The sequence below is a fragment of the Janthinobacterium sp. GMG2 genome (assembly GCF_033949445.1).
Classification (GTDB): domain Bacteria; phylum Pseudomonadota; class Gammaproteobacteria; order Burkholderiales; family Burkholderiaceae_D; genus Janthinobacterium; species Janthinobacterium aestuarii.
On sequence record NZ_JAXAWA010000006.1, the window covers coordinates 56,060 to 170,403 of the forward strand.

Here is a 114,344-nt window from a genome sequence, read left to right on the forward strand (position 1 = left end):
GTAGATCAGGGTCCGCGCTTCCTCGGCGCGCAGGCTGCGCTGCACCATGGCGCCGATCTGCAAGCCATCGTAGTCCGACGCCAGCGCCAGGATGCGCGCGCCCATCGGAATGGCCAGGCCCACCAGGCCATCGGGGAAGCCGCCGCCGTCGAAGCGCTCGAGCTGCGAGCGCAGGATCACGGAAACGGCGCGCAGCTCGTCGAGCGCCATCAGCAATTGCTCGGCGCGCAGCGGATGCTTGCGGAAGGCGGCCAGCTGCTCGCCCGTCCAGGCGCTGGCCGGCAGTTCCAGCACGTCGTCGCTCAAGCTGAGCTTGCCGATATCCTTGAGCAAGGCCGCGATGAACACGTCGCGCGCCTCCTGCCCTTCCAGACCCAGCGCCAGCGCCAGCTTGCGCGACAGCTCGGCCACCCTGCGCGCATGGCCGGCCAGCTTGCCGCCGCGCATTTCGATCAGATTGGAAAACACCTTGATGGTCGTCACGAACGTCGCCTTCAGGCGCTCGTTGGCCGCCTGCACCTCGTCGTGCGACTGTTTCAGCTGCTGCGTGCGCGTGGCCACCTTCGCTTCCAGGCTGGCGTTGAGCGCCTGCAGCTCCACGTTCTGGCTGGCCGTCAGCGCTTCGAGGCGCAGTTTTTCCTGCTCCAGCGCGCGCCGTTCCAGCGCGTGGCGCACCACCAGCACGATATCGTTCTCGTCCCAGGGCTTGGTCACGTAACGGTAGATCTCGCCTTGGTTGATGGCGTCGAGGATGGACTGGATGTCGGCATAGCCGGTCAGCAGCAAGCGTATGGTGCCGGGCCAGCGCTGGCGCACCTGGGCCAGGAATTGCGCGCCATCCATGTGCGGCATGCGCATGTCGGAGATGACCAGGTCCACCGTCTCGCTCTCGAGCAGGGCCAGGCCGGCCGCGCCGCCATCGGCCGTCAGCACGCGGTAGCCGTGCGGGCGGAACAGCCGCCGTAGCGACGACAGGATATTCGGTTCGTCGTCGACGCACAGGATGGTGGGCGGCGCGGCCGCGGTGCTGGCGCTGGTACTGATGCTCATGCTCATGCTGTCCTGTTCGGTCATGGTGCGACGGCCTGCGCCTGGCGCACGGGCAAAGTGATGCGGAAGGTGGTGCCGCTGCCGATGATGCTGCGCACGTCGATGCGGCCGTGATGCTTTTGTACCGTCGTGTAGGCCAGCGACAGGCCCAGCCCCGTGCCCTTGCCGACGGCCTTGGTGGTAAAGAACGGGTCGAAGATGCGCGACAGGTGTTCGGGCGCGATGCCGCCGCCCGTGTCCTCGACCTCGATCCACACTTCCGTCGCGTTGTCGCTGCCCGTGCGCAGGGTGATGCGTCCGCGCTCCTCGTTCATGGCGTGAGCGGCGTTGACGACCAGGTTCATGATCACCTGGTTCAGCTCGGAAGGCTGGCATTCGATGTCGGGAATGTCGCCATACTCGCGCACCACGTCGGCCTTGTACTTGACCTCGTTATTCACGATATTGAGCGTGGTATCGATGCCCTGGCGCAGGTCGGCCCAGACCCACTCCTGGTGCGCATCCGTGCGCGAAAAATCCTTCAGGTCCTGCACGATGCGGCGCACGCGCGAAATGCCTTCCTTCGACTCGCCCATCAGCATGGGAATGTCGGTACGCAGGAAGTCCAGGTCGATCTGTTCGCGCAGTGCGCGCAGGCGCGCCGCCACCACGGCGTCGGCGACGGCCGGCTCGGCTTCCTCATAGGCGTCGAGCATGCTGAACAGGTCATCCAGATAGCCTTCCAGGGTGCCGACATTGGAAAACACATAGCCGATGGGATTGTTGATCTCGTGCGCCACGCCGGCGGCCAGCTGGCCGATCGAGGCCAGTTTTTCCGACTGCAGCAGCTTTTGCTGGGCCAGCGACAGCTTGCTGTTCAATTCCGTCAGGGCCAGGTTACGCTCGCGCAATTCCAGGTCGGCGATCTGACGCTGGCGGATATCGTCGGCCAGGCGTTCGTTCATTTCGGCCAGCTGGGCCGTGCGCTCGGCCACCAGGTGTTCCAGGTTGTCGTGCGCCTTGCGCAGCGCCAGTTCCGCCAGGCGCCGTTCGCTCACGTCGCGCAGGGTTTCGATGGCGCCCACCAGGCGCCCCTGGCGGTCGCGCAGGGGCGCCGCCGTGAAATGCAGCCAGTGGCCGTCGGGGCCGATATCGGGAAAGAAATCCTCGGCCTCAAAGGCGCCGGGGATCACGGAAGAGCGCTTCAGCTTGCCAAGGTAGCGGTCATTTTCACCGAGCGCGATATCGTCGGCCACCAGCAGGTCGGCCAGGCAGGCGCGCGGCTGCCGATAAAACGCCTTCCAGTGGTCGCGCGTGCCGACCATCTCGGCGGCCGTAAAGCCCAGCAGCTGTTCGCAGGCGCTGTTCCAGTGCGTCACCACGTGCTCCGTGTCGATGGCGAAAGTGGCCACGGGATGGCCGTCGAAAAAGGCCGATAGCGCGATGGTGTCGCCTTGGCGGCGTTCCGGCGTGGCGGGCAGCGCCTGCCCTGCGTCTGTTTCCATGGCCTCTTTCTTGTTCATGCCAGCATGATCCGCGACATTTCATCGAAGGTGTGTTCCGTTTGCCCCAGCAGCGCCAGCCAGGCCGGCTCGTCCAGCGCGACGCTGCGCCAGCCCGCGGGCGACAGGGGCGGCACCAGCGCATCGTCGACGCCGGCCAGGTCGAGCGCCAGGGCGACGGCATTGGCCAGGTGCACGGCCAGCGGCAAGCCGCCCGCTTCCAGCCGGTCGATGCTGTGGTGGTCGGCCACCGCCTGCTGTATCGCCTCGGGAAACTTCCAGTAGGCGGCCAGGGCGCTGCCCACCTGCGCGTGATCGATGCCGATGACGGCCAGTTCCGCATCGGCCATCTGGCAATCGTGCGCCTGGCGGTAGCTGCGCACGAGCGCATGCTCGGCCGGGAAGCGCGTCACCAGCACCAGGGTGCCCAGGTCGTGCAGCAGGCCGGCCGTGAACGCCGTTTCGGGATTGACGCGCAAGTGCGGCGCCAGCAGGCGCGCGGCGATCGCCGTGGCCAGCGAGTGGCGCCAGAATGCCTGGAAATCGAAGCCGCCGCTGACGGGCGCGAAGCTGCCCGTCAGGGCGCAAGCCGTGACGACGGTACGGATGCTGTGAAAGCCCAGCACGGAAACGGCTTGCGGGATGCTGGTGACCTTCGATTGCATGCCGTAGAACGAGGAGTTGGCGATGCGCAGGGTCTTCGCCGCCAGGCCCTGGTCCAGCTCGATCTTTTGTGCCAGCACGTGCACGTCCGTGTCGTCCTGGTCCATGCTCGACAGCAGCTCCAGCACCACCACGGGCAGCGAAGGCAGTTCCTGTATCTGGCGGATGATATGTTCAAAACTGAGCCGTGTCATGTAGCGCTCCCTTGCCGGTAGCGCTGCAGCAGTGCCAGCAGTTCGGCCCCGGCGGAATCGGGCGGCGTGGCGCGGAACAGCACGGCCAGCCGTTCCAGGCGGCGCAAGCGTTCCTGCTCGGCATGCGCCTGCGCGGCGGGGTCAAGCACCTCGTCCATGACGACGCGGCAGCTCTCCACATTGCGCCTGCGCAAGGCGGTCAGGTTCGCCGCCGTCAGGGTGGCGCCCTGGGCCAGCAGCACGGTGCCGCTGGCATCGCTCAGCGCTTGCGCCAGCACCATGCCTTCTTGCGCCTGTTCCATGGAAATCTCGCGTCCGCCTTCACTCATGTGCCCTCCCCATGGCGGCTCAAGGTGACGAGGCTGCCGCGCGAGCGCGAATGCAGGCCCATCGGATGGACGGCCACGGCATACGGCTGGCCATCGATGGCGGCCAGACGGGGCGCGCCCTGCCCGTCGAACAGCTGCGGCAAGACGATCGCCGCCTCGTTGCCCAGCAGGGCCGCGCCCCGTTCGAACAGATTGGCCGCCGCCGCGTTGATGAAGGCGATCATGCCATCCTCATCGAGCCCGATCACGGGCAGCGGCAAAAATTGCAACAATTCGCGCGCGATGCCGAGGCTGACTTCGTCGCGGCTGATCTGATGCTGCTGCTGGCGCACCAGCGCCTGCATGGCGGCATTGGCCGCCGCCAGCGCCTGGTTGGCATCGCGCAGTTGCGCATTGAGGCGCGCATTGTCGTCGTCGATGCCCTTCAGGCGAAAGGCTTCGGCGATATGTTCGCGCAGTTGATGGTCTTCCCAGGGCTTGGTGAGGAACTTGAAGATGGCGCCCTCGTTGACGGCGTCCGTGACGGCTTGCAATTCCGTATAGCCCGACAGCATGATGCGTATCGTTTGCGGACACAGCAGCTTGGCCTTGCGCAGGAAGTCGGCGCCCAGCATGCCGGGCATGCGCTGATCCGACACGATCACGTCGACCGTATGGCTGGCCAATACGTCCAGCCCTTCCTGGCCGCCGTTGGCCGTCAGGATATGGTAGCCATCGCGCCGCAGCAGCCGCTTGAGGGAAGCGAGGATATTCGGCTCGTCATCGACCAGCAGCAAGGTGCGCGGCGGGGCCACGGCCTGCTGCCCGGCATCCGCCGCCAGCGCCGCAGTACCCGGCATGCCATGCTCGTCGTGCACATCCATCGGACCATCCTCTCATCGCCATGGCGAAATCGGAGCTTGCCTGGAGGGGGAATCTGCCGCACGTGACAGTCTTGCGAGTCTTGCGCGGCAGCCAGCTTGCGTTGAAATTATACGACTAAATATTCCCGTATGACACTAATCCGGCACTTATCCGCGCCGCGCCGGACAAGGCGTGTCGCGGTAAAACACAAAGCCGCCCAGGCCGATGGCCTTGGTATCGGCGTTCACGCCATACACCAGCGTGCTCTTGTCCGCCTCAATGCGCAACAGGTTCATATGTTGGACGATTTGCGCGTGCGACAGTTCCAGCGATGGCGTCGGCGCCAGTTGCAAACGCAGTTCGGACGCGGCGCCATCGTACGCCCAGCGGCCCGGGTTGAAAAAGGCGAAACCGCCATCGAAACGCAGGCTGCCATCCTTGAACTGGGTCAGGCAAATGCCGGGAAATTCGCTGGGCGGGTTGTACCAGGTGGCGGCCACGGCGGCATCGGCAGGCGTCTTGCCCGGCATCTGCATGCCGGCTGTGCCATTGTTTCCGCCCAAGCCGGCGCAACCGGCCAGCGCCAGCGCGCAAGCCAGAGCGCCCGCGCGCGTGATGAATATCATGTGCATTGCCGTCCCCTTGCTTTATAGAAACATCATCTTAAAGCGGGACGGCCAGCCGTTCAAGCGGCTAGCGCACATAAGGGGAATTTAATTGCCCTCGGCCGCCTTGGCAGCCGCTTCGCGCAATTTGTCCTTCTTGCTCTTGCGCGCGCCCTTCACGCCGCCGTTCACCGTGTCCGTAACGGGATTCACGGGCGCGGGCAATTCCGTCGGCTCAAAACCGGCCACCACTTCGCGCACGATGCGCAAGTCGTTGCGGTTTTCGATCAGGCGGAAATGCGCTTCCGTGTCGGCCGTCACGAAGCTGATGGCCGTGCCGCTTTCGCCGGCGCGGCCCGTGCGGCCGATGCGGTGCGTGTAGTCGACGGCCGAACGGGGCAAGTCATAGTTGACGACGGCCGGCAAGCCGGCGATGTCGATGCCGCGCGCCGCCACGTCGGTGGCCACCAGCACCTGCAAACGGCAGGCCTTGAAGTCGGCCAGCAGCTGGCTGCGCGTGCCCTGGCTGAATTCACCGTGGAAAGCGCCCACGTGCAGACCCGCGCGCTGCAGCTTGTCGGCCACGTGTTCAGCCGCGTACTTGGTGGCGACGAACACCAGCACGCGCTCCCACTGCTGCTGCAGGATCAGGTAGCGCAGCAGCTGCGTGCGGCGCGGCACGTCGACCGTGATGGCGCGCTGCACGATGTCGGGCTTGTCCTGCGGTTCGGACGCCACCTCGATGCGCACGGGCTCCTTGAGCAGGCTGTCGGCCAGCGCCTGCACGCTGTCGGGGAAGGTGGCCGAGAAGAACAGGTTTTGCCGCTGCTTGGGCAGCAGCGCGAGGATAGCGTTGATCTCCTCGCTGAAACCCATGTCGAGCAAACGGTCGGCCTCGTCGAGCACGCACAGCGACACGCCGCCCAGTTTCACGGCGTTCTGGCGTACCAGATCGAGCAAACGGCCCGGCGTGGCGACGACGATATCGGCGCCGCCACGCAAGTCCATCATCTGCGGATTGATCGACACGCCGCCGAACAGCACGGAAATCTTCAGTTTGATCGGCAGCGGCTTGGCCAGCGCGTGCACCGTCTGCCCCACCTGCGCCGCCAGCTCGCGCGTGGGCACGAGGATCAGCGCGCGCACCTGGCGCGGACCGGAAACGGGCGCCATCAGCGCCTGCAGCAGCGGCAGCGCGTAGGCGGCCGTCTTGCCGGAACCCGTCTGGGCCGCGCCCAGCACGTCGCTGCCGCGCAGGATGGCGGGAATGGCGGCCGCCTGGATGGCCGTCGGCGCGGCATAGCCGGCCTTGTCAACGGCGCGGACCAGGGCGGGAATCAGACCCAGTGAGGAAAATGGCATAGCGGGCCTTCTTTATTCGTAAAGTGAGACCGGCCGCGAAAGGCGGCCGGTCGGATATGGCGACAGTATAAGGCAGACAGCTATTGCTTGGGCATTTGCAGCTTCGGATAACCCGCTTCATCGTAGCCCGGCATGCCGCGGCGGATCGTGTGCGAAAAATCCGCATCGTCGTTGGCCGCCCGCGCGCGCGCCGTGACGTGGCCCCCATCGCGCAGCTGCTGGAAACTCAGGCCTGGCACCAGGCCCTGCACGTCGAACAGGTAGCGGTCCAGGTAGCCCGAGGCCATCAGCCGGTAGTCGAGCGGCAGGCCCGGCACGATGCGGCGCACCATCTCGAAGACGATGGTGGTGCAGTTGGCCGTCAGGGTGTTGTAGAACTGCGGCTTGGCCTTCAGCGATTGCGCTTCGTCCAGGTAGGCGAGGAACAGCGAGCGCATGGCCGCTTTCGGCATCATCACGCGGTACAGATGCATGTCCTCGCCGCGCGCATTCGTGCGCACGCGCAGGATGTCGCGCTCGTCAGCGGCGATCAGGCTCATCTCGAAATGCTTGAAGAAGCCGCCGATGGCGGAAAAACTCTCGCCCTTCTCCTTGCGGATCTCGATGGAGAACGTCAAAAAGCGCCCGTCCGCAAAGCCGAACGAGATCAGCGTATGCGCGATGTAGGGTCCCGTCCAGTACGACAGCGCCGTATCCACCGTGCGCAGTTCGTCGAGGTCGTAGCTGCGCTGCTCCCACTTGACCGTGTAGTCGTCATCGCTGCGCCAGTCGAAATTGCGCACATTGTCCAGGGTGACGAGATTGCCCTTGACCGTACCCGTGACGTTGCGCGCCACGTCGTCGGCCCACACCCTTTCCTGCTTCGGCGTGATGAAACTCCACCACACGAGCAGCAGGATAAAACCGGCCGCATACGGCAGCAGCACGCGCATGTCGCCGCGCATCCACCACAGCGCGATGCTGGCCACGCCCAGCGCAACCCACAGCAAGGCGCCGATGCCTTGCGCCGCCGTGCCGCCGGATAGCTGGTACCACAGCGCCAGCGCGCCCCACAATGCAGTCAACAGGATAATCAGGGAAACGGCCATTTTGCCGAGGGTGGCCAGCACGGAGCGGGCACGCAGTGATAAGAAAGTCATGCCCCGATTATAAGGGCAAGCTCAGGAACAGGTGAGTTCAGGCAAGTTTCGCTGCAACAGGAGGCTGCAGTAAAAGCATTGCTTGCCTGCCAATTTATTTCATGAGAGCATGTTGCCAAATAAAATGTATAGACAAGGCAGCCTGTCACGGCAGCGATACCTTGCCATCCCAGGAGACACCTTGCAGCCCCCTTCCCTCTACGCCCTCGCCGGCAGCCTCAATTCCCTTTTCATCGTCGTCAGCCTGTTTGGCTTGTGGTCGCAGCTGCAAAAAATCTGGCGGCGCAAGCGTGATGCCGGCATCGGCGCCGGCAAGACGACGGACATCCTGTCCATCAACCAATTCACCGTCAGCTTCCTCGCGTATTGCGCCTTCTTCGTGTACGGCTATTCGATCACGCCACTCAACCACTACATCGTCTGGCCCCGTTTGATCGCCTCGCTGATCGCGCTGGGCATCCTGTATGAAATCGACCGCGACCGCCGCAGCCGGGCATCGCGCAACGCGCTGCTGGCCTGCGCGCTGCTGCTGGGCGCGGGTGTGGCGGGATTGCTGTTCGGCCCCACCTTCACCGATGAAAAGCGCGTGATCTCGCAAACCCTGATCGTCGCCGTCACCGTGCTGCTGGCGCAGGGCTATGCGCACCAGATCCGCCTGATCTGGCGCTCGGGCAGGACGGGCGCCGTGTCCCTGAAAATGAGCCAGTTCATCCTGGCGATGGATGCCAGCACCATCTTCTTTGCCTGCGTCATGGGCCTGTCGACGGGCTGGCCCTTGCTGCTGCTGGCCAGCGTCAGCGCCACGACCAAGCTTGCCATCATGTGGCTGTTCCGCTGGGAGAAGACCAGCCCCGCCGCGCATGTGAAACGCCAGGCGCCGGCCTGCGGCTAAAATGAAGGCATCGCCACTTTGCTGAAAGCACCTCCATGCATGCCCCCATCCCCATCCTGCGCAGCTTTTCCGAAGCCAAAGCGCGCGAGTTCTATCTCGATTTCCTCGGTTTTACCCTGGACTGGGAACATCGCTTCGAGCCCACGGCGCCGCTGTACCTGCAGGTGACGCGTGGCGATCTGGTGCTGCACCTGTCCGAACACCACGGCGACGCCACACCGGGCGCGGCGCTGCTGATCCCCGTCGACGATATCGCCGCCCTGCACGCGGAATTGCGCGACAGGGATTATCCGTATGCGCGGCCCGGCATCCGCGACGAGGACTGGGGCCGCATCCTGGAAGTGGCCGACCCGTTCGGCAACCGGCTGCGCTTCTGGCAGCGCAGCGAATAACGTTTACTGCCCGCTCAGGGCGCGCATCTCCGCATACAGGTTCGCCTTGCCCTCGAAGCCGATGCCAACGAGATCCGGCATGGTGATGTGGCCGTTTTCGACCTTGACGCCATCGGGAAAACCGCCGAAGGGCTGGAACAGATCGGGATACGATTCATTGCCGCCCAGGCCCAGCCCGGCCGCGATATTCAGGGACATCTGATGGCCGCCGTGCGGGATGCAGCGGCTGCGCGACCAGCCGTGCTGGTGCAGCATGTCCAGCGTGCGCAGGTATTCCACCAGGCCGTAGCTGAGGGCGCAATCGAACTGCAGCCAGTCGCGGTCGGCGCGCATGCCGCCGTAGCGGATCAGGTTGCGCGCATCCTGCATGGAAAACAGGTTTTCGCCCGTCGCCATCGGCTTGTCGTAATAGCTGCGCAAGGTCGCTTGCAACTCGAAGTCGAGCGGATCGCCCGCCTCTTCATACCAGAACAGATCGTACTGGCGCAGCGCCTTGGCGTAGGCGATCGAGGTATCGAGGTCGAAGCGGCCGTTCGCATCCACGCACAGCTTTTGCCCATCCTGCAGCACTTCCATGATGGCGTCGATGCGGCGCAAGTCGTCATCGAGCGAAGCGCCGCCGATCTTCTTCTTGACCACCGTGTAGCCGCGGTCGATATAGCTGCGCATCTCGTCCTGCAGGGCACTCAAGCTCTGGCCCGGGTAGTAATAGCCGCCCGCCGCATACACGAAGACTTTTTTATCGGGCACTCCCGTGCCATGGCGCTCGGCCAGCAGCTGGAACAGCGGCTTGTTCTCGATCTTCGCCACGGCGTCCCAGATGGCCATGTCGATGGTGCCGATGGCTACCGAGCGCTCGCCGTGGCCACCCGGCTTTTCATTCGTGTACATGCAATCCCACACCTTGTGCGGATCGAGGTTGCCGCCATCATCCGTGACGAGCGAGGCAGGATCGGCGTCGAGGATGCGGGGAATGAAACGCTCGCGCATCAGCATGCCCTGGCCGTAGCGGCCGTTCGAATTGAAGCTGTAGCCGACGACGGGCTTGCCGTCGCGCATCACGTCCGTGACGACGGCTACCAGGCTCAGGGTCATCTTGCTGAAATCGATGTAGGCGTTGCGGATGGGGGAAGAGATGGGAATGGTCTTTTCGCGGATTTCAACGATTTTCATGCGGGTCTCCTGTGGGTGAAAACAATGACGCCAGCTTAACCGCGATAGTCAGTCGTATAATCGATATTAATTTAAACCATTCTTCACTTGAAGTTAATAATGAAAAGCGACGCCACGACGGAAATGGCCTTCTTTGTACTGCTGGCCAAGCTGGGCAGCCTGTCGGCCACGGCGCGCGAGCTGGGCATCACGCCACCCGCCGTCAGCAAGCGATTGGCGCTGATGGAACAGCGCCTGGGCGTGCGTTTGCTGAACCGCAGCACGCGGCGCATCAGCCTGACGGGCGATGGCGAAAGCTATCTGCAACAGGCGCGGCAGATTCTCGACGATATCCGCGCCATGGAAGAGTCCCTGGCCAGCGGCAGCGCGGAACCGAAAGGCTTGTTGCGCGTAAATGCCACCCTGGGTTTCGGCCGCACGGTGATCGCGCCATTGCTGTCGCAATTCGCGCTGCGCCACCCGCAGCTGGAAGTGCAGCTGCAACTGACGGACAGCCCCATCAACCTGGTCGAGCAGGCCTACGACCTGGGCATCCGCTTCGGCGACTTGCCCGACACGCGTTTGTCGGCACGGCGCATCATGTCGAACCGGCGCTTCCTGTGCGCTTCGCCCGCCTACCTGCAGGCGCACGGCACGCCGCAAACGCCGGACGACCTGGCGCGGCACCGCTGCATCGTGCACCGGCAGAATGACGACGCCTACGGCATCTGGCGCTTGAGCCGTGGCCGCGCCACCCACACGGTCAAGGTGCGCGGCACGGTGGCCAGCAACGATGGCGACGTGGTGCTCGGCTGGGCCCTGGACGGCCACGGCATCCTGCTGCGCTCGGAATGGGACCTGGCCCGCTACCTCGACAGCGGCCGCCTGCGCGTGTTGCTGGAAGACTATGCGCTGGCGCCGGCCGACCTGTACGCCTACTACCCGAGCCGCCACCAGCTGCCCGCCAAAGTGCGCGCTTTTATCAATTTTCTCATCGAGCAGTTGCAGCCGGACTCGGCCAATACAGGGAAATAGGGTTACACTACAATATTGCGATATGGCAATAATATGAAGGAGTAGGTTTTGCTAGTCATACTCGGATTTCTCGTCGTGCTGTTTTCCGTCTTCGGCGGTTTCGCCATGCAGGGCGGTCACCTGGGCGCCCTGTTCCAGCCGCTGGAACTGCTGATGATCGGCGGCGCCGCGCTGGGCACCTTCTTTGTCGGCAATGACGCCAAGGCCATCCGCGCCACGTTCGCCGCCCTGCCCACCCTGTTCCACGGCTCGCAATACACGAAGGCGCGCTATATGGAACTGATGGGGCTGATGTATGAAATCCTCAGCAAGATCCGCAAGGAAGGCTTGATGTCGGTCGAGGACGATATCGACGACCCGTACCGCAGCGCCATCTTCGTGAAATACCCGTACACGCTCGGCGACGAGCACATCCTCGAATTCATCACCGATTATTTGCGCCTGATGGTGTCGGGCAATATGGACGCGTACCAGATCGAAAACCTGATGGATAACGAGATCGAAACGCACCATGAAGATGCGGAAATGCCGATCCAGACGATTTCGCAGCTGGCCGACGCCATGCCCGCCTTCGGCATCGTGGCCGCCGTCATGGGCGTCGTGCACACGATGGCCTCCGTCGGCTTGCCGCCGGCCGAGCTGGGCGTGCTGATCGCGCAGGCGCTCGTCGGCACTTTCATCGGCATCTTGCTGGCCTACGGTTTTATCGCGCCCCTGGCCAGCTTGCTGCGCCGCAAGCATCATGAAACGGCGAAGATGTACCAGTGCGTGAAAGTGACGTTACTGGCCAGCCTGAACGGCTACGCCCCGGCCCTGGCCGTGGAATTCGGCCGCAAGGTCATCTCCGCCACGGAACGCCCGTCGTTCAGCGAACTGGAAAACCACGTGCGCCAGGTGCGCACGAAGAACTGATTCCAGCGGTTCGCGTCAGGCTTCCGGCGCCGTCCAGACCAGGTTCCACAGGTGGCCATCGATATCCTCGAAGCCCTGGTCATACATGAAGCCATGGTCCTCGGGCGGATGCGGTATGCGGCCACCGGCGGCCTGGGCCTTGGCGATCAGGCTGTCCACCTCTTCCCGGCTTTCGCAACTGAGGCAAATGACGACTTCATTGGTTTCCCTGGCATTCGCCAGCGGCTTGTCGATCAGCGACTGGAAGAACGGTTCCGTCGTCAGCATGGCCTGGATGCTGCCTTCGACGATATTCATGAATGCCGCGTTCTCGCCGCTGAAGCGGGGATCGAAGGTAAAGCCGAGAGCGGAAAAGAAGGCCTTGGACTTATCCAGGTCCTTCACGGGCAGGTTGAGAATGATCTGTTTGTGCATGGCGCTTCCTTGCTCACACGTTGACGAAAAAATCGTCCCTCCAGAATACCAATAAAAACTAAAGGAAGGCGCGGGCAAGGCTGGAGCGCGCGCCTGCCACGGCGCGCAGGCGTTCTTCAAGGTAGGCGCTCACGCGCGGATGCTGGCTGAAGGCGACGTTGAAGCGGATATGCTGGTCGGGCGTGTCGTTGGCCGAGAACGCGGCGCCGCGCATCAGCAGGATCTTGTTGCGGTAGGCGTCCTGCACCAGCAAGTCCACGTCCAGCCCCTCGGGCATGCTGCCCCACAGGAAAATGCCTGCGTCGCCGGGCTGCTCGAACAGCACGCCGGCCGCGCTCAGCTGCCGCGTGCTGGCGTTGCGCGCCACCATGATCTTGCGTTGCAGCCGCTCCAGGTGCTTGCGCAGGTTGCCGGCCTTGAGCACTTCCAGCAGCACGTATTCGTTCAGCGCAGGCAAGGTCATGATGGCGTGGATCTTGGTACGCATCAGCAGCTTGAGCAGAGCCGGCGCCGCGGCCAGGTAGCCCATGCGCAGGGCCGGGCTCAGCGCCTTGCACAGACTCGAATAGTAGATCACGCCGTCGAGTCCGGACAGCGATGCCAGCCGCGTGCTGTGCCCCTGCTGGAAATGGCCGTGCACGTCGTCTTCGGCGATCAGGCAGCCGTACTGCTGCGCCATGATCAGCACCTTGTGCAGGTTGGCGGCGCTGCTGCTCCAGCCGGTGGGGTTGTGCAAAGCCGTCTGCATGAACAGCAGGCGCGGACGGTGCGCGCGGCAGGCGGCGTCCAGTTCGTCCAGGTCGAGGCCATCGGGGCGGCGCTTGATGGGCACCAGGCGCACGCCGTCCTGGCGCAGCCTGCCGAACATCAGGAAGTATCCGGGGTCTTCCACCAGCACCGTATCGCCGGGCTGCAGAAACGTGCGGCAGATCAGATCGATGGCATGCGTGCCGCCGAAAGTGGTGAGGATGTGGCTGGCGTCCGCGGCGATGCCGATGCCGCGCAACAGCAGCGCGATCTGCTCGCGCAGTTCGGCCAGCCCCTGCGGCGGACAGCGCGAAGCCATGCCGGCCGCGCTGCGCGCCAGGCCACGCTGCACGGCGGCCGCCGGCAGCGCATCCTGCAGCCACGTGGGCGGCAAGGCGCCGCTGCTGGCCAGCAGCACGCCCGGCCGCTGGTCGTTCACTTGCTGGCTCAGCCAAACCGGCTCCTGCTCCTGGCCCGCTTCCAGCGCCACCTCGTCGGGAACGGCGCGGCTGGCGTCGGTGGGGGCGCAGACGAAAAAACCCGTCGTGCCGTGCGTATCGATGACGCCTGCGGCCACCAGCCTGTCATACGCCACCACCACGGTGTTGGTGCTCACCGCGAGCTGCGTGGCAAGCTGGCGGATCGACGGCAGCCTCGTCCCGCCAGGCAGGACGCGTTGCGCGATCTGCTGGCGCAATGCGGCCTCGATCTGCTTGAACAGGGCGATGGGCGAGGAGCGGTCGATGGCGAACATGGTGGCAGTCTAGCGTAAAAACGTCACGGCGAGGACCAGCAGGATGGCGCCCATCGCCAGATTGAAGATGCGCTGGTTGCGGGGCGCTTTCAGCACGCTGCGGATCGAGACGCCGAACAGCGCCCACATGGCGTTGCACGGCATGCCCACCACGGTGCCGATCACGGACACGAGCAGCGCGCTGGCGAGCATATTGCCCTGCGCAGGCATGAAGACCGACGCCATGGTGACCGCCTTGAGCCAGCTCTTCGGGTTCAGCGCCTGAAACAGCGCCGCCTGCGCAAACGACACGGCCTTCGGTGCGCCGGCCCCCGCCACCGAGGCGCCGGCAAGTTTCCAGGCCAAAAACATCAGGTACAGCGCGCCCGCAATCCGCAACACCTGCTGCGCCATCGGGTATGCAACGAACACGCTGCCCAGTCCCACGCACATGAGCATGGTCTGCACGAAGATGCCAACCTGGATGCCGAGGATCACCGGCAGCGCACCGCGATAGCCGAAATTGGCGCCGGTGGTAGCCAGCATGACGTTGTTCGGCCCCGGCGTGGCGGACATCACAAAGCAATAGCTCATCAGGGGCAGCAGTTCGGTCATGGCAGGCAGTCGCAGCGTGGAGAAGGCCCCAGTCTAGAAGCGCGGCACGGCAGGGACAAGACACAAGGCGCCGCGTACAAGCACATGCTGTATCAGTCCAACGACTGCTACAGCGGGGATGCAGGCCGCTCCGCATGGATCAACTTCAGAAACGTCGTTTCATCTGTTACCGCTGCAAGCTGTTCGTGCATGTCACCCCTCTCCGCCCGTACGGCGAGGGATGACTAGCTCTTGCTTGAGCGCGGCAAGAGTCTCTGTTGGGCAGGAGATAAACAGGTCAGACCCGATCTCGTCGTTGGATCAAACAGCAACGAGATCGCACACCAGGAATCTGGCAAGCCTCATAGGCCCTGCCACGCCCAATCGCGTTCTCATCTGCCAAGAACTATGAATCAGCACTTAGCCACCGGTTTTTCGTTTTACCGGAAATTGCCTTGCAAGATATTGACAGCACAACTCAGTAAAATTCTCTTTATTTTCATCCAATATTTTTTCCGCCTCCGGGTAATTTTCACTTAATACCAAATGCTCAATATGAATTCTGGCGATCTCAATTTTGGCAAGAGCATTCTTCTTCTCCTTAATGTATTTTCTCAATTCGCCCAGCAACTCATCGTATTGATAGTTTTTATTTTTTAAGGAGAGCGTATTTAGCAGCGCAGTTTTTGCAGAGATTGGCAAATTTCGCCTATTTTTAAAAAGCTCCTCCAAAGAAATCAAATCATTATCAATAATTACGTCACGGATTTTTGAGCGGGAAAAATAGAATGAAGTTCCATCCCTCTGGTCTGCAGCACGTAGCTCATCTAAACATTTATCAATATCGGGTATGGTTGCATGCCTACGCTCTATACGATAACGATCGAGAAGAATCATTGCCCATATATCCAATATGTATGGATTTCCAATAGCTAGTTGATGAGCCTTTTGAACGTACGCATACGCTTGCGCATACTCCTTTTCAAATGCGTATATATATGCCAATTCACGGTATAGATGGTGGTCGGCATATCTATCTTTTATTTTTTTAAACCACATCAAGGCGCTTCGCAGATTACCTTGAATTCGATATTTAAAACCGTGTCCGAAGTTATAGATTGCATCTATGTGATCGCTTCGCTTGAATTTCCTATATTCTTTTTCAAAATAGACAAAGTCACTTTCCTCCTCTTTTCTGACGGCTGAGAGACCTATTAGACGCCACGCCTCTACTTTTCCGGAATCACTCAATTTGTCCGATTGCTCATAAGCAGACTTGGCAAGGGAAAGAGATTTATCATAATCCTGAACGTCATATCTCCTTCTGGCCGCTTTTATCTGCTGAATGGGCATGATCAAATTAGATAGATAGCTCTCTATCGGTTTTCCATCAATAATGTGTTCAATTATTCTTGAGTTAAGAAGTTGAATAGATACGAAGCTATCTTCTTTAATTGTGTCGTATGCGGAAAGTAAAATTTTTCTAGGTGCGGCTAAAGCTTCCCGGTTGCGACTAGCCAAACCGGAGGCGTAGCGCTGCACATAAATAGCTAGGCTATAGTCACCGGCATTTCTCAACAGTAATCCAGCGTCTTGGAGCGCTGATGTGGCCTCGCCAAAGTCTTTCCAAGACTCGGAAATAAGGTTTATTTCTTCGTATGACAATATGTCGGTTTCAGCGATAAAAGCGACTGCAAGCTCTCTATTTTTGTCCCCGTTAATAAAGTCAGCGAGAAGCATCTGCACTTGCTCATTTATTAATTTAACAATATTATTGTGAGTCTTGTTAGGCTTGTAATTAGGGTTCCGACGTAAGTAATTGGCCACCATAGTTATCAGTCCAGGATGGCCAACGATACTATTTTCTATTAACTGTTGCTCACTCTTGCTAGGGAGCTCTATCTTATGCTTTTTAATTAACACTCTAAAAAGATGAACCGACCATTTCTCCTCCAACGGCTCCACACCAACGAAAACCCCATTATTAATTGTTCCACCATTATAGAACCTCGTTGACAAGAACAGTAGATATGGGTAATGACTTAGTTCGAGATTATTAATAAGATCAAGAAACCAAGGTTGCGGTACTCCCTCCTCATTTAAGATGGCGGGACCAGCGTCAAGAATAAGCACTTGATTAAATTTTGTGGTTATGCGAAATATTAATATCGCCAGTTCTTTTGCTTTTTCTTTAGGCGAGAGCTTCGCAAGCCTATCCATTTCTTCTCTAAGTTCGCTGGCCCTCCAATTCGCGCTATAGGCTAGAGCTTTTCTGTAAATATCAATGACGCCATCAGTAATATCCACCTTTATTTTTATTTTATTTCTACCAATGCCTGGATAATATGATTTATATACAGCATCAGCAAGTGTCTTGCGTCCAATTCCATTAGGTCCGGAAAAATAAAGGAAGGCTGGCTCAACATCAAGGTCCGACAACTGAGAAACTATTTCCCTCTCCTCCTCAGCACGCCCCCAGCAAGAATCATCGTCGTTTGAGGCCGATTGAATCTCATCAAGAATTCTTAGCGCCACATGGTGTGGGGACGGAGGACAAGAAATGACATAGCGCCCCATCCATGCGGGAAGGCTATCCCAGCTTGTATCGTCTAGTACAAAAACCATAATCTGGCGAATTTGCCATTTTATTTTGAGCTCTTGTGCCAAATCCAGTTCTGAACTGACCCATTTAGAGGATAATGCCGATTTGGATAGAAATAATACATATATTTCGGAATTTTCCAATCCCTCTCGAATTTGCAACGCAAGATCCGAATTTTTTTTAAAAGTATCCTTATCATAAACACACCGCCCACTACCCAATTCATTAAAAACTCTCTCAACAAAATCCTTGTCAAAACTGTTGTGCGATAAGAATGCTTTAGCCAAAATAACCTCACCAAAAAAAATTGAATTGCGAAAGTTTTTGAAAATTCTCGACGAAATCTAAAACGACTTCTTGCGAGGTCTAAGAACAATTAAATCACTAATCTCATCTCAGTCCGGTTTTTGGTCGGCATAGGCCTGTCAATAATTGCCGCTATTGTGTGTAGTCAAAATCACATTAATCTGAGGTCGAGTAAATCGCTTTTCTGGTGAGGGGAAGCGTATCTCATCTGAATAGAACTCGCAGCGTCAAATGCCTGAAAGACGGAGAGCAGCACGTCAGTGATTGCTACATTTTGCGCGGCGTATGCGAATAAGACATTTGCCAGATATCACCGGCCTCATAGCTCACGCTACCGGCAGCATATCCCCTGGCTAGCTCAAGAGCACAGTTTTCCAGTCGCTGAGCCGTCGGCTCCGCTGATATTTCACAATAGAGCGCAATGTCTGCCAACGACATTTGTCTTGTTGCCGCCTCTCGAATCAAGTCTAGAAACTCCATATTCCTCAAATAGTTGACGGCTTGCACGTGAGCGTCGGCTTATGGCCGGTTGAACGGCTGCTTCTGGACGATCAAGGCACCAGAGCATAGCGGATTGCCAAGCAGAAAAACTCACAAATTGTCACGCTACCGCGAATGACCGCTTTTGGCCTATTACGTTGAAAAACTCCAGTTGAGCACGCGATCTTCACGATTTGCCACTGTCTAAGCAAAGAAAAGACGGAGGCTGCAATGATGGGACGTCAGGAAACCAAGCGGGAGCTGTTCGTCTTGATTAGTCTAAACGAATACGTTCCCGAAGACCATCTACTGAGAGCGGTGGACCAGTACCTCGACCTGAGCGAGTTTCGGGAGAGCTTGGCTCAATCGTACAGCCATACTGGTCGGCCATCAGTTGATCCCGAGCTCATGGCCCGCATGCTGATCATTGGCTACTGCTACGGTATACGTTCCGAGCGGAGACTGTGCGAAGAAGTCGGCATGAATCTGGCGTACCGCTGGTTTTGCCGGTTGGGCCTGAAGGACAAGGTGCCGGATCACTCAAGTTTTTCCAAAAATAGACACGGCCGCTTTCGCGATCACGATGTATTTCGCCAGCTATTCGATTCGGTTCTTCGACGTTGCATGGCAGAAGGCCTGGTACAGGGCGAAGGGTTTGCAAACGACGCCAGCATGATCAAGGCTGACGCCCAGCGGCAACGTTCCTGTTCAGGCGATTCCGCTATTGATTGGGGTGATCCTGAGCAGGCAAGTCGACCGGTGCGAGAGTATCTGGCAGCTCTGGACCAAGTTAATCCGGTGCCGCCAAAAAGAATCTCGCTGACGGATCCGTCTGCAACCTGGACTGCCGCTGCAGGGCCGGCTATTTTTGCCTACTCAACAAATTACCTGATCGATTTGAAAGCGGGAATGATTGTCGATGTCGAGGCATCCGCAGTGAGCAAGATAGCCGAGGTCGAAGCGACCAAAACGATGATCAACCGGGTTGAGGAGAAATTTGCTATCAAGCCACAGCGATTGGTGGGCGATACGAATTATGGTGTTGCTGCAATGCTGGGATGGCTGGTTGATGAAAAGAAGATCGCCCCGCACGTCCCTGTATGGGATAAATCCGAACATCACGACGGCGCTTTCAGCCGTACCGATTTCATGTTCGATAGTGAAAACAATCGTTATGTTTGCCCTGCTGGCAAGTACTTGAAACCCGCTCAGCGTAGCCAGCAGAAAAACCCATTTCGCTATCGAGCCAGCCTGTATGACTGCCAGGCCTGCCAGCTCAAATTAAAATGCTGTCCCAATATGGACATCCGTAAGATCGACCGTAGCCCGCATGAACCTGCACGCGACGTGGCAAGGGCCATTGGCAAGACAGACGCTTATCGGCAATCGCGTAGAGAACGGAAAAAGATCGAGATGCTATTTGCCCACCTCAAACGCATCCTTAAACTCGGCCAATTGCGCTTGCGCGGCCCCAGCGGCGCCCACGATGAGTTTCTGCTGGCGGCGACGGCGCAAAATCTGCGGAGAATGGCCAAAAAGCTGCTGCCGCCAAGACAGAGCGTGAAACTCGTGATGCGTTAAGCGAGCCCAGCAACGTCACTGCATACAATTTTCCTGTACATTTATTGCATTGTGACAGGTCTTGGCCAATAGTTTTTCAACACAATAGGCCAATACCGCACAGCCGGAATAATTCAGTGCACGAAGTTACTGCCTTCGGCGCAAGCAAGAGGTTCTGTCCGGCGCTGCAAGCCCTCTTCCTACGATTTACGGAGTCGGCTCCGTCTCATCCGGGCAGGCGACCTCATCCTCTGGCGTATATAAGGTCATCGGCACACGCTGGCCGTCGATTTCCAGTTCGCGCACTTTCGGCGGCACCAGCTGGAACTCGCCCGCCTGCAGCTTCTCGCGCAGGGGTTTGCAGCGCAGGGCATCGGTGGGGATTTGTCCGCGCGCGGTCCAGCTGCCGTCTTCCTTTTCCGCCAGCAACACCGACGAGGCGCGCGGGTCATTGCTGATCAGCAGCACGTCCTGCTTGCCATCGCCGTCGAAATCGAGCAGATACGCGTCGCACTGCGGCCCTGCCCGTTTCAGGCAGGCCGGCAGGCGCCAGGCCGGGCCGACCTGCGTCCAGTCCTGACGCAGGAAACTCTCCGGCAACTTCGCCGTGGCCGGGCGCAGGGTCAGGTTGATCGACACGTCGCTGAGAGCGCCCGTCTCGTCGAGGCGGTTCTGGCGCTTGAGCATGGCGTCGGCGCGGGCCCGCACGATGGCCGCGTCCGGGCCCGCCGTGCGCGTCTTGAGTTCCTGCAAGGCCGCCTGGCCATAGCGGGCGCCCTGGAAGCGCAGGTATTCGAAATCGAACTTGTCCACGTCTATCTTACCGCTGTTCAGGCGCGCCATCTGGCTGGCCACGGAAATGCGCGCCGGGTCGGCCAGCGGCGAGAACAGCGCGAACAGCGCCAGCAGGGTAACAAAGGCGGTGGCCACGTTGACGTTGGCGATCAGGTGCAGCCAGTCGCCATACTTGCTGGCCGCCCAGGCGTAACCGGCGGCGTAGCAGGTGGCGATCAAGAGGCAGGCGGCAGCGATCAGGCGGTCGGAAGTCCAGCCATGCGACATCACGCGCAAGGTCAGCGCATAGATGGCGATGCCCACCACCCACGGCAACAGCAGACAGGCCAGACGTGTGCCCAGGCGGATGCCGCGCGCCACGCCATGGCCGACTTCGCCATTCTGGAAGGCGGCATTGATCAGCACCACCAGCACGCCGGCCATGCCCAGCAGCACGGACGCCGCATGGCGCGTGGCCCACAGGCGCTCGAAGCCGATGAAAGGCAAGGTCAGCAGGAAACCGGAGACGAGCACGGCGGCGATAGGCATCAGCCACGACAGCAGCACCAGCAGCAAGGTGCGGATGCCGCGCACGATGGAGGGGCGCACGTCCGTGATGTGGATGGCGAACGAAAACGCGAAGCAGATGACGGGAATCACGAACCAGGCCTGGCCCAGCAGTTTTTTCAGGAAACTCAGTTTGATGAGCAGGAACAATTGTCCGCCCAGCCACAGCACCAGCCACAGGCCCAGCACGAACAGCAGGGAAAACAGCAGCTGGATGCCGAGCTTCCAGGCGATTTCAAAATAGGTCGGATAGCGGGCGATGCGCTGGCCATCCTGAGCGCTGGCCAGCACCAGCGCGTGGGCGATATAAAAACCGACGACGCAAAAACCGAACAGCTGCGCGGAAATGACGCGCAGCGGTGCGCCCGGCTTGTAGTTGCCCCAGATCACATGCTCGGCGCCGCGCGCCACGTCATGCCAGGCCAACACAGCCATCACGACGGCGGCGCCCGCCATCCACAGGGCGATGCGCTTGACCGACATATGGCCCAGGCTGGACACCAGCAGAATGGGCAGCAGCAGGCTGATCAGCATCAGCGGCGCCAGCAGATAGGCTTCCGTGGCGGGCCAGACTTTAGCTTGCGCCGTGCTGTACAGCCAGTACAGCAGCACGCCTTGCAGCAGGCCCGTCACCAGGCGCGTCACCGCGATGCGCGGCGCCACCACCGGATCGAGCAACGCCATGTTTTTTCCAGCGGCATCCTGCTGCATAATTATTTCCTTAATAGTCGTTTATTGCTGTAAAGCACGGCCATTATTGCATTTCGTTATCGCCATCTCAACAACGATTCGTGCGCGCACCCTGCCGGCGCGCCCTCGCTGCGGCGCAATGGCAAGCTTTGCGCGAGGCCCCAGGCCAGTTCAGGCACGAAGAACAGCCACAGCAGGGGCTGGCCCGTCGTGAACAGCGCCCACGCCATCCACGTGGAAAACAGGTAGCGCGCTGCCGCGTCATAGCGGCCGAAGCGCGGCTGCGGGTCCAGCATGCGCAGCACGGACCAGACCATCACCACGCTGCCAAACAAGCTGCTGATGAGCAGATGAAACGGACCAAAGACGGGCAGCGGCAGGCCGCCCAGGCTCACGTTGATGGCGCTCAAGTGCTCGTGCAGCAGCAAAAACGTCCACGGCGTGGCAAACGGGGCCGTCATGAGCACATCATAAATGGCGCTGGCGCGCACCACGCGGCGGAAAGCGAAAACGGACAACATGGGAACTCCTGTGTATGGAAAGCGCCCATGATCAGGGTTGGAGTACACTCCATGGTCAAGCATTTTATGAAAGAAAAATCACCATGCAGATCGGCGAGATGGCGCAGGCGACGGGCTTGAGCCGCGATACCCTGCGCTTTTATGAAAAGCGGGGCTTGCTGCGCGCACGGCGCGGCGCGAATGGCTACCGCGACTACCCGCCCGAGGCGGCCGACTGGCTGCGCTACCTGCGCACGGCGCAACAGCTGGGCTTTACCTTGGCCGAAATCGAGGCCGACATGCCGCTGCTGGCGGCCGCCGGCGATCCCGCCACGGCGGACCTGCTGCGCGCGGCGCTGGCGCGCAAGCTGGGTGAAATCGATGCGCGCATCGCCGGATTGACGCAGTTGCGCGGCGAACTGGTGCTGCGTATGGGGCCGGCAGCTGCAGCGTGTCCGTTGCGGGGAGATGCCGATGCCAGTCACTAAACTCGCTACACTGCTGCCGTGGCTATTCCTGCTGGGCGCTGGCGGCGCGCAGGGTGCCGGGCTGGCCTGCAGCGACTTCCTGTCCCAGCTGGGCAAGAAGCCCGCGTATCTCGTCTACCAGGGTTGCCAGCAAAACACGGAACGCCAGGACCAGCCGTTCGAGGCCCGCTATGCAGTGGACGGCAAGCATGCGCAACAGGCGGAAGCGTATCTGCGGCGCGCGTACGGCTTGCCCAAGCTTAAGCGCTATTGCTGCGCCTGGGACAGCACGCCCCACTCCTGGCGCGACCGCCGCACGGGCTACGGCTATGTGCTGCTGATGGCCACGGGCGAAACCTTGGTCAGGACGCGCGCAGACTGGCCGCGGATCGAGCGCTTTGTCGTGCAGGTGGACGGCTACGCACAAGACCCTTGACGTAAAAAAACCGCCTGTGCATGGCAGCAGGCGGTTTGATCTCGGACAAAATCAGACTTACTTGGCGGCCTTGCGGCGGCGCAGGAAACCCATCAGGCCCAGGCCCGCCAGCAGCATGGCGTAGGTTTCCGGTTCCGGTACGGCGGCCATCACGGCCACGTTGTCGATCACGGCGCCCGAGTAATTGTCGAACGGCGTGCCGGCCTGGGCGGCGCTGGCAAACGACAGGGTCGCCAGGCCGCTGGAAGCAGCCGTGAAGCTCAAGGTGTTGCTGTACAAGGTGTTCGAGGCGGCAGCCGTCGAGTAGAAATTACCTGCCACGCCACCAAAATTGACGGCCACGCCCTGGCCGGCAGGGCCGCCGGAATTGCGCGCCATGTCAAAGCTCAGGTTGTACGTCTGGCCGGCAACGACATTGAAACTTTGCGACAGGAAACCCGGACCAGGCGTGCCCAGCATGTCGATGCTGTAGCCGTCGATAGCGTTATAGGCATTGCGGATCAGGTCGACCGAGGAAGCGCCCACCGTCCAGCCGCCGATGGCCGAGGAACCGCCATTGACAACATGATAGCCACTGGAAAAGGTATAGCCGGGCGCGACCGATTCAAAATCGCCATTCGTGATCAGGTTGACGGGGCTGGCGCTGGCGGTGCCGGCGGCGAACAGGGCAACAACTGCTGCGATGGTGGCGATTTTCATGATCTGATTTCCTTGCCTTATAGGCATTAAAGTTTCCTTAAGTGAAATCATATCTCAGCCATGATAAAAATCAAAGAACTTTGCAAAAATATATTTAATGTAGATAATTTGCAACGTCTTCAGGTGCACTGCGCCGTCAATCGAGTTCCTGCCGCGCCACCAGGATGCCGTCCGCATCGGCGTAGATCCAGTCACCCGGATGCACGGCCACGCCGCTGACCTGCACGCGCACATCGCGCTGGCCGGCGCCCGTCTTGTTGCTCTTGCGCGGATGCGTGGCCAGGGCGCGCACGCCGATCTGGCAGACATTGATTTCCTCGCTGTCGCGGATGCAGCCATCGACGACGATGCCGGCCCAGCCGTTGCTTTCGGCCAGCACGCCCAGCTGGCCGCCCACCAGCGCGCGGCGCAGGCTGCCGCCGCCATCGATCACCAGCACGTGGCCCTGGCCCGGCGTTTCCAGGGTGCTGCGCACGAGCGCGTTGTCCTCGAACACTTGCAAGGTGGTGGCGGGGCCGCTGAAACGCACGCGCTGGCCGAAAGCGCGGTACACGGGCGGCAGCACGGCCAGGGTGCCGTCGTCGAGCATGGCCGCATAGTCGTCGCACAGGTCGGTGGTCGCAAAGGTCATGGGGATTCCTTTCGTGGCTGATGGCAACGATTCTATGCCTTTTGCAACGCCGCGGCACGTGTTTTGCCGCCCACCCCCACGGCCGTGGCAATCGCCAGCGCCTGGAACAGGCCGATGAACACGAACAGCAGGGCCGGATGGTCGCCATCCATCAGCGCGCCAAAGAACAGAGGGCCGACGGCCAGGCCGCTGTCGAGGCCCGAATACACGACGCCATACACGCGCCCGGTGGCATTCTTCGGCGCCGCCGCGCGTATCATCAGGTCGCGCGACGGCCCCGCCACGCCCGACGTCAGGCCGATGGCGCCCATCAGCACCACCGCGCCCCAGGCAGGCACGGCGGCCATGGACAGCAGCACGGCCAGCAGCGCGGCGGCGGAAAAGGCGATCGCCACGTTGCGGTCCGGCTGCTTGCTGCGCGCACCCACCACGCCGCCGGCCAGCATGCCCACGGCCGAGGCCAGCATATAGGCCGTGTAGGCGCTGGTGGCCAGCGCCAGGCTCATGCCGTACAGCTTGACGAGGGCCACGCTGGCAAAGCTCTGGATGCCGCCCAGGGCGATGGCGGTAATGAAGAAGAAGGCAAAGCACATCCACACGGCCGGCAAACGCAGAAAGTCCAAGGTGCCCTCGCCGCCCGCCGCCTGGCCCGGTGCGGCCTTCTTGACAGGCTCGGGACGGATGGCGTGGCGGTTCAGGAACAGGATCAGCAGCACGCCGAACGGCAGCACGGCCGCGCACTGCAGCGCGATCCGCCAGTCATAATGGGTGGCAACGTACGTCATGAACAGCGGTGCCAGGGCCCAGCCGATGTTGCCGCTGATGCCATGCACGGAAAAGCCGTAGGCCACGCGGGCCGCCGACACGCGCTGGTTGAGGATGGTGTAATCGGCCGGATGGAACACGCTGTTGCCCATGCCGGCCAGCATGGCGCCCAGCATCAGCGCCGCATAGCTGTGCGCGGTGGACAGGGCCAGCGCCGACACGCCCAGCAGAAAAATACCGGAAAACAGCACGGCGCGGGCGCCGAAGCGGTCGACGACAAAGCCGGCCAGCGCCTGCCCCACGCCCGAGATGATGAAGAACACCGTCATCAGCAAGCCCAGCTCCGCATACGACAGGTCGAAGGCCGGTTTCAGCCAGACGAACAGGGCCGCAAGGATCAGATGGTAGAAGTGCGACACGCCATGCGCCAGCCCCACGAAGGCAATGACGCGCGCATCGCTGCGCAAGGTGGGAAGTTCGGATGCCGAGTTAGTTGTTATCATGTCATACCCTGTCTTATACTGGTGAAGCTCAAGTGTATGCAAAATACCATCGTCTGTTTTCCGACAGAACGACATAATTTATCGAATTAAGGCCAAGCTGATGGGTGTACCTATCCTCCACCATACGCGCATGTGTCCGCCACGGGAAGCGCCCAGCGCGACCATCCCCGTGACCATGGTCGCGCGCGACCTGCAACCCGATGAATTTCTCTTGCCGCACAGCCATCCATGGGGCCAGGTGACCATGGCGCTCGAAGGCGTGCTGCGCATTACCGCCAACAACAGCAGCTGGGTGCTGCCGCCCATGCGCGCCATCTGGATCGCGCCCAATGTCGAGCATGCCGTCACGATCCTGGAAAAAACCCGCTTGCGCCCCCTGTGCATCCATGCCGCGCGCGCGCCGTTCGCGGGCCGCGACTGCAAGGTGCTGGAAGTGTCGAACCTGCTGCGCCAGCTGATCATGGCGCTGGAGCAATTGGACCCGGGCGAGGAACCGGCGCGCGAAGCGCTGCTGGCCGAACTGATCCTCGATGAATTGAAACGCTCGGACACGCGCCCCATCCGCGTCCCCTTGCCCAGCGACAAGCGCCTGAAAACCCTGTGCGACAGCCTGATCGAAAAACCGGGCTTGAATCAGACCCTGGAACACTGGGCGCAGCTGGTCGGCGCCTCGGAGCGTACCCTGGCGCGGCTGTTCGAACGGGAGTTGGGCATGAGTTTTGGCCAGTGGCGCCAGCAAGTGCGCCTGGCGCACGCGGCGCCCCTAATCGCGCGCGGCGTACCGTTGTCGCAAGTGGCCGAAGAACTGGGCTACGCCAGCCAGTCGGCCTTTTCCGCCATGTTCAAGAAGACTTTCGGCAGTTCGCCGTCAGCCTTCTTTGCCCAGGGCGAGCGCTCTTAAGCCATGAAGTCGAATAAAGAATTCTTGCCGGTATAACCCGGCAAGGCCGAGTTCGTACCCATCTGTTCCTGGGCCGAATAGGCTTTGATCAGCGCCTGCGCCTGGGCCGTCAGGGCCTTGGCCAGCACGGCTTTCTTGTTGGTCAGGGTGGTGATGTCCTTGCCCACTGTCTGCACTTCCTTGCGGATGATGCTCGTTTCGCCCGTCAGCTCGCCGATCTTGCTGGAGAACTGGTCGGCCACGCCCTTGCCGTTATTCGTAAACAGCTTGCTGACGGCATCCGGATCGGCCGCGATGGCGGCCTTGAGTTTTTTATCGTCGAGCACCAACTCGCCGCTTTTGCCCAAGGTCACGCCGGCGCTGCTCAGGATGGAAGCGGGCACGCCCGTGCTGGCCGTGCGCAGCACTTGCTCCATCTGCGAACGCACCTGGCCCAGGGCCGTGTCGGACTTCAAGTCGCCCTGCTGCAGGCTTTGCAGTTTGCTGTTGAGTTCATTGTAGGCCGTGACGAAGCTGGCCACGTTGGTCGCGATCTGGCTGCTGTCCTTGGCGATGACGAGGTCGGTCACACCCTTTTTCTTCAATTCGATGGTGGCGCCCTCGACAGCCGTCGTCAAGGTATTCGTGGCGCTCTTGATGTCCTTGCCATCGACGGTCAGCAACGCATCCTGCGCGGCGGCCGTCTGCTGCAGGCCCTTGCCAGAGCCGGGCGCATAGCTGAGCAAATTACTGACGGCAGCGTCGCCGGACACGCTGATGCGCATACTGCTGTCGGCGCCGCTCTTGCCATTGATGGCCAGCGAGTAGCCATCGGGGCCTTTGACGACGCTGGCGTCGACGCCCTGCTGTTTCAGGGCGGCGGCGATGCCGTCGAGGCTATTGTTGCTGCTGTCTATCGTCAGCGAAATGACCTTGCCGCTGCCGGGCGTAAATTGCTTGCCATCGGCCGTGCCCACTTCGATCTTGACCAGCGCGGGCGCGCCCGTGCCGATCGCCGCGCTCGACGATTTCTGCGCGCCGCTGAGCAAGGTCTGCCCCTGCGCCAGCTGCTTGACGTTCAGCTCATGGCTGCCGCTGGCGGCCTTGTCGGTGGTGGTGGCGCTCAGCACATCCTTGGCGCTCGACGTGGCCGACGTGGCCAGGCCGCTACCGGCCATGTTCTTGGCCACGGTCTGGAATTTCGCCAGCGCCGATTGCAGCTGGCCCAGGCCCGAAAACTTGGCCTGGTCGCGCGCCAGGCTGGCGTTGAGCTTGACGACGCCCGTGTTCTGCGACTGCATCTGGCGCTCCACCTTCGCATACACATCGGCCGAGATATTGCCCTGCGTCGTCTGCTGCGTGTTGTTGGTGTAAGCCCTGCTGTTGATGGTCGAATTAAACATGGTAGGCGTTCCCGTCGGGTGTAAGGTCATGACACGCGGTTCAGGTCTTGACCGCGTGCTGCGCTAGAAACGGACGGCAGGCGCGCGTGGCGCGGCGGCATCCCTCTTCTGGTTGATAATTATGCAGTATTACCGGAATATCAAAACAGTGAACAGAACAAGTTTTTCCTGACTGCAAACCCATATGCACCATTCTAGCGCATTTCACTTGTCACTTATCTCGTGCGCACCTCAGCGCATGAACTTCGAGATGGCGCTGCTGACAGCCATGTCCAACTGCAGGAAAGTGAGTCCCACCTTGAAACCGGCACTGCTGAAAATGCAGTGCGAGACGGACACCCGCGCCTCGATGATGTGCGCCGCGCCATCGTAAAACAGCTCGAACAGCACCTTGCCCTGCTTGCCTGTCGGCACCGGCTCAGCGATGACGGCCGCCATGCCACCGGGCCCCACATCAAGGGTGCGCGCCGCCACGGGACCCGCGCCATCGATGACCAACATTGCCTTGGCACGCAAAATCTTGCGTGCGCCCTGCCTTTGCTCTACTGACACTGTATTCCGCTTCTCTCTATGCATTGTCGATACGAATTCGCCATGCGAACTCATCGGACAAATATTATAGTTCCAAACGGAAATTATGTTTGACTTGTCTCAAGCTTGGCATTTAAGCCATACCAACTTTTACTCCAAGTCGCGGAGTTTATTGAACGCTTCGTCGATGCGCTCGACGCCGATGACCTTGAGGCCTTCGATGAGCTGTTTCGGCAAATTGGACTTGGGCACCACGGCCAAGGTAAAGCCCAGCTTGGCCGCTTCGCGCAAGCGCTCCTGGCCCCGTGGCGCGGGGCGGATTTCACCAGCCAGCCCCACCTCGCCAAACACGACCAATCCCCGTGGCAGGGGTTTGTTGCGCATCGACGAGTTAATTGCCAGCAAGACAGCCAGGTCGGCCGCCGGTTCCGTGATCTTCACGCCGCCGACGGCATTGATGAACACATCCTGGTCGAACGCGGCGATGCCCGCGTGGCGGTGCGCCACGGCCAGCAGCATGGCCAGGCGGTTCTGCTCCAGGCCGACGGACAGCCTGCGCGCATTGGGCAAGTGACTGGTGTCGACGAGGGCCTGGATTTCCACCAGCAAGGGACGCGTGCCTTCCTGCGTCACCATCACGCAGGAACCGGGCACCTGGTTGTCGTGCTGCGACAGGAACAGGGCGGACGGATTCGACACGCCTTTCAAGCCCTTTTCCGTCATGGCGAACACGCCCAGTTCGTTGACGGCGCCGAAACGGTTCTTGATGGCGCGCACGAGGCGGAAGCTGGAATGGGCGTCGCCCTCGAAATACAGCACCGTATCGACAATGTGCTCGAGCACGCGGGGACCGGCCAGCGCGCCCTCTTTCGTCACGTGGCCGACCAGAATGATGGTCACGCCCGTCTGCTTGGCCGCCCGCGTCAATTGCGCCGCGCATTCGCGCACTTGCGCCACGGAACCAGGAGCCGAGCTGAGGGCATCGGAATACACGGTCTGGATCGAATCGATCACCACCACTTCCGGCTTCAGGTCGTGCAAGGTGGACAGGATCTTTTCCAGCTGGATCTCGGCCTGCAATTTGAGTTCCTTGGCGTCGATGACGAGGCGCTTGGCGCGCAGGGCGATCTGCGCACCCGATTCCTCGCCGCTGACGTACAGCACGCGCTTGTGGTGCGACATGTTCGCCAGCGCCTGCAGCAGCAGGGTCGACTTGCCGATGCCGGGGTCGCCGCCGATCAGCACGACGCCGCCGGCCACCATGCCGCCGCCCAGCACGCGGTCGAATTCCTCGATGCCCGTGCCGAAGCGGGGCACGTCGATGGCGTCGATATCGTCAAGCGACAACACGGGCGCCGTCTGCGCCAGCGACATGTGCTGCGGATTCGAATAGCGGTTGTTGCCGCCCGTCTCGGGCAGGGTTTCCACCATGGTATTCCACTGGTTGCACGAGGTGCATTGCCCCATCCATTTGTTGCTGATGGCGCCGCAATCGCTGCAGGTATAGGTGGTCTTGACTTTTGCCATGGTGTACTTTGCCCGGGTAAGGTGAAACTGCTGTCTATATATACAGTAAATTCACAGTATATACAAACGGCGGGCCGACGTCACTGTCACGCCTCGATCACCGGAACGCGCGGCGCCAATGCGCACATCAGCTCGTAGCCGATGGTGCCGGCGGCCAGGGCCACCTCGTCGATCGGCATGCCCTGGCCCCACAAGGTGACGGCGCTGCCGACTTTTGCGCCCGGCACCTGCGTCAGATCGACCATCAGCATGTCCATCGACACCCGGCCGATGAGGCCAGTGCGCACGCCATCGACGAGCACGGGCGTGCCTTCGGGCGCGTGGCGCGGATAGCCGTCCGCATAGCCGCAGGCCACCACGCCCACCTTGATATTGCCGGCCGCTTCATAGCAGCTGCCGTAGCCCACCACTTCGCCGGCGGCGATATCCTGGATGCCGATAATCTTGCTGCGCAAGGTCATGGTGGGCAGCAAGCCGAACGCCTGCGCGGACGTGCCGCCGGGAGCCCCGCTGGGCGTGCCGCCGTACAGCATGATGCCGGGGCGCACCCAGTCACTATCGAGATGGTGCAGCAGCACGCCGGCCGAATTGCACAGGCTGCGCGGCAAGGGTACGCCTATGCTGGCCGCGCCCGCTTCGAAACGCAGCATCTGCTGGGCCAGGGGCAAGCGCGTGGGCGCCGCTTCATCGGCATTGGCGAAATGCGTCATCAGGGTGATCGTGCCGACGTGCGGGATGGCGCGCAGGCGCGCATACGCACCCGCCACGGCGCCCGGCGTAAAACCCAGGCGGTTCATGCCCGTATTCATTTTCAGGTGCACGTCGATGGCGTGCGGCAAGCACGCCGCCGCCAGCATGTCGATCTGTTCCTCGCAATGCACGCTGCCGTTCAGCTTGTGCTGCGCCATGGCAGGCAAATCGCTGGCGTCGAAAAACCCTTCGAGCAGCAAGATGGGCTTGGTCCAGCCCAGTTCGCGCAAGCGCACGGCGTAATCGACCTCGACCAGCGCCAGGCCATCGGCGTCGGCAAAGCCCCGCATGGCCCGCTCCAGGCCGTGGCCATAGGCATTTGCCTTGACGACCGCCCACACGTTGGCGCCGCGGGCGCCGGCACGGGCGCGCGCCAGATTGTGTTGCATGGCATCGAGATGGATGGTGGCGATGAGGGGCCTGGGCATAAGCGTGACACACGGCAAGTGGGAAAGCCGTATTTTACCGGATGGGCCGCAGGCGCGCGCCGCTCGCGGGGACAGGATAGGCGCGCAGGACACCATGTACAAAATGCTCACATGTATGTGTATTTTTCTACGGCAGAAAAATTAAGCTTCGCTTAGGCAAGAGGATGCAAAGCAGCCCCTTCCAAACTTGGGGTTTGCCGTTTTTTCGTGGTATAAAGCAAGCCAGATATGATTTCAGGCAATCCAGAATGAATCGTGGTTTTTATACCATCATGGCGGCGCAGTTCTTTTCCTCGCTGGCAGATAACGCCCTCTTTTTTGTCGCCGTCGATTTATTGGTGTCCATGAAATCCCCGGCGTGGATCACGCCGCTGCTCAAACTGTCGTTCGTGCTGTTTTACGTGCTGTTGGCCGCTTTTGTCGGCGCCTTCGCGGATGCACTACCGAAAGGCAAGGTCATGTTCATCGCCAACATGGTCAAGATCTTCGGCTGCGCCCTCGTCTTCTTCCACGTGCATCCGCTGCTGGCCTACGCCGTCGTCGGTTTTGGCGCTGCCGTGTATTCGCCCGCCAAGTACGGCATCCTGACGGAACTATTGCCGCCGGAAAAACTCGTGGCGGCGAATGGCTGGATCGAAGGCTTGACCGTCACCTCCATCATCCTCGGCACCGTCATGGGCGGCGCGCTCGTCAGCGGCCACGTGTCCGACATGCTGCTGTCCATCGACATTCCCCTGATCAATACGGGCATCACCAGCAAGACAGAAGCGGCCTTGTGCGTGGTAGTGGGCATTTATGCGCTGGCGACCCTGGCCAATCTGAAGATTCCCGACACGGGCTGCGTGTATGCGCACCAGGAACGCAATCCTATCAAACTGATTACCGATTTTGCCAATTGCTATTCCATCCTGTGGAAAGACAAGCTGGGCCAGATCACCCTGGCCGTAACGACCCTGTTCTGGGGCGCAGGCGCCACCTTGCAACTGATCGTGCTGGAATGGGCCAAGCAATCCTTGAACATGCCGTTCGACAAGGCAACCAGCCTGGTAGGCGTGGTCGCCATCGGCGTGGCCGCCGGCGCCGTGCTGTCTGCCCGTTTCATTCCACTACGCAAATCGCTGACCGTCATTCCTCTCGGCATCGCCATGGGCGTGATCGTCATGATGATGACGCAAGTGCACTCTGTGTGGATCGCCTACCCGCTGCTGATACTGATCGGCGCCCTGTCCGGCTTCTTCGTCGTGCCAATGAATGCCCTGCTACAACACCGCGGCCACGTGCTGATGAGCGCAGGCCACTCGATCGCCGTGCAGAACTTCAATGAAAACCTGTCGATTCTGACCATGCTGGCCGTGTATTCGATCATGATCCGCTTGCACCTGCCGCTCAACATCATCATCACCCTGTTCGGCCTGTTTGTCGCCGGCACCATGTACATGATCATGCGCAAGCACAAGCTGAACCAGGCTGAGCATGACAATCTTTCCTTGATCGGCGAACAGAAGCATTAATTAGAGTGGTGTCGGATTACGCGCTATGCGCTAATCCGACCTACATGATTCCGGCGTTACGGCTGTGGTTCATGCTTACGCGGGTAGCGCGCCGGTTATCCGCCGCGCGGCAGCCTGCTCCATCCAGTCATGGGGCACGACAAAACCGCGCGTGCACTCCACTTCCCAGCCTTCGACATTGTCCACCGTGGCCACCAGCACCGGTTGCGCCAGATCAAACAAGCGCGCCTGCAAGACGTCGACATCGAGCACTTCCACGTCGCGCCCCTTGAACGGCGCCAGCCATTGCAATCGCGGCAACACGACATAGCGCTGCTGCGGCAATTGCATTGGCGTGCACCAGAAGCCGTGTCCGTGCCCTGGGGAAATACCGTCCATGGCGGGCGTGGCGCCTGCCGCATAGAACAGCCATCCCTTGACCAGCGCCTGCGCCGCGCGCACTGGGTGCGCCAGCAGGCTTTGCGCGGCAGGATGGCGGGACAAGGCCAATTGCTTGTCGAGAATCTTGCGCATCTTCAAGCCCAAAGTATCGGCCAGGTTGGGGCCGATCAAGTGGTTGAACACGCCGGGATCGGGCGCGCCTTCCAGCAGGTAGAACTTGGTGGCGAATTCCCAGTGCAACAGCTCATTCCCGTCACGCAGCAGGAAATCGAACTCGCCCACCGTGTCGTTGCGGTTGACCTGCACTTGCAAGCCATGCGCAGCCAGCAATCCATGCTGCTCAAAATAAAAGGCCAGCAGCTTTTCAGCGTACAGGCCCAGGCGGGAATAGAATTTCGGCCCCAGCGCCGCATCGAGCGGCGACGGGTCATCCTGCAGCGCCGCCAGCCACGTCGCCACGGCAGGCGTGACGGGTGCGAGGCTGGCGATGCGCCCGCCCCAATGGGGACTGGCCGGGTCCAGCAAGTCGGGCGAGTCGAGCAGCCAGGCCAGCGCACGCACGCGGGGGTGCGTCAGATGGCCCCAGCGGCGCTCGAAGCGGGCCTGGAAGGTGCCGACGTCCGTCTCAATCACCGTGCGTGCTTTTCGCCAGGCACAGGTCGGCCCAGGCGCGCGCCTTGGTCTTGCCCGTCCCGTCCTGCAGCAGCATTTCCGGATGGAAGGTGGCCACGACGGACGCATTGCCCAGCTGGCGCACCTTGCCGCGCACGGGCTTTTCGCCGGGATTGATGCCGGCGGCGGCCATCGAACCGAGGGTGACGATGGTGCGCGGCTGCAGCAGGGCCAGTTCGCGGTCGAAATACGGGCGGCAGGCGGCGGACTCCGATTCAGTGGGCAGGCGTTCCTGGCCCGCCTCGTCGAGCGGACGGCATTTCAGCAAGTGCGTGATGTACACATCGCTGCCCGCATCGATATCGATAGCCTTGAGCATATTGTCGAGCAGCTTGCCCTGTTCGCCCGGCAAGGCGCGCCCTTCCCGTTCTTCCAGGCGCGAGGGGCTGCTGGCCAGCATCAGCCAAGCACCCTGGCGGTCGCCACGGCCCATGACGACGCCCTTGCGCGTCTTGCACAGGTCGCAGCGCGCACACTTGGCCACGGCCGCCGTCAAGCCATCCCAGTCGAGGGCGGCAATGTCTGCATCGCTCAGCTGTCTGGCGGGCGGCGGTGGCGGCGCATCGTCGAACCAGGCCGTGTCGTCCGGCTCGGCAGCGGGAACTGGCGTCGCAGCAACGGCGACAGGTGCTTCGGCCTGCACCTCGACCTTCGCCTCGGCAGCCACCTCGACGACGATTTCGGCGACCACCTCGGCGACCACTGCGGTCACGGCGTCAAAGGCTTCGGCCACGGGTGGCGCCACGGCCGCTTCCATCTCCACGGGCGCTTCGACGACGGCGTCAACGGTCTCGGGCGCAACGCCCTGGCGCAGGTGCCACAGTGGGCCGACGCCCATTTCATCGAGGAAAACGGCGCTGCGGCTCATAAGGTATAACGCATCACGATGGCGTCCTCACGTTGCGAATTGGCGGCAGGATAATATCCCTTGCGCCGCCCGATCTGTTCAAATCCATAGCGCTGGTAGATATCGAGCGCGCGCACGTTCGACGGGCGCACTTCCAGCAGCATCGATTCCATGCCCAGCTGGCGCGCGCAGGCGCAGGACTGGTTCAGCAGGAAACGCCCCAGCCCCTGACCCTGGATGGCGCCCTCGACGGCCACGTTCAGCAAATGCGCTTCATCGACGACCAGCATCAGCAAGAAGTAGCCGAGCAAGGTGCCATCCACGTCGCGCAAGATCCAGGCAGGGTAGCCGCTCTTGAGGGAGTCGACAAAGTTGCCGTGCGTCCAGGGATGCGGATACACGCGCTGTTCCAGCGCCAGCACTTCGACCAGGTCCGCTTCCTGCATCGGTTGATAGTCAAGGCGCAGCAAGTCCCAGCCTGCCGCGCTGTCCTTGCCCGCTTCCATCATTGCGCCGACTCCGCAGCGGCCTTGGCGGCCTGCATGTCGAGACGCTCGGCACTTGTGTAAGCGATCTTGTTGCGCAAGTACAAAGGCTGCGCCTCGGCCGCCGTCACGAACTGACCGGCCGCAAAGGCGATGCGCGCCAGCTGCGCCACTTGCACGGCGTGCGGCATGATGGCCGCGTCGGCAGCGGCGGCGCATGGCAGCGCGGCCAATGCGTCGGCATAGGCGCTAAAACCGTTGCCGCAGCCGGTGACGTCGCCTTGCGGCGCCACGCCGGCCGGCGCGCTCAGGGCCGGCGGCAACACGGCCTGCAAGCCATCCTGGTAATCATATTGCGCCCAGTACACTTCGCCCATGCGGGCGTCGAGCACGGTCACGATGCGCTGCGCGCCATGCTGCTGGTGGCACGCGAGCGCCATGGCGTCGAGCGTGACGACAGGCACGACGGGCAGATTGGCGCCGTAGGCCAGGCCTTGCGCGATGCCGCAAGCCGTGCGCACGCCCGTAAACGAGCCGGGGCCGGAGCCGTAGGCGATGGCGTCGACGTCCGCCAGGGTCACGCCAGCCTCGGCCAGCAATTCCTGCACCATCGGCAGGATGGACTGGGAATGGGTACGCACGCCCGACGAGGCGCGGGACAGGACGACATCGCCGCGCAGCAAGGCGCAGGAGGCGAGTTCGGACGACGTTTCAATAGCAAGTAAGGTGGGAAGTAAGGTAGACATAGCGTATTTTACCTTGCCAGGCCCGGGAACGGCATGCCGTGCAGGTCAACAACAGCCCACTTGCACAGCCCGTGCGCGAGGACGGCTATAATAAAAGGCTAAGCTGATTGCTTGACCGGCGTCATTGCGCCATGCCCGGCAATCCATACGCGACACTATCACCCCACTCTTGCCCTGGTCCGTTCCGTGAATCCACTTCTTGCTAAACTGCAACCATACCCGTTTGAAAAGCTGCGCCAGCTGTTTGCCGGCGTAACGGTCAACCCCGAATATGCGCCCATCAGCCTGGGCATGGGCGAACCCAAGCACCCGACGCCAGCCTTCATCGAGCAGGCATTGACCGACAATATCCATGGCCTGGCCAGCTATCCGACCACCATCGGTTCGGAAGCCTTGCGCACCGCCATCGCCGGCTGGCTGGAGCGCCGCTACGGCATCCCCAAGCTCAATCCTGCCACGCAAATCCTGCCCGTGAACGGTTCACGCGAAGCGCTGTTTGCGCTGGCGCAAACGGTGATCGATCCATCGGCCGGTTCGCTCGTGATCAGCCCGAACCCGTTTTACCAGATCTATGAAGGCGCGGCCTACCTGGCCGGCGCGGAACCATATTTCGTCAATTCCGACCCGGCGCGCAATTTCGGCTGCGACTACGACAGCGTGCCCGCGTCCGTGTGGGAAAAGGTCAAGCTGCTGTTCCTGTGCTCGCCCGGCAACCCGACGGGCGCCGTGCTCACCCTGACGGACTGGGAACACCTGTTCGCCCTGTCCGAGCGCTATGATTTCGTCATCGCCGCCGACGAGTGCTATTCCGAGATTTACCACGGCGACACGCCACCGCTGGGCGCGCTGCAGGCGGCCAACATGCTGGGCCTGTCCACCATCGAGCGCCCATACGCGCGCCTGGTGGTGTTTTCCAGCCTGTCGAAGCGCTCGAACGTGCCGGGCATGCGCTCGGGCTTTGTCGCCGGCGACGCGGAAGTACTGAAAAAATTCCTGCTCTACCGAACCTACCACGGCGGCGCCATGAGCCCCGCCGTGCAGGCGGCCTCCGTCGCGGCCTGGAACGACGAAACCCATGTCGAGGAAAATCGCGCCAAGTACCGCGCCAAGTTCGACGCCATCACGCCGCTGCTGCAATCGGTGATGGACGTGCAATTGCCGGACGCCGGCTTCTACCTGTGGGCCGACGTCAGCCGCACGGGACTGTCCGACACGCAATTCGCGCAACGCCTGTACGCCGAATATAATGTGACGGTATTGCCTGGCAGTTACCTGGCGCGCGACGCGCACGGCATCAATCCGGGCCGCAACCGCATCCGCATGGCCCTCGTGGCCGAAACGGCCGAAGGGCTGGAAGCCGCACTGCGCATAGTAAAATTCTGCCAGCAGCTTTCCGCATCCGCATCAACCACGCATTAACCCTACATAAACAAGACATCATCATGAGCCAACAACTGCAAACCATCATCGACCAGGCCTGGGAAAACCGCGCCGAGATCAATCCAGGCAACGGCACGGCCGAACTGCGCGACGCCGTCTCCCACGTCATCAATGGCCTGGACAACGGCAGCATCCGCGTGGCCGAAAAAACCACGGGCGACTGGGTGGTCAACCAGTGGGTCAAGAAAGCCGTGCTGCTGTCGTTCCGCCTGGAAGACAACGTCGTCCTGCCGTCCGATGGCACGATGCAGTTCTACGACAAGGTTCCGACCAAGTTCGCCAACTACACCAAGGAAGACTTCGTCAAAGGCGGTTTCCGCGTCGTGCCGCCAGCCGTCGCCCGCCGCGGCAGCTTCATCGCCAAGAACGTCGTGCTGATGCCGTCCTACGTCAACATCGGCGCCTACGTCGATGAAGGCGCCATGGTCGACACCTGGGCCACCGTCGGCTCCTGCGCCCAGATCGGCAAGAACGTCCACCTGTCCGGCGGCGTCGGCATCGGCGGCGTGCTGGAACCTATGCAAGCGAACCCGACCATCATCGAAGACAACTGCTTCATCGGCGCCCGTTCGGAAATCGTCGAAGGCGTGATCGTCGAAGAAAACTCGGTCATCTCGATGGGCGTCTACATCGGCCAGTCGACCAAGATCTACGACCGCGCCACGGGCGAAGTGACCTACGGCCGCGTGCCAGCCGGCTCCGTCGTGGTCTCGGGCAACCTGCCTTCGGAAGATGGCAAGTACTCGCTGTACTGCGCCGTCATCGTCAAGCGCGTGGATGCAAAAACCCGCGCCAAGACCGGTATCAACGAACTGCTGCGCGGCATTTAATTACCGCACTGCGAAGTATCGGTAACACTTGAATGTCCCGCCCCGGCGGGACATTTTCATTTCCTACTGGCAACTTCAATCGTCGCGCAGCCATCGCCCATCCTGTCCTATACTGGATGGCATGAATACACCTCCCGTCCTGATCGTCGGCGCCGGTCCTACCGGTCTCATGCTGGCCTTGCGCCTGGCGCGCCATGGCGTCGATTGCCGCATCATCGACAAGAACAGCGGTCCGGGCCAGGCGTCGCGGGCCATGGCCGTGCATGCGCGCACCTTGGAGTTTTACCAGCAGCTGGGCTTTGCCGATGAACTGGTCAGCCTCGGTATCAAGATCAATGCCATGCACATCCACGAAGGCGGCGAGGAGTTGGTGAAACTGGCGCTGGGCGAGATCGGCGAAGGCTTGAGCCCCTATCCTTTCGTACTGAGCTTGCCTCAGGACGAGCATGAACGCTTTCTGATCAGCAAGCTGGCGGCGGCCGGCGTGCACGTGGAATGGAACGTCGCGCTGGACCTGTGGACGCAGGACGATAGCGAAGTGCAAGCCATCGTGCTCAAGGACGGCGAACGCCAATATTGCACGTTTAACTACATTTGCGGCTGCGACGGCGCCCGCAGCAAAGTGCGCGAGATCGCCGGTTTCGAGTTCTCCGGCGGCACCTATGACCACCTGTATTACGTGGCCGACGCGCAAGTGGCGGGCAAGAACACGGATTTGCACGCCCACCTGGGCGCGAACTCGTTTACGCTGATGCTGCCCGTGCGCACCAGCGGCATGCAGCGCCTGATCGGCATCCTGCCCGACCGCCCCGATGGCGCGCCGGCGCCCGTCTTCGATGACGTGCGGGAACAGGTGCAAACCCTGCTGGGCATCGAGGTCGAGCACGTGAACTGGTTTTCCACGTATAAAGTCCATCACCGGGTGGCGGCGCAGTTTCGCGAGCGGCGCTGCTTCATCCTCGGCGACGCGGCCCATTTGCACAGCCCCGTGGGCGGCCAAGGCATGAACACGGGCCTGGGCGACGCCGTCAACCTGGCGTGGAAGCTGGCGCAAAAGCTGCGCGGACAAAGCAACGACGCCCTGCTCGACACCTATGAAAGCGAGCGCATCGTGTTTGCCCGCAAGCTCGTCGCCACCACCGACCGCGCCTTCCAGGCCATCGTCGCGCAAGGCATGGCCGGGCAATTCCTGCGCCGCTGGCTGGTGCCGCATGCGCTGCCCTTCCTCTCGGGCTTCGGGCGGGCGCGCCGTTTGCTGTTCAAAACAGTGTCGCAGATCCAGATCAGCTATGAAGACAGCGCCCTGTCCGCAGGCCACGCGGAATACCTGCGCGGCGGTGACCGCCTGCCATGGTTTTCCGACGGCACGCAAGACAACTTTATCGCCCTGCGCAGCATGGATTGGCAATTGCACATCTATGGCGAAGCGGCGCCCGAATTGCTGGACGAAGCACGCGTGCTGAAACTGCCCGTACATTGCTACACCTATAACGTGGCCGCCAAGCTGGCGGGCCTGGGCCGCGACGCGGCCTACCTCGTGCGCCCCGATGGCCACATCGCGCTGGCCCTGCACCTGCAGGAAAGCGGCGCCCTGCGCGCCCTCGCCTTGCGGCTGGGCCTGCATTTCGGTCCGGCCGAATCGGGCAAGGCGGCGCCACGGCCTGTGTAGGGAAAATCACCGGGCCGTGTTGCACTGCCGCATTGACTGCGCATCAACTGTATAATGGCGGCGACCATCGCATTTTTCCCTGGCGCAAGCGCCGCGATCAAGCGAACCGCATTCATTCCCCTTAGCCCTACCCATGACGACCATTACACTCTACGGTATCCCCAACTGCGATACCGTCAAAAAGGCCCGCACCTGGCTGGCCGCGCAGCAACTCGATTTCACCTTCCACGACTTCAAGAAGCAGGGCCTGGAACGCGCGACAGTCGCAGCGTGGCTGCAGCAATTGCCATGGGATGTGCTGGTCAACAAGAAAGGCACGACCTGGCGCGCCCTGTCCGACGAGCGCAAGGCGTCCACCGTCGATGCGGCCAGCGCTCTGGAGCTGATGCTGGAAAACCCGTCCATCATCAAGCGCCCCGTGCTGGACAAGGATGGCCAGTTCAGCGTGGCGTTTTCGGATGCGCAGTACAAGACCATTTTCTCGCTGTAACCCTCTAGTTGACCACCGGAACGAAGTTGCCGGCACGACCTTACCCATGACCACCTCCAAAACCCTCGCCCTGACCGAAAAACTGATCGCCCTGTCCTCGGTCACGCCCGACGACAAGGGCTGCCAGCAGCACCTGATCGACATCCTCACGCCGCTGGGCTTTGTCTGCGAGACGATACAGTCGAACGACGTCACCAATCTGTGGGCACGCCGTGGCACGACTTCTCCCGTGTTCGTCTTTGCCGGCCATACGGACGTGGTGCCGACCGGCCCAGTCGAGCAATGGCGCTCGCTGCCCTTCATTCCCACCCACCGCGACGGCAAGCTATACGGCCGTGGCGCGGCCGACATGAAGACATCGATCGCCGCCATGGTGGTCGCTTGCGAGGAATTCATCGCCGCCACGCCCGAGCATACGGGTTCGATCGCCTTTCTGATCACCAGCGACGAGGAAGGCCCGGCCACGGATGGCACCGTCATCGTGTGCAACAAATTGAAGGAACGGGGCGAGCAAATCGACTATTGCCTGGTGGGTGAGCCGACGTCGAGCGCGCAGCTGGGCGACATGATCAAGAACGGCCGCCGCGGTTCGCTGTCGGGCCGTTTGACGATCAAGGGCGTGCAAGGCCATATCGCCTACCCGCACCTGGCGAAAAACCCGATCCACGAAGCGGCGCAGGCGCTAGCCGACCTGGTCGAAGAGAAATGGGACGCGGGCAACGAGTATTACCTGCCGACCTCGTGGCAAATGTCCAATATCAACGCGGGTACGGGCGCCAACAACGTGATTCCCGGCGACATGGTGATCGACTTTAACTTCCGCTTTTCCACGGCCAGCACGGCGGAAAATCTGCAGGAACGGGTGCACGCCATCCTCGACAAGCATGATTTGCAATACGATTTGCAATGGACCCTGAGCGGCCTGCCCTTCCTCACGCCGCGCGGCACTTTGAGCGATGCGCTGTCGTCCGCGATCCTCGAAGAAACGGGCCTCACGACGGAGCTGTCGACCACCGGCGGCACCTCGGATGGCCGGTTTATCGCGCAAATCTGCCCCCAAGTGATAGAATTCGGGCCGCCCAATGCCAGTATTCACAAGATCGACGAGCACATCGAACTGCGCCACATCGATCCCCTGAAGAATATTTACCGGCGCACGCTGGAGCATTTGCTGCCCGTCTGAACCAGAATACCGAGGCCCGTCACGGCGGGCCAGAACACCGTCTTTTCGAGAATGCCATGACCCCGAACCCGTTTTCCACGCCACGCGACCTGCTGCGCTACGCCGTTACCCGTTTTAATACCGCCAAGCTGTTTTTCGGCCACGGCAGCGCCGAAGCGTTCGACGAAGCGGCCTATCTGATCCTGCACACCTTGAAGTTGCCGCTCGATAAGCTCGAACCTTTCCTCGACGCCAAACTGCTGCCGTCGGAAGTGGCCAGCGTGATGAGCGTCATCGACCGCCGCAGCATCGACCGCGTGCCGGCCGCCTACATCACCAAGGAAGGCTGGCTGGGCACCTACAATTTCTACGTCGACGAGCGCGTGATCGTGCCCCGTTCCTTCATCGCCGAGCTGATCCCTGAATACTTTTCGCCATGGGTGGCGGAACCGGAAGCCGTGGAAAACATCCTGGAACTGTGCACCGGTTCGGGCTGCCTGTCCATCATGATGGCCGACGCCTTCCCGAACGCCACGGTCGATGCCGTGGATATTTCCGTCGACGCGCTGGCCGTGGCCAAGCGCAACGTCGACACGTACAAGCTGCAGGACCGCGTCACCCTGATCGAATCGGACCTGTACGCGAACGTGCCGGCCAAGAAATATGACTTGATCATCAGCAACCCGCCGTACGTGAATTCCGCGTCGATGGGCGCCCTGCCCCAGGAATACCTGGCCGAACCGCAAATCGCCCTCGACGGCGGCAGCGACGGCATGGACCTGGTACGCAAGATCATCGCCGGCGCGGCCGAGCGCCTGACGGACGACGGCATCCTGATGATTGAAATCGGCAACGAGCGCGCATACGCGGAAGCGGCCTTCGGCGAGCTGGGCCTGACCTGGCTGACGACGAGCGCCGGCGACGACATGGTATTCCTGCTGACGGCCGAGCAGCTGAAGCTGGGTTGATCGACTTGGTAGGTCGGATTAGCCCGAAGGGCGTAATCCGACGGGCACGGCGCCACTTGTCGGATTACGCTACGCTAATCCGACCTACCTGAATTTTACGGCGAGGGTTAAACCCCAGCCTTTACAAAGAAAAAAATGATACGTTTCCTACAAGTAAGCCTGATGCGCGGCATCAAACCGTTGCTCGAACAAGTCGACGTCACCCTCAATCCGGGCGACAAGATCGGCCTGATCGGCGCCAATGGCGCGGGCAAATCGAGCCTGTTCGCCATGATGCGTGGCGAATTGCACCCTGACCAGGGCGAGATCGATTTCCCGGCCAAATGGCGCGTGGCTTACGTGGCGCAGGAAACGCCGCCGCTGGACCGTGCCGCGCTCGACTACGCGATCGATGGCGACATCACCCTGCGCAAACTGGAAGCGGAACTGACGCGCCTGGAATCGGAACCGGTCACGTCGGAAAACGGCATCGCCATCGGCGAAATCTACAGCGCGCTGGCCGATGCCGACGCGTACACCGTGCAGTCGCGCGGCGAGCAATTGCTGCTGGGCCTGGGCTTTACCCTGGACCAGATGCAGCAACCGGTGGCCAGTTTCTCGGGCGGCTGGCGCATGCGCTTGAACCTGGCGCAAGCGCTGATGTGCCCGTCCGACCTGCTGCTGCTCGATGAACCGACCAATCACTTGGATCTGGACGCCATCATCTGGCTGGAAGACTGGCTCAAGCGCTACGCCGGCACCTTGCTGATCATTTCCCATGACCGCGACTTCCTCGATGAAGTCGTCAACGTCGTCGTGCATATCGACGAACGCAAGCTGAAACGCTATTCGGGCAACTATTCGAGCTTCGAGCGTCAACGCGCGGCGCAGATGATCCTGGCCGCCGGCGCGCTGGAAAAGCAGCAGCGCAAGCGTGCCCACCTGGAATCGTTCGTGAACCGCTTCAAGGCGCAAGCGTCGAAAGCCCGCCAGGCGCAAAGCCGCATGAAGGCGCTGGCGAAGATGGAAGAACTGGCGCCACTGCGCGCCGCCGCCGAATTCTCGTTCGAATTCCGCGAGCCGCTGAGCGCGCCGAACCCGCTGCTGGTGATGGAAGACGTCGATGCAGGCTACAAGATCGAGAACGAAGCGACGGGCGAGATCACGCATAAAACCATCGTCAACGGCATCAAGTTTTCGCTGCAGATCGGCCAGCGTATCGGCTTGCTGGGCCAGAACGGCGCCGGCAAATCGACCCTGATCAAGACCATCGCCGGCGAACTGATGCCGTTGACGGGCGACGCCACCATGGGCAAGGGCCTCAACATCGGCTACTTCGCCCAGCACCAGGTGGAAATGCTGCGCCACGACGAATCGCCGCTGTGGCATCTGTCGAAGATCGCCCCGACCGTGCGCGAGCAGGAACTGCGCAACTTCCTGGGCGGCTTCAACTTCCCCGGCAACATGGTCACCGCCTCGATCGCGCCGTTCTCGGGCGGCGAAAAAGCCCGTCTGGCGCTGGCCCTGATCGTCTGGCAGCGTCCTAACCTGCTGCTGCTCGATGAACCGACCAATCACTTGGATCTGGAAACGCGCGAAGCGCTGACGGAAGCGCTGGCCCAGTTCGAAGGCACCCTGGTCGTCGTGTCTCATGATCGCCATTTGCTGCGCGCCACCACGGACGAATTCATCATCGTTGCCGACGGCAAGCTGCAACCGTTCGACGGCGATCTCGATGACTACAAGGACTGGCTGTTCAAGACCAAGCTGGGCAAAGGCACGGACGTGCTGCCGGCCGCAGGCAAGGCCAACAAGACCGATTTCCCCGTGGTCTCGCCCGTCGTTGCCGCAGCAGCCCCTGCCGCGCCCGTGCGCGACAAGCGCAAGGAAGCGGAAGAGCGCCAGAAAGCCGCCGCTTTGCGCAAGCCGATCGAAAACAAGATCAAGCGCCAGGAAGAGCAGATCGCCAAGCGCAATGCGCAAAAGGCGGAAACCGATGCCAAGCTGGGCGAACCGACCATCTATGACGCGGCCAACAAGGCGAAATTGAAGCAACTGCTGGCCGACCAGACCTTCTTCACCAAGGATCTGGCGCAGCTGGAAGCGGAATGGCTCGATCTGCAGGATCAGTTGGAAAAGCTCGGCTAACACCAAACACAAAGACGACCCCAGGGTCGTCTTTTTTATGCCGCCTGCATGGGGCTGGGGCTGCGGATCGCCATCAGGCGGTCGATGTCGACGAGGATCAATCGGCGCCCCGCCACCGTGCCCAGGCCCAGCAGGTAATCGGCTTCCGCCTCGCCCAGGCCGGGCACGGCGGCGATGTCGCCGGGTGCCAGGCTGACGATATCGGTGACGCCATCGACCACCATGCCCATCACGCCATTGCTCAGCTGCAGGATGATCACGTCGGTGGCCGGATCGGGCGCACCGTGGGCACTGCCGAACGCGGCGCGCATGTCGACGATGGGGATGATCACGCCGCGCGAGACGGCCACGCTGTGCAGCACTTCCCCTTCCGAGGAAAAACGGTCGAGCTCCTTGAGGGGGCGCAATTCCCGCACGCAGCGGTAGTCGAGGCCGTATTCAAGGCCGCCCAGCCGGAAGCTCAGGTACTGCGTCAGGGATTGCGCGGTTGCGGCGCCAGGCGTGATCGTGGGCTGCATGGTGTTCCTTTCATCCGGTAAGCGCTGCCAGGATGCGCAGTGGCGCAACGTTGGCCCCATGCTAACCAGCATCGCCGCACGCGGCGTTGAGAAACATCAACTTTCCCGGAAGACATCATCGGCTGGCCGCCCGGCATTGCGCCGGCGCAGCCATCTTCCCTTACAATACCCACATCATTCCCCCACAGGCAGGCCATGCAACACCTCGTCAATCCCGCTGAAGTTGAATTTTCCGCCATCCGCGCCCAGGGCCCGGGCGGGCAGAACGTCAACAAGGTGTCCAGCGCCATCCATTTGCGCTTTCCGATCGCCGCCTCGTCGCTGCCGGAAGCGTACAAGGAACGGCTGCTGGCCCTGCGCGACAGCCGCATCAGCAAGGATGGCGTGCTGGTGCTCAAGGCGCAGCAATCGCGCAGCCAGGAGCAGAACAAGGAAGAAGCGTTGCGGCGCTTGCAGGAAATCATCGACAGCGTGACCTTCCTGCCCGCCGTGCGCCGCGCCACCAAGCCCACGCGCAGCTCGCAGCGGCGCCGCCTCGACAGCAAGAGCACGCACAGCGTGCTCAAGCAATCACGCGGCAAGGTCACGGACTGATTACGGCGGCGGCTGATAGGTCCAGTCCAGGCTGCCCGTGCTGTCCGCGAATACGGGCTGCGTGGCCGGCGTAGCGCTGCGCAGCAAGGCCTTGATTTCCTTCGGCGGCCGGTCGTAGACCTTGGCCGGCCCGGGCGGCACGACCAGGGTGCGTACCGTCGTCTCGCCATCGACCAGGCCCAGGCTGCAGCGCGACTGGCCCGCCGTCGCTTGCCGCTCCTGGCGTACTTGTTCCACCAGCGCCAGCATCTGCGCGTGCAGGATTTCCGACTGTTTCACCTCCACGCGCAGCCGCGCGACCTCTTTCAGGACGGGAGCGATGCGCGCGGCCAGCTTGTCGTACTGCAGCTGTTGCGCTGGCTGCAGTTGCAATTCGCCGCGCCGCAGCTGGCCCGCCAGGGTCAGGTAATTGCGCACCTCGGGCAATTGCGCGATGGCATCGATTTCCTGCTGGCGCTTGTGCTGCACCTGCAGGTAGTGCGCCGCCTTCGCCTGGCTTTCCGCAATCTTTTGCTCCAGCGCACTCAGGTCGGGCACGAGGGGAAACAGCAGCATCTCCACCTGCTTGCGGGGACCGGCGCTGCCGATGCGAATGGTGCGCGCCGCCACGGCGCAGCCTTCGGCCAGTTCGATGACGACCTCGTCGGCGATGATCTCGCAATTGCTGGCGCTGTCGATCACCACGCGCGTGCCGGCGATGACGCAGCTTTCCGCACGCTTCACGTGTACTTCGCCGCTCAGCGCCTGCAGCACGGAACCGGAAGCGACGCCCTCGACGCGCACGTCGCCATGCGCATTGAAGGCCGTGCCACCCACCAGGTTACGGTGCAATAAGATCAGCCCGCCATGCGAGTGCAGATGGCCATACACGTCGCCATGGATGGTGATGTCGCTGCCATCGAGCTGGCGCTGCTCCTGCACTTCGCCGTACTCCTCGTAGGCGGCGCGCAGCTTCAGATTGCCCGTGGTGCGGCTGCTGACGCCTTCGCGGCTGACGATCTTGTTTTCGATCGCCATCTTGCCGTGCTCATCGACATTCACATAGCCATCCTGGGTGGCAACGAGGAAATTGCCATCGCTGAAATGCTCGACCGCCGTGCCTGGCCCCGCCACTGTGGCCAGGTCCAGTTCCTGCGGCGCGGGCGGCGGCAGCGCCTTGCCGGCCAGGTCGTAGCCAGGCAAGCCGGGCGTACCGGGCAGCAGACGCAGCAGGCGCGCGTGTTTTTTCACTTGCGGAAAGCGGTTCTTGAAGCTGAGCAAATCCAGGCGGCCATCGGAGCGTTCGCGCGGCGCATCGTCGCGGTGGATGCCTTGCGACACTTCAACGAACTGGGCGTCCCGGCCCGGCTGCGGCGGCAGTACCTGCGCCACCGTGATGCGCTCGGCCTTGCCGCTGGCAAGCATGGCGCGCACGGCCACGCTATCGATACCGTAGTGCACGCCCTTGCACCACAGATCGGCCACCAGCTCGTCAAACTCGCGGCGCGCCGCCACCTGGCCATCCGCGTCCGCAAGCAAGGTTTCAAAGTAAAACTCGGCGCTGTCGCCACGGATCTTGACCTGTTGGTACAGCGCGCGGCGCGGAGGCGGGAACGGCGCCACGCGCACGGCGATGCGCAGCAAGGCATCGCCCTTGGGCGCGGCACGGGGGACAGGGGCGTGAAACAGGGTCAGCAGGAACAAACCGTAATCGAGGCCGGCCAGCAACTGGCCCGACTGGAACAGCTGGTCGACGGCGGCGCGCAGCTGCGCCGGCGCCAGCGACAGGTCCAGGAACACGCCCTCGTCGCGTTGGACCAGACCATGCGGCAAGCCACCTGCGGGGGCCGCATCCGGAACCGGTGTGTCGTCGTCGCTCACCACTTGCCTCCCCCAGCAACAATGTCAGAGAATTACCTCATTGCGTTAGAACAATATCACGGGGCGGGGCCGTGTGCCTGGCTCGGCAATAATGTTGGCGGCCAAATGCAGACAGGGCCATGTCTTGCGAGATGGCCCTGTCGGATGGGGTGCGCGGTGCCTAGCGGCGCGGCGGATTCGAGTAGATGTCCTGGCCCACTTCGTTGATCTGGCGGCGCAGGTCGCGGCGTTCGTCTGGCGTCATGCGGCCCGTGCGGCGCGAAGCGTCGGCGCCTTCGTTGGCGCGGCGCTGCTCTTCGGCGCGCGTGTCGAAACTGCGTGCGTCACGCTGCTCGCGCAGTCGCGTATCATTGCTGTTGCTGCGCTGTACCTGTTCATACCGCTGGGCCTGCATTTGCTGCTGGTCGTCACGGCGCGGTGGCGGCTGGTTTTGTGCCGACGCCAGGCTGGCGACAAACACGGAACACACGGCAAATGCGGACAGCACAGATGTACGTGCGGCAATAGCTGCGCTGGGAGCGGCGTGAATTTTTTTAGTAAAGATATTCATTGAGTTCCTCTTCCGCGATGCCGTATAAACTAAAGCTGATTTCCACTGTGGCCCCAGTGTATGATGCTTTACACGGTGCAGTAAGAGTAATTGGGTAAAGTTTGTAACACTTTGTAATGGGTCGCCACAGCCCCTTGCCGACGCCGCGCGAGGCGTTACTATAGCAACTAATATAAGATAACACGACACCTTAAATGACCACAACCTCCACTACCGGCAGCAATACAACAACGCAATCGATCCACGGCCACCAGGCAAAAATCATGGTGGTCGACGACGATGTGCGCCTGCGCGACCTGCTGCGGCGCTACCTGACCGAACAGGGCTTCAATGTCTTCACGGCAGAGAGCGCGACGGCCATGAACAAGCTGTGGCTGCGCGAACGCTACGACTTGCTGGTGCTCGACCTGATGTTGCCTGGTGAAGATGGCCTGTCGATCTGCCGCCGCCTGCGCGGCGCGGGCGACCAGACGCCGATCATCATGCTGACGGCCAAGGGCGAGGACGTGGACCGCATCGTGGGCCTGGAAATGGGTGCCGACGACTACCTGCCGAAACCATTCAATCCGCGCGAACTGGTGGCCCGCATTGGCGCCGTGCTGCGCCGCAAGGGTCCCGATGAAATCCCGGGCGCGCCGTCGGAAACGCCGCAAACCTTCGAGTTCGGCGACTTCGTGCTGGACCTGGGCACGCGTACCCTGAAAAAGAATGGCGAAACGGTGCCGCTGACGACCGGTGAATTTTCCGTGCTGAAAGTGTTTGCCCGCCATGCGCGCCAGCCGCTGTCGCGCGAAAAACTGATGGAACTGGCGCGCGGCCGCGAATATGAAGTGTTCGACCGCAGCCTGGACGTGCAGATTTCGCGCTTGCGCAAACTGATCGAACCCGACCCGTCGAGCCCGCTGTTCATCCAGACCGTGTGGGGCCTCGGCTACGTCTTCATCCCGGACGGACAGCCGCGCTGATCGCAGGCGAGGCATGATGAAGCTTGTTCCCGATATCAGCCTGGCGCGGCTGAAAAGCGGCCTGTTCTGGCGCACCTTTTTGCTGCTCGGCACCTTGACCACCGTCAGCATGATCACCTGGATCGGCATGATTTCCGTCATCCAGCGCGAGCCGCAGGCGCAGCAGATTTCCGCCCAGATCATTTCCGTCGTCACCATCACGCATGCGGCACTGACGCACTCGGCTCCCGAGCTGCGGCGCGAGCTGCTGTTCGACCTCGTCAGCAATGAAGGCATCCGCATCTTCTCGCTGGAAGAGGACGACCGCATCGAGCCGCCGCCCGACAATTACCTGATGCCCGACATCGAGGCGCTGGTGAAGGCCAAGCTGGGCAAGGACACGCGCTTTTCCGCGCGCGTCAACGGCGTGGCCGGCTTCTGGGTCAGCTTCAAGATCGACGACGACGAATACTGGCTGATGCTGGACCGCGAACGCCTGCGCGGCCTGACGGGCTTCCAATGGCTGGGCTGGGCCAGCCTGGTATCCCTGCTGTCCCTGCTGGGTGCAGCCATCATTTCCAGCCTGATCAATCTGCCGCTGTCGCGTTTGACGGCGGCCGCGCGCGACATCGCCAAGGGCAAGCAGCCGGCGCCGCTGCCGGAAAAGGGCCCGATCGAAATCATCGAGGCGAACCGCAGCTTCAACCAGATGGTCGATGATCTGAAACAGGTGGAATCGGACCGCGCCGTGATTCTGGCCGGCATTTCGCACGACTTGCGCACGCCGCTGGCGCGCATGCAGCTGGAAGTGGAAATGGCCAATCTGTCGGACGAGGCGCGCGAAGGCATCCAGTCCGATATCGGGCAAATGGACGCCATCATCGGCCAGTTCCTCGACTATGCCAAGCCGACGGAAGCGTCGAGTTTTACGGACGTCGACCTCAGCGGCTTGCTCAACGACATGACGCGCGAAGCGATGCGCCTGCCGGACGTGAAGATCAACGCCACCATCGCCGATGGCGCACATGCGATGGGCAACCCCACCGACTTGCGCCGCGTATTGAACAACCTGATCGAGAATGCGCGCCGCTATGGCAAGACGCCGGGCAGCGAGATGACGGAAATCGACATCGCCTGCCACGTACGTACCAGCCACGGCGCAAAAAAGGTGATCATCGAGGTGCAGGACCACGGCACGGGCGTGCCGGCGGAAAAGATCGAGCAGCTGATGAAACCGTTCACCCGCCTCGACACGGCGCGCGGGCAGGCCAACGGTGCCGGCCTGGGCCTGGCCATCGTCGACCGCGTGCTGCTGCGCCACGGCGCCGAATTACAGGTGCGCAACCGCGAAGGCGGCGGCCTGGCGTTTCAGATCAGCTTGCCAGCGGCGTAAAAATAATTGCGCCAGCGGTGCGGGCGATGTAGGTCGGATTGGCGGGAACCGCGTAATCCGACCTACGCTGCGCCAACATCACCGTCACCCAGCAGCAATCAAGCCGACGCCTGCTCCTGCGCCAGCAATTTACTCATCAACAATTCCGTCGCCCCGTAGCCGTACAAGGAATCGCTTTCCATGCCCGGCGTATCGAAGGGAATCGATTCCTCGCGGTTCAGCTTGGCAGGATCGGCGTCCGCATAACTGGCGCGCCAGGCGCGCTGCAAGGATTCGTTGCGGCGGATAAAGGCCGGCATGGGCCAGTCGTCACGGTTCCAGTGGGGACTGTCGCCCAGCAGGGGCCAGCGCTCGTTGAGCAGCGCCATGTCGCCCGTGCGCAGGCGGCGCACGGCCTGTTCCGGCCGCAAGCCTTCCAGCTCTTGCAGCGTGGGCAAGCTGTCGCGCTTCGGTCCGAACATATATGCCAACATGATGCGCCCGGCAGGCGCCCTGCGCGCCACCACGCCGACGGCATAACCGCCGCCCGGCAGGGGCACGGCAAACCAGCTGCCTTCTCGGTATGGTAATGATTTCATTTCTAAAAGCCCCCTGGAATACACCGGACAGTCGCTGCTATCCGGCGTTAAATTTAATTAGGGGCACAGTCTACGCGAAGCGATGCGAAAGTGGCGCATGGTACGCCACAACAACAAACCAATAGTTACAATATTTTCTCGTCATAGTGATACTGGGCAACAATCGGCCCCGCCTTGAACAGCGCTTCCTTCATGGCCGTGTCCAGGCGCGCATCGCGGCGGCGCATCCATTCGAGCAGCATGGCCGCTTCCTTGCGGCTCGTGTCCCCCGCATGCGCGAGCACGCGGCGCAGTTCCGGGTCCGTGCACGCCTCGAAACGCTGGCTATTCAAGTCCAGCGCCTGCAGCGCGGCGATGGTGGCGCCGATGGCGCGGTGCATGTCGAGCGCGGTGGCCGGCAGGCCGGATTCTTCCAGTGGGACGGTGGTCATGCGCATTCCTTTTCGCGTGGTGGTGACATCGGCTGCATTCTCCACCGCGCGGGCGAAAAGCTCAAGCGTCCACGACACGTTTCCACCCGTTCGGCCATAATCATGGCTCAGCAACAGCCTAAACCTCAGCGGCAGGAGCCCCATGTTCAATTTCGACTTTTACAATCCGACGCAAATCCTCTTCGGCCAGGGCCAGATCGCCGCCATCACGGCGCTGATCCCGCCCCAGGCCAGAGTGCTCATGACGTATGGCGGCGGCAGCATCAAGCAGAACGGCGTCTACGATGAAGTCAAGGCGGCGCTGGCCGGGCATACGATGATCGAGTTTGCCGGCATCGAACCCAATCCCAGCTATGAAACCCTGATGCAGGCCGTGGCCCTCGTGAAAAGCGAGCGCATCGATTTCCTGCTGGCCGTCGGCGGCGGCTCTGTGGTCGATGGCACCAAGTTCATCGCCGCCGCCGCCCTGCACGAGGGTGAGGCGTGGGACATCCTGGCCAAGGGCGGCAAGATCGTCGAGGCCGCCCTGCCCTTCGGCACTGTCTTGACGTTACCGGCCACGGGGTCCGAAATGAATGGCTCGGCCGTGATCACGCGCAAGGCCACGCAGGAAAAACGCTCGTTCATGAGCCGCAAGGTGTATCCGAAATTCTCCGTGCTGGACCCGTCGAAAACGTTCACCTTGCCGCTGCGCCAGGTGGGCAATGGCGTCGTCGACGCGTTCGCGCATGTGATGGAGCAATACCTGACCTACCCTGTGAACGCCTCCGTGCAGGACCGCTTTGCCGAAGGCATCCTGCTGACCCTGATCGAGGAAGGCCCGAAGGCGCTGTCGCATCCCGATGACTACGACGTGCGCGCCAACGTGATGTGGAGCGCCACTCTGGCCTTGAACGGCCTGATCGGCGTGGGCGTGCCGCAGGACTGGTCCACGCACGCCATCGGCCACGAATTGACGGCCTTGTACGAGCTCGATCATGCGCAAACCCTGGCCATCATCCTGCCCAGCATGCTGCGCGTGCGCAAGCAGGCCAAGCGCGCCAAGCTGCTGCAGTATGCGGCCCGCGTCTGGGGCCTGGACGGCGGCGACGAAGATGGCCGCATCGAGGCGGCCATCGCGCGCACGGAATTCTTCTTCCGCCACATGGGTGTCAAGACGCGCCTGGCCGACTACGGCCTGAACCATGCGAGTGTGGATGCAGTCGTGTCCGCCCTGGAAGCGCACGGCATGACGGCGCTGGGCGAACAGCGTGAAATCACGCCCGCCATCAGCCGCAAGGTGCTGGAACTTAGCCTGTAGATTCGCACCACACTGTTGTAAAACGGTCAGCCGGGTGGGACAGCTGGCCGTGCTTCATGCTAAGCTGTCATTTCGCTAGGGGTCCTGGAGCAGTCATCCGGGTGAGAGATACCCTTCGTACCTGATCTGGATAATGCCAGCGAAGGAAAGCGCAAAGTACCTCCCTCCTTTGATAGCTCCTGCGTTGGCGCCAGCCGAACAAGCAGCCTGCCGTGCTCTTTACAGAGACGGCTTGAACCACGAGCAATCTATGTCCACACCGAATTTATCCGTTTCTGTTTTGACCCTGGCGATCCTGCACGCGTTTGCCGCACCGGCCTTTGCCGCGAATGACGCCGCCGAAACCGCTGCCCCGCAGGCCCAGAGCATGGCCGAAGTCGTCGTCACGGCCAGCAAGGCGCCGGCCGCCAAGCGCGCCTCCGTCGGTGGTTTTTCCGACGCGCCGCTGCTGCAGACACCGGCGTCCGTCACCGTCATTTCACAGAAAGACATGCAGGACTTGCAGATCCGCAATCTCAGCGATGCCGTCAAGCTCGACGCCAGCATCAACGACGCCTACAACGCTGTCGGCTATGCGGAACAGTTTTCCATCCGCGGCTTCAAGCTCGACAACAATTCCAGCTACCGCAAGGATGGCGTGGCCATTCCTGGCGACACGCAAATTCCGCTGGAAAACAAGGAGCGCATCGAAGTACTGAAGGGCCTGGCCGGCTTGCAGGCAGGCGTGGCCGCGCCGGGCGGCGTGATCGACTTCATCGTCAAGCGCCCCACTGCCGCACCGCTGCGCAGCGTCACCGTGGAAACGCGCGAGCGCGGCACCCTGTATGGCGCCGTCGACCTGGGCGGCCGCCTGGAAGACACGCGCTTCGGCTACCGCGTCAACGTGGCGGCCGAGCGCCTGCGCTCCTACATCAAGGGCGCGGATGGCAACCGCAAGTTCATTTCCGGTGCCTTCGACTGGCAAATCTCGCCGCAAGCGCTGCTGCAACTCGATGCCGACTACCAGGACAAGGCACAGGCGACGGCGCCCGGCTTCCAGCTGCTGAATAACACGACCTTGCCGACCGGCATCAGCGCCGACGCCATGCTCAACCTGCAGCCGTGGACGCGCCCCGTGGAAACTGTCACCAGCAATATCGGCCTGCGCTTCCAGTACGCATTCAATGACGACTGGCGCGCCACCCTGTCGGCCAACCAGCACTCGTTCAAGCGCGACGACTACACGGCCTTCCCGTACGGCTGCAGTGCGCAAGACCTGTACCCTGGCTTCTGCGGCAATGGCGACTACGACGTGTATGACTACCGCAGCCTGGGCGAGACGAAAAAGCCGCTGAGCGCGCAAGCCATGATCCAGGGCAAGTTTGCCACCGGTAGCCTGCGCCATGAATTCACGGCCGGCGTCTCGACCTTCCGCCGCAAGGACCGCGCGGGCCTGTACGTGTACGACTGGGCTGGCGTAAGCAACATCTACCACCCGCAGATCGTCGACATGTCGACGGGTGTGCAAGGCCCCGTGCGCCTGGTGCGCAAGGACACGGAAAACTCCGTCTTCGTGCAGGATATCGTGAGCCTGGCGCCGAGCTGGAAGCTGCATGGCGGCTTGCGCCATATCGACGTCGACGGCTACCAGTATGTACTGAAGGCCGACAAGGAAATCCGCGCCAAGCACGACTTCCTGCTGCCCAACGTGTCGCTCGTCTACACCCCGCTCGACAATATCTCCGTGTATGCGGCCTATTCGCAAGGCATGGAACATGGCGGCACGGCCGACCGCAAGGCGATGAATGCCAACGAGGAACTCACGCCCAGCCGCTCCAAGCAGATCGAGCTTGGCGCGAAGATGGATGTGACGCCGGACTTCATGGTCGCGGCCAGCCTGTTCCAGATCCGCAAGGGCCTGGAATTCCAGAATACCGCAGGCTACTTCGTGCGCGAAGGCCAGGCACAGCACCGTGGACTGGAATTATCGGCCCAGGGCAAGGCAACTTCTAACTTGAGCCTGGGCGCCTCCGTGACAGCCCTGAACAGCCAGCAGTCAGGCACGGGCAATGCGGACCTCGATGGCAAGCGCGTGCCCAACGTGCCGGCCTTCAAGGCAGCCGTGCATGCGGACTACGCCGTGCAGCAGGTGGCAGGCTTGAGCGTGAATGGCAGCTGGGAATTTGCGGGCAAGAAAGCGTTTGAGTACAACAACACGACCTTCGTGCCGTCGTACAACGTGTTCAACCTGGGCGCCGCCTGGGCCACGCGCATCGCCGGCACGCGCACCGTGCTGCGCGCCAGCGTCAACAACGTGGCAGACAAGTTCTACTGGCGCGACGTGACGCCGGAATCGGACGGCTATCTGTATCCGGGCGCCAGCCGCACGTTCAAGGTGTCGGCGCAGTTCGACTTTTAATTGAGGGAAATGGCAGGCGCTGCAGCTAGCGCCTGCTGCAGCAAAGGCGTCGCCTGTTCCAGGCGTGCCTCCAGGCTGTCGTGCAGCACGTGGTAGGCGATGCCGCGCGCGTCGAGCTCGTCGAGCAGGTAGCGGTAGATCAGCTGGCGCACGGCTTCGGACTCGCGCTGCAAGCCGTCGGCCACCCACGGGCTGTCGGGCGCCGTCACCAACGTCAAATCGTACTGCGTGGCATCGGCCAGCGCCGCCAGCGGTGCATCGGCGCCATCGAAATAATGGCGGCTGTAGACGACCGTCATCAACGGCGTCGTGTCGCAAAACAGGAAGTTGCGCGCTTGCGCGGCGGCTGCCGCCTCGCGTTCGACTTGTGCGCGCGCAATGCCATACTGGTCGGCCGCGACGGGCACCCTGCCCTGCGTTTCGACAAATTCACGTAAATACTCGGGCACCCAGACGGTGCCGTAGCGCTCGGCCAGGGCGGCCGCCAGGGTCGACTTGCCCGACGATTCCGCGCCCAGGATCGCCACACGCACGCAACGATCCATCACTTGAGGACCATCGCATCGGGCGCGGCCGGCGCCGACTTTCTCCACGCCAGCAAGCCAATGATGGCCATCACGACGAAGAACGCATACAGCACGGCCGTCAGGGTCAGGCCCTTGTGCAGGTACAGCCACACGTACAGCACGTCGACGATGATCCAGGCGATCCAGTTTTCCAGCTTTTTGCGCGACAGCAGGAATTGGCCCACCAGGCTGCCTGCCGTGAGGAAACCATCCGCATGGGGCACGTCCGTATCCGTCGTCGTCAGCAGCCAGGCGATCAACAGGAAGCCGACCAGCCATCCCGCGCCGCAAGCCAGCCAGCCGCGGCCATCAAGGCGCGTCACGGGCAAGGTCTTGCCGCCGCTGACCGGATGCAGCCACTGGTACCAGCCCCAGAACGAGACGCTGATGAACAGCAGTTGCAAGGCCATGTCGCCGTACAGACGCGACTCGAAAAACACGAAACCGTAGGCGGCCGAGGAAATGATGGCGAACAGCCACGCCCAGTGATTCTGGCGGATGTTCAGCGCAACGGTTGTCAGTGCCAGGACAAAGGAAATCAGTTCAAGCGGCGTGGTGGCAAAACCCAGCAGGAGAAGCGTATCGTTCATGGGAATCGTGATGAGGCTGGTGGTGCAGTATGCAATACCGGCCATGAATAAGCAAGATTGCCCGCAGCGTCAGCCCCGCCCCTGCCTTGTTCAACCGGCTCAGGCAAAGCCTTCCTTGACGGCGCGCGCCAGCGTACGCCGCACAACCAGCTTGTGAAATGGCCGGATCAGCAGGATGTAGCTACGCCCTATCCAGTTATGGCAATGCACGACGGTGGAAAAGGTGATGCTGCCATGCAGCCCCGCGTCCCGGTTGCGCAGCACGGACAAACGGAAGTCCAGGTGGCTGTCGTCCTCGCCCACGATGATTTCATCATCGCTGACAGCGTAGATGCGAAAGATGCCGATGCGTCCATCAGGTTTGGCCGCCAGCTGTTTCGCCGTCTTGATGCCGAAGGGCGTGACAATAATGTCGCGCACCGCCAGCAGCCACTGCGCCCAGCGCGGCTGGCTGCACAGCACCACGCGCGCCAGGGCCTGCATATCCATCTGCCGCACGCCAGCGCTGGGCAGGCCGACGGCATACGCGTCGGCCAGGTTGCTGCCCTGGTACAAAGGGGCGATGCTGGCGCCGGGCGGCATGGCCACGGCGCGTACCACGTTGCTCATCTCTTGCATGTGCTCTCCATGTGTTCAGTGATAACATGACCATCATACACGACAATGTGAACAGCGATAACATAGAATGAACACAAGCAGCAATTATCACCATGGCAACCTGCGCGACACCCTGGTCGCCGCCACCATCGCGCAACTGGCGCAGCAGCACGACGCCACCCTCTCGCTACGCGAACTGGCGCGCACGGTGGGCGTATCGATCGCCGCCGTATACCGCCACTTCCCCAGCAAGGAAGCCTTGCTGGCCGACGTGGCGGCCGCCGGTTTCGCCAGCCTGATCGCCAAATGGGAAGCGGAACTGCCGCCGCAGGGCAGCCTGCCCTCCGAACAGCGTTTTCAGCTGCTGGGCGAGCAATACATCGAATTCGCCCTGTCTTCGCCCGCCCACTACAGGCTGATGTTCGAGCACCAAGACGTGCGCCAGTTCCCCGCCCTGCTGGAAGCGGCGCAAGCGTGCTTCCAGTACGTGCTGCAGACGGCCGGCGCGGCAGTGCGAGAAGCGGGTCTCGATCCGCGCTGGGACAAGGCCGCCGCCAGCGCCGGCTGGTCGCTGGGCCACGGCTACGTGATGCTGCTGCTGAGTGGCCGGCTGGCCATGGCGGACGGCGGCGACGATTTGTCACCGGCCATGGTGCCGCGATTTTTCCAGTTGCCCGTGGAGGCCTTGCGGCAGGCGCGCCAGCAAGCGGGAGAACAGCCATGATGAGCATCGCCAGATGCGCCCGCTGATCATGCAGAATCCCATGGACTCATCCACTGTCCCCGGCACCGAAGGCTATGCGGACAATGCAGGAGGGCTCATCGCCCGATATGAAAGCGTTGCCTTCCTGGATAAATACCGCCCCGTTGCCCATCTCTTGCCGACGCGGCCAGGCGCCGTGCTCGACATCGGCGCCGGAACCGGCGGCGACGCGGCGTGGCTGGCAAGCCTGGGCCACACGGTGATCGCGCTTGAGCCCGTTGCCGCCTTCCGCGCGGCGGGCATGCAGGCGCATGCCCTGGCCAACCTTGAATGGATCAACGACAGCCTGCCCGCCCTGTCCACGATAGGTGCGCGCCACACCAGGTATGACCTGATTGTCGTCGCTGCCGTCTGGATGCATCTGGCAGCGGAAGAAAGGATGGAGGCGATGGGCAATATCAGCGCATTGCTCAAGCCCGGCGCAGTACTCGTCATTTCCCTGAGGCATGGCCCGGCCCCGGAAGGCCGCCGCATCTTTGACGTATCCGCCAGTGAAACGGCAGACCTGGCGATGCGGCATGGACTCAAGGTCATACTGAGCACGCAGGCGCCATCCATCCAGCCGCAGAACCGCCAGGCGGGGGTGAGCTGGTCCTGGCTGGTCTTTGAGAAATGATTCAAGCTGAAGCAGCGTGCGCCAGGCAGCTGAGAGGCAGGCATTCAGCCGAGACCAGCCACTATTTTTGAAACACCGTCAATTTATGCACAATATATCGATAGACACCCTCTCAGTGATCGCCAGGCAATGCATTGCCGTGACGTGCCTGCAGCGCTTTTGCCTGCGCTTCGACATTCACCATCCGGCGCTGTCCGCGTTCGCCGGCCACATATGGAAAATAACGCAGGTCGCGCCCGGAGATTTTGCGGCCTGGGAGCGCGGCTTTGCGTCCCTGGCTGTGACGGGCATGGGCGATCCCTGGCCGGACGACATCCGTACGGCAATACCCGGGCACCTGCTCGGCGCGCTGGAGCAGCTTGTTCAGCATGTGCTGGAAACGAGCGCCTGTACCTGGCATGGCGACGACCTTCCGGCAAGCCGGCGCCAGCTGGAAGCCGTGCTTGACATCTGTGTCCGGCATGATGTGGCGGTACCGCAACTTGCGCACTATGCGCAGCACGATACGGCGCCGCGCGGCGGCTGGGGGCCGATGCTCACGGACGCCGAAGTCAGGGCCTGGAAAGCCCTGATATAGCAGTCAGCCCCTCATGCATGGCTGGCCAATGCCGCCAGCCGCACCTGGTCGAGCAGCCGTTCCTCTTCATCCGTATCGGCATCGATTTGCGTGACCACGGTCCAGAATGGCGCGCAGGTCCTGATCTGCTCGAAAGCATGGTGCGTTTCAAGCCGTACCATGGTTTTTCTCAGGCTGTGCAGATAGCCTTCCTCGATGGACTCGAGCAAGTCGTCATCGGCAGCGTCGATCAGATCGAGCAGCGCGCCTTCTATCCTTGCATGCCTCTCTTCCCATAGTTGGCCGATTTCAGGCACATCGACTTCCATGCACTCGTTCGACCAGTCCGGCGGGTAGTCACCGCGCGCCCGGCTATCGGGGTCGGTGTCAAAACTCAGCGAAAGGGACGGGAACGATACGGCGTTGAAGGCAAAGGCTGAAAATTCCTGGTCTTTGAATGGGGATCCGCCCAGCACCGCCAGCGAGGCGCTGGCCAGCTTGAACCAGGTTTCTTCAACAGCGTATGCCGCTTCAAACGTTTGCCAGTCGGGCAGCGAATCGGGAGTCAGGGACATGGCGGGCCTGTCGAAAAAGAATAGCGGTGGATAGTGCGAGGAATTATACGTGGCACAGCCAAGGCGGCAGGCGGTGGTGCGTGTACAGTGCGGACGATGCCGGGAGCACAAACCGGTGACTCAGAGCGGCCCTTCATCGTCAGCGCGGCGAAAAAAAGACCGCACCCGCCTAGGGAGCCGGGGCCAGGTCGGATATGCAGATAGAAACTATTTCTTAGGCTGGGACAGGGTCGCCTATGAGAGATATCGCTAACGTTCAGCCTTAGCCGAGATCTGCAAGGGACGCATCCATCAAATGCCACGTCACATCGTCGTCTGGCAAATCGAGCAGCCAGTCGCGGCGCGGTCGCGGGAACGGCGCGCCTTGGGTCAGCCACGCCTGGCGCCAGTACTGGTTGACGATCGCCTGCAGCGGATGGTCGGCCGCCACCCACGGTTGCCAGACGCCGCTGACCGGACAGGCCTGGTCGCAAGCGCAGCTCAACCATGGCTCGGGCCGCGCCACCTCGCGCAGCAAGCCGTGCACCGCGCGCGGTTCCACTGCCCCATGGTTGTGCCGTATCGTCAGACACTGTTCCCATATCACGGGGCCGTAACGGCTCTTGCCATCGGTATCGAGCACGCTGAAATGGCGGAACTCTTCGCCTTCACCGAACAGCCAGGCCGGTTCCGTCAAACCCTGCCCAGCGACAGGTTGCCAGTATGCGGAAAATGGCGCGGTCGGCGCGTCGCTATGCAAGCCGGTGGGCCGCAACGCATAGCCGGCTGTCAGGAAATACGGTTCTTTTGAAAGCGACGCAGCGCCTGGCTGCGGAATGGCTGGCGGCGGACGCACGCCCATGGCGGCGTCGAGCAGGCTCTTTCGTTGACCATCCCACGGCGGCAGATCGGCCGGTGGCAATGGCAGAATTTTATCGAGGTTGGGAAAGCGGCGATTGGGGTTGAAGCCGAGGGCATCACCTAACATTCCATATCGTAAGCCTCGAGCCTTATCGATGTGCGGAGCAAACATATTGGCTAAATCAAAGGGATGGTCAAATTCTATTTGCAATGCGTTAGCGCAATTTTCACAACCAAATTTGACACCCTCATGCAATACTTTTAGGGCACGCGCTTTTGTTTCAGGGGTACCGCCCCCATTTGCAGTCCCATCAGATGATCTTAAAACCACATATAAATAATGCAAATCAAATGCAGCTTGGCCATACCCTTGTGCAAGCGCGCACTCAAGCATTTTGGTCGCTACAGGAATGTTGCCCCACATTCCGATACTTGGATGATCCTCTCCAGCCGTCAATTTCTCGCCTAAAAAGCCCAGCGCTTGCGGGTTACCCATCTGCGCCGCCTTTTGCCAGAAAGCATAAGCGCGAGTGATGTCGCCGTCAACGCCGGTGCTATTCGCATAATACGTCCCCATCCTGTCATATGCCGCCGGTATGCCCAGCCGCATCGCCTTTTCCACCAGTTGCACCGCTTCTTCCTCTCCATGCAAGGGATCGCGCCCTTCCACATACAGGCTGGCCAGATTGAGCATCGCCTTCCAGTGCAATCGCTCCGCCGCCCTATGTGTCAGATCGACGATTTTTCTGTAGTCTCGGTCTTCCACGGCAATTTCGGGATCTTCCATGGCACGCGCTTCGAGGAACCAATCCTCGGCTTGCGCATCGATGGGCGGCACCTTGCTCGCCTCGGTTTCACAAATAAAATGAGGAACATGCGGATTGAAGAGTGGCAGGCTTTGGTCGCGTGGCAGGACTTCTTTCGTATCGTTTGACATTTTGCAGGCGCCTAAAGTGAAAATCAGGAAAACTGCCAAGATAAAAAAAGGCAGGGGGAAGGGGAAATTTTTATAGTTTTTCATGCTCACCCCAAACGTATCGTGGAGCTGCGTTTGTCTTCTAATGGCAGCAAAAAACCGGTCATTTTCTTTAAAATTGCATTTTCCGATTTTTCAAATTTTTTCTTGCGATTACTTCGCATCAAATTATTCCAATCTTTGAATGCGGTGACAATCTCCCCCTTCGTCCCACCCCCGCCATCGATCAATCCCCCGCTATGCATGCGCCACACCCGCTTGCGCAAATCGCTGGCCACGCGGCGGTCGGTGGTGGCGATATTGATTTCGCTGTCGACAGCCATGCTGCGCTGGTTCAGGTTGGCGCTGCCCAAGGTCATGAACACGTCGTCGACCAGCATCAATTTGGAATGGATATAGATTTCACGGTAACGCCAGCGGTCGTTATCGAACGCGCTGACATTGAGCATGGCCACCGAGACCTTCAGCCCGAATTCGCTTTCAAGCATCATCGCGCCGGGTTTGTTGATGCCGTTGGAATGCCGCACCACGTCGGGCAACTTGACTTCCGCCTCGGTGGAAATGCCGAATCCTGCCCTGACACGCCGGGTTTTCGGTCGCTTGTTGTAGTCGTCGATCATGATATTTTGCCCCGTCATGCCAGCGTGCTGCCCCAGCGCCGCCAGCGTGTCGTGGGTGCGCGGCACCATCTGCGCGCGTTCCGGCACCGGAATGACGATGAACACGTGCATGACCGGCATGTCTTCAAGACTCTTGCCCGCCTTGACACTGCCGGCCTTCCAGGCGGCGACCACCTTCTTGCGCTCGGCCAGCAAATGCCGCGCCCAATCTTCATACTGGAAATACTGGTTTTCCACATACAGGTAGCCGGCTGCCAGGCTGGCCTGGGTCACGGCGCGAAAGTAGGTTTCCTTGATGGTTTTGTCCTGCTCCTCGGGCTGCGTCAGGACGATCTGCACGGTGGAGTCGTCCGGCCCGGCCTCGCGCAACAGCCGCGCCGGTGGGCTGCCACATGGCAACTCCTGGCTAACACAGTCGGTGGAAGCCGAACGCGTGCGGTCGTCGATAGCGCGGTCCCATGCCTTTACGAAATTGTTGTACAGCGCGATCAATGCCTTGCCGCCGTCGATGCGGCAGGCGTAATCCTGATAGGGCTTCAAGGTGGCGAACCCGCCGTCCGCGGCCATTCCCTGCAAGCACTCGCGCCGCTCGTTGACGCCGCCCTGTTCGCGGCGCGTATCGTCGAGCAGATGGGCCGTCGTGTCCCAATAATCGGTCACCGAGTTCAGGCCCATCACGTAACCAACGGCCTTGGCCCCCTCTTCGTGGTCGAAATCGATCAGGACAGGCTTCTGGTGGTGCGTGCCCAGGTATTGCATGCCGGGCTTTTCGATTTCGCCCATCGTCAAGCCGCGCGGCTGGTTTATTTCGGTCGAGATACTCTTGCTGATTGCGCCGCTGTCGCCGTGGCGCAAACGAATCGTGATACCACTCAGCATGCCCTTAAACGCCGCCACATACCAGTTGTAGCAATATTCTTCACGCGCCAGCATCGGGATATCCTCGGGCCGGACCCTATCACCCCTGAAACCGCCGCTGAACATCGCTTTCCTGGCGACCGCGTCCTGCAACATCGCCAGGCTGGCTTTTGCGCTGATGTCGTCGGCCCGCTGTCCATCGGTTTTCCATGGCGAGGTGCCGTGCGAATGGCCCGGCATATTGTGCACCATCGGCGAACCGATCCGATCATGCCAGATCAGCAGGCGTACCCTGACGTGACGCCGTGCGGCGGCGATCAGCAAGTCGCCAAACGTGTCGCCACGCGGCCAGGTGGCACCGTTGCCGCGCACCAGTTCCATACCCGGGTCGAAGCCCCAGCAGCACAGGTCGACCGAATGTTTAGCCTTGGCGATTTCCGCGGCGATGTCGGCGAACGCTTCCTGTCCGCAAATGAACAGCGTCAGCTTGTTGTTATGCGTAATCGGGTGGCTGGCCTTGCCTTTCAGGTTGCGGTTTTCCAGCAGCCACTGGAGCGAACTGGTCGCGCTGCGGCCGACTTCGTCGATATGGGTGGTTTCGATACGGCCGCTCGATTCCGGCATGGCGCTCTCCAGTCAGTGTCGTGCATCATTGAACCCAGCGGCCATCGGCGGTGTCGTCGAAGGCGCGCAAACCGCAGTTCGACAGCTTCTGTTCGCCGTCCGGCGCCGCGTTCGGGTCGAAGCGTGCGCTGGCCTGCAATGAAAACTCTTCGCCATTGCCAAGGACGACACGGTAGCGCGGCGTGCCGTCCTGATGCGCGATCAGGATGCGGCCGAATTCGTCGGTCAAGCCGCGTTCGACTTCGGCGTCTCCCCTGTACAGCGTGTACGGCACGTGCGCGTATTGACCACCATCCGCATGGGCCTGGATCGTATGCTGCAATTGCCCCACTACCGGCGCGATGGGCGGTTCCAGCTCCGGTTGCGGCCGGTTCTTGGGCGCCAGCGTTTCCAGGTTTCCGTGGAACAGCGTCGGCGACGCGGTAAAAAACTGTACCTTGTCGCTAATTTCAAGCATGCAATTGGCACCATGCAGGCGCACGCCTTTGCGGCCGCGAATATCCACCCAGTCGGTCTGGCTGATCAACTCCAGAACCTTGTTGGCGACGATATCGACCGCATCGGTTTGCGCCGCGATCTGCACCGGGCCAGCTGCGGCGATCAGTTTCATGCCAGCCTTGTGGACGAACAGGCGGAACGCTGCGCCGATGCTGGCGAACAGGCCGCCGCCGGCCGCCAGCGACAGGTCGCACCCTGTCGTCAGCGCGGTGTGCTCGGCGCTGGCGATGTGCGTCGATTGCGCGGTCGTCGTTTCGATACCGGCCGGACTGGCCAGCACCAGATGCGGCTTAGATAATTCGGGAAACGCGTTTTCGCCATTGCCGCCACCGCCCTGGATCCCGGCATGCTGAGCTTTCAGCACATCGGCGGCGGCGCCCTGCTGGGCGGCGCTTTCTTGCGCACCGTAATGCTGCGCCAAGGCGGCAAGCGCCTTGTGCCGCTCAGCAGCCTCGGCCAACCGGCGCAAGGTTTCATCCATGCTCTTGATATGAGAGCCGGCACCGGGGCGCGCTTCGGTGGTCAGCAACATGCCGCGGCCGGCGCGCGCCACGCCCCAGGCGTCTGACGCCAGTTCCCAGCCCTCGCCACGCGCATCCTTGCGCCCGTTGGCGTCTTCGATGCGGCTGATGCAGCCGAGCGACAATTGGCTGTGCTGATGATCGCTTTTCAGTTGCACCTGGATGCGCTGGTGCGTGTCGTCGAGCACCAACTGGTTGCCGCGCACGCCGTAGCCGCCGCCAGGCATCAGCTCGGCGCTGCGCCAGCCCCCAAGCATGCGTTGCCCCGGCAAATTCCACGGCGGCGCATGGTTGCCGTTGTACACAGCACCGACTATGACGGGACGGTCGATATTGCCGTCGAGAAACTGGATCAACACTTCCTGGCCAATGCGCGGCAACGCGATCTGGCCGAACGCATGGCCCGCCCATGGCGTCATGACCCTGATCCATGGCGAACTGCCCGCGTCGAACTTGCCCAGCCGGTCCCAGTGAAATTGCACCTTCACCCGGCCCAGACCGTCGGTATGGATGGTTTCGCCTGCCGGCCCGGTGACAATCGCCGTCTGCACGCCGGGCAACGCACAAGGCGTGCTGTTGAACTGTCGCCCCGGATACCAGCGAACGCTCTTGCGGATGCAGCTAAAACGGTTTTCATAATGCGACTTCGCGCCCGTGCCTGCCTGGTAATTGTTGCTGGCGATATGATCGACCGACAAGATCAGGTATTCGCGCGAGCCGATGTCCGGGCGCGCCGGTTCACCTCTGGCAGGCATGGATTGCTTGCCGCTGAAGTGTCCGCCCAGCGTGAAACTGCGCCCGGCCTGGGCGCAGCGGTGATTGCCGCCAGCGTCGAAGTATTGCACCCGGCAGTTATGCTCCTCCTGGCGGCGTTGCGCCAGCGCTTCGCCGTCGCCCAAGTCGGCATAGCCATAGCCGGTGTCCTGATACAGTTCATGGGCAAACACGTCGCCCTGCTGGTGCAGCGCATGGCCGCTGGCGCGGCTGGCATACGGCTGCTTGTAATTGAAGCTGGCCAGCGTGAGCGAGCCTGAAGCGATCTTCCGTATTGCCTGCCAATCGCGTATGCCGTCGCGCTCCAGCGAGCCCGCGTCGCCGCGAAACATCATTTCGTCGGCTTCGCTGGCATGGCCGTCGCCTGGGTCGATACTGTCGCTGTGCCAGGTATTGTCGCCCAGACAGAGCGTATGACCGTCGGCGCGATGTTCATACCAATAGTGGATACCCTGGTCTTCCCAGCGCCGGTGCAGATGGTTGTAATCGGTTTCATTATGCTGGTTAGCGCAACTTAGTATCGCTTTTTCCTCATGCAGCCGGTTTTGCCAGTCGCGCTGCAAATAGTGATCGAAGGTCGTTTCGCTGATGTCGATGACCGTGCGTTCGTGGAACGAGACGTTGTCCATGCGCAGCCTGGACAACGCCAGCCAGGGTTGCAGCACCATCTGGTAGAACGCGAAACCGCCATCGCTGCGCAACAAGCGAAATTCGCCGACATAACCATTAAAATGGCGCAAGCTGCCGTCATCGCGCACCATCGAAATCGTGACCATCCGGCCCATCATCGCCGTCAGGGGGACGTGGAGATTGTCGGACAGCAGTTCGACGTCGAAGCGGAAGTCGCGTGACATTTCCTCGTGTGCCCGCAAGCTGTTGACCAGCAGCGCGGTATCGGGCGGACCATCGTTGCGCGGAAAATCCATGCGCAGCAAGCGGCTGTCCTGGACTCGCCAGCTCGCTCCGAAAAGGCGCGCCAGATCGGCTGCCAGCTCGCCATCATCCATTTTTCCTCCTTCGGATAGTTCCCCTAACCCATGCTAACCATGGTGAACGCTGGCATATTGATGGAACTCAAACTAGTTGCCCATACGCAAAAAAGCCGCATCAGCCCTGCGGCGGATGCGGCTTTTATTTCAGCCAAGAAAGATTATTTCTTGGCAGCTTTCGGATACTTGATGCTCATTTCCTGCAACAGGTTATCCGCGTGGTCCACTTCCTTCATCACCCACAGCATGTAGCGGATGTCGAGGTGGATGGCGCGCGTGATGGCCGTGTCGAAGTACCAGTCCTTGGTGATCGATTCATACGTCGAATCGAAGTTCAGGCCGATCAACTCACCGCGTTTGTTCATCACGGCCGAGCCGGAATTGCCGCCCGTGGTGTCGGCGCTGGTGAGGAAGTTGACGGGAACCGTGCCCAGTACCGGGTCGCGGAACTGGCCGTAGCGTTTTTGCTTGACGGCGTCGACCAGCGCTTGCGGCGCTTCGAACGGGGCCTTGCCGGTGACTTTCTCGACGATGCCTTCCACGGTCGTGAACGGTCCCTTGGTCAGGCCGTCGCGCGGCGAGTATGGCGAGACGGTGCCGTACGTCACGCGCAAGGTCGAGTTGGCGTCAGGATAGACAGGTTTGCCTTGCGACTTCTTCCACGCGATCACGGCTTGCATGTATTGCGGAATCACGCGTTCGAGGTTGCCGTCGATTTCCTTGCGGCGCTCTTCCAGCGCCACGTCCACCGGATGCAGCTTGACGGCCAGTTGCATGAAGGCGTCGTCGGACTGGGCAACGGCGGCCTGGTCCTTTTCCAGCCAGGCCAGGCGCTTGGCTGTGTCGGCCAGTTGCGTCTGCTGGTACAGGGCGGCCACGGCGCCTGGGGCCGGCAGCAGCGCGTCCAGGCCTTGCGGATGGCTCTTCGCCGCCAGTTGCGCGTAACGCTTCAGGCCAGCTTCAAAACGTGCCTGGTCGACCTTGTTGACGTACGACTGCTCCAGGCGGGCCAGACGGGCCTTGATGAAGGCCAGGTCGCGCTGCTGGAAGCCCGATTCGCGCTCGGCGTCCGCTTTCTGGCGCTCCAGCGACAAGCGGTAGAGGGTGCGCGCGCTTTTCAGCAAGTCGCTGTTGGTGGCCACGCTCCAGGCGAACTCTTCTTCGCTCAAGGCCATGTCGCTGGCGATCGCCGCGTCCAGTTCGGCCAGCAGGGTCGGCGACACGTTCGGCTGTTTCGCGTACCAGGCGCGGAACTCGGCATCCTGCACGTCCTTGATGGCGGCGATATCCTTGCGCGCAAAACCGTCGAGCAAGCCCTGGGTTTTCTTGAGCACGTTGTTGATGCTTTTCACCACGCTCGCATAGCGCACGGCAGCGGCCGCGTCGCCATTCGTCGCATCGGCCATCACGGCCAGGTCGGCCTGCAGTTCCGATACTTTCAGCGGGAAAGCCGTATCGCGCGCAAAACGGATTTCCGCCGGCAGCTTGTAGCGGCTGGTGCGGCCTGGATAACCCGCCAGCAAGATGCCGTCACCGGCTTTCAAGCCTTCGGCCGAGACCACCAGGAAATCCTTCGATTTGTACGGCACGTTATCGGGCGACGGGTCGGCCGGGCGGCCATCCTTGCCCACGTAGGCGCGCAGGAACGAGTAGTCGCCCGTATGGCGCGGCCATTCGTAGTTGTCGATGTCGCCGCCGAAGTTGCCGATCTTGTCCGATGGCGCGTACACCAGGCGCACGTCGCGTATCATCATCTGGCGGATGCGGTAGTACTCGAGGCCGCGGTGGAAGGCGGGCACGGAGCAGCGGTACATCTTGTCCGTTTCGCATTCGGCGATCAAGTCCTTGACGCGCTTTTCCACGGCTTCGTGGCGCGCGCGGCCGCTCATGTCGGCCGTCAAGCCTTTCAGCACGCGGTCGCTGACGTTCTCCACCTTGTCCGTCACATACACGAGGCTGTTCGGACCGCCCGGCAGCTCTGCGGCGCGCGTCTTGGCCAGGAAGCCGTTGGTGATGTAATTGTGTTCCGGTGTGGAATTGCGCTGCACGGCGCCATACGCGCAGTGGTGGTTCGTCACCACCAGGCCGGCGTCGGAAACGAAAGCGGCCGAGCAGCCACCGAGCGACACGATGGCGCTCATCGGGTGCTTGCTCAGGTCAGCCAGTTTTTCTGCAGGAATTTCGATACCGACCCGTTTCAGTTCGGCTTTCAGCTGTGGCAGTTGGTGTGGTTGCCATTGCCCTTCGTCGGCGTGTGCGCCGGCGAACGCGCCCAACAAGGCGACTGGTAAAACGATTGTTTTGAACAAGATATGCCCCTCCATAAAAGCAGGCGAAAGTATAGCCTGTCCAGGCGAGCTGAGTCGGCAAAAATTAACCGATTACAATTTCCGTATCAGGCGGCCGGCCGTCCCACTCCCTGCAGGGGTATCTGCAAGGCCAGGCGGCAGCCGGCGCCCGAGGCCGGCAAGCCCACCTCGAAGTGGCCGCCCAGCGCCGTCACCCGTTCGGCGATGCCGATCAGGCCAAAGCACTGTTTCTTGCGCTGCTGCTGCGGCGTGATGCCGATGCCGTTGTCGCTGATGGCTACGTACACGGCGCAGGCATCCGAACTGAGTTCGATCTCGACCTGGCTGGCCTCGGCATGGCGCATGACGTTGCTCAGCGCTTCCTGCACGATGCGGAACAGCACGATCTCGGCCTGGCTGCCGATGGCGGCAAACAGCGCCTCGTCGCGGATCAGCAGGCGGCAAGCAACACCGCTGCGCTTGCGGAAGTCGCCCACCTGCCATTCGATGGCGGCCTGCAAGCCCAGGTCCAGCGCCATCGGACGCAGCTCGTTGATGATGCCGCGCACGCTCTTGATGGTGGTATCGACGTTGCTGAGCACGGCGCCGACCCGGCGGTGCAGGCGCGGATGGGAACCTTCGGTGCGCGCGCTGAGCATGGAAATATCGATGCGCAGCGCCAGCAGGTTTTGCCCCAGTTCATCGTGGATATCGCGCGAAATGCGCTTGCGCTCGTCTTCCTTGGCCGTTTCCAGGTGCAGCGCCAGCTGGCGCAGCTGCGCGTGCGACTGGCGCAGGGCGCCATCCATCAACTTGCGTTCGGTAATGTCCGTGTGCGCCACCACCACGCGCAGCGGCCCTTCGCCGAGGAAACGGCTGACCCTGGCCTGCGACCAGCGGGGGCCTGAGCGCGTGATAAATTCATATTCGAGCGCAAACGTGTCGGCACGGCCGGCAATGACGGAGCGGATGCCGGCGGCCAGCTCGCGTCCGGCGCTGCGCTGCCAGCGCGGGTCCGTCTCGCAAAACTCCAGGTAATGCAGCGGTTTTTGCATCTGCCCGACAAAATCCAGGCACGCCTGGTTGGCATGCGCGACGCTGCCCGCCTGGTCCAGCACCAGCACCCGGTCCGTCAGCGAATCGATGGTGGCATGAAAGAAACGCTCGGCATCGCGCAAGGCTTCCTGGGCCCGCTCACGCTGCTGCACTTCCAGCTGCAGATGCTGGTTGGCGTGCAGCAATTCGGCCGTGCGGTCGATGACCCGCTGGTCCAGCTCGCGGTGCAGTTCGCGCAAGTCCGCCTCGGCCAGCTTGCGCTCGGTGATATCGGAAAACACGCCGACAAAATGACTGATGGTGCCGTCCGCCATGCGCATGGGCGTGATCGACAGCGATTCCACGAAGCGCTCGCCATTCTTGCGCCGGTTCACCAGTTCGCCATACCAGCTGCCATCCCGGTGCAGGCTGCGCCACATGGCTTCATAGAAATGCGGCAAATGCGTGCCGCCGCCGAGGAAGGATGGATCGCGCCCGATGGCTTCCTCGGCCTGGTAGCCGGTGATGGTGGTGAAGGCGGGGTTGACGGAAATGATGCGGTTGTCGCTGTCTGTCACCAGCACGCCCTCGCGGATACTGTCGAGGATGACGAAGGCGCGCCGCAAGGCCGATTCACGCGCGTGCTCGTCGCCCAGGTCCGTCACCAGCATGCGCGCCGTGTCGCTGGCCGCGTCGAAATTGGCTTCGATGCGCACCATGCCGCCCGCCGATCCGCCGAACAGCTGCGCTTCGAGCACTTGCCGCGCGCCGCTCGTAAAGACGGCGTCGAGGAAGCGGCGGAAGCTGCCTTGCGCCTGAGGCGCGACGAATTGCTCGAAACGCCGCCCCAGCAGCTGGTTCTTGTCGCGCTGCAGCAAGCCGCAAGCCGCCACGTTGACACGCGTGACGACGCCCTCGCGCGCCAGCGAGAAGTAACTGACGGGCGCCTGTTCATACAGCTGCGCATAACGGTCGCGGCTGCTTTCATATTCATTCTTCAGCTGTTCCAGCTCTGCCAGGGCCGCGTTCTGCATTTCCAGTTCGATCTGGCTGACCTGCAACTCATGCAGCTGGCGTATCACGTCTTCATTCGACTGCGGCGCGGGCTGGCGCTGCTGCGCCGCCAGTTGCTCGGCCTGCTCTCGCAATCTGGCCGGCACGTTGCCCTCGTCGAATGGTTCGCTCATGACACGTTCTCGCCGCTATTGCCTGCCGCCGTGGCGCCGGACTGGATCTGGCGCAACTGGGCTTCCAGCAGTTTCGATTCCGTGATGTTGATGAAGGTCACCACCACGCCATCGATCACGTTTTCGATCGTGCGGTAGGGCATGATGCGCACGTTGTACCAGCGCCCCGTCTTGGTTTCCACTTGCCGCTCGCAAAACACGAGGCTACGGATCACTTCCAGCGCATCGTCTTCCAGGCCCGGATAGTCGAGGTCGTTGACGATGTCGCTGAGCGGGCGGCGCAAGTCCGTCTGGATCAGCTTATAGATTTGCGTGGCCGGCGCCGTGAAGCGGCGGATGCGCAGGTCGCTGTCGAGGAAAATGGTGGCGATATCGGTGCTGTTGAGCAAGTTTTTCATGTCGCTGTTGACCAGCGACAGATCGTCGACCTTCGATTGCAGCTCGGCATTGACCGTGTACAGCTCCTCGTTGAGCGACTGCATCTCTTCCTTCGAGGTAGTCAGCTCCTCGTTCGTCGATTGCAGCTCTTCATTGGTCGACTGCAATTCCTCGTTGGCCGACTTGAGTTCCTCGCGCGAAGTCTGCATCTCGTCGCGCACGGCCTGGATTTCATTGCGCGCCTGCGCCAGTTGCTGCTCCAGTTCCAGCACCTTCGGATTCGGCGAGCGGCCGCGGCGCACCTCGGTCACCAGCGGCGCACTGGAGAACGTCACGAAGACCATGCCGCGCAAGGACTCGGGCTGGCTCAGCGCTTCGGCGCTCAGGTCCACGCCCAGGGATTGGCCCAGGTGGTCCTTGACCACCAGCCCCTTCAGGCGCACCACGCTCTCGCTTTGCAGCGCTTGCTTGATCAGGCTGGCCAGCTCGTAGCGCAAGCCTTCGCGCGCCATGGCGTGGATATTCCAGTTGGCCTTGCCGGCCGCCGGTTCCAGGAAGGCGCCCGTGCGGCCGTTGATGTACAGGATGTCGCCATCCTGGTTCAGCAGCGCGGCGGCAGGCGAATATTTCTGGAGCAATAATTGCTCGACATGGGATTGAATCTTTCCAGTCATGCTCACTTCTCTCGTGTCGCTAGGTGTAGGGGGGGATGCCAACGATACCTTGGTGGGGAAATACGTGGGCAGGCGCTGGCGCGCCAGGTTGTCGAGGCGGCGATACAGCCGGGTCGACGTGGTCAGGGGCGAAAACAGGTCGGAAAAATGGCCGGGCGTGTCGGCGCTGCCCAGCAGCAAAATGCCGTCGCGGTTCAGCGCGTAATGAAACAAGGGTATCAAACGCTGCTGCAGCTTGGCATTGAGGTAAATCAACAGATTGCGGCAGCACAGTATGTCGAGCTTGGTGAACGGCGGGTCCGAAATGATGTTTTGCTGGGCAAAGATGATCGTGTTGCGTATCTCTTTCTTTACGTGGTAGCCATTCTTGTCATTGACAAAGAAACGCGCCAGCCGTTCGGCGGACACGTCGCTGATGATGCTGTGCGGAAAATGACCCTGCCGTGCGCGGTCAATGGCGTCAGCCGACAGGTCGGTGGCAAAGATCTGCAGGCTGTATTTCGACGGCGGATTGATGCTGGCCACCACTTCATGAAAGACCATGGCCAGCGAATACGCTTCCTCGCCCGTGGAGCAGGCGGGCACCCAGGCCTTGAAGGCCCGCCCGTCCGGATGGGCCGCCAGCATTTGCGGAAACACCACCATCTTCAGGTATTCCCACACCTTGGGGTCGCGGAAGAAGTTCGTCACGCCGATCAGCAATTCCTTGAACAGCAAGTCGATTTCGGCGGGATTGGCCCGCAAATACGGCACGTACTCCTCCATCGACGTCATTTGATACAAGCTCATGCGCCGTTCGATGCGCCGCAGCACCGTATTGATCTTGTAATCGGTAAAGCTGTTGCCCGTATGTTCGGACAGCAAGGCAACAATTTCCTGCAGGGAATTACGCCCGTTCGGCTCATGCCCGGGCAGGCTGAGAAAACTGCTGCGGAACAGATAGGTGATGATCTTGCCCGGCATCTTGTCGGGGAAATCGACCAGGTCGACCACTTCAGCGGCAATCGCGCTTTGCGGCATCATGTCGAACTTGGCCGTATCGGGATGCTGGGCCAGGGTCAGGCCGCCCGCCTGCTTGATCGCCTGCAGGCCGCGCGTGCCGTCGCTGCCCATGCCGGAAAACACCACGCCGACGGCCAGTTCGCCCAGTTCGCTGGCGAGACTCTCGAAAAAGGTATTGATGGGCAGGCGGTGGCCGCGCAGCTGCACCGGCTCGCTGAGCACGAAACGCCCCTTCGACAGGCCCAGGTCGGCATTCGAGGGGATCACATAGATGTGATTGGGCCGCAATTCCGCCTGGTGCGTGATTTCCGTGACGGGAATGCTGGTGGCGCGCTGCAGCAGTTCCGGCAGCATGGCCTTTTGCGTGGGATCGAGATGCTGGATCACCACATAGGCAATCCCGCTTTCCTGCGGCACGTTGGCCAGGAAAGCGACGATGGGATCAAGCCCGCCGGCGGAAGCGCCGATGGCCACCACCGGGAAAACGATGGCGGCCACTTCGGGAACGGAAGTATTGCTGTGTTTACTGCGTGTCATCGTCTGCAAGATAGCAGCCACGGCCAAAGCGTCAGGCTGAAAATTGATAATCTTGCATTCTAGCACTCAAGATGCGCAGGAAAACGCGAATTTGGCGCAGGGGTTTTGCCTGCGCCAGGCAGCTGCCCTGCTACTCCCCTTACTGCGCCTGCGGCGCATGCCAGCCGCCGCCCAGCGACTGGATCAGGGCCACGGCCGTCGTCTGGCGGTCCGCCTGCGCCTGCACCAGCGAACGGCGCGCCGACAGGGCCGTCACCTGCGCCGTCACCACGTCCGTGTAGCCGACCTGGCCCGCGTTGTAGCGGTTCAGCATCTGCTGCTCGACCTGGTCGGCGGCCGACGACGCCTGCTGGCGCAAGGCCAGCTGCTCGGCCAGCGCACGCGTGGCCGACAACTGGTCTTCCACGGCGCCAAAGGCAGTCAATACCGTCTGGCGGTAGCGCGCCACGGCCGCCTCATGCCCCGCCTTGGCAGCATCAACGCTGGCCGTCGTGGCGCCCGCGTTGAACAGCGTTTGCGCGGCCGACACGCCCAAGGACCACAGGCTCGACGATGCGTTGAACAGGTCGCCCACTTTGCTGGCGCCGGAGCCGTACGATCCCGTCAGGTTCAGGCTCGGATAGTAGGCCGAGCGGGCGATGCCGATCTGCTCGTTAGCCACGGCCACCCGGCGCTCGGCGGCGGCGATGTCGGGACGGCGCTGCAGCAGGGTCGACGGCACGCCCAGCGGCACCTCGGGCACGGTCAGGGTCCACGGCGCCACGGCCAGGCTGAAGTCGGATGGCGCCTTCCCCAGCAGGATGGCGATCGCATGTTCGAGCTGGGCGCGCGCACGCGTCTGGCTCGACAAATCGATCTGCGCATTGGCCAGCTGCGTCTGCGCCTGCAGCAGGTCGGACTTGGCGGCGATGCCCGAGTTGAAGCGGTTGCTGGTGATCTCGAGCACGCGCTTGTAGCCGTCGATCGTGGCATTGAGCAGCGCGATCTGCGCATCGCTCTGGCGCAGCGAAAAATAATTGGTGGCCAGTTCGCCCTGCGCCGACAGGCGCGCCGCGGCCAGGTCGGCTGCGCTGGCCGCCGCACTGGCGTCAGCGCCCGTCACGCCCGCGCGCAAGCGGCCCCAGATATCCGGTTCCCACGACGCGCCGATGGCGGCCTTGAAATTGTTGTTCGTCTGCTGCTCGCCCCCGCCACCGGAGCGGGCGCCGCTGCCCGTCAGGTTTACCGTGGGGAACAGCGAGGCGCGCTGTTCGCGCACCAGCGCGCGCGCCTGCTCGTAGGAGGCGATGGCGGCCGCCACGTTCTGGTTCGATATGTCGATGCCCTCGGCCAGCTGGTTCAGCTGCGCGTCGCCGAACAGGGTCCACCAGGGACCCCGTTCCAGGGTGTCGGCCGGTACGGCAGGCTGCCAGCCGGCCGCCTCCTTGAACGTTTGCGGCGCGGCGGCCGCCGGCGTTTCATACGCGGGGCTGACGGCGCAGCCGGCCAGCAGAACAGCAGCCGCCAGCGCCAGCAAGTGGCGTGCGGGGACGGCGGATGGAATAGGTTTTACTTGCTTCATGATTGTGTGCTCGGGTTATCTGGCCCAGGAATGCGGCTCAATTGCTGCTCGTCGGCGCTGCGCGTGCGCAGTTTGTCGAGCAGGATGTAGACCACCGGGGTGGTCAGCAATGTGAGTAACTGGCTGGCAATCAGGCCGCCGATGATGGCGACCCCCAAGGGCTGGCGTAGCTCCGACCCCTCGCCGAAACCGATCGCCAGCGGCAAGGCGCCAAGCGCCGCCGCGAGGGTGGTCATCAGAATGGGGCGGAAACGCAGCAAACATGCCTCGCGCACCGCCTCCACCGCACTCAAGCCGCGCGAACGCTCGGCCTCCAGCGCGAAGTCGATGATCAATATAGCATTTTTCTTGACGATACCGATCAACAGGAATACGCCGATCAGGGCGATGATGGAAAACTCCATGCGGAACAGCAGCAATGCCAGCACGGCACCCACCCCTGCCGACGGCAAGGTCGACAGCACGGTGACCGGGTGGATCAGGCTTTCGTACAGGATGCCCAGCACGATGTAGATCACCACGATGGCCGCCAGGATCAACAGCGGCTGCTCCTTGTTGCTGTCCTGCGCGCTCTTGGCCGAACCCTGGAAGCTGCCGCGCACATTCACGGGCATACCGATTTCCGACTCCGCCTGGGCCACGGCGGCCTGCCCGTCGCTGAGCGGATAGCCGTCGGCCAGGTTGAACGACACGGTGGTGGCCAGTTCGCCGCCCTGGTGGTTGATCGACGTGGCCGTCGAGCTTTCGGCAAAGCTGCTGAACGAGGACAGCGGCACCATGTGCGCCAGGGTCGTGGACAGGGCCGAGCCGCTGGACGGGTCGCGCGCCGCCGTCGTGTTGGACGTGGTCGTGGCAACGCTGGTGGTCGTCGTCGCCGTCGTGCCGGTGGCGGCAACGGCGGCCGCATTCGACGCCGGCACGTACACGGAGCGCAGCGCTTCGGGGCTTTGCGCATAGCGCGGCGCCACTTCCATGATCACGTGGTACTGGTTCAGCTCATCGTAGATGGTCGCCACCTGGCGCTGGCCGAAGCTGTTGTACAGCGCATTGTCGATGTCGCGCACCTGCACGCCCAGCTGCGTGGCGCGGTCCTTGTCGATGGAGACAAAGGTTTCCACGCCGTTTTCCGCCTGGTCCGTGTCGACGTCGATCAGGGCCGGCTGCAGCTTCATCTGGTCGGCCAGTTTCGCCGCCCATTTCTTCAGGTCCGCCTGGTTGTCGCTGATCAGCGTGTACTGGTAGGTTGAATTGCTCGAGCGTCCGCCCATGCGCAAATCCTGCACGGGATTGAGGAACAGCGAAATGCCCGTCACCTTGGCCAGCTGCGGACGCAAACGGGCGATGACGGCCTGCCCCTTGTCCGTGCGCTGCGACGCGGGTTTCAGGTCGATGAACATGAAGCCGCCCCCTGCCCTGCCGCCGCCAGTGAATCCCACGACGGTGGCGACGGCCGGGTCGTCCTTGATGATGTCGACCAGCTGGCGCAATTTACCTTGCATGGCCTGGAACGAGATGCTCTGGTCGGCGCGCATGCCGCCATTGATCTGGCCCGTATCCTGCTGCGGGAAAAAGCCCTTGGGCGCGGCCGCGAACAGGTACACGTTCAAGCCGACGACGAACACGAGGATGGTCATCACGAGCGCGGCGCTCGACAAGGCCCAGTCCAGGCAGTGTTCATACACTTTCAGCATGCGCTCGAACCCCCGTTCGAACCAGCGCGCGACAAGGCCGGGCGGCTTGTGCTGCTCGCCGCTTTTCAGCAGCCAGGCGCACATCATCGGCGTGGTGGTCAGCGAGATGACCAGCGAAATCATCACGGCGGCAGACAGGGTCACGGCGAATTCGCGGAACAGCCGCCCCACCTGCCCGCCCATGAACAGCAGCGGGATGAAGACGGCCACCAGGGACAGGCTGATCGACAGCACGGTAAAGCCCACTTCGCGCGCGCCCAGCAGGGCCGCCTTGAAGCGGTCCATGCCCGCCTCGATGTGGCGCTGCGTGTTTTCCAGCACCACGATGGCGTCGTCGACGACAAAGCCCGTGGCCACCGTCAGCGCCATCAGGGACAGGTTGTTCAAACTGAAGCCCAGCATGTACATCACGCCGAAGGTGCCCAAGAGCGAGACGATGGTGGCGACAGCCGGGATGATGGTGGCGCGCACGCTGCGCAGGAAGGCGCTGACCACCAGCACGACGAGCACGATGGACAGGATCAGGGTGAACTCGATCTCGTGCAGCGACGAGCGGATGGAATTGGTGCTGTCGGACGCCACCTGCAGCTTGATGTCGCCGGGCAGCTGCGCCTGCAATTGCGGCAGCAGCGCGCGCACGCCGTCGACCGTGGCGATGACGTTGGCGCCCGGCTGGCGCGTGATCAGCACGATGACGGCCGGGTCGCCGTTGAACAGTCCCAGGGTATTGTTGTTCTCCACGCCGTCGACCACTTCGGCCACGTCGTCGAGGCGGATGGCGGCGCCGTCGCGCCAGGCCACGACCAGGCTGCGGTAATCGGCGGCGCTGCGCCCGCCCGAAGCCGTCGCCGCGCCCGAATAGATCTGCAAGCTGCGCTCGTCGCCGGAGATGGCGCCCTTGGGGCGGTTGGCGTTGCTGGCCTGGATGGCCGCGCGCACGTCTTCCATCGACACGCTGTAGTGATTGAGTTGGTAGGGCAGCAGTTCCACGCGCACGGCCGGCAGCGAACCGCCACCCAGCTCCACGTCGCCCACGCCTTTCACCTGCGCCACCTTTTGCTGCACCAGGTTCGACACGGCGTCGTAGATCTGGCCCGGCGTGCGCGTTTTCGACGTCAGCGCCAGGATGATCACGGGCGCGTCGGATGGATTGGCCTTGCGGTAGGTGGGATTGCTGCGCAAGGTAGCCGGCAAGTCCACGCGCGCGGCGGCAATCGCCGCCTGCACTTCGCGCGCGGCCGAATCGATCTTGCGGTTCAGGTCGAACTGCAGGTTGATACGCGCCGAGCCCGTGCCCGACGACGACGTCATCTCGTTCACGCCCGAGATCACGCCGAGGCGCCGTTCCAGCGGCGTGGCCACCGACGTGGCCATGGTCGCTGGGCTGGCGCCGGGCAGGCTGGCGCTGACGGAAATGGTCGGATAATCGACCTGCGGCAGCGGCGAGACGGGCAGCACGAAGAAGGCGCCGACACCGGCCAGCGCGATGCCGATGGTCAGCAGCACGGTGGCGATGGGACGCTTGACGAACGGTTCGGACAGGTTCACGCGGCGCTCCCCGCGTTATCGGCCGGCTTGTCCAGGTTGACGCCCCGCGTTCTGGAGGCGAAGCGCTGGCCCAGGCGGTCGAAGCCCAGGTAGATGACGGGCGTGGTAAACAAGGTCAGCACCTGGCTGACGATCAGGCCGCCGAAGATGGCCAGACCCAGCGGACGGCGCAACTCGGCGCCCTCGCCCCAGCCCAGCATCAGCGGCACGGCCGCGAACAGCGCCGCCAGGGTCGTCATCAGGATGGGACGGAAGCGCAGCAGGGCCGCCTGGTGGATGGCTTCCTGCGGACTCTTGCCTTCATCGCGTTCGGCCTCGATGGCGAAGTCGATCATCATGATGGCGTTCTTCTTGACGATGCCGATCAGGAGGATGATGCCGATGATGCCGATCACGCCCAGGTCCTGCCCCGAGATCATCAGCGCCAGCAAGGCGCCCACGCCGGCCGACGGCAGGGTCGACAGAATCGTCAGCGGGTGGATGTAGCTTTCGTACAGCACGCCGAGCACGATGTACACGCAAACGACGGCGGCGAGAATGAGCCACAGCTGGTTCGACAGCGAGTTTTCATACGCGCCGGCCGCGCCGAGGAAGGTCAAGGTCACAGATGGCGGCAAGGCGATGTCTTTCGCCGCCTGGCGGATGGCGTCGACGGCGCTGCCCAGCGCCACGCCCTGCGTCGTGTCGAAACCGAGGGTCGTGGCCGGGTATTGCGCCACGTGCGTGATTTGCAGAGGCGCCTGTTTTTCGCTGACGCTGGCAAAGGCGGACAGCGGCGTCGACTTGCCGGAACCCGTGCGCACCTGCAGGTCCGACAGGTCGGACGGCGTGGTGACGATGCCCGGCTGTGCTTCGAGGATCACGCGGTACTGGTTGGTTTCCGTGAAAATCGTCGAAATGATGCGCTGGCCGAAAGCGTTGTACAGCGCGTCGTCGACGGTGGCCGTGGTGACGGACATGCGCGCGGCGCTGTCGCGGTCAATCGCCACGGTGACGGCGGCGCCCGTGGCGCCCGCATCCGTGACGACGTTGCGCAGCTGCGATTTTTCACGCATGCGCGCGGCCAGCTTGCCGGCCCACTCGGTGACGGTGGCCGTGTCGGCCCCTTCGAGCGAGACGCGGTACTGCGTCGGGCCCGATTCCGCATCGATGGTCAGATCCTGCGTCGGCTGCAGATACAGGGTCACGCCAGCCACCTTGGCCACGCGGTTGCGCAGGCGCTCCATGACCTCGTCCTGGCTGCCGCTGCGCGGACGCTTGAGGTTGATCAGCATGCTGCCCGTATGCAGCATGGTGTTGTTGGCCGCATCGACGCCGACGAGGGAGCTCAGGGTATCGACAGCGGGGTCTTCCAGCAGCGCGCTGGCGGCCGCCTGCTGCAAGGTGGCCATGCGCTCGTACGAGACGGCTTGCGAGGTTTCGATGCGCGCCTGCAGCTGGCCCGTGTCCTGCGTGGGGAACAGGCCTTTCGGGATGGTGATGTAGAGGATGACGGTCAGCACCAGGGTGGCCAGCGCCACGAGCAAGGTCAGTCCCTGGCGTTTCAGCACCCACACGAGCGCATGGTCGTACTGCACGATCACACGGTCGAGGAAGGCCTGGATGCGCTGGCCCGTGGCGCTGATTTTTTCATCGGCGTGGCTTTTCAGCCAGCGCGCCGACATCATCGGCACCAGGGTCAGCGAGACCACGGCGGAAATCAGGATCGTGATGGCCAGGGTCATGGCAAATTCGCGGAACAAGCGGCCCACCACGTCGCCCATGAACAGCAGGGGAATCAGCACGGCGATCAGGGACACCGTCAGCGAGATGATGGTAAAGCCGATCTGCGACGCGCCCTTCAGGGCGGCCGCCATCGGCGTTTCGCCCTCCTCGATGTAGCGGGCGATGTTTTCGATCATGACGATGGCGTCATCGACGACAAAGCCCGTGGCGATGGTCAGCGCCATCAAGGAGAGGTTGTTCAGGCTGTAGCCGAGCAGATACATGACGCCGCAGGCGCCGATCAGCGAGATCGGCACGGACAGGCTGGCGATCACCGTGGCGCGCATGCTGTGCAAAAAGGCGAAGATCACCAGCACCACCAGCAGCACGGACAACAGCAGTTCCATTTCCACGTGTTCGACCGAGGCGCGGATGCCCGTCGTGCGGTCGCTCAGCACGTCGAGCTTCATGGCCGCCGGCAGACTGGCCTGCAGGTCGGGCAGCAAGGCCTTGATGGCGTCGACCGTCTTGATGACGTTGGCGCCGGGCTGGCGCTGCACGTTCAGGATGATGGCCGGCTGCTTGCCCGACCAGGCGCCCAGGCGCGTGTTTTCCGCGCTGTCGACAACATTGGCCACGTCGGACAGGCGCACGGGCGCGCCGTTTTTATAGGTGATGATCAGGCGCTTGTAGTCTTCCGCCGTGACCAGCTGGTCGTTGGCGTTGATGGTGAATGAGCGCGTGGGCCCGTCGAAACTGCCCTTGGCGCTATTGACGTTGGCCGCCGCGATGGCCGTGCGCAGGCTGTCGAGACCCAGGCCGTACGAGGCCAGCAACTTGGTGTCGCCCTGGATGCGCACGGCCGGACGCTGGCCGCCCGACAGCGAGACGAGGCCCACGCCGTTGACCTGGCTGATCTTGAGCGCCAGGCGCGTGTTGACGATGTTCTGCACCTGCGTCAGCGGCATCGTATCCGACGTGATGGCCAGGGTCAGCACGGGCGCGTCGGCCGGGTTGATCTTCGCGTACACGGGCGGCGCCGGCAAGTCGGTCGGCAGCAGCGAGCCGCCCGCGTTGATGGCCGCCTGCACTTCCTGCTCCGCCACGTCCAGGGTCTGGCCCAGGGTGAATTGCAGGGTGATGATGGACACGCCGGCCGCGCTGGTGGAGCTCATGCGCTGCAAGCCCGACATCTGCCCGAACTGTCGCTCCAGCGGCGCCGTCACGGTCTGCCCCATGACTTCGGGACTGGCCCCCGGATACAGGGTCTGCACCTGGATGGTGGGGAAGTCCACCTGCGGCAAGGCGGCCAGCGGCAGGAACTTGAAGCCGACCAGCCCCGCCAGCACGATGGCCAGCATCAGCAGCGCCGTGGCGACGGGGCGCTTGATGAATGGCGTCGATGGACTCATTGCGCTGCGCCCTTAGCGGGAGCGGTCGCCGGCGCCGGCGCCGATGCTGCAGCCGATGCGGCTGGTGCGCTGGCCGCGCCGTCAGCGTGCTGGCGGCGGTGGCGGCGTTCGCCATTCGCTCCGGCGCCACCGGCGCCGCCCATGGCCGGCTTGTCGCCCGCCAGGGTGACTTTCGCGCCTTCCTTCAGGCGGTCGGCGCCTTCCGTGATGACTTGCTCTCCCGCTTCCAGGCCGGCGCGGATTTCCACCATGTCGGTGGTGGCCTGGCCCCGCGTGACCATGCGCACGGTGACGGTTTTATCCGCTTTCAGCACGTAGACGAAGTCGCCGTTGTTACTGTGGCGCAGGGCCGTCACGGGCACCAGCACGGCGCCCGTGATATTGCCCAGCTCCAGGCGCACGTTGACGAACTGGCTGGGGAACAGCGCCATCTTGTCATTCGTGTAGCGGGCCTTGGCGCGCACGGTGCCCGTCTGCACATCGACCTGGTTGTCGAGCGCCGTCAAGCTGCCCTTGTCCAGGGTATGCGTGCGCGTGCGGTCCAGCGCCAGCGCCGCCAGGGCCGCGCCGCCATTCAGGCGCTCCTGGATAGTCTGCACTTTATCCTGCGGCACGGAGAACTCGACGTCGATGGGCGAGAGCTGCGTCACCACCACCACGCCGCCCGTGTCGCTGGTGCTGACCAAATTGCCGATATCGACCACCTTCAGGCCCGCGCGGCCGCTGATCGGCGACACCACCTTGGTGTAGCCGAGGTTCAGCCTGGCCGTGCCTTCGGACGCGCGGTCCGTCATGACCGTGCCTTCCAGCTGTTTCACCAGGGCGGCCTGCGTATCGACGTCCTGGCGCGCGATGGAATCCTGGCCCAGCAAAGTCTGATAGCGTTTCAGGGTCAGGCGTGCATTTTCCAGCTGCGCCTCATCGCGCTGGCGCTGGCCCGTGGCCTGCATCAGCGCCATCTCGAACTGGGCCGGGTCGATCTGCGCCACCACCTGGCCCGCCTTGACCATGCCGCCTTCCTTGAATTTCAATTCCGTCAAAATGCCCGACACTTGCGGGCGCACCGTCACGGTGGACGCGGCCGTCACCGTGCCCAGCGCATCGAGCACCACGGGCAGGTCGGATTTGACGGCCGTGGCCACGCCCACGGTGGTCGAAGGGCCGCCGCGGCGCCCGCCCGGGCCACCTGGCCCGCCAGGACCGCCAGCGCCCATGCCCGGGCCGCCCTGGGCGCTGGTGCCCGAATGGGTCAGGTACCAGGCACCGCCCCCCAGCGCCGCCATCACGGCCAGCGCGATGACCGTGCCGACGATTTTCGAACGGCGGCTGCGCCGTGGGGTGTTGGGTGTTGTCTGCGAATCCATCGCTTATCCTTGTCTAGGCCGCTGGCACGGCGAGTCTGTGGCGCCGGCCGAGGTGGAACACACTCAGGCCGGACGACCGTTTTTCGGGGTTGTCTCAGTACAAAGCCGGGGGAGTCAAGAGCTGAAAATCAGCTGAAAAAACATCGCTCCCTAGCGTGAAACGACTCTAGCATAGTCATGTAACTGTTTCATTTCTACCTGAAACAATTACACACAGCCAGCCAGGCATGGGAGGATCAGACGGGCTGGCAGGCGGGCCGCCACTGTGGGGGAATGGTGGAAAAATCAGGCTTGCGGGGCGCCGCGCCCCCGCGAGCACGTGGCGCGGGCGACTCGCATGCAGATACAAACTCGCTACAAATCTCCGGTCAGCCGGCTTGACCTGGCGCCGCGCGGGTGCCCAGGCGACGGGAGACAGCGGCGATTCTTTACGTGGATTTACAAGGTCATGCCGAGGATGACGTCCTGGTAATCGGTGCGGCCCACGCGGAAGGTGCGCCTTCCCAGTTGCGCAAAGCCGCAGCGTGCATAGAACGCCAGCGCATCGTGGTTTTCCGCGTACACGCCCAGCAGCACGCGCCCCGCCCCGCTGGCGCGCGCCTGCTCCACGGCCGCCTGCATCAAACGCTGGCCCACGCGCTGGCCCTGGAAGCGGTGCAGCAGGTAGATGCGCTTGATTTCCAGGTCGTTCGGGCGCGGGTCGGCCACCGGCAAGCCGGCGGGACTGAGCACCAGGTAGCCGACGGGCGCGCCGCCCGGCGTGGCCTCGGCCAGCCACAGCCGCATGGCCGGCAGCGCCAGCCAGTCGCGGTACAGCTGCACGTCGTGCTGGCGCTGGCAATGGGCGATGACGTCGGCGCCATCGAGGATGCCGGCGAACGCTTCAAGAAAAGTGGCCTGCCCCACCAGCGCCAGCGCATGTTCGTCGCCCTTGGCGCAAGGGCGGATGGTGATCGCGTTGTCGGTGTCTGCATTCATATCGCTTGGCATAGTCTGCTCCTCAAGGAAAACAAGCCGGGCGAAGCCGGCTTGAGGTCATATCACTACTGCGATTACTTGCCGCCTAACGGCACCTCGCACAGGCAGTGCGTGAGGGCCATGAACGGTTTATGTTCGCGCGTGATGCCGGACAGCCAGGAGAGGTCCTGCGCCATGCCCAGCGCCGCGTCGGCCGGCAAGCCGGTCGTGGCCAGGCCCAGCTTCACGTGCTCGCCCAGCCCCAGCGAAGCCATGGCCTTGGAGCCGAACATGCCGATCAAACGGTCCACGTTCGACGTTTCCTGCTCCAGGTAGGTCACGCGGTAGTCGGTGCCCAGCTTGGCGCGCTTGGCCGCCGAGGCCAGCGCATCGCCATAGCTGCCGATGCGGTCGACCAGGTTGCGCTCTTTCGCCTGCAAGCCCGTCCAGACGCGTCCCTGCGCCACCTCATTGATTTTCTCGGGTGTCGTCTTGCGCGCCTTGGCGGCCAGGTTCAGGAAGTCGCCATACACGTGGTTGATCGAGCCCTGGATCACTTGCGCAAAGCGGGGATCGAGCGGACGCAATGGGTTGCCCGCGTCGGCCAGCCAGGTGGTCGGCGAGCCGGCCGTGTGGATGCCCAGCTTTTCCACCACCTTGTCGGCCGTCGGCAGAATCGCGAACACGCCGATGGAGCCGGTGATGGTGGCCGCGTCGGCGATCACTTCATCGGCCGAGGTGCTGATCCAGTAGCCGCCCGAAGCAGCCACGTTGCCCATCGAGACGACCACCGGCTTGCCGGCGGCGCGCGTCAGTTCCAGTTCGCGGCGGATCAGTTCCGAGCCGAAGGCGCTGCCGCCCGGCGAATCGACGCGCAGCACGATGGCCTTGATCGATTTGTCTTCGCGTGCCTGGCGAATCAGGCGCGAGGTGGACAGGCCGCCGATGGCGCCCGGTGGCGCGATGCCGTCGCCGATTTCGCCGGAGGCGATGACCACGCCGACGGCGTCGCCGACATGCACGGGGCGCAGGCGCGCCAGGTAATCGGTGTAGTTCACCTGGCGGAAGTTCGTGCCTTCCGTGTTCTTCGCGCCGCGCGCCATCATGAACTGGCGCAGTTCATCGCGCGTTTTCAGACCGTCGACCAGCTTGCCATCGAGCGACAGCTTGGCAATGTCGCCACCGGCAGCCGTCATCATGGCGGGCAGGTTATCGATCGTTTGCATGATGGCGCCGGCCGGCAGCTTGCGCGCCTTTTCCACGTCCGTCGTGTAGGTGGTCCACAGGCCGTTGTTCAGGTAACGGTCCGCTTCGGCCGCCGCTTCGGACGGGCCGTTGGCGATGAAAGGCTCGGCCGCGCTCTTGTACGTGCCCACTTTCAGCAGGTTGACCGTCACGCCCACCTTGTCGAGCGCGTCGCGGTAGTAATTGCGGTAGCGGCCAAAGCCTTCCAGCATGACGCCGCCCATCGGGTGCAGGAATACCTCGTCGGCCTTGGCCGCCACCAGGTACTGGCGCTGGTTGTAGCTCGAACCCCAGGCCGTGACTTTCTTGCCCGTGGCGCGGAAGCGTTCCACGCCTGCCGCCACTTCGCGCAGCGAAGCAAGGCCGCCGCCCTGCAATTCGTCGAGCAGGATCACCATCGAGCCGATGTCCTTGTCCTTGGAAGCCGTGTCGAGCACCGCCAGCACATCGCGCAGCTGCACCGTCTTCTTGACTTCGCCGCTGACATTGGCCAGCACGGCCTCGCGCACGCCGCCCGGGGTTTCCTCCACGAGCGGGCCTTGCAAGTCCAGCACCAGGGTGGTCTTTTCCGCCAGGGGCTTGGCGCCGCCGCCGAAGATGGCGATCAGGATGGCGATGACGATCAGCAGGAAGATCAGATTGATGACCGCGCGGCGGGTGGCGTCGAGCGCGCGCCAGAATGCGCCAAAACCGCGGCGCAGCGGCGGGAAGGGGTTGAGTGACATTGATGCTCCGTGAGGTTGTGTACCTAAAGGAAATCAATATAACTGAAAACGGGCGGAATCGTCTTATTTTGACAAGTGTGTCGCGCCTTTGATGGCCTGCCCTGGCGGCGTCGAAATGAGGAACAGGCCGCCCAGCACCAGGGCGCCATTCAGGATCAGCAATTCCAGGCCGATGCGGTAATGTTGGAACAGCATCGTTTGCTCCCGCTCGACCAGCGCGCACAGCAGCGGCCCGGCCACGGCCACCAGCGGCACCCAGCGGTCGCGCACGCCGCGCCGGCTCAGCAAGCCGAAGGCGAACAGGCCCAGCAGCGGACCATAGGTATAACTGGCCAGCTTGAGGATCACGCCTATCATGCTGGGATCGTCCAGCCACTTGAAGGCCATGATCAGGATCAGGAACAGCGCGGCAAACCCCAGGTGGACACGGCGGCGCCAGCGCATCTGCGCGGCCGGATTCAGGTCCGCCCGCCTCTGCACGCCGAGGATATCGATGCAGAAGGTGGATGTGAGCGCCGTCAGCGCCCCGTCCACGCTGGGAAACAGCGCGGAAATGAGGGCGATAAAGAAGATCAGCTGCACCACGGCAGGGAAATGCCCGAGCACGACGGCGGGGAATAATTTGTCGCCCGTGGCCGTCACGCCGGCCAGCGGCGCGTACAGGTGCAGCAAGCCGCCGAGGAACAGGAACAGCAGCAGCACGCCCGTCAGCACCACGGTCAGGCTGAGCATGTTCTTTTGCGAGTCGCGCAAGGTCCGCACGGAGATATTCTTTTGCATCATCTCCTGGTCCATGCCCGTCATGGCGATCGTGATGAACATGCCGGCCACGATGTGCTTCCAGACATAGGCGGGGCTGTCCGGATCGACGGTGAAGATGCGCGTGAGGCCCTGCGCGCGCATGTGTTCGAGGCTGTCGGCAAGGGACAGGTCCATTGCGCGCAATAAAAATACGCTGCAGATGACGAGACCGGCCAGCATGCATGCCGTTTGCAGGGTGTCGGTCCAGACGATGGTCTTGACGCCGCCTTCATACGTGTATAGCAGGATCAGCAGCAGCACGGCGCACGACGTCAGCCAGAACGGCACGCCCAGGCTGTCGAGGATGGTCGCTTGCAGGATATTGACCACCAGATACAGCCGCGCCGTGGCGCCCAGCAACCGCGACACGATGAAAAACGCCGCCCCGCTCTGGTAGGAGCGCCGTCCCAGGCGCAATTCCAGGTAGCGGTAAATGGAGGTCAGCTGCAGCCGGTAGTACAGCGGCAGCAAAATAAACGTGATGGCCAGGTAACCGAGCACGTAGCCGATCATCAGCTGGATGTAGCCGAAACCGTTGCTGCCCACGGCGCCAGGCACGCTGATGAAGGTCACACCCGTAAGTGTCGTGCCCACCATGCCGAAGGCCACCAGCATCCAGTTGCTATCCTTGTTGCCGATGAAAAAACTGTCGTTGGTCGCATGGCGCGACGTGCGCCACGCTACGCCCAGCAGGATCAGGAAATATGCGAGGACGACGGCAAACAGGATGAGGGGCGACATGGGCGTTGCGCTGGCGGCAAAAAAGAACAGGGGCAGCAATATACAACAAAGCGTACAGCAATGCCCCCGGTCAATCAGGCATCAGCAGCCGCTGCGTTTCACGCGCTCCACTTCCAGACCGAACCACGGACGCAAGCGCGTGCCGATGACGTTGCCGAGGAAAGCGCAGACCAGCCACAGCCAGCCGTGCAGGCTGCCCGAGACGATGCCGCTGAAATACGCGCCAATATTGCAGCCGTAGGCCAGGCGCGCGCCGTAGCCGAGCAGCAAGCCACCGACGACGGCGGCGATCACCGAACGGCGCGGGATGCGCCACACGGGCGCGTAGCGGCCGGCCAGCGCCGCGGCCAGCATGGCACCGAGCACGATGCCGATGTCCATCACGGATGTCTTGTCTTGCGTCAGCGGCGCGGCCAGCGCGGCCGCGTTGGCCTTGGTCGACCAGTAAGCCCAGCTGGCCGTGTCGATGCCGACCACGGACGCGGCTTTCGCGCCCCACAGCGCAAACGCGGACGTCACGCCCCACGGCCGGCCCGACAGCGCCAGGGTGGCGAAGTTCAGCACGACGAGAGCGACGGCACCCGCCACCAGCGGCCAGGGGCCGTGCAGCCAGGGCGATGCCTGTGCCGGGCGCAGGGGCGTGGCGACGAGCTTGCCATGGCGGCGCTTTTCCACCAGCACCGTGATGCCGGCGATCAGCGCGAAGACGATCCAGTTCAGCGCCAGCGCGGGCGCCAGGCCCAGGGTCGTCACGAGGGAAATGGGCTGGAGCTGTGGCAGCGACGTCCAGAATGGCATGTGCGCCGTGCCGATCACGGAGCCGACGATGAAGGCGGCCAGGGTGATGAGCATGCGCGTGCTGCCCCCGCCCACCGTGTACAGGGTGCCGGACGCGCAACCGCCGCCCAGCTGCATGCCGATGCCGAAGATGAAGGCGCCAAAGATCACCGAGGTACCGGCCGGAGAAACGAGGCCAGCGACGGGCGTGCCGAACAGCGTGCCGGCCGACAGCGCGGGGAAGAACAGCGCCACGCCGACGGCCAGCATCAGCATTTGCGCGCGCAAGCCGTCGCCGCGGCCATCGGCGATGAAGACGCGCCAGGCGGACGTAAAACCGAAGGCCGCGTGATACAGGGTGATGCCGAGCAAGGCGCCCACCACGTACAGCGCGGACAATGTGGCGCCGACGGTTTGCGCCAGATACCAGGCGCCGAGCACGATGAGCACAAGCGCGACGCCCAGCGGTTTTGGATTGATGGCGGCGCGCAGGCGCAGCGGTGACATTGCTGTATCGGACATGGGAAATATGGGCAAGAGGAAAGTAAACGTCATTCTCGCCCGTTTTGGTGTTTTCTGCCAGAAACTTACTGGCAGATCAGGCTAGCCTAGTGCCCCACCGCATGGATCGACTTTTCACCGCCGGCACGCACAGGTATGGGACTCAAACGGTCCAGCCGGCCGCTCAAGGCTGTCAGACCGAAGGCACCCAGCACGACGAGCGCACCGATCCAGCCCGTGTGCACGAGGCCCAGGTGTTCGACGATCAGGCCGCCACCCCAGGCGCCGCCGGCGATACCAAGGTTGAAAGCGGCGATATTCAGGCCCGACGCCACGTCGACGGCGCGGGGCGTGAAGTGCTCCGCTTGCTGCACGACATACACTTGCAAACCGGCCACGTTACCGAAGGCCACGGCGCCCCACAGCAGCACGGTGATGACGACCAGCACCGGATGCGGCGCCGTGAAGGTCAACAGCAGCAAAACAAACGCCAGCAGCAAGAAGATCAGTTTCAGGGCACTGACAGGACCTTTCTTGTCAGCCAGCTTGCCGCCCCAGATATTGCCGAACGCCACGGACACGCCATACACAAGCATCACCACGCCCACGGCACCGGCGCTGAAGCCCGACACTTGCTGCAAAATCGGCGCCAGATAGGTAAAAGCGATGAAGGAGCCGCCATAGCCGACGGCCGTCATCGCGTACACGAGCAGCAGACGCGGCTGGGCCAGCACCTGCACTTGCTGCAGCAGGGAAGCCGGTTTGCTGTGGGCGATGGTCGACGGCACGTACAGCAGGCTGCCGATGAACGCCACCAGGCCGAGGGCCGAGACGGCAAGGAAGGTTTCGCGCCAGCCGAAATGCTGGCCGATGAAGGTGCCCAGCGGCACGCCCGTCACCAGGGCCACGGTCAAGCCCGTAAACATGATGGCAATCGCGCTGGCCGCCTTGTCTTTCAGCACCAATGACGTGGCGATGGTCGAGCCGATCGAGAAGAACACGCCATGCGCCAGCCCCGTCAGGATGCGGGCGACGACGAGGGTTTCATAGCCGGGCGACTTCCACGCCAGCAAGTTACCCAGGGTGAACAAGACCATCAGCGACAACAGCAAGGTCTTGCGCGGGATCTTGCCCGTCAGGGCAGTCAGCACGGGTGCGCCGACGGCAACGCCCAGCGCATACAGGCTGACCAGCAAGCCAGCCGATGGCAGGTTGACGCCCAGGTCGGCGGCGATGGTGGGCAACAGCCCCACGATAACAAACTCGGTGGTTCCGATGGCAAATGCGCTGAGGGTCAGCGCGAGCAAGGCAATGGGCATGGCAAACTCCGATCAATGATGTTGGCATGCAGTATCGGAGTTTTCTTTGTTTCGAAAAATACTTCGCTTGGCAGAAGATAATTGCGCTCAAATCAACAATTTATAAGATATCGATCCAGTAGCAGCCGCTGACTACCTGCCGAGCGGTATGCAAACGATAACGACTGGACATGAGCAAAAGGAATTGAACAACCAGAAATATTACAAAGGCATATTGATTACAAAGGCATATTGCCCGGACCTTAACGCAGCTGCGGCCTTTCTATCCTTTGTGCCCTGCTGCGTGTTTCCCGTTCAATTTCGCTGCGCCGCTGACGCTCTGCTTCGGCGGCAGGAGACTGGAATATCTGCATCTGCGTGGCATTTTCTTGCCGTTCTACTTGCTGGAGTTTAGCTGTCGCCGCCTCGGCCGACATTTTCAAGGTCGCCACCTCCAGGCTGGCCGCATCCTGCCGCAACGAAGCTACTTTTTCCATGTTGCGCACCAGTTGCAGCGACGACTCGCGGTAAGCAACCGTGTCGAGCCACACCGGAATGGCCGGCATCGACGGCGCCTGGTCCTCTTGGGCGGCAGGCAGCGGCGTATCGGGATGCCCAGCGTGCGGAAGCGCATGCGACCAATCCATGGCATCTGAACGTATCAGCAACTCCGCGCGGCCTTGTGCCAGCAGTTTGTCGCGCAGTTCCTTTTCTGCCTGCAGATAAAAGGCATCGATGCCGGCGCTCTGCGCCAGCGCCGCGGAAGCAATGCTCCTCAGATTGGCGGCGGCCAGCAGGTCTGCAGTCAGCAGCCATTGCTCGGCGCTGGGCAAGCGCTTGATGGGCTCGCCAAGAGCGGCGTGCGCGACAGCCGCCAGTTGCGCATTGAGCTGGTCGGGATCATGCTGTAATGCCGCGATTTTTTCAGCATTGGCAGGATCGCCCAGGTACTGGGCCAGGCCGGTCGTCACCTTGATGGCATTGCGCTGGTGGCCCGTACGCAGACGGGACAAGTCAGGCACCAGCACGCGTACCGTTTGCTCCGAGGGTAAATCGCTTTTTAAGGTGAATTCGTAGGCGTTTTCATCGGCATCGACGCGCAGCGTAACGGTCAGCAACTCAGTGGAGTTGCCATTGATCAGCTGCGGACTTGCGCCAGGCGAAACCAGCAAGGAACGGCTGGACTTTTTCCCGATCCAGTACTTCATGTGGGCACGCCCCGTATTCATCAGGCGGACGTTTTCCTCGGGCGCGCCCAAGGTGAAAATATAACTATTCTCGTCACGCTGAAAATCGGGCAGCTCCAGCTGGGCACTCATCTGCAGCGGCAGCACATGCTCGGTCAACTGCCCGGACAGAAACATGTAGGCAGGATGCGTAGCCCGATCGGGCTTGACGAGCGAAATGTGATCCGCATTATCGATCGCCACCGGACGCCCGTCGCACACGCGCGTCGCGCTTCCCCACTGCACGATGCGCACGCCCCCCACATCAGCCGTTTCATAGGCGCAGCTGACGCGCGGCTTGGCCGCAAGGCTGGCCCAATCGTCGCTAAGCTGCTTGAGCATGTCATTGCTGTCGACTGGCCTCAAGTTCGACAGCGCAGGATTGCTCGCCACCAGCCCTGCCAGTTGCGCCACCTGTGCTCCCTCCATCGGCGCACTGAACAAAACGATCAGCGGCACTTTTTCAGCCAGTGCGGGGGCCTTGTCCAGATTATTGGCCAGATAGCGCATGATGACGAGCCCACCCATGCTGTGCCCGACAAACACAATGGCCGGGTAGTCAAGCACACCGGACGGCTGCAGATAGCTTTGCAGCTTGTTGGCTGCCTCGCGGATATCAAGCGAGCCGCCAGTCATGATGTTGGAGCTGAAACCGAAGGCATAAGTATCGACTTGCGGTCCCAGCGTGGCATCATTCTTGAGCAGGCGAAAGAAACTCTCGCCATGCGCGTCCGTCCACGTACCTCGCGTGCTGCCAAAGATGCCATGCACGAACACGACCGCGATTTTATGCCTGGTATCGGACCGCTCTACCCAGCCTGGATCCTCGCCATTCACAGGGACCGAACGGTGGCACGCAGCCAAGACCAGGCAAGCAGCAATGAGTGTCAGCCACCAATGCTGGCGGCGCAGTGCGACAGCTGTTCGCATTCTTGCCCCCTTTCCATGCCATGACCACGGATGCCACCTGCTGCCCGTGCATGTAAGCGTCACGGCGCACTGACGACACAGTATGTGGCGCAACGGCGCTTGCGCGTAGTGAAATGCATGATAGTTTGATTTCGCGAAAGCCGGCCCCAATACGATGGAACCAAATCACGCGCGTGGTGTACAAACTGACGGGTGTCGGCCGTCCCGGCCCGTCTGCTACACTGCGCCGCAAGCAAGGGAGGGCAGTAATATGAATTCAGAAAAACTGGCGCTGCTGGTCACGCGCGAAATGCCATATGGGAAATATCAGGGACGGCTGCTGGCCGACTTGCCGGGACACTACCTGGGCTGGTTCGCGCGCGAAGGCTTTCCCTCGGGCGAACTGGGCAGTTTAATCGCGCTGATGTACGAGCTCGACCACAACGACTTAAGGAGCTTGCTCGACCCCTTGCGCACGCGCAAGTCGCCGTGGCGGCCGGGCGAGTAAGGATAGTAGTCAGGCGGGTCTTAGAACTCGCGCACCTTCTTGGCCAGCATGGCGCTGAACTCGCCATTTTCCACGAGTTTTTGCAGCTCGCTGGCGCCGCCGATGAGCACGCCGTTGACAAAGACCATGGGAAACGTCGGCCAGCCCGTCCACATCTTGAGGGCGTTGCGGCGGTGCCACTGGTTCAGATAGCTGCCGTATTGCAGGTGCTGGTAGGGCGTGCCCAGCACGTCAAGGATCTTGCGTGCCTTGCGCGGAAACGGATTGAGCGCCATGCCGACGACGACCACCTGGTGCGCGGCGATGGCAGCCTGCACCTCGCGCACGATGTCCTTGTGCTTGCTGCCGATCAAGGGACGGGCGGCGGAATGGATCTGGGCTTGGTCAAGGATGGCGCGGGTCATGAAAGTCCTGGGATGAGTGGCACGTGGCGTGCGGATCACGCATTGTGCCACGCAGACAGGTTGGCGTGGGCTACACTGCGCCTCTCCTCCCCTTCGCGTCAAATATATGCAAGACATCCATCCCATGCTTGAATGGCGCCGCAGCCGGTGCCTGCTCGGCGCTCTGCTGCTGGCCGCCAGCTGCGCCAGCGCCCACGCCGCCGATCCCGGCCTTGAAAGCGGCCTGCTCCACGCCCTGCACCTGAAAAAGGGCACGACGGACAGGGTGGGCACCTCGGGCAAGGCCATCGCCGCCTACATGCGCGAAGGCTATATCGGCAAGCGTCCCGACCAGCGCTTCGACTACACAGACTATTATTTGCTGAAGAAACCGGCCAGCTTCATGGGACATGAACTGGTGCTCATCGAGGAAGAATACATCTCGCAATACATAGGCTGCTGCGTCAGCCCCGGGGCCGGCGTGACGGTGAAAGTACGCGGCAACACGCAAAACCTGCAAGCGTTCGCCAGCGCCCAGCACTGCACCCTGACCGACCCAGTCGATATGCAACATGCATTGAGCGAGGTAGCCATCAAGGCCAAGCTGCCCCAAGGCCATTACGCCTCATTGAGCTGCCGCGAACGCGACGCGCAGCCCTAGCGGCTCGATGGCGGATGCCGTATGCCATCCTGAACGATCGTTGCCGTCGAATACGGGGATGCGATATGCCAGCCCAGGCTCGCATACAATTTCGCCCCATCGTCCGTTGCCACCAGCACCCGGCGCGCGCTGGCCGATCGTTGCCTGGCCGCCAGCGCGGCCATCAGCGCCCGCCCCAGACCCCGGCGCCGGTGGCCGGCCTCGGTGACGATGCGGTCAAAGACAAAGACACCGGCATATTCGACGGCATGGCCGCTGGCGGCAATACCCCCATCTTCGACCAGAATATGCGCCGTCGTGATTACCTGTGACGTCGTTATTTCCAGGCGGTAGCCGGCAGGCAGGTCCGGCGCCTGCAGAGTGCCTTCATGGGTCATGAAAAAGCCGCCGGGGCAAAGTTGCCATTGCGGCGGTAACAGCGCCAGCAATTGCTCCCCGTCGCCGCACATCTTGATGAAGATATGCGGACCGTGGATCGACGCTGCCAGCGCGCTGATGCCTGGAACAGGTCCCGCAAAAACGTGGCGCCGGATTTCGCCCGGCAAGCCCGTATCGACGCGCCATCCGCCGTGATCGGGCACGGGCAGCGCCAGGCCGCGCGCGATCGAACGTGCCGCCAGCCAGGCGGCAAGCAGGCCGGGATCGGCCAGATCCGACTTTCCTTGTTCTTCCAATTTTCATGCTCCTACATTCGTCCCTGTCCCGCTTATGCCAGGGAAAATCTTCCGCCTACCCCAGCGGCACGTGCAAGCCCATCTTCAGGCAAGTCAATGCCACCGACGTGCGGTAGCGCCGGATATTGTCGTCGCCGCCGAACAGGCGCTCCGTCAGCGCCTCGTATTCGGCCATGCTGCTGGCGGTAATGATCAGCAGGTAATCGGCCTCGCCCGTGATCCCGTAGCACTGCTGGATGGCAGGTTCGGCCATGATGCGCGCGCGCATGCCGGCCGTGCGCTGCGGGTGCTCGTCGTGCAAATGCACTTCCACCGTCAGGATCAGGGGGCGGCCCACGCGGCTCGCGTCGAGCACGGCCACTTCGTTGCGGATCACGCCGCTCTCGCGCAGGCGCCGGATGCGCCGCTGCACAGCCGGTGCCGACAAGTGCACGGCCTGGGCGATTTCGCGCTGCGAGGTCGTGTTATCGCGCTGCAAGATGTCGAGGATGGCCAGGTCGAATGTATCGAGGGTGAGGGATGGCGTGAGCGAAAGTTGCGTCATGAAGGTCAAAATGCAGTGCAAAACTCGGAGCAGACACAATAAACTTTCACTATTCCGATATCAAGCCTTTTATCACCATGCCATTACGCCGCTATTCCTCGTTGATTCCCCTGCTGGCCATCCTCGGCTCCGTCACCTGCCTGGGACTGGGCACGTCATGGGCCAAGCACAGCCTGTTCCCGCTCGTGGGCGCGCAGGGCACGACGGCCGTGCGCGTGGGCTTTTCCGCGCTGCTGCTGTTGCTGTTCTGGCGCCCGTGGCGCTGGCAGCTGAGCCGTGCCGACCTGCGCACCGTGGCCCTGTACGGCGCCGCGCTGGGCTTGACCAACCTGTGCTTCTACATGGCCTTGCGCACGATCCCGTTCGGCATCGCCGTGGCGATCGAGTTTTCCGGCCCGCTGGCCGTGGCTCTGCTGGCCTCGCGCCGCCCGCTCGACTTCGTCTGGGTGGCGCTGGCCGTGGCGGGACTGGCGCTGCTGCTGCCGCTCGGCCACGACGTCAGCAACCTCGATCCGACGGGCGTGCTGTTCGCCCTGGGCGCTGCCGTCTGCTGGGCCTCGTACATCGTCTTCGGCAAGCGCGCCAGCCATCTGCATGCGGGCCATTCCGTCTCGCTGGGCCTGGCCATGGCCGCGCTGGTGGTCGTGCCCGTCGGGGTGATGCACAGCGGCGCCGCCCTGCTCTCGCCCATCGTGCTGGGCGTAGGCTTGGGCGTGGCCCTCATTTCCAGCGCCATCCCGATTTCGCTGGAAATGGTGGCCCTGAAGCGGCTGACGCCGCAAGCGTTCGGCATCATGAGCAGCATGGAGCCGGCCGTGGCCGCCATGCTCGCGTACATCCTGCTCGACGAGCGCCTGGGTGCCGGGCAATGGCTGGCGATTGCCATGATCATGGCCGCGTCGATGGGCAGTTCGTACATGGCGCAGCGCCAGAGACGCGCTGCGCCGGCTGGTGCTCAGGCCCGAATATAAATCGTGAAGCTGGTATAGATCATGACGATGCCTCGTGCAGCCTGGCCGTGCGCCAGGCCAGCAGCGCGGCCAGCACGAGCAGCGCGGCGCTGGCCGTGAAGGTGGCGCGAAAACCGTGGCCATCGAGCAGGATGCCGCCGACGGTGGAACCGAAGCCGATGCACAGCTGGACGACGGCCACCATCAGGCCGCCACCGGCTTCGGCGTCATCAGGCAAGGTCTGCGCCAGCCACGACCACCAGCCCGTGGGCGCGGCCGTCGCCAGCAATCCCCATAGCCCCAGCAGCACGAAGACGGGCGCCAGCTCGTCGCCGAACGCCAGCAGGGCCAGCGCGATGGCGGCCATCAGCAAGGGAATGGCGACCAGCGTGCGGTACAGGCCACGCTGCAGCACGACGCCGATCAGCACCGTGCCGATGAAGCCGGCCACGCCGATCGCCAGCAGCAGCATCGACAAGGTGGGCACGCCGACGCGCGTGACGTTTTCCAGGAACGGACGCACATAGGTAAACAGCACGAACTGCCCCATGAAGAACGCGCCGACGGCCAGCATGCCCAGGGCCACCTGGCGGCGTTTAAGCAGAAGCAATAGCTGGCCGGAGCGGGCAGAACGGGCCGAAAGCGGCGAACGCGGCGCCGCCGGCATCGATGGCAGGCTGCGCCACTGCCAGGCCAGCGCCAGCAGCGCTACGGGCGCCAGGCACAGGAAGGCGCCGCGCCAGCCGATGCTGGCGCCCAGACAGCTGCCCAGCGGCGCGGCCACCACGGTCGCCAGCGCATTGCCGCCGTTGAAGATGGCCAGCGCCCTGGGCACGCTGTGGCTGGGCACAAGGCGCATCGCCACGGCGACCGACATCGACCAGAATCCGCCCACCACGACGCCGATCAGCGCGCGCCCCGCCATGTACATCGCGTAGCTGGTGGCCAGTCCCACCACCAGCGCCGACACGCACATCAGGCCCGTCAACAGCAGCAGCAAGGTCTTGCGGTTCATCGATGCCGCCAGGGTAGCGATGGACAGGCTGGCCAGCACGGCGAAGGCGCCCGAGATGGCGATGCCATAGCCGGCCAGGCCTTCGCTGACGCGCAAGTCCGCCGCCAAGGGCGTGAGCAGGCTGACCGGCATGAATTCGGAGGCGATCAGGGTGAACACGCACAGGGTCATGGCAAAGATGCCGCCCCAGAACGCGGGCGCTGCCGCCTCGCTGCGGACCGCGCTCATGCCGCCAGGGCGCGCTGGAAGAACGACGCCAGCTTGTCCCACGGGATCAGGGTCACGCGGTCATACAGGTCGACGTGGCCGGCGCCGGCAACGTAATGGAGTTCCTTCGGCTCGGCGGCGCGCCGGTAGGCATCCTCGCTGAACTCCTTCGAATGCGCCTGGTCGCCCGTGATGAACAGCAGCGGACGTGGCGAGATCGTCTCAATATCGATGAAGGGATAGAAATTCATGAACTTCACATTGCTGCTCAAAGTGGGACGGGTGGCGCGCTCGGGCAGCTGGCCGGCAGGGATGTAGGCGCCGCGCGGCGTGCGGTAAAAGTCGTGGAATTCGCGTTCGATAGCACTTGGGTTGGCGCTCAGCTCGGGCAAGGTGCCGCTCGTGTAGGCGGTGGCGCCGCCGGCAAATTCCACCTGGCGCTGGCGCGCGGCCGCGGCGATATAAGCCTGGCGCTGCGCCAGCGTTTGCGAGCGGCGCAAGCCATGGCGGCTGGCGCTGCCCATGTCGTACATGCTCACCGTGGCGACGGCCTTGATGCGCGGGTCGATCTTGGCCGCGCTGATGACAAAGCTGCCGCTGCCGCAAATGCCGATGGCGGCGATGCGTTCGCTGTCGACAACCGCTTGTGCGCCGAGAAAATCGACGGCCGCGCTGAAATCCTCTGCATAGATATCGGGCGAGACGGCGTTGCGCGGCTGCCCTTCGCTCTCGCCCCAGAACGACAGGTCCAGCGACAGGGCGACGAAACCCTGCTCGGCCATTCTGGTCGCATACAGGTTCGCGCTTTGCTCCTTGACGGCGCCCATCGGGTGGCCAACGATGATGGCGGCGTGCCGGCGAGCGGGATCCAGCTGCGCCGGCAGGAACAGATTGCCGGCAACCGTCATCTGGTACTGGTTCCGGAAGCGCACCGGCTGCACCGTCACCTTGCCGCTCTTGTAGAAATTGTCGGCGCCATCGGGCATGGCCGGCAAGGCCGGCGCGGCGGTGGCGAAAATGGGTGCGCCCAGGACGGATAGGACGCCCAGTGCCGCCATGCCCGTGCCCGCTGCCTTGACGAATTCGCGGCGGCCAGCGGTCGTTTTCATGCGTGTTGTCTTCATGCCCATGCTCCTTTAAAAGTCAGGGCACCATCTTGACGCAGGCAAGCTCTTTTGATTAGCGGGTACAATCTTGATGTAGTTATGAGAAAAATTCAGCAATGAGCCAAACCAAAGTCAACGATCTGCAAGCCTTCCTCGCCGTGGCGCGGGAACGCAGCTTTACCAAGGCCGCCGCCAGGCTGGGCATCACCGCGTCCGCGCTCAGCCACACCATCCGCACCCTGGAAGAACGGCTGGGCGTGCGCCTGCTGGCGCGCACCACGCGCAACGTGGCGCCCACCGACGCGGGTGAAAAGCTCATGCTGGCCATCGCGCCCCTGTTCGAGCAGATCGCCGCCGAGGTCGAGGCGCTGGGCGCGCTGCGCGACAAGCCGCGCGGCACTATCCGCGTCACCTGCACCGACGACCATATCGAACTGCTGCTGCGCCCCATGCTGGCCGGCTTCCTGCGCGACTATCCCGACATCAGCCTGGAACTGGTGGTCGACTACGGCTTTACGAATGTGGTCGAGCAGCGCTTCGACGCCGGCATCCGCCTGGGCGAAGCGATCAGCAAGGACATGATCGCCGTGCGCATCGGCCCCGACTGGCGCCTGGCCGTGGTGGGATCGCCCGCGTATTTCGCGCGCCATGGGGCGCCCGCGACGCCGCATGCGCTGACGGAATTCGCTTGCGTGAATATCCGCCACCGGCCCGCTGGCGCCATCTACGCCTGGGAATTCGAAAAGGATGGCCAAGCCTTTGCCGTCAAGGCCGAAGGCCAGCTGGTGTTCAACAGCATCATGCACGTGCTCAATGCGGCGCTCGACGGCATCGGCCTGGCGTATGTGCCCGAGCCCCTGCTGGCGCCCTACCTGGCCGATGGCCGCCTGGTCGAAATCCTCGCCGACTGGTGCCCCACCTTCCAGGGCTACCACCTGTACTACCCGAACCGGCGCCAGGCCACGCCCGCGTTTTCAGCCTTCGTGGAGGCGCTGCGCTACCGCGCCTGATTTCGCCACGTTCCTGCGCGCCAGCCAGGCCAGCGGCAGCAAGGCGAGCAATGCCGCTGCCACGCCGGCCCACGGCGACGACGCCATCAACTGGCGCGAGACCATCAGCGCACCGAGCATGGAACCGAAGGAAATGCCGAGGTTAAACGCGGAAATGTTCAGGCCCGAAGCGAAATCGACGGCGTGCGGCGTGTAGCGCTCGGCCGTGGCCAGCATGCCGGCCTGCAAGGCGGGCGACAGGCCGAAGGCGAACACGCCCCAGACGAACAGCATCACCGTCATCATCCACTGCGAGCTGATACTGAGCGCCACGCCCGCTTGCGTGACGGCCAGCAACAGCAGCATCACACGCAAGGCCTTTTGCCAGCCCAGGTGGCTCGTCAGGTAGCCGCCCGCCAGGTTGCCGGCAAAGGTGGCGACGCCGAACACGATCAGCAAGGCGCTGGCCATGGTGGCGGAAAAACCCGTCACGTCCGTCAGGATGGGCGTGATAAACGTGAACGCGGCAAAGCTGCTGCCGAAACCGAACGTCGTCACGGCCATCATGGTGATAATGGGACCGCTGCCCAGGGCCGCCAGCTGCGTCATGGCCTTGCCGCCCTTGCCTTGCTGCAAACCGGCCGGCAGCCAGCGCGCCATGGCGGCCAGGCCCAGCGCGGCCAGGACCACCACGGCAAAGAAGGGCAAGCGCCAGCCCATCAAATTGCCGAGGAAGCTGCCGAACGGCACGCCGATCACCATGGCCAGGGTCAATCCCGCGAACATCACGGAAATCGCCCTGCCCGCCTGCGCCTTGTCCACCAGGCTGGCGGCCACGGTGGCGCCGATGGCAAAGTAGGTGCCGTGCGCCACGGCCGTGATGACCCGCCCCAGCAGCAACAGTTCAAATGTGTGGGAAAACGCTGCCAGCAGGTTACCTGCCAGGAACACACTCATCAGCCCCAGCAGGGCCGCCTTGCGCGGCAGGCGCGACATCAATAGCACCAGCAGCGGCGTGCCGATGGCCAGCGCCAGCGCATACAGGCTCACCAGCGAGCCGGCAGATTCGATGGAAATTCGCAAATCTTTCGCGATGCTTGGCAGGATGCCGACGACGATGAATTCGGTCACGCCGATGGCAAAGGCGCCGACGGCCAGCGCCAGCACGCCGGCCGGCATCTTGCTCGTTTGAGGGGAAACAGGGCTTGCGGTGGTCATGGCATTCTCCGGCTGAGTTCAAGCCAGCCAGTGTATCGGGCATTTCGCTTTTGATATAGACTCCGATAATGGAAACACCTGTGAAATGGATTCAATAATGGCCAGGCAAGACATCAACCGCGCGTTCGAGATGGCCGTGTTTGTCGCCGTGGTGGAAACGGGCGCATTCTCCGCCGCCGCGCGCCGCCTGGCCTTGACGCCGTCGGCCGTGAGCAAGCTCGTCAACCGCCTGGAAGCGCGGCTCGGCGCCCGTTTGCTCCAGCGCAGCACGCGCCAGCTGCACACGACGCCCGAGGGCGACGCCTTCTTCGTGCAGTGCAAGCGCATCCTCGACGATATCGACGGCGCCGAGCGCGAAGCATCGCAAGGCGCGGCGCCGCGCGGACGCTTGCGCATCAACTGTTTCGTACCGTTCGGCGTACGCCATCTGCTGCCCATCCTGCCCGAGTTCGCGCAGCGCTATCCCGACATCGTGCTCGACGTCGTCGTCAGCGACGCCATCGTCGACTTGCTGGAAGACCGCACCGACATCGCCATCCGCACGGGCAAGCTGAAGGAATCGAACCTGGTGGCGCGCAAACTGGGCGAAGACGCGATGATCGTCGTGGCCTCGCCCGCCTACGCGGCGCGCCACGGCCTGCCGCGCACGCCGCAGGATTTATCCACGCACAATCTGCTGGCGTTCAACTTCCGCTGCCAGAACGAAACCTGGCCCTTCCTCGATGGCGCGGGCGGAACATTGCAGGTGGCGCCGCAGGGCAATACCTGCGTCAGCGATGGCGAAAGCATGCGCCAGCTGGTGCTGGCCGGCATGGGACTGGGACGCTTTTCACGCCAGCACGTGCTGCGCGATATCGAGCGGGGCGATTTGATTCCCGTGCTGCAGGACTACAATCCCGGCGACAAGGAACTCGTGCACGCCGTCTTCGTGGGACCGGGCTTGCAAGTGCCGGCCAGGGTGCGCGTGATGCTCGATTATCTGCTGGAAAAAGTGCAGCTGGGGTGAGCGCCGCCTGCCCACATCGCGTCTTATAATCGGCCGTACCATTGAACTTCCAGGGAGCCGCGCCATGCATGATGACTTGATCCATACCTTGCAAACCCGCTTCAGCAAGCACATGCACCGCCATCCGGGATGGACGTGGGACAAGGTGCTGGCGCGGCTGAATGCCGCTCCCGCCAGCCTGGCGGTCTTGCAGCAAATGGAAGACACGGGCGGCGAACCGGACGTCATCGGGCACGCCGGCGGCACGGGCGCCGTCACGTTTTGCGATTGTTCGGCAGAAAGCCCGCTCGGCCGGCGCAGCCTGTGTTTTGATGCTGATGCCCTGGCCGCGCGCAAGGCCAACAAGCCGGCCGGCAGCGCCATGGCCATGGCGCAAACGATGGGAGTCACACTGCTGACGGAAACGCAGTACCGCCAGTTGCAGGAACTGGAACCGTTCGACCGCAAGACCTCGAGCTGGATCGCGACGCCGGACAGCATCCGAACGCTGGGCGGCGCCCTGTTTTGCGACCGCCGCTATGAGCAGGTCTTCGTCTACCACAATGGCGCCGACTCGTATTATGCGAGCCGGGGTTTCCGTGGCTTGCTGCGCGTCTGACCGCTACGACTTCAGACTGCCTCTTCCAGGCGCAACTGCCGGCCTTCATCGAGCATCAGCTCGAATTCCGCCGCCGGCACGGCCGGGCTGAACAGATAGCCTTGCAGCTGGTCGCAACCGAGTTCGCGCAGGAAGCGCATCTGCTCGGCCGTTTCTACCCCTTCGGCGACGATTTCCTGACGCAGCTGCTGCGCCATGGTGACGATGGCGCGGGCGATGGCGCAATCATTTTCCTCGAACGGCAAACCGATGACGAACGAGCGGTCGATCTTCAATGTGCTGATGGGGAATTTCTTCAGGTAGGCGAGGCTGGAATAGCCGGTGCCGAAGTCGTCCAGCGCCAGCGCCAGGCCCATGGCCACCAGCTGGTTCATGATGTCGATGACCTTGTCGGCGCCGCGCATCAACAGGCTTTCCGTGATTTCCAGCATGATCTGGTCGGGCCGCACGCCGTAGCGCTCGAGCACGGCCGCTATGCGCGCCGGCAACTGCTCATCGAACTGGCGCGCCGACAGGTTGACGGCGATAGCCGGCATGTGCAGGCCCCGATCTTCCCAGCTGCGGATCTGGCGACATGCCTCGTCCAGCACCCAGGTGCCCAGCTCCAGAATCAAACTGGTTTCCTCGGCAACGGGGATAAAGACGCCGGGCGAGACCATGCCGCGCATCGGATGCTTCCAGCGCAGCAAGGCTTCCGCGCCCACGATGCGTCCGCTGGCCAGGCTCACTTTCGGCTGGTAATGCAATTCCAGCTCCTTGTCGCCCAGCGCCAGCCGCATTTCACTTTCCAGGCGCAAATGCTCCTTGGCCCTGCGGTTCATGTCTTCGCGGTAAAACAGGAAGGTCGATTCGATCGTCTGCCCCGCCTTGGACACGGCCACGTCGGCAAAGCGGAACAGGGCCGGCGCTTCCAGGCCGTCTTCCGGATACACGGTGATGCCGATGCTGGCGCCCACGTGCAGCGCGTGCGCATCGATATTGATGGGCGCCTCGAGCAGGTTGAGCAGTTTTTGCGCCACATTCGCCGCATGTTCGCGCTTTTCGATATGCAGCAGGGCCACGACGAACTTGCTGTTGTCGACGCGCGCCAGGATGTCGGCGTCGCGCAGGGCGCCACGGAACAGCTGGCCGATGGCGATCACCAGCTGGTCGCCCACTTCATGGCCCAGGGTATCGCTGATGGAACCGATGCGGCTGATGTCGATGACCATCAGCGCGCCATGCGTGCCCTGGCGTTTCGCTTCGGCCAGGCCCTGGTCGACCAATTGATTGAGCAGGCAGCGGTTGGGCAAGCCCGTCAGGCTGTCGTAGTTGGCCATGCGCTGCATGCGCGCTTCCGCATCCTTGTGCACCGAGATATCGGAAAACAGGGAAAACACGTGGCTGATTTCGCCGAATTCGTCGCGCACGACGCTGATGGTGACGTCTTGCGGGAACAGTTCGCCATTCTTGCGCTTGCCGATGATTTCGCCGCGCCAGGAACCGTGTCCACGCATGGCGGCGCGCACCTTGGCGCGGAAATCGGGGTCGTGCACGCCCGAGCGCAGCAAGTCCGGCGTGCGGCCGATGGCTTCGGCAGGCGAATAGCCGGTGATGCGGCTGAACGAACTGTTGATCGAGACGATGCGCTCTTCCGCATCCGTGATCAGCACGGCTTGCTCGCTGTCTTCGATGATGCGCGCGTGCAACCTGACCTTGTCCACGTCGGACAGCGGCTCGCTCATGGCCGACAGGCGCACGGCCATGCCGCACGCCTTGCCCGCCTGGTCGTGGATCACGTGGCGGTGCATGCGCAGCCACGTCACCATGCCCGACTTCTTGCGCCGGCGCACATCGGTAGCCACGTCGCCCTGCATGAAATGCAGTTCCAGCACGCTCGCTTCCGCGTCGTCTTCCGGATACAAAAACAGGATGTGCTGGCCCAGCGCCTCGATTTCGGAATAGCCGAACATCTGTTCGGCGCCATGGTTCCAGCCGATCAAAAAGCCGTCGGGATCGATTTCCAGCAAGGCGTCGGGAGGCGCCACGCGCACCACGGGCCGGCTGGCGCCGCGCAGCCGTTCCAGCTCTTCCTCCAGCCGCGCCAGCGTGGCGGCCTGCTGCGGCCCCGCCTGTTCACGGGCGTCCTGGGCCAGGCGCAGGCACAGCGCGACCTTCGCCTCAAGCATGGCAACCCCACTCGTGGGCCAGGTCAGGGGAAGGTATCAGGGGCGCTGCGGTGTGTGTAATCATCAAAATCCCACTGTGGGGCATGGAGGTCGGGCAAGAAATACGATTGCAATACTGCGAATATGGTAACTTAAAAATGTTGGCGTATGTCAACATTTTAAGGCCTACGCCGAATGGCCCGGCAGATGCTGCGCCAGGCGGGCAAACACATCCGGCTCGCGCATGCGCGCCATCCACCAGCGCAATGCCGCGCCATCCTCGCCCACTCGCCAGGCCAGGTAAAACGTTTCCGACGGTTTCGGCTCTTCCACGGCCTTTTCCACCAGCAAGCCGCGGGCGATGGCGGCGCGCGCGCACGGCCCCGGCAGGAAGCCAAAGCCCAGCCCCAGCACCTGGTAATCGAACTTGACCTGCATGTTCGGCACGCTCAAGGCGTCCTGGCCCAGCAGCAGCCCCACCGTGCGCGGCGCCATCTGGCGCGCCGAATCGGCCACCACCACGGCCCGGTGCTGCTGCAGGTGTCCGCGCGACAGGGGTTCCCGCACCTGCGCCAGCGGGTGCGTGGGCGCCACGGTAAAGACGAAGTCGAGCATGCCGATCGGCTGCGCGATATAGCCGCCGCCCGCCGGTCCGTCGCCGGGCGCGCCCACGAGCAAGTCGGCGCGCCTGTCCAGCAGCGCTTCCCACGTGCCCGACAGGGTGTCTTGCGACAGACGCAGGCGCGTCTGCTGCGCCACGTCGTAAAAGGCGCGCACGTCGTCAGCCAGGGCCACGGCGGAAAACATGGAATCGATGCCGATGGACAATTCCGTTTCCCAGCCGGACGCCACCCTGCGCACGCGGTGCTCGAGGTCCTGCGCCGCCTTCAATAGATAACGGCCCTCTTTCAGCAATTCCTGGCCAGCTGCCGTCAGCATGACTTTCGGGCCATTGCGCTGGAACACTTGCACGCCCAGGTCGTCTTCCAGCTTGGCCACCGTATAGGAAATGGTGGACGGGACTTTATGCAACTCCTTGCCGGCCGACGAGAACGATCCGCGGCGGTCGATGGCGTCAACGATTTGCAGGGCTTCCAGGCTCAGTCTTAACATTCGATTTTTTCGATCATAGGTCGCAAGATTTTCCGTTTTTCTTTCTCTGCTGGGGGGCCTATACTTTGTTCATCGTAAAGCGAGGGGCAGAAAAGAAGCCACGGCGTAACGCCAGGCAACGGTCCTTCGAAATTATCGCACATTAACTTATAGAAACGGAGTCCACCATGTTACAGATTCGTCATAGCGAAGAACGCGGCGCAGCCAACCACGGCTGGCTCAATTCCCACCACAGCTTTTCCTTCGGCAGCTACCATGATCCGCTGCACATGGGCTTTGGCCCCTTGCTGGTGATCAATGAAGACCGGGTCACGCCTGGCCAGGGTTTCGGCACGCACGGCCACCGCGACATGGAAATCATTTCGTATGTGCTCGACGGCGCGCTGGAACACAAGGACAGCATGGGCACGGGCTCCGTCCTGCACTACGGCGATGTGCAGCGCATGAGCGCCGGCAGCGGCGTGCGCCACAGCGAGTTCAACCACTCGGCAACGGAGGGCTTGCACTTCCTGCAGATCTGGATACAGCCGAACGTGACGGGCATTCCGCCCAGCTATGAAGAGAAACACTTCACGCCGGAAAGCAAACGGGGCAAGCTGCGCTTGATCGCCTCCTCCGACGGCCGCCAGGGTTCCGTGCTGATCCACCAGAATGCGGCCATCTACGCCAGCATCCTGCAGGAAGGCGAACAGGCCGAACATGCGCTGGAAGAAGGCCGCCTCGCCTATGTGCACCTGATCCGCGGCAGCCTGGTCGTCAACGGCACGCCGTTGAAAGCGGGCGATGCGCTGAAGCTGACGCAGGAAGCCAGCGTGATCATCACTCAGCCGGAAGATGCGGAGTTCCTGCTCTTCGATTTGCCTAAATGATGGTACCTGGCCAAACCTACTGCGCGTCGCGCTTTGCGGCCTGCGATGCTCACCGTACTAAAGTACGGTTGCGCTTCTTAGCCACAAATCACTGCCGCTCGCTACGGTTTTGCCAGGCACCGCAAGTCAACCTTAAATCTTGATAAAAACAATTGGATTAATATGAAAAATAACACTGATCTGCTGTTCCCCCTCGGCCGTGCCGCCCTTGGCGTGCTGTTCTTTGTCTCGGGCTTGCTGAAAATCGGCGGCTTTGCCGGTGTGGCCGGCTACATGGCCAGCCAGGGCTTGCCGATCGCCAATATCTTGCTGGTGGGCGTGATCGTGCTGGAAGTGGGCGGCGGCTTGCTCTTGATCACGGGCTGGCAGGCGCGCTGGGCGGCGCTGGCCCTGGCGCTGTTCCTGATCCCGACTACCGTGATCTTCCACGCCTTCTGGAGCGCCGATGCGGCCCACTTCCAGGACCAGCTGACGAACTTCCTGAAGAACCTGTCCATCTTCGGCGGCATGCTCTTGCTGGTGGAACGCGGCTTTCGCCAGGCCAAGTAAGGCCAAGGCTGCCTGACCGGACGGGCCCGTCATCGACGCGGCCCGCCCGGCCGGCAGCCTGTCACCGTTTTGTCATCAAGCTGACATGGCGCTGTCACATTCGCCAACTATCATGCGGTTGCCATTTAAATCACGCAACCACAGGACATCGCAGCCCATGAACAAGCCCAACGATCTGGCCATCAGCGCCACCGATCTGAACGACATTGACAGCAACGCGTCCCACGACAACCATTTCAACAGCATCCTGAACGCCCGCCTGAGCCGCCGCAACTGGCTGCGCGGCAGCGCCGTCACGGCCGCGACCGCCGTCATGGGGTCGATGGGCCTGTCCGCTTGCGGTGGCGGCAGCGATGCGGTCGCCGTCACGCCGACGCCAACGCCAACGCCTGAAAAACTGCTGGCCTTCACGGCCGTGCCGAAAAGCCTGGCCGACGTCGTATCGGTACCGGCCGGCTACACGGCCACGGCCCTGTATGCGCTGGGCGACTCGCTGCGCGCGGCCACGCCAGCGTACAAGAACGACGGCAGCGATACCGATTTCGACAACCGCGCCGGCGACCACCACGACGGCATGGAATACTACGGCCTGTCCGCCGCCGGCGCGCCGCTGGCGTCCGGCGCCGAACGTGGCTTGCTGGCGATGAACCACGAAGCGACCACGGACGAAAAACTGTCCTCGCACTTCCTGCACGTGAATGGCGGCACCACCTCGCTGCCCCGCCCTGCCGCCGAAGTCGACAAGGAAGTGGCCGTCCACGGCCTGAGCGTGGTGGAAGTCAAGAAGACGGGCAGCGCCTGGGCCACCGTCAACGATTCCGCTTTCAACCGCCGCGTCACGCCGCTGACGGACATCGAGATCGCCGGCCCCGTGCGCGGCAACGCCCTCGTGGTCACCAAGTATTCGCCGACCGGCACCAAGACGCGCGGCACCATCAACAATTGCGGCACGGGCAAGTCGCCTTGGGGCAGCTACCTGTCCGGTGAAGAAAACTGGGCCGGCTACTTCACGCGCTCGTCCACCGACAATGCAGCGCGCGGCGACAAGTCCGTCGTGTCGCTGAACCGCTATGGCCGCAGCCAGGGCGGCGCCTCGCGCCACGGCTGGGAAACGGGCGGCAGCGACGACAAGTACGCGCGCTGGAATCTGAGCAAGATCGGCGCCTCGACCAACGGCAGCGACGACTACCGCAATGAGCTGAACGGCATGGGCTACATCGTCGAAATGGATCCGTACGACAAGACCAAAGCCATCCGCAAGCGCACGGCGCTGGGCCGCTACGCGCACGAAAGCGCCGCCTTCAGCGTGCCGGCCGTGGGCCAGCAGCTGGCCGTCTACATGGGCGACGATTCGCGCAACGAATACATCTACAAGTTCGTCACGACGGCCGTCTGGGCAGCCGCCGATGCCAATCCGGCCGACCGTATCGCCACCGGCGACAAATACCTCGATTCGGGCAAGCTGTACGTGGCCAAGCTGGCCGCCGACGGCACGGGCCAGTGGATCGAGCTGGCCATGTCGAACGCGCTGATCCAGGCCTACAGCGCCTACAAGTTCGCCGACCTGGCCGACGTGCTGGTCAATGCCCGCCTGGCGGCCGACGCCGTGGGCGCCACAAAAATGGACCGTCCGGAATGGTGCTCGGTCAACCCGGCCAATGGCGAGATCTACTACACGCTGACCAATAACTCGAACCGCACCGTCAATCCGAGCGGCTCGTCGCAGCTGGCGCCGGACAGCGCCAACCCGCGCGCCTACACGGACATGAAGGGCAGCAGCGCGCAGAACGGCAATCCGAACGGCCACATCATCCGCTTCAAGGAAGGCACGGGCGCGGCCGCGGCCACCAGCTTTACGTGGGACGTCTACCTGTTTGGCGCCGAGAGCGGCGCCGACGCCAGCAAGATCAACCTGTCGAACCTGACGGCCGACCAGGATTTCTCGAGCCCTGACGGCCTGGCCTTCAGCCCATACACGGGCATCTGCTGGATCCAGACGGACGATGGCGCGTACACGGATGTGACCAACTGCATGATGCTGGCCGCCATTCCCGGCAAGGTCGGCGACGGCGCCAAGTCCACGTTGAACTACGCGACGGCGGCCGGCGGCAACCTGGCGGTCGACACCTTCATCGGCAAGAAACCCACGGCCGATACGCTCAAGCGCTTCCTGGTAGGACCGGTCGGCTCGGAAATCACGGGCATCAGCGAAACGCCAGACGGCAAGACCATGTTCATCAACATCCAGCACCCGGGCGAAAACACCTCGCTGGCGAATATCGGCGATCCGTCCAAATACACGAGCCAGTGGCCGGCCAACGCCGGCTATGGCGCCGGCAAGCGCCCCCGCTCGGCCACCATCGTGATCACCAAGAACGATGGCGGACGCATCGGCAGTTGATGTCCCGTGCCTGGCGGCGGCATCCGCCAGGCAAAGCCAGCAATTCACCTTGTAAAAGGAGGAAGTGCCCCTAAGTAAGGCTTATCACCAGACATTGCAACGACCGAATGGCAGCCAGGGAAAACGTTTCCCTGCTTTTTGGTATGATGGCAAGGCGCGCCGGCACCGGAGTGGTGTCGCGCGCCTTTTATTTTTGATAATTACTTATATGAGCACAACCATGCAAAGCGGCGCAGACATCCTGGCGACAGGCGAATTGGATTACACGACTTCCTGCGCACTGCCGACGCCGTGGGCCCAGTTCACCTTGCACGCCTTTGTCGAACATGCCACGGGCAAGGAACACCTGGCCATGGTGCTCGGTGATATCGGCAACGGCGAACCGGTGCTGGCGCGCGTGCATTCCGAGTGCCTGACGGGCGACGTGCTGTTTTCGCAGCGCTGCGACTGCGGCGCGCAGCTCGAGGGCGCCCTGAAACGCATCGCCGAAGAAGGCCGCGGCATCTTGCTGTACCTGCGCCAGGAAGGGCGCGGCATCGGCCTGATCAACAAGATCCGCGCCTACCGCCTGCAGGAAGCGGGCGCCGACACGGTGCAGGCGAATGAACAGCTGGGCTTCAAGGCCGACGCGCGCAACTACACCTTGTGCAAGCCCATGTTCGCGCAATTCGGCATCCACAGCCTGCGTCTGATGACGAACAACCCGCGCAAGATCGCGGCAATGGAAGCGCTGGGCATCACGGTGGCCGAACGGGTGCCGCTGCTGGTCAACCGCAACGCCTTCAACCAGCACTACCTGAATACCAAGCAAAGCAAGCTGGGTCACATGATGACGCCGGAAACGGCCCCGGCGCTGGAAGACGGCGCCCTGTAATTGCTGCCCCGGCTTGCCGGGCCGGCGCATGCCGGCCCTCGTCCGCCGCGCTCCTGCTCACGCACAAAGGATGCATGAAATTATCTGACTACGCCTTCCTGCTGGCCAGCCTGTGCGCTGCAGCGGGTGCACACGCGGCCCCGGCGCCTGCGCCAGCCGCTGCCCCCGCCGCTTCGACTCCTCCCGCCAAACCACCGCCGGCCACCGCCGCGCCCGCCGCCACCGAACATGCGGCCCTGCCGCCTCCCTCGTCCGCCGCGCAAAAACTGTACACGGCCGCGCGCGCCGACATCCTGCAAGTGCGCGTGCTGCTGAAAAACGGCCGCACGCAGTCGTCGGTCGGCTCGGGCTTCTTGATCGGCACGGGCGACCTGGTGGTGAGCAACTATCACGTGGTGTCCCAGTTTGCGCTCGACCCCGATACCTATGTGGGCGAATGGGTCGACACGAGCGGCCAGCGCGGTAACGTGGAATTGCTGGCCGTCGACGTGCTGCACGACCTGGCCGTGCTGCGCGTCAACCGCCACGGCACGGGTTTCTTCAAGATGCCGGAAACGCTGGCGCCGCTGACGCAAGGCCAGTACCTGTATTCGATGGGCAATCCGCTGGATCTGGGCTTCGCCATTTCGGAAGGCTCGTACAACGGCGTCGTCACGCGCAGCTTCTACGACCAGCTGATGTTTACGGGGCCGATCAATTCCGGCATGAGCGGCGGCCCCAGCGTCACGGCGAATGGCGACGTGGCCGGCGTGAACGTGTCGAAACGCCTCGATGGCGAACTCGTCAGTTTTCTCGTACCGGCCCGCTATGCCCAGCAATTGCTGGCCAAGGTGGCGCAGCAAGGCAAGCCGCCGAAAGACTTCAAGCCGCTGGTGACGGCGCAGCTGCTGGCGCACCAGGAAGTCATGCTGGCGCGCCTGCTCGACACGCCCTTGAGCCTGAAAGCCATGGGCCCGTACCGCGTGCCCGTGCGCGAGTCGGACCAGATGCGCTGCTGGGGCCGCTCCAACGTCAAGTCCGACAAGCCCTACATGCTCGACAACACCAGCTGCGCCATGGAATCGGCCATCTTCATTTCCGGCGCCCTGCAGACGGGGCAAGTGTCGATGCGCCACGAATTCTTGCGCAGCAGCGAACTGGGCGCGCTGCGCTTTTCCGAACTGGCCAGCGCCTCGTTCAAGAATGAAAGTTTCGGCAGCTACAAGAGCGTGAATCTGACGGGCCCGCAATGCACCGAACAGTTCGTCAAGAACAAGACGCTGCCCCTACGCGCCGTCCTGTGCGTGCGCGCCTACCGCAAGTTTACGGGACTGTACGACTTTGCCCTGCTGGCCGCCAGCACCGATGAGCCACTGATGAGCCTGCAAAGCCGCATCGACGCGCGCGGCGTGTCCTACGCCAACGGCATGCGCGTCACGCGCACCTTCCTCGAAGCGCTGTCGCGCGCGCCCTCCACCAACAGCAGCCGCAAGCCATGAAGCCGCCCTATTACCTTGAAATCCTCGCCGAGAATGGCGAAGTGCAGCGGCGCCAGCGGATCGAGTCCCTGCCGATCCGCATCGGCCGCAGCTACGGCAACGACTTCATCCTCGACGACCCGCATACGGCGGCCGAGCACGCCATTGTCGAAGACGACGGCGACGGCGGCCTGCTGCTGCGCGACCTGGGCAGCCAGAACGGCGTGATCCACCGGGGACAGCGGCAACCGCAAGTGGCCTTGAGCGGCAACAGCATCGTGCGCCTCGGCCACACGCGCCTGCGCGTGCGGGCCAGCGATCATCCGGTGGCGCCCGAACTGGGCGACACGACCCGGCACGACTGGGAAGGCTTGCGCCCCGCCGTCGCCGGCCTGGCCATGATCGGCGCCTCGGCCGCCTTCAGCAACTGGCTCAGCGATGCGGACGCCTTCGAGCCGATTTCCTATCTGATGATCGTCGCCTATGCGCTGGCCGGCGGCCTCGTATGGGCGTCGGTCTGGGCCGTGGCAAACCGATTGTTCGGCCATGTGGCGCGCTTCGGCCGCCACCTGTTCATCATCGGCTGCGGCCTGCTGGCCATGGAAGTGTGGGAGCTGGCCAGCAACGTGGCGGCGTACGCGCTGTCGCTGGAAGCGCTGACGCGCTACGGACGGCATATGTTCATCATCATCGTGTGCGCCATGATCTACTACCATTTGTGCACGATCAAGCCGCAGCATCCGCGCCGCTTCGGCCTCGTCGCCGTCGTGCTGGCCATCCTCGGCTCGAGCCTGATCCTGCTGAGCAACCTGCAGGCCAGCGGCCGCCTGGCCGACGAGACCTACATGTCCGTGATCTACCCGCCGGCCTTGCGCCTGAGCCCGGATCACACGACGGACGCCTTCTTCCGCGACGCGGCCGGCCTGCAGCGCGCCGTCGATGCCGAACGGGGCAAGGCGGCCAAGGGCGCCGACGAAGACGAAGACAGCGGCGATTAAGAGGCCGACATGCAAAAAGCCCGCCGTGTCCTGACAGACCGGCGGGCTTTTTATTATTGCTTGGAACTTCTGCTTAGAACTTCGCTTCCTGCTTGCGGCGCGCCGTAAAGCCCAGCAAGCCCAGGCCGATCAGCAGCATGGCGTAGGTGCTTGGCTCAGGGACGGCCGAGATCAAGCCGTCATTGGCGCCGAAGCTGGCAAAATTGTTGTTGCCCGACTTGAACTGCGCTTGCTGGCCGCCATCGCAGCAGCCTTCCAGGCCGTAGATGCTCAGGGTGTGGTTACCGGCCGACAAGGCGCTCGAACCGCTGAAGAACTGGCTGCCATTGTTGTAGTTGCCTGCCCACCACATGTCGTTGCTCTTGAAGTCCAGCGCCACGCCGTCGAGGAACAGGGCGCCGCCCTTGCCGAAGTCGACGCCGCTGCGGAAGCTCCAGGCACCCGCATCGGCCGCGCTGACGCCAAAGTTGATCACCGACTTGAAGGCGATGTTCGAGCCGCTGCCGAACAGGCCGCTGTTGCTGACGTTGTCGTAGCTGGCGATCGTCGTCGAGCCATAGCCGGCGCCTGGCGTGGCCACGGCGGCATTCACGACGGATTGGTAGTCGGCGGCCGAGCTTTGCGCGCCGGCGCCCGAATAGCCGGTGGAGACGGTGATGGTGCTGGCGTTCGCGTGGGCAAACACACCGACGGCGATCAGGGACAGGGCGATTTTAGGCAGGTTTTTCATGATGGTATCCAGTAAGTAAGTATTCAGTGGGCGCAGCAAGGGGCGCTTGAGCTGAATACACGCTGCATTGAGGCGTGTCGGCGTAGCGCTAGGGATTGCGTGAATGAGCGGTCGGGGACGTGGCTTCCACAAAACAGCGCGGACTTGCGGCGTGCCATGGCGGCACTGCAAGCGTCCTGGAAAGGGTTCGGGTTCCCGGGACAAGGCCAGACAATTGACGGGTCAGGTAAAACGTTGGAGCTATTCTAGCTTAAATTTCCAAGAAGAAAAGTATTTTTCTTTTAGCCATGAAAGATATTTTTCTGGCAAGCGTCTGTCCAGCGGCAGAAAGCGCCGTCTTCCACTCTGTCGCAACGACCATGCGCAGTGCGCGGCGTGTCGCGGCGGCACCACAGACCAGTCCGTCAGTGTCGCATCTTGCGCATTTCTTTTCGCATGCCGCTGTACCACGGGGCGAAACAGCATGGCAAAATGTAGTCACGCTGCTATCTGTCCGATGAGGGGGAAAGAGGAATGGTCGACCTGGAAGAACTACGCTATCTGGCACTGTCGTTTCCCGACACTACCGAGGAAGAACACCACGACCGTCCATCGTTCCGCGTGGGCGGGAAGATCTTCGCCACCCTGCCCGACGACGAGCACATCAATGTGCTGCTCGATGCGGAAGCGGCGCATATCGCCACCGTCATCACGCCAGCGGGCTGCGAGAAACTGTGGTGGGGCGAACGCCTGGCCGGCATCACGGTGTGCCTGGCGGACGCCGAGCTCGACATGCTGGCCGCCGCCCTGACGGCCGCCTGGCGGCGCAAGGCGCCCAGCGACCTGGCCAAGACCATCGCCCCGACAGGATAGTTACATCGGCCAATTACGCAGCAGCAAGCCCACCATCTGCTGCAATTGCTCGCGCGAGACGCCGGCCGCCGCCTGGATGGCCATGCCCTGCGACAGGGTCACGACAAAGCGCGCCTGCTGCTCCGGGCAGGAATCGGGCGGCAAATCCCCCTCTTCCTTGGCGCGCCGCAAGCGGTCGCGCAATTTGATTTCACCGCGCAGCCGGCGCGCGAACAATTCATCGCGGATCGGCAGGGCATCGTCGCTGCAGGCCAGTGCCGCATTGACGCCCATGCAGCCGTGCGGACCGTCCGGCATGGTTTGCGCGTCGACATACTGCGTCAGCAACGCTTCCACCACCTGGCGCGCCGTCGGCTGTTCCAGCGCCGCATCGAAAAACCGCATGCGCGTATCGCTGTAGCGCTCGAGCGCCTTGTGGAACAGCTGCTCCTTGTTGCCGAAGACGGCATACAGGCTGGGCCGGTTCATGCCCATGGCCTTCGTCAATTCCGGCAGGGAACTGCCTTCATAGCCCTTTTCCCAGAACACTTTCATGGCGCAATCGAGCGCCTCGTCCGCGTCAAACGTGCGTGGGCGGCCCGTTTTTGCCTTGGCTGTCTCAGCTGTTTTTTCTTGTTTCATACCGATCGGTAAAAAATTATGACGACAATGTTCGTTTCCAGATATTATATACCGACCGGTTAAAAACCTCCGGGCTTTTCAGGAACCCCTATGCACACACCCTCCAACACTACTGGCGACGATACCACCGTGGCGCCGTGGCTGGCCGTCCTGTCGGTCGGCATCGGCGCTTTCGCCCTCGTCACCTCCGAATTCCTGCCCGTCGGCCTGCTGCCGGCCATGGCCGCCGAACTGGCCATCAGCAAGGGCCAGGCGGGACTGATGATCACCACGCCCGGCATCGTTGCCGCGTTTGCCGCCATCTTCGTCACCGTCGGCTCGGGCCGCCTGGACCGCCGCATCGTGCTGCTGGCCCTCACCGCCCTGCTGATCGCCTCGAACCTGCTGGTGGCGCTGGCGCCGTCATATGGCTGGATACTG

At 62.7% G+C, this 114,344-nt stretch carries 99 protein-coding genes and 1 riboswitch (2 of these 100 running past the window's edge); of the genes, 38 read left to right on the forward strand and 61 right to left on the reverse strand.

Annotated elements, in window-relative coordinates; genetic code table 11:
* The 8 genes from SKZ59_RS20750 to SKZ59_RS20785 all read right to left on the reverse strand — a co-directional run.
* Positions 1-1,074: the 5' portion of an HD domain-containing phosphohydrolase gene (locus SKZ59_RS20750; protein WP_319992820.1), read on the reverse strand. The gene continues 276 nt to the left of window position 1, outside the view; the window shows 1,074 of its 1,350 coding nt (coding positions 1-1,074); the start codon lies at positions 1,072-1,074; its stop codon lies off the left edge, out of view.
* The gene (locus SKZ59_RS20755) at positions 1,071-2,534 is read right to left on the reverse strand and encodes an ATP-binding protein (protein ID WP_219327337.1); all 1,464 of its coding nucleotides are present in this window, start codon (positions 2,532-2,534) and stop codon (positions 1,071-1,073) included. Before SKZ59_RS20755 ends, SKZ59_RS20750 begins: the two co-directional genes overlap by 4 nt.
* 14 nt (positions 2,535-2,548) lie before the next feature.
* Positions 2,549-3,388: an HDOD domain-containing protein gene (locus tag SKZ59_RS20760; RefSeq protein WP_319992821.1), complete on the reverse strand. Its 840-nt coding sequence runs from the start codon at positions 3,386-3,388 to the stop codon at positions 2,549-2,551.
* Complete coding sequence (locus SKZ59_RS20765) at positions 3,385-3,717, reverse strand: hypothetical protein (protein WP_319992822.1); 333 nt, start codon at positions 3,715-3,717, stop codon at positions 3,385-3,387. The genes SKZ59_RS20760 and SKZ59_RS20765 overlap by 4 nt, the downstream gene beginning before the upstream one ends.
* Complete coding sequence (locus tag SKZ59_RS20770) at positions 3,714-4,580, reverse strand: response regulator (protein WP_319992823.1); 867 nt, start codon at positions 4,578-4,580, stop codon at positions 3,714-3,716. The genes SKZ59_RS20765 and SKZ59_RS20770 overlap by 4 nt, the downstream gene beginning before the upstream one ends.
* A 147-nt stretch (positions 4,581-4,727) precedes the next feature.
* Complete coding sequence (locus tag SKZ59_RS20775) at positions 4,728-5,192, reverse strand: hypothetical protein (protein WP_072452856.1); 465 nt, start codon at positions 5,190-5,192, stop codon at positions 4,728-4,730.
* Positions 5,193-5,273: 81 nt separating this feature from the next.
* Positions 5,274-6,527 carry a DEAD/DEAH box helicase gene (locus tag SKZ59_RS20780; RefSeq protein WP_219327339.1) on the reverse strand — a complete coding sequence of 418 codons (1,254 nt, stop codon included), beginning with the start codon at positions 6,525-6,527 and terminating at the stop codon, positions 5,274-5,276.
* A gap of 80 nt (positions 6,528-6,607) precedes the next feature.
* Positions 6,608-7,666 (reverse strand): DUF4105 domain-containing protein, encoded by a 1,059-nt coding sequence (locus tag SKZ59_RS20785; protein ID WP_319992824.1) that lies wholly within the window; start codon positions 7,664-7,666, stop codon positions 6,608-6,610.
* Between the two features lie 181 nt (positions 7,667-7,847).
* Here SKZ59_RS20785 and SKZ59_RS20790 point away from each other — a divergent pair, with 181 nt between their 5' ends.
* Positions 7,848-8,558 (forward strand): hypothetical protein, encoded by a 711-nt coding sequence (locus tag SKZ59_RS20790; RefSeq protein WP_319992825.1) that lies wholly within the window; start codon positions 7,848-7,850, stop codon positions 8,556-8,558.
* Positions 8,559-8,593: 35 nt separating this feature from the next.
* Positions 8,594-8,950, forward strand: a complete 357-nt coding sequence (locus SKZ59_RS20795; protein ID WP_319992826.1) for a glyoxalase superfamily protein — start codon at positions 8,594-8,596, stop codon at positions 8,948-8,950.
* A gap of 3 nt (positions 8,951-8,953) precedes the next feature.
* On the opposite strand, the gene SKZ59_RS20800 is transcribed toward SKZ59_RS20795, so the two are convergent.
* Positions 8,954-10,123, reverse strand: coding sequence for a mandelate racemase/muconate lactonizing enzyme family protein (locus tag SKZ59_RS20800; RefSeq protein ID WP_319992827.1), 1,170 nt, complete (start codon positions 10,121-10,123; stop codon positions 8,954-8,956).
* Between the two features lie 99 nt (positions 10,124-10,222).
* Here SKZ59_RS20800 and SKZ59_RS20805 point away from each other — a divergent pair, with 99 nt between their 5' ends.
* Positions 10,223-11,137, forward strand: a complete 915-nt coding sequence (locus SKZ59_RS20805) for a LysR family transcriptional regulator (RefSeq protein ID WP_319992828.1) — start codon at positions 10,223-10,225, stop codon at positions 11,135-11,137.
* A gap of 48 nt (positions 11,138-11,185) precedes the next feature.
* The gene (gene motA, locus SKZ59_RS20810; protein ID WP_035820336.1) at positions 11,186-12,049 is read left to right on the forward strand and encodes a flagellar motor stator protein MotA; all 864 of its coding nucleotides are present in this window, start codon (positions 11,186-11,188) and stop codon (positions 12,047-12,049) included.
* Between the two features lie 15 nt (positions 12,050-12,064).
* Here the strand turns inward: motA and SKZ59_RS20815 are convergent, their stop codons facing one another.
* The 4 genes from SKZ59_RS20815 to SKZ59_RS20830 all read right to left on the reverse strand — a co-directional run bounded on the left by SKZ59_RS20815 (position 12,065) and on the right by SKZ59_RS20830 (position 17,426).
* A complete protein-coding gene (locus tag SKZ59_RS20815; RefSeq protein ID WP_034749762.1) occupies positions 12,065-12,463 on the reverse strand; it encodes a VOC family protein in 399 nt (132 codons plus the stop codon).
* 58 nt (positions 12,464-12,521) lie between these two features.
* Positions 12,522-13,964: a PLP-dependent aminotransferase family protein gene (locus tag SKZ59_RS20820; protein WP_319992829.1), complete on the reverse strand. Its 1,443-nt coding sequence runs from the start codon at positions 13,962-13,964 to the stop codon at positions 12,522-12,524.
* Between the two features lie 9 nt (positions 13,965-13,973).
* Entirely contained in the window at positions 13,974-14,558 is a 585-nt protein-coding gene (locus SKZ59_RS20825; protein WP_319992830.1) for a LysE family translocator, read from the reverse strand.
* Positions 14,559-14,957: 399 nt separating this feature from the next.
* On the reverse strand, positions 14,958-17,426 hold the full coding sequence (locus SKZ59_RS20830) for a TIR domain-containing protein (RefSeq protein ID WP_319992831.1): 2,469 nt from the start codon (positions 17,424-17,426) through the stop codon (positions 14,958-14,960).
* A gap of 730 nt (positions 17,427-18,156) precedes the next feature.
* Between SKZ59_RS20830 and SKZ59_RS20835 the strand changes: the two genes are divergently transcribed.
* On the forward strand, positions 18,157-19,506 hold the full coding sequence (locus tag SKZ59_RS20835) for an IS1182 family transposase (protein ID WP_319992832.1): 1,350 nt from the start codon (positions 18,157-18,159) through the stop codon (positions 19,504-19,506).
* Between the two features lie 186 nt (positions 19,507-19,692).
* Here SKZ59_RS20835 and SKZ59_RS20840 read toward each other — a convergent pair whose 3' ends face one another.
* Together SKZ59_RS20840 and SKZ59_RS20845 are read right to left on the reverse strand one after the other, a co-directional pair.
* Positions 19,693-21,537, reverse strand: coding sequence for a DUF4153 domain-containing protein (locus SKZ59_RS20840; RefSeq protein WP_319992833.1), 1,845 nt, complete (start codon positions 21,535-21,537; stop codon positions 19,693-19,695).
* Between the two features lie 56 nt (positions 21,538-21,593).
* The gene (locus SKZ59_RS20845) at positions 21,594-22,037 is read right to left on the reverse strand and encodes a hypothetical protein (RefSeq protein ID WP_319992834.1); all 444 of its coding nucleotides are present in this window, start codon (positions 22,035-22,037) and stop codon (positions 21,594-21,596) included.
* Positions 22,038-22,120: 83 nt separating this feature from the next.
* Here SKZ59_RS20845 and SKZ59_RS20850 point away from each other — a divergent pair, with 83 nt between their 5' ends.
* Both SKZ59_RS20850 and SKZ59_RS20855 read left to right on the forward strand, forming a co-directional pair.
* Positions 22,121-22,504, forward strand: coding sequence for a MerR family transcriptional regulator (locus SKZ59_RS20850; protein WP_070302076.1), 384 nt, complete (start codon positions 22,121-22,123; stop codon positions 22,502-22,504).
* On the forward strand, positions 22,491-22,919 hold the full coding sequence (locus tag SKZ59_RS20855) for a DUF4952 domain-containing protein (protein ID WP_072454067.1): 429 nt from the start codon (positions 22,491-22,493) through the stop codon (positions 22,917-22,919). Before SKZ59_RS20850 ends, SKZ59_RS20855 begins: the two co-directional genes overlap by 14 nt.
* Before the next feature lie 57 nt (positions 22,920-22,976).
* Here SKZ59_RS20855 and SKZ59_RS20860 read toward each other — a convergent pair whose 3' ends face one another.
* The 3 genes from SKZ59_RS20860 to SKZ59_RS20870 all read right to left on the reverse strand — a co-directional run bounded on the left by SKZ59_RS20860 (position 22,977) and on the right by SKZ59_RS20870 (position 25,517).
* Positions 22,977-23,618: a choice-of-anchor C family PEP-CTERM protein gene (locus tag SKZ59_RS20860; protein WP_254671511.1), complete on the reverse strand. Its 642-nt coding sequence runs from the start codon at positions 23,616-23,618 to the stop codon at positions 22,977-22,979.
* 136 nt (positions 23,619-23,754) lie between these two features.
* On the reverse strand, positions 23,755-24,249 hold the full coding sequence (rraA, locus tag SKZ59_RS20865; RefSeq protein ID WP_034749787.1) for a ribonuclease E activity regulator RraA: 495 nt from the start codon (positions 24,247-24,249) through the stop codon (positions 23,755-23,757).
* A 32-nt stretch (positions 24,250-24,281) separates the two neighbouring features.
* On the reverse strand, positions 24,282-25,517 hold the full coding sequence (locus tag SKZ59_RS20870; RefSeq protein ID WP_319992835.1) for an MFS transporter: 1,236 nt from the start codon (positions 25,515-25,517) through the stop codon (positions 24,282-24,284).
* A gap of 100 nt (positions 25,518-25,617) precedes the next feature.
* Here SKZ59_RS20870 and SKZ59_RS20875 point away from each other — a divergent pair, with 100 nt between their 5' ends.
* A complete protein-coding gene (locus tag SKZ59_RS20875; RefSeq protein WP_034749790.1) occupies positions 25,618-26,418 on the forward strand; it encodes an AraC family transcriptional regulator in 801 nt (266 codons plus the stop codon).
* On the opposite strand, the gene fliD is transcribed toward SKZ59_RS20875, so the two are convergent.
* From fliD to alr, 4 genes are all read right to left on the reverse strand, one after another.
* Positions 26,415-27,800: a flagellar filament capping protein FliD gene (gene fliD / locus SKZ59_RS20880; protein ID WP_072452831.1), complete on the reverse strand. Its 1,386-nt coding sequence runs from the start codon at positions 27,798-27,800 to the stop codon at positions 26,415-26,417. The two genes, SKZ59_RS20875 and fliD, sit on opposite strands and share 4 nt — an antisense overlap.
* 231 nt (positions 27,801-28,031) lie before the next feature.
* Positions 28,032-28,406 carry a PilZ domain-containing protein gene (locus SKZ59_RS20885; protein ID WP_307788848.1) on the reverse strand — a complete coding sequence of 125 codons (375 nt, stop codon included), beginning with the start codon at positions 28,404-28,406 and terminating at the stop codon, positions 28,032-28,034.
* Between the two features lie 75 nt (positions 28,407-28,481).
* On the reverse strand, positions 28,482-29,858 hold the full coding sequence (gene radA, locus SKZ59_RS20890) for a DNA repair protein RadA (protein WP_034749799.1): 1,377 nt from the start codon (positions 29,856-29,858) through the stop codon (positions 28,482-28,484).
* Positions 29,859-29,944: 86 nt separating this feature from the next.
* On the reverse strand, positions 29,945-31,036 hold the full coding sequence (gene alr, locus SKZ59_RS20895) for an alanine racemase (RefSeq protein ID WP_319992836.1): 1,092 nt from the start codon (positions 31,034-31,036) through the stop codon (positions 29,945-29,947).
* A gap of 248 nt (positions 31,037-31,284) precedes the next feature.
* Between alr and lplT the strand changes: the two genes are divergently transcribed.
* Positions 31,285-32,547: a lysophospholipid transporter LplT gene (lplT, locus tag SKZ59_RS20900; protein WP_034749808.1), complete on the forward strand. Its 1,263-nt coding sequence runs from the start codon at positions 31,285-31,287 to the stop codon at positions 32,545-32,547.
* A gap of 75 nt (positions 32,548-32,622) precedes the next feature.
* Here lplT and SKZ59_RS20905 read toward each other — a convergent pair whose 3' ends face one another.
* Genes SKZ59_RS20905 through tsaB form a run of 4 tightly spaced genes read right to left on the reverse strand, consistent with a single transcriptional unit; the run spans position 32,623 to position 35,678 of the window.
* Positions 32,623-33,558: a DUF1853 family protein gene (locus SKZ59_RS20905; RefSeq protein WP_413774587.1), complete on the reverse strand. Its 936-nt coding sequence runs from the start codon at positions 33,556-33,558 to the stop codon at positions 32,623-32,625.
* On the reverse strand, positions 33,554-34,468 hold the full coding sequence (locus SKZ59_RS20910) for a uracil-DNA glycosylase (RefSeq protein ID WP_319992838.1): 915 nt from the start codon (positions 34,466-34,468) through the stop codon (positions 33,554-33,556). The genes SKZ59_RS20905 and SKZ59_RS20910 overlap by 5 nt, the downstream gene beginning before the upstream one ends.
* Positions 34,465-34,953, reverse strand: a complete 489-nt coding sequence (gene rimI, locus SKZ59_RS20915) for a ribosomal protein S18-alanine N-acetyltransferase (RefSeq protein WP_413774588.1) — start codon at positions 34,951-34,953, stop codon at positions 34,465-34,467. The genes SKZ59_RS20910 and rimI overlap by 4 nt, the downstream gene beginning before the upstream one ends.
* Positions 34,953-35,678 (reverse strand): tRNA (adenosine(37)-N6)-threonylcarbamoyltransferase complex dimerization subunit type 1 TsaB, encoded by a 726-nt coding sequence (tsaB, locus tag SKZ59_RS20920; protein ID WP_319992840.1) that lies wholly within the window; start codon positions 35,676-35,678, stop codon positions 34,953-34,955. The genes rimI and tsaB overlap by 1 nt, the downstream gene beginning before the upstream one ends.
* A gap of 186 nt (positions 35,679-35,864) precedes the next feature.
* On the opposite strand from tsaB, the gene dapC reads away from it, so the two are divergent.
* The 7 genes from dapC (at position 35,865) to SKZ59_RS20955 (ending at position 44,364) form a co-directional block, all read left to right on the forward strand.
* Positions 35,865-37,097, forward strand: coding sequence for a succinyldiaminopimelate transaminase (gene dapC / locus SKZ59_RS20925; protein ID WP_219327355.1), 1,233 nt, complete (start codon positions 35,865-35,867; stop codon positions 37,095-37,097).
* A 23-nt stretch (positions 37,098-37,120) separates the two neighbouring features.
* Complete coding sequence (gene dapD, locus SKZ59_RS20930; protein ID WP_035820379.1) at positions 37,121-37,948, forward strand: 2,3,4,5-tetrahydropyridine-2,6-dicarboxylate N-succinyltransferase; 828 nt, start codon at positions 37,121-37,123, stop codon at positions 37,946-37,948.
* Between the two features lie 121 nt (positions 37,949-38,069).
* Positions 38,070-39,617: an FAD-dependent oxidoreductase gene (locus tag SKZ59_RS20935; protein WP_319992841.1), complete on the forward strand. Its 1,548-nt coding sequence runs from the start codon at positions 38,070-38,072 to the stop codon at positions 39,615-39,617.
* Between the two features lie 133 nt (positions 39,618-39,750).
* Entirely contained in the window at positions 39,751-40,107 is a 357-nt protein-coding gene (locus SKZ59_RS20940; RefSeq protein ID WP_319992842.1) for an ArsC family reductase, read from the forward strand.
* 46 nt (positions 40,108-40,153) lie between these two features.
* Complete coding sequence (gene dapE / locus SKZ59_RS20945; protein ID WP_034749837.1) at positions 40,154-41,290, forward strand: succinyl-diaminopimelate desuccinylase; 1,137 nt, start codon at positions 40,154-40,156, stop codon at positions 41,288-41,290.
* Positions 41,291-41,346: 56 nt separating this feature from the next.
* Entirely contained in the window at positions 41,347-42,237 is an 891-nt protein-coding gene (prmB, locus tag SKZ59_RS20950) for a 50S ribosomal protein L3 N(5)-glutamine methyltransferase (RefSeq protein WP_319992843.1), read from the forward strand.
* Positions 42,238-42,372: 135 nt separating this feature from the next.
* Positions 42,373-44,364 (forward strand): ATP-binding cassette domain-containing protein, encoded by a 1,992-nt coding sequence (locus SKZ59_RS20955; RefSeq protein ID WP_319992844.1) that lies wholly within the window; start codon positions 42,373-42,375, stop codon positions 44,362-44,364.
* A 35-nt stretch (positions 44,365-44,399) separates the two neighbouring features.
* Here SKZ59_RS20955 and SKZ59_RS20960 read toward each other — a convergent pair whose 3' ends face one another.
* Entirely contained in the window at positions 44,400-44,882 is a 483-nt protein-coding gene (locus SKZ59_RS20960; RefSeq protein ID WP_072452808.1) for a chemotaxis protein CheW, read from the reverse strand.
* Between the two features lie 195 nt (positions 44,883-45,077).
* Here SKZ59_RS20960 and arfB point away from each other — a divergent pair, with 195 nt between their 5' ends.
* Positions 45,078-45,476: an alternative ribosome rescue aminoacyl-tRNA hydrolase ArfB gene (gene arfB / locus SKZ59_RS20965; RefSeq protein WP_034749850.1), complete on the forward strand. Its 399-nt coding sequence runs from the start codon at positions 45,078-45,080 to the stop codon at positions 45,474-45,476.
* Here the strand turns inward: arfB and SKZ59_RS20970 are convergent, their stop codons facing one another.
* Together SKZ59_RS20970 and SKZ59_RS20975 are read right to left on the reverse strand one after the other, a co-directional pair.
* Positions 45,477-47,336, reverse strand: coding sequence for a flagellar assembly protein A (locus tag SKZ59_RS20970; RefSeq protein WP_319992845.1), 1,860 nt, complete (start codon positions 47,334-47,336; stop codon positions 45,477-45,479).
* A 160-nt stretch (positions 47,337-47,496) separates the two neighbouring features.
* Complete coding sequence (locus SKZ59_RS20975) at positions 47,497-47,886, reverse strand: hypothetical protein (RefSeq protein ID WP_139248196.1); 390 nt, start codon at positions 47,884-47,886, stop codon at positions 47,497-47,499.
* Positions 47,887-48,149: 263 nt separating this feature from the next.
* On the opposite strand from SKZ59_RS20975, the gene ompR reads away from it, so the two are divergent.
* Positions 48,150-48,851, forward strand: coding sequence for a two-component system response regulator OmpR (ompR, locus tag SKZ59_RS20980; protein WP_223278807.1), 702 nt, complete (start codon positions 48,150-48,152; stop codon positions 48,849-48,851).
* A 13-nt stretch (positions 48,852-48,864) separates the two neighbouring features.
* Positions 48,865-50,223 carry a sensor histidine kinase gene (locus SKZ59_RS20985; protein ID WP_034749859.1) on the forward strand — a complete coding sequence of 453 codons (1,359 nt, stop codon included), beginning with the start codon at positions 48,865-48,867 and terminating at the stop codon, positions 50,221-50,223.
* A gap of 98 nt (positions 50,224-50,321) precedes the next feature.
* On the opposite strand, the gene SKZ59_RS20990 is transcribed toward SKZ59_RS20985, so the two are convergent.
* Together SKZ59_RS20990 and SKZ59_RS20995 are read right to left on the reverse strand one after the other, a co-directional pair.
* Positions 50,322-50,801: an Imm26 family immunity protein gene (locus tag SKZ59_RS20990; protein WP_034749862.1), complete on the reverse strand. Its 480-nt coding sequence runs from the start codon at positions 50,799-50,801 to the stop codon at positions 50,322-50,324.
* Between the two features lie 125 nt (positions 50,802-50,926).
* Positions 50,927-51,232, reverse strand: a complete 306-nt coding sequence (locus SKZ59_RS20995) for a hypothetical protein (protein ID WP_034750230.1) — start codon at positions 51,230-51,232, stop codon at positions 50,927-50,929.
* A gap of 142 nt (positions 51,233-51,374) precedes the next feature.
* Here SKZ59_RS20995 and SKZ59_RS21000 point away from each other — a divergent pair, with 142 nt between their 5' ends.
* Positions 51,375-52,532 (forward strand): iron-containing alcohol dehydrogenase, encoded by a 1,158-nt coding sequence (locus tag SKZ59_RS21000; protein ID WP_034749865.1) that lies wholly within the window; start codon positions 51,375-51,377, stop codon positions 52,530-52,532.
* Positions 52,533-52,599: 67 nt separating this feature from the next.
* A riboswitch (TPP riboswitch) is annotated at positions 52,600-52,697 on the forward strand.
* An 85-nt stretch (positions 52,698-52,782) separates the two neighbouring features.
* The gene (locus SKZ59_RS21005) at positions 52,783-54,930 is read left to right on the forward strand and encodes a TonB-dependent siderophore receptor (RefSeq protein WP_319992846.1); all 2,148 of its coding nucleotides are present in this window, start codon (positions 52,783-52,785) and stop codon (positions 54,928-54,930) included.
* On the opposite strand, the gene SKZ59_RS21010 is transcribed toward SKZ59_RS21005, so the two are convergent.
* From SKZ59_RS21010 to SKZ59_RS21020, 3 genes are all read right to left on the reverse strand, one after another.
* Positions 54,927-55,475, reverse strand: coding sequence for an ATP-binding protein (locus tag SKZ59_RS21010; RefSeq protein WP_319992981.1), 549 nt, complete (start codon positions 55,473-55,475; stop codon positions 54,927-54,929). The genes SKZ59_RS21005 and SKZ59_RS21010 overlap by 4 nt on opposite strands.
* Positions 55,475-56,086, reverse strand: a complete 612-nt coding sequence (gene pnuC, locus SKZ59_RS21015; RefSeq protein WP_072454064.1) for a nicotinamide riboside transporter PnuC — start codon at positions 56,084-56,086, stop codon at positions 55,475-55,477. The genes SKZ59_RS21010 and pnuC overlap by 1 nt, the downstream gene beginning before the upstream one ends.
* 99 nt (positions 56,087-56,185) lie before the next feature.
* Positions 56,186-56,704: a DUF2867 domain-containing protein gene (locus SKZ59_RS21020; RefSeq protein WP_319992847.1), complete on the reverse strand. Its 519-nt coding sequence runs from the start codon at positions 56,702-56,704 to the stop codon at positions 56,186-56,188.
* Positions 56,705-56,771: 67 nt separating this feature from the next.
* Here SKZ59_RS21020 and SKZ59_RS21025 point away from each other — a divergent pair, with 67 nt between their 5' ends.
* The 3 genes from SKZ59_RS21025 (at position 56,772) to SKZ59_RS21035 (ending at position 58,639) form a co-directional block, all read left to right on the forward strand.
* Positions 56,772-57,407, forward strand: a complete 636-nt coding sequence (locus SKZ59_RS21025) for a TetR/AcrR family transcriptional regulator (RefSeq protein ID WP_319992848.1) — start codon at positions 56,772-56,774, stop codon at positions 57,405-57,407.
* A 13-nt stretch (positions 57,408-57,420) separates the two neighbouring features.
* Positions 57,421-58,062, forward strand: a complete 642-nt coding sequence (locus SKZ59_RS21030; RefSeq protein ID WP_319992849.1) for a class I SAM-dependent methyltransferase — start codon at positions 57,421-57,423, stop codon at positions 58,060-58,062.
* A 67-nt stretch (positions 58,063-58,129) separates the two neighbouring features.
* Positions 58,130-58,639, forward strand: coding sequence for a hypothetical protein (locus SKZ59_RS21035; protein ID WP_319992850.1), 510 nt, complete (start codon positions 58,130-58,132; stop codon positions 58,637-58,639).
* An 11-nt stretch (positions 58,640-58,650) separates the two neighbouring features.
* Here the strand turns inward: SKZ59_RS21035 and SKZ59_RS21040 are convergent, their stop codons facing one another.
* The 17 genes from SKZ59_RS21040 to SKZ59_RS21120 all read right to left on the reverse strand — a co-directional run bounded on the left by SKZ59_RS21040 (position 58,651) and on the right by SKZ59_RS21120 (position 91,475).
* The gene (locus tag SKZ59_RS21040; protein ID WP_070302123.1) at positions 58,651-59,193 is read right to left on the reverse strand and encodes a hypothetical protein; all 543 of its coding nucleotides are present in this window, start codon (positions 59,191-59,193) and stop codon (positions 58,651-58,653) included.
* A 262-nt stretch (positions 59,194-59,455) separates the two neighbouring features.
* Positions 59,456-61,054, reverse strand: a complete 1,599-nt coding sequence (locus SKZ59_RS21045) for a tetratricopeptide repeat protein (protein WP_319992851.1) — start codon at positions 61,052-61,054, stop codon at positions 59,456-59,458.
* A gap of 2 nt (positions 61,055-61,056) precedes the next feature.
* A complete protein-coding gene (locus tag SKZ59_RS21050) occupies positions 61,057-63,111 on the reverse strand; it encodes a phospholipase D-like domain-containing protein (protein WP_319992852.1) in 2,055 nt (684 codons plus the stop codon).
* Between the two features lie 25 nt (positions 63,112-63,136).
* Positions 63,137-65,911: a type VI secretion system Vgr family protein gene (locus tag SKZ59_RS21055; protein WP_319992853.1), complete on the reverse strand. Its 2,775-nt coding sequence runs from the start codon at positions 65,909-65,911 to the stop codon at positions 63,137-63,139.
* Positions 65,912-66,054: 143 nt separating this feature from the next.
* Positions 66,055-68,202, reverse strand: coding sequence for a S46 family peptidase (locus SKZ59_RS21060; protein ID WP_413774583.1), 2,148 nt, complete (start codon positions 68,200-68,202; stop codon positions 66,055-66,057).
* An 86-nt stretch (positions 68,203-68,288) separates the two neighbouring features.
* Entirely contained in the window at positions 68,289-70,403 is a 2,115-nt protein-coding gene (locus SKZ59_RS21065) for a PAS domain S-box protein (RefSeq protein ID WP_319992855.1), read from the reverse strand.
* Positions 70,400-72,994, reverse strand: a complete 2,595-nt coding sequence (locus SKZ59_RS21070; protein WP_072454061.1) for a chemotaxis protein CheB — start codon at positions 72,992-72,994, stop codon at positions 70,400-70,402. Before SKZ59_RS21070 ends, SKZ59_RS21065 begins: the two co-directional genes overlap by 4 nt.
* 139 nt (positions 72,995-73,133) lie before the next feature.
* Complete coding sequence (locus SKZ59_RS21075) at positions 73,134-74,555, reverse strand: efflux transporter outer membrane subunit (protein ID WP_319992856.1); 1,422 nt, start codon at positions 74,553-74,555, stop codon at positions 73,134-73,136.
* Positions 74,552-77,794 carry an efflux RND transporter permease subunit gene (locus tag SKZ59_RS21080; protein WP_319992857.1) on the reverse strand — a complete coding sequence of 1,081 codons (3,243 nt, stop codon included), beginning with the start codon at positions 77,792-77,794 and terminating at the stop codon, positions 74,552-74,554. The genes SKZ59_RS21075 and SKZ59_RS21080 overlap by 4 nt, the downstream gene beginning before the upstream one ends.
* Positions 77,791-80,910, reverse strand: coding sequence for an efflux RND transporter permease subunit (locus tag SKZ59_RS21085; protein WP_070302136.1), 3,120 nt, complete (start codon positions 80,908-80,910; stop codon positions 77,791-77,793). The genes SKZ59_RS21080 and SKZ59_RS21085 overlap by 4 nt, the downstream gene beginning before the upstream one ends.
* Positions 80,907-82,274, reverse strand: a complete 1,368-nt coding sequence (locus tag SKZ59_RS21090) for an efflux RND transporter periplasmic adaptor subunit (protein ID WP_319992858.1) — start codon at positions 82,272-82,274, stop codon at positions 80,907-80,909. The genes SKZ59_RS21085 and SKZ59_RS21090 overlap by 4 nt, the downstream gene beginning before the upstream one ends.
* Positions 82,275-82,712: 438 nt before the next feature.
* Positions 82,713-83,252 (reverse strand): GNAT family N-acetyltransferase, encoded by a 540-nt coding sequence (locus tag SKZ59_RS21095; protein ID WP_319992859.1) that lies wholly within the window; start codon positions 83,250-83,252, stop codon positions 82,713-82,715.
* A gap of 74 nt (positions 83,253-83,326) precedes the next feature.
* Positions 83,327-85,201, reverse strand: coding sequence for a signal peptide peptidase SppA (gene sppA / locus SKZ59_RS21100; RefSeq protein WP_070302140.1), 1,875 nt, complete (start codon positions 85,199-85,201; stop codon positions 83,327-83,329).
* Between the two features lie 63 nt (positions 85,202-85,264).
* Positions 85,265-86,743 (reverse strand): sodium:solute symporter, encoded by a 1,479-nt coding sequence (locus SKZ59_RS21105; protein ID WP_319992860.1) that lies wholly within the window; start codon positions 86,741-86,743, stop codon positions 85,265-85,267.
* A gap of 81 nt (positions 86,744-86,824) precedes the next feature.
* Entirely contained in the window at positions 86,825-88,042 is a 1,218-nt protein-coding gene (locus SKZ59_RS21110; RefSeq protein WP_219327381.1) for a YeeE/YedE family protein, read from the reverse strand.
* Between the two features lie 86 nt (positions 88,043-88,128).
* The gene (locus tag SKZ59_RS21115; protein ID WP_319992861.1) at positions 88,129-89,340 is read right to left on the reverse strand and encodes an MFS transporter; all 1,212 of its coding nucleotides are present in this window, start codon (positions 89,338-89,340) and stop codon (positions 88,129-88,131) included.
* Between the two features lie 242 nt (positions 89,341-89,582).
* Complete coding sequence (locus SKZ59_RS21120; RefSeq protein WP_319992862.1) at positions 89,583-91,475, reverse strand: alpha/beta fold hydrolase; 1,893 nt, start codon at positions 91,473-91,475, stop codon at positions 89,583-89,585.
* 250 nt (positions 91,476-91,725) lie between these two features.
* Between SKZ59_RS21120 and SKZ59_RS21125 the strand changes: the two genes are divergently transcribed.
* Positions 91,726-91,962, forward strand: a complete 237-nt coding sequence (locus SKZ59_RS21125) for a DUF3820 family protein (protein WP_034749909.1) — start codon at positions 91,726-91,728, stop codon at positions 91,960-91,962.
* Positions 91,963-91,982: 20 nt separating this feature from the next.
* Here the strand turns inward: SKZ59_RS21125 and SKZ59_RS21130 are convergent, their stop codons facing one another.
* On the reverse strand, positions 91,983-92,366 hold the full coding sequence (locus tag SKZ59_RS21130) for a glutaredoxin domain-containing protein (RefSeq protein ID WP_319992863.1): 384 nt from the start codon (positions 92,364-92,366) through the stop codon (positions 91,983-91,985).
* Between the two features lie 124 nt (positions 92,367-92,490).
* Between SKZ59_RS21130 and SKZ59_RS21135 the strand changes: the two genes are divergently transcribed.
* Positions 92,491-93,006 (forward strand): hypothetical protein, encoded by a 516-nt coding sequence (locus tag SKZ59_RS21135; RefSeq protein WP_319992864.1) that lies wholly within the window; start codon positions 92,491-92,493, stop codon positions 93,004-93,006.
* On the opposite strand, the gene SKZ59_RS21140 is transcribed toward SKZ59_RS21135, so the two are convergent.
* Both SKZ59_RS21140 and SKZ59_RS21145 read right to left on the reverse strand, forming a co-directional pair.
* Positions 93,003-93,680: a GNAT family N-acetyltransferase gene (locus tag SKZ59_RS21140; RefSeq protein WP_319992865.1), complete on the reverse strand. Its 678-nt coding sequence runs from the start codon at positions 93,678-93,680 to the stop codon at positions 93,003-93,005. The genes SKZ59_RS21135 and SKZ59_RS21140 overlap by 4 nt on opposite strands.
* A gap of 55 nt (positions 93,681-93,735) precedes the next feature.
* The gene (locus SKZ59_RS21145; RefSeq protein ID WP_034750278.1) at positions 93,736-94,224 is read right to left on the reverse strand and encodes an Lrp/AsnC family transcriptional regulator; all 489 of its coding nucleotides are present in this window, start codon (positions 94,222-94,224) and stop codon (positions 93,736-93,738) included.
* Between the two features lie 77 nt (positions 94,225-94,301).
* Here SKZ59_RS21145 and SKZ59_RS21150 point away from each other — a divergent pair, with 77 nt between their 5' ends.
* The gene (locus SKZ59_RS21150; RefSeq protein WP_319992866.1) at positions 94,302-95,195 is read left to right on the forward strand and encodes a DMT family transporter; all 894 of its coding nucleotides are present in this window, start codon (positions 94,302-94,304) and stop codon (positions 95,193-95,195) included.
* Between the two features lie 19 nt (positions 95,196-95,214).
* On the opposite strand, the gene SKZ59_RS21155 is transcribed toward SKZ59_RS21150, so the two are convergent.
* Positions 95,215-96,417 carry an MFS transporter gene (locus tag SKZ59_RS21155; protein WP_413774584.1) on the reverse strand — a complete coding sequence of 401 codons (1,203 nt, stop codon included), beginning with the start codon at positions 96,415-96,417 and terminating at the stop codon, positions 95,215-95,217.
* Positions 96,414-97,520: an alpha/beta hydrolase gene (locus tag SKZ59_RS21160; RefSeq protein ID WP_319992867.1), complete on the reverse strand. Its 1,107-nt coding sequence runs from the start codon at positions 97,518-97,520 to the stop codon at positions 96,414-96,416. Before SKZ59_RS21160 ends, SKZ59_RS21155 begins: the two co-directional genes overlap by 4 nt.
* A gap of 98 nt (positions 97,521-97,618) precedes the next feature.
* Here SKZ59_RS21160 and SKZ59_RS21165 point away from each other — a divergent pair, with 98 nt between their 5' ends.
* A complete protein-coding gene (locus tag SKZ59_RS21165) occupies positions 97,619-98,512 on the forward strand; it encodes a LysR family transcriptional regulator (protein ID WP_034749920.1) in 894 nt (297 codons plus the stop codon).
* On the opposite strand, the gene SKZ59_RS21170 is transcribed toward SKZ59_RS21165, so the two are convergent.
* The gene (locus SKZ59_RS21170; RefSeq protein WP_319992868.1) at positions 98,477-99,709 is read right to left on the reverse strand and encodes an MFS transporter; all 1,233 of its coding nucleotides are present in this window, start codon (positions 99,707-99,709) and stop codon (positions 98,477-98,479) included. The two genes, SKZ59_RS21165 and SKZ59_RS21170, sit on opposite strands and share 36 nt — an antisense overlap.
* 97 nt (positions 99,710-99,806) lie before the next feature.
* On the opposite strand from SKZ59_RS21170, the gene SKZ59_RS21175 reads away from it, so the two are divergent.
* A complete protein-coding gene (locus tag SKZ59_RS21175) occupies positions 99,807-100,715 on the forward strand; it encodes a LysR family transcriptional regulator (RefSeq protein WP_319992869.1) in 909 nt (302 codons plus the stop codon).
* A 64-nt stretch (positions 100,716-100,779) separates the two neighbouring features.
* The gene (locus tag SKZ59_RS21180; protein WP_319992870.1) at positions 100,780-101,313 is read left to right on the forward strand and encodes a DUF4256 domain-containing protein; all 534 of its coding nucleotides are present in this window, start codon (positions 100,780-100,782) and stop codon (positions 101,311-101,313) included.
* A gap of 11 nt (positions 101,314-101,324) precedes the next feature.
* Here SKZ59_RS21180 and SKZ59_RS21185 read toward each other — a convergent pair whose 3' ends face one another.
* Positions 101,325-103,481 carry a putative bifunctional diguanylate cyclase/phosphodiesterase gene (locus SKZ59_RS21185; RefSeq protein ID WP_034749929.1) on the reverse strand — a complete coding sequence of 719 codons (2,157 nt, stop codon included), beginning with the start codon at positions 103,479-103,481 and terminating at the stop codon, positions 101,325-101,327.
* 165 nt (positions 103,482-103,646) lie between these two features.
* The gene (locus SKZ59_RS21190; protein WP_034749931.1) at positions 103,647-104,573 is read right to left on the reverse strand and encodes a LysR family transcriptional regulator; all 927 of its coding nucleotides are present in this window, start codon (positions 104,571-104,573) and stop codon (positions 103,647-103,649) included.
* Positions 104,574-104,740: 167 nt separating this feature from the next.
* Between SKZ59_RS21190 and SKZ59_RS21195 the strand changes: the two genes are divergently transcribed.
* The 6 genes from SKZ59_RS21195 to SKZ59_RS21220 all read left to right on the forward strand — a co-directional run bounded on the left by SKZ59_RS21195 (position 104,741) and on the right by SKZ59_RS21220 (position 111,721).
* Positions 104,741-105,442, forward strand: a complete 702-nt coding sequence (locus tag SKZ59_RS21195) for a pirin family protein (RefSeq protein ID WP_034749933.1) — start codon at positions 104,741-104,743, stop codon at positions 105,440-105,442.
* A gap of 162 nt (positions 105,443-105,604) precedes the next feature.
* On the forward strand, positions 105,605-105,991 hold the full coding sequence (locus SKZ59_RS21200) for a DoxX family protein (RefSeq protein WP_319992871.1): 387 nt from the start codon (positions 105,605-105,607) through the stop codon (positions 105,989-105,991).
* A gap of 157 nt (positions 105,992-106,148) precedes the next feature.
* Entirely contained in the window at positions 106,149-108,392 is a 2,244-nt protein-coding gene (locus SKZ59_RS21205; protein WP_139089900.1) for a PhoX family protein, read from the forward strand.
* 220 nt (positions 108,393-108,612) lie between these two features.
* The gene (gene ribA, locus SKZ59_RS21210) at positions 108,613-109,266 is read left to right on the forward strand and encodes a GTP cyclohydrolase II (RefSeq protein WP_034749940.1); all 654 of its coding nucleotides are present in this window, start codon (positions 108,613-108,615) and stop codon (positions 109,264-109,266) included.
* A gap of 74 nt (positions 109,267-109,340) precedes the next feature.
* Positions 109,341-110,744 carry a serine protease gene (locus SKZ59_RS21215; protein WP_319992872.1) on the forward strand — a complete coding sequence of 468 codons (1,404 nt, stop codon included), beginning with the start codon at positions 109,341-109,343 and terminating at the stop codon, positions 110,742-110,744.
* A complete protein-coding gene (locus SKZ59_RS21220) occupies positions 110,741-111,721 on the forward strand; it encodes an FHA domain-containing protein (protein ID WP_319992873.1) in 981 nt (326 codons plus the stop codon). Before SKZ59_RS21215 ends, SKZ59_RS21220 begins: the two co-directional genes overlap by 4 nt.
* Before the next feature lie 73 nt (positions 111,722-111,794).
* On the opposite strand, the gene SKZ59_RS21225 is transcribed toward SKZ59_RS21220, so the two are convergent.
* Entirely contained in the window at positions 111,795-112,451 is a 657-nt protein-coding gene (locus SKZ59_RS21225) for a CCXG family PEP-CTERM protein (protein WP_319992874.1), read from the reverse strand.
* 513 nt (positions 112,452-112,964) lie between these two features.
* On the opposite strand from SKZ59_RS21225, the gene SKZ59_RS21230 reads away from it, so the two are divergent.
* A complete protein-coding gene (locus tag SKZ59_RS21230; protein WP_072452751.1) occupies positions 112,965-113,303 on the forward strand; it encodes an MmcQ/YjbR family DNA-binding protein in 339 nt (112 codons plus the stop codon).
* Here SKZ59_RS21230 and SKZ59_RS21235 read toward each other — a convergent pair whose 3' ends face one another.
* The gene (locus SKZ59_RS21235; RefSeq protein ID WP_072452749.1) at positions 113,304-113,924 is read right to left on the reverse strand and encodes a TetR/AcrR family transcriptional regulator; all 621 of its coding nucleotides are present in this window, start codon (positions 113,922-113,924) and stop codon (positions 113,304-113,306) included.
* A gap of 90 nt (positions 113,925-114,014) precedes the next feature.
* On the opposite strand from SKZ59_RS21235, the gene SKZ59_RS21240 reads away from it, so the two are divergent.
* On the forward strand, positions 114,015-114,344 hold the 5' portion of the coding sequence (locus tag SKZ59_RS21240; protein ID WP_219327390.1) for an MFS transporter. The gene runs 885 nt beyond the window's last position; only the first 330 of its 1,215 coding nucleotides appear in the window; it begins with the start codon at positions 114,015-114,017; its stop codon lies beyond the right edge, outside the window.

What these genes read in the sequence shown, in the direction of transcription:
- SKZ59_RS20755 (WP_219327337.1), bottom strand. Translation starts at nt 2,534, where the DNA reads ATGGAAACAGACGCAGGGCAGGCGCTGCCCGCCACGCCGGAACGCCGC.
- SKZ59_RS20760 (WP_319992821.1), bottom strand. Translation starts at nt 3,388, where the DNA reads ATGACACGGCTCAGTTTTGAACATATCATCCGCCAGATACAGGAACTG.
- SKZ59_RS20765 (WP_319992822.1), bottom strand. Translation starts at nt 3,717, where the DNA reads ATGAGTGAAGGCGGACGCGAGATTTCCATGGAACAGGCGCAAGAAGGC.
- SKZ59_RS20770 (WP_319992823.1), bottom strand. Translation starts at nt 4,580, where the DNA reads ATGGATGTGCACGACGAGCATGGCATGCCGGGTACTGCGGCGCTGGCG.
- SKZ59_RS20775 (WP_072452856.1), bottom strand. Translation starts at nt 5,192, where the DNA reads ATGCACATGATATTCATCACGCGCGCGGGCGCTCTGGCTTGCGCGCTG.
- SKZ59_RS20780 (WP_219327339.1), bottom strand. Translation starts at nt 6,527, where the DNA reads ATGCCATTTTCCTCACTGGGTCTGATTCCCGCCCTGGTCCGCGCCGTT.
- SKZ59_RS20785 (WP_319992824.1), bottom strand. Translation starts at nt 7,666, where the DNA reads ATGACTTTCTTATCACTGCGTGCCCGCTCCGTGCTGGCCACCCTCGGC.
- SKZ59_RS20795 (WP_319992826.1), top strand. Translation starts at nt 8,594, where the DNA reads ATGCATGCCCCCATCCCCATCCTGCGCAGCTTTTCCGAAGCCAAAGCG.
- SKZ59_RS20800 (WP_319992827.1), bottom strand. Translation starts at nt 10,123, where the DNA reads ATGAAAATCGTTGAAATCCGCGAAAAGACCATTCCCATCTCTTCCCCC.
- SKZ59_RS20805 (WP_319992828.1), top strand. Translation starts at nt 10,223, where the DNA reads ATGAAAAGCGACGCCACGACGGAAATGGCCTTCTTTGTACTGCTGGCC.
- SKZ59_RS20815 (WP_034749762.1), bottom strand. Translation starts at nt 12,463, where the DNA reads ATGCACAAACAGATCATTCTCAACCTGCCCGTGAAGGACCTGGATAAG.
- SKZ59_RS20820 (WP_319992829.1), bottom strand. Translation starts at nt 13,964, where the DNA reads ATGTTCGCCATCGACCGCTCCTCGCCCATCGCCCTGTTCAAGCAGATC.
- SKZ59_RS20825 (WP_319992830.1), bottom strand. Translation starts at nt 14,558, where the DNA reads ATGACCGAACTGCTGCCCCTGATGAGCTATTGCTTTGTGATGTCCGCC.
- SKZ59_RS20835 (WP_319992832.1), top strand. Translation starts at nt 18,157, where the DNA reads ATGATGGGACGTCAGGAAACCAAGCGGGAGCTGTTCGTCTTGATTAGT.
- SKZ59_RS20840 (WP_319992833.1), bottom strand. Translation starts at nt 21,537, where the DNA reads ATGCAGCAGGATGCCGCTGGAAAAAACATGGCGTTGCTCGATCCGGTG.
- SKZ59_RS20845 (WP_319992834.1), bottom strand. Translation starts at nt 22,037, where the DNA reads ATGTTGTCCGTTTTCGCTTTCCGCCGCGTGGTGCGCGCCAGCGCCATT.
- SKZ59_RS20850 (WP_070302076.1), top strand. Translation starts at nt 22,121, where the DNA reads ATGCAGATCGGCGAGATGGCGCAGGCGACGGGCTTGAGCCGCGATACC.
- SKZ59_RS20855 (WP_072454067.1), top strand. Translation starts at nt 22,491, where the DNA reads ATGCCAGTCACTAAACTCGCTACACTGCTGCCGTGGCTATTCCTGCTG.
- SKZ59_RS20860 (WP_254671511.1), bottom strand. Translation starts at nt 23,618, where the DNA reads ATGAAAATCGCCACCATCGCAGCAGTTGTTGCCCTGTTCGCCGCCGGC.
- rraA (WP_034749787.1), bottom strand. Translation starts at nt 24,249, where the DNA reads ATGACCTTTGCGACCACCGACCTGTGCGACGACTATGCGGCCATGCTC.
- SKZ59_RS20870 (WP_319992835.1), bottom strand. Translation starts at nt 25,517, where the DNA reads ATGATAACAACTAACTCGGCATCCGAACTTCCCACCTTGCGCAGCGAT.
- SKZ59_RS20875 (WP_034749790.1), top strand. Translation starts at nt 25,618, where the DNA reads ATGGGTGTACCTATCCTCCACCATACGCGCATGTGTCCGCCACGGGAA.
- fliD (WP_072452831.1), bottom strand. Translation starts at nt 27,800, where the DNA reads ATGTTTAATTCGACCATCAACAGCAGGGCTTACACCAACAACACGCAG.
- SKZ59_RS20885 (WP_307788848.1), bottom strand. Translation starts at nt 28,406, where the DNA reads ATGAGTTCGCATGGCGAATTCGTATCGACAATGCATAGAGAGAAGCGG.
- radA (WP_034749799.1), bottom strand. Translation starts at nt 29,858, where the DNA reads ATGGCAAAAGTCAAGACCACCTATACCTGCAGCGATTGCGGCGCCATC.
- alr (WP_319992836.1), bottom strand. Translation starts at nt 31,036, where the DNA reads ATGCCCAGGCCCCTCATCGCCACCATCCATCTCGATGCCATGCAACAC.
- lplT (WP_034749808.1), top strand. Translation starts at nt 31,285, where the DNA reads ATGAATCGTGGTTTTTATACCATCATGGCGGCGCAGTTCTTTTCCTCG.
- SKZ59_RS20910 (WP_319992838.1), bottom strand. Translation starts at nt 34,468, where the DNA reads ATGAGCCGCAGCGCCGTTTTCCTCGATGAAATGGGCGTCGGCCCACTG.
- rimI (WP_413774588.1), bottom strand. Translation starts at nt 34,953, where the DNA reads ATGGAAGCGGGCAAGGACAGCGCGGCAGGCTGGGACTTGCTGCGCCTT.
- tsaB (WP_319992840.1), bottom strand. Translation starts at nt 35,678, where the DNA reads ATGTCTACCTTACTTCCCACCTTACTTGCTATTGAAACGTCGTCCGAA.
- dapD (WP_035820379.1), top strand. Translation starts at nt 37,121, where the DNA reads ATGAGCCAACAACTGCAAACCATCATCGACCAGGCCTGGGAAAACCGC.
- SKZ59_RS20935 (WP_319992841.1), top strand. Translation starts at nt 38,070, where the DNA reads ATGAATACACCTCCCGTCCTGATCGTCGGCGCCGGTCCTACCGGTCTC.
- SKZ59_RS20940 (WP_319992842.1), top strand. Translation starts at nt 39,751, where the DNA reads ATGACGACCATTACACTCTACGGTATCCCCAACTGCGATACCGTCAAA.
- dapE (WP_034749837.1), top strand. Translation starts at nt 40,154, where the DNA reads ATGACCACCTCCAAAACCCTCGCCCTGACCGAAAAACTGATCGCCCTG.
- prmB (WP_319992843.1), top strand. Translation starts at nt 41,347, where the DNA reads ATGACCCCGAACCCGTTTTCCACGCCACGCGACCTGCTGCGCTACGCC.
- SKZ59_RS20955 (WP_319992844.1), top strand. Translation starts at nt 42,373, where the DNA reads ATGATACGTTTCCTACAAGTAAGCCTGATGCGCGGCATCAAACCGTTG.
- SKZ59_RS20960 (WP_072452808.1), bottom strand. Translation starts at nt 44,882, where the DNA reads ATGCAGCCCACGATCACGCCTGGCGCCGCAACCGCGCAATCCCTGACG.
- arfB (WP_034749850.1), top strand. Translation starts at nt 45,078, where the DNA reads ATGCAACACCTCGTCAATCCCGCTGAAGTTGAATTTTCCGCCATCCGC.
- SKZ59_RS20975 (WP_139248196.1), bottom strand. Translation starts at nt 47,886, where the DNA reads ATGAATATCTTTACTAAAAAAATTCACGCCGCTCCCAGCGCAGCTATT.
- ompR (WP_223278807.1), top strand. Translation starts at nt 48,150, where the DNA reads ATGGTGGTCGACGACGATGTGCGCCTGCGCGACCTGCTGCGGCGCTAC.
- SKZ59_RS20985 (WP_034749859.1), top strand. Translation starts at nt 48,865, where the DNA reads ATGATGAAGCTTGTTCCCGATATCAGCCTGGCGCGGCTGAAAAGCGGC.
- SKZ59_RS20990 (WP_034749862.1), bottom strand. Translation starts at nt 50,801, where the DNA reads ATGAAATCATTACCATACCGAGAAGGCAGCTGGTTTGCCGTGCCCCTG.
- SKZ59_RS20995 (WP_034750230.1), bottom strand. Translation starts at nt 51,232, where the DNA reads ATGACCACCGTCCCACTGGAAGAATCCGGCCTGCCGGCCACCGCGCTC.
- SKZ59_RS21000 (WP_034749865.1), top strand. Translation starts at nt 51,375, where the DNA reads ATGTTCAATTTCGACTTTTACAATCCGACGCAAATCCTCTTCGGCCAG.
- SKZ59_RS21005 (WP_319992846.1), top strand. Translation starts at nt 52,783, where the DNA reads ATGTCCACACCGAATTTATCCGTTTCTGTTTTGACCCTGGCGATCCTG.
- SKZ59_RS21010 (WP_319992981.1), bottom strand. Translation starts at nt 55,475, where the DNA reads ATGGATCGTTGCGTGCGTGTGGCGATCCTGGGCGCGGAATCGTCGGGC.
- pnuC (WP_072454064.1), bottom strand. Translation starts at nt 56,086, where the DNA reads ATGAACGATACGCTTCTCCTGCTGGGTTTTGCCACCACGCCGCTTGAA.
- SKZ59_RS21020 (WP_319992847.1), bottom strand. Translation starts at nt 56,704, where the DNA reads ATGCAAGAGATGAGCAACGTGGTACGCGCCGTGGCCATGCCGCCCGGC.
- SKZ59_RS21025 (WP_319992848.1), top strand. Translation starts at nt 56,772, where the DNA reads ATGAACACAAGCAGCAATTATCACCATGGCAACCTGCGCGACACCCTG.
- SKZ59_RS21030 (WP_319992849.1), top strand. Translation starts at nt 57,421, where the DNA reads ATGCGCCCGCTGATCATGCAGAATCCCATGGACTCATCCACTGTCCCC.
- SKZ59_RS21040 (WP_070302123.1), bottom strand. Translation starts at nt 59,193, where the DNA reads ATGTCCCTGACTCCCGATTCGCTGCCCGACTGGCAAACGTTTGAAGCG.
- SKZ59_RS21045 (WP_319992851.1), bottom strand. Translation starts at nt 61,054, where the DNA reads ATGAAAAACTATAAAAATTTCCCCTTCCCCCTGCCTTTTTTTATCTTG.
- SKZ59_RS21050 (WP_319992852.1), bottom strand. Translation starts at nt 63,111, where the DNA reads ATGCCGGAATCGAGCGGCCGTATCGAAACCACCCATATCGACGAAGTC.
- SKZ59_RS21055 (WP_319992853.1), bottom strand. Translation starts at nt 65,911, where the DNA reads ATGGATGATGGCGAGCTGGCAGCCGATCTGGCGCGCCTTTTCGGAGCG.
- SKZ59_RS21065 (WP_319992855.1), bottom strand. Translation starts at nt 70,403, where the DNA reads ATGAGCGAACCATTCGACGAGGGCAACGTGCCGGCCAGATTGCGAGAG.
- SKZ59_RS21070 (WP_072454061.1), bottom strand. Translation starts at nt 72,994, where the DNA reads ATGACACGCAGTAAACACAGCAATACTTCCGTTCCCGAAGTGGCCGCC.
- SKZ59_RS21075 (WP_319992856.1), bottom strand. Translation starts at nt 74,555, where the DNA reads ATGAAGCAAGTAAAACCTATTCCATCCGCCGTCCCCGCACGCCACTTG.
- SKZ59_RS21085 (WP_070302136.1), bottom strand. Translation starts at nt 80,910, where the DNA reads ATGAGTCCATCGACGCCATTCATCAAGCGCCCCGTCGCCACGGCGCTG.
- SKZ59_RS21090 (WP_319992858.1), bottom strand. Translation starts at nt 82,274, where the DNA reads ATGGATTCGCAGACAACACCCAACACCCCACGGCGCAGCCGCCGTTCG.
- SKZ59_RS21095 (WP_319992859.1), bottom strand. Translation starts at nt 83,252, where the DNA reads ATGAATGCAGACACCGACAACGCGATCACCATCCGCCCTTGCGCCAAG.
- sppA (WP_070302140.1), bottom strand. Translation starts at nt 85,201, where the DNA reads ATGTCACTCAACCCCTTCCCGCCGCTGCGCCGCGGTTTTGGCGCATTC.
- SKZ59_RS21105 (WP_319992860.1), bottom strand. Translation starts at nt 86,743, where the DNA reads ATGTCGCCCCTCATCCTGTTTGCCGTCGTCCTCGCATATTTCCTGATC.
- SKZ59_RS21110 (WP_219327381.1), bottom strand. Translation starts at nt 88,042, where the DNA reads ATGTCCGATACAGCAATGTCACCGCTGCGCCTGCGCGCCGCCATCAAT.
- SKZ59_RS21115 (WP_319992861.1), bottom strand. Translation starts at nt 89,340, where the DNA reads ATGCCCATTGCCTTGCTCGCGCTGACCCTCAGCGCATTTGCCATCGGA.
- SKZ59_RS21120 (WP_319992862.1), bottom strand. Translation starts at nt 91,475, where the DNA reads ATGCGAACAGCTGTCGCACTGCGCCGCCAGCATTGGTGGCTGACACTC.
- SKZ59_RS21125 (WP_034749909.1), top strand. Translation starts at nt 91,726, where the DNA reads ATGAATTCAGAAAAACTGGCGCTGCTGGTCACGCGCGAAATGCCATAT.
- SKZ59_RS21130 (WP_319992863.1), bottom strand. Translation starts at nt 92,366, where the DNA reads ATGACCCGCGCCATCCTTGACCAAGCCCAGATCCATTCCGCCGCCCGT.
- SKZ59_RS21135 (WP_319992864.1), top strand. Translation starts at nt 92,491, where the DNA reads ATGCTTGAATGGCGCCGCAGCCGGTGCCTGCTCGGCGCTCTGCTGCTG.
- SKZ59_RS21145 (WP_034750278.1), bottom strand. Translation starts at nt 94,224, where the DNA reads ATGACGCAACTTTCGCTCACGCCATCCCTCACCCTCGATACATTCGAC.
- SKZ59_RS21150 (WP_319992866.1), top strand. Translation starts at nt 94,302, where the DNA reads ATGCCATTACGCCGCTATTCCTCGTTGATTCCCCTGCTGGCCATCCTC.
- SKZ59_RS21155 (WP_413774584.1), bottom strand. Translation starts at nt 96,417, where the DNA reads ATGAGCGCGGTCCGCAGCGAGGCGGCAGCGCCCGCGTTCTGGGGCGGC.
- SKZ59_RS21160 (WP_319992867.1), bottom strand. Translation starts at nt 97,520, where the DNA reads ATGAAGACAACACGCATGAAAACGACCGCTGGCCGCCGCGAATTCGTC.
- SKZ59_RS21165 (WP_034749920.1), top strand. Translation starts at nt 97,619, where the DNA reads ATGAGCCAAACCAAAGTCAACGATCTGCAAGCCTTCCTCGCCGTGGCG.
- SKZ59_RS21170 (WP_319992868.1), bottom strand. Translation starts at nt 99,709, where the DNA reads ATGACCACCGCAAGCCCTGTTTCCCCTCAAACGAGCAAGATGCCGGCC.
- SKZ59_RS21175 (WP_319992869.1), top strand. Translation starts at nt 99,807, where the DNA reads ATGGCCAGGCAAGACATCAACCGCGCGTTCGAGATGGCCGTGTTTGTC.
- SKZ59_RS21180 (WP_319992870.1), top strand. Translation starts at nt 100,780, where the DNA reads ATGCATGATGACTTGATCCATACCTTGCAAACCCGCTTCAGCAAGCAC.
- SKZ59_RS21185 (WP_034749929.1), bottom strand. Translation starts at nt 103,481, where the DNA reads ATGCTTGAGGCGAAGGTCGCGCTGTGCCTGCGCCTGGCCCAGGACGCC.
- SKZ59_RS21190 (WP_034749931.1), bottom strand. Translation starts at nt 104,573, where the DNA reads ATGTTAAGACTGAGCCTGGAAGCCCTGCAAATCGTTGACGCCATCGAC.
- SKZ59_RS21195 (WP_034749933.1), top strand. Translation starts at nt 104,741, where the DNA reads ATGTTACAGATTCGTCATAGCGAAGAACGCGGCGCAGCCAACCACGGC.
- SKZ59_RS21200 (WP_319992871.1), top strand. Translation starts at nt 105,605, where the DNA reads ATGAAAAATAACACTGATCTGCTGTTCCCCCTCGGCCGTGCCGCCCTT.
- SKZ59_RS21205 (WP_139089900.1), top strand. Translation starts at nt 106,149, where the DNA reads ATGAACAAGCCCAACGATCTGGCCATCAGCGCCACCGATCTGAACGAC.
- ribA (WP_034749940.1), top strand. Translation starts at nt 108,613, where the DNA reads ATGCAAAGCGGCGCAGACATCCTGGCGACAGGCGAATTGGATTACACG.
- SKZ59_RS21215 (WP_319992872.1), top strand. Translation starts at nt 109,341, where the DNA reads ATGAAATTATCTGACTACGCCTTCCTGCTGGCCAGCCTGTGCGCTGCA.
- SKZ59_RS21220 (WP_319992873.1), top strand. Translation starts at nt 110,741, where the DNA reads ATGAAGCCGCCCTATTACCTTGAAATCCTCGCCGAGAATGGCGAAGTG.
- SKZ59_RS21225 (WP_319992874.1), bottom strand. Translation starts at nt 112,451, where the DNA reads ATGAAAAACCTGCCTAAAATCGCCCTGTCCCTGATCGCCGTCGGTGTG.
- SKZ59_RS21230 (WP_072452751.1), top strand. Translation starts at nt 112,965, where the DNA reads ATGGTCGACCTGGAAGAACTACGCTATCTGGCACTGTCGTTTCCCGAC.
- SKZ59_RS21235 (WP_072452749.1), bottom strand. Translation starts at nt 113,924, where the DNA reads ATGAAACAAGAAAAAACAGCTGAGACAGCCAAGGCAAAAACGGGCCGC.